Below are 115,343 nucleotides of genomic sequence, written 5' to 3' on the forward strand. Positions count from 1 at the left end.
GCGTTACCTGCTGGATGAGCCGCGCATTGAATTGCTCAACCACGCCAATGTGTTCTGCCGCGAAGGGCTGGACATTGGCACGCGCGCCTTCCTGCCTCACTTGCCAAAAAATCTCGGCCATGCCCGAGTGGCGGATCTGGGCTGCGGTAATGGCGTATTGGCCATCGCGAGCGCCCTGAGCAACCCGGATGCCCACTACACGCTGGTAGATGAGTCGTTTATGGCGGTGCAATCAGCCCGTGAAAACTGGCGCGCGGCGCTGGGCGATCGCGACGTAAGCGTACGTGCTGATGACGGTTTGGCAGGCCAGCCCCAAGACTCGCTGGATGTGGTGCTGTGCAACCCGCCCTTCCACCAACAACAAGTGGTAGGCGACTTTCTGGCCTGGCGCATGTTCCAGCAAGCACGGGATGCGCTCGTAGTCGGTGGCGCGCTGTACATCGTTGGCAATCGTCATTTGGGCTACCACAGCAAACTCGCCAAGCTGTTCCGCGGCGTTGAGCAAGTGGCCGCTACACCCAAGTTTGTGATTCTTAAAGCACGCAAGTAACGCGCCTGGATGTTTACCTCTGTAGGAACCCGCTTGCTTGCGATCATTTCATTGCTCACAAGCAAGCTAGCCACTGAGACGCCACAACCCCAAACGTACCTCCCAAAAAAAACCCTCCGAGGAGGGTTATAAATCCGTGCTGCAAGGCAACGGGATGGGAAGTCAGTTGCAGCGTATTCAATGGCTCTTCATGCCTGCTGCGGTCATGAACAAGCGAATCAGCCAGGCAAACGCCGCCAGCGTGACGACGCTACCAGTCCAGATCACCAGCAACCAGCCAATGCGTTGCCACAGCGGCTTTTTCTCGCACTCTTGCACGTCGTGTAGATAATCCTTGCCAGCCATGTTCAAGCGCTCCTCTTAAGGAAAAGGCTGCGACCTTCAAGGCCGCAGCGGCACATTTGACTAGTGATAGCCGTCTTCGTGGGTCACCTTGCCGCGGAAAACGTAATAGCTCCAGAAGGTGTAGCCCAGAATGAACGGAATGATGAACAGGGTGCCGACCAGCATAAAACCTTGGCTTTGCGGTGGTGCGGCAGCGTCCCAGATCGAAATCGAGGGCGGAATGATGTTCGGCCACAGGCTGATACCCAAGCCGCTGTAGCCCAGAAAAATCAGCACCAACGTCAGCAGAAACGGCGTGTAATGCGCGTTTCGTGCAATGGCCTTAAGCAGCCCGTACATCGTGACCAACACTAGAATCGGCACCGGCAAGAACCAAAACAGGTTCGGCAAGGTGAACCAACGAGCCGCAATCTCTGAGTGCGCCAGCGGCGTCCACAGGCTTACAACCCCCATCAGCACCAACACGCCCAGTGCCAATGGCCGACCCAGTTTGTGCATACGCTCTTGCAAATGGCCTTCGGTTTTCATGATCAACCAAGTACAGCCCAGCAAGGCATACGCCACGATCAGTGCTATGCCGCAGAACACGGTAAACGGCGACAACCAGTCCAGACCGCCTCCCGCGTACTGGCGGTCAACCACTGGAATGCCATCAATAAAGGCCCCCAATGCCACGCCCTGAAAGAAGGTCGCGGCAATCGAACCGCCGATGAACGCCTTGTCCCAAATGTGGCGTTTGTTCGCCCGGGCCTTGAAGCGAAACTCGAAAGCCACACCCCGAAAGATCAAACCGACCAGCATCAATATCAGCGGTAAATACAGGGCGGACAACACCACCGAATACGCCAGCGGGAAAGCACCGAACAACGCAGCGCCGCCCAATACCAACCAGGTTTCGTTGCCGTCCCAGACCGGTGCGACCGTGTTCATCATCACATCACGGTCTTTCTCGCCCTTGATGAAGGGGAACAGGATGCCGATCCCAAGATCGAAACCATCCATGACCACGTACATCATGATCCCGAAGATGATGATGATTGCCCAGATAAGTGGCAGATCAATACCCATGACTCAATTCCCCTTGTTCAGGCTGTCACTGTGGCCGTCGTCGATGCCTTCATCGGCAGCAGACAGTGGACGGGCAGGCGTGCGTTGCTGACCTGGACCACCGGTGGTGTGTGAATCACCCTCGTGAGTAATCGGCCCTTTGCGCACCAGTCGCATCATGTAACCGATACCGACACCAAACAGCGCGAAGTACACCAACACAAACATGACCAGCGTGATGCTCATTTGCGTAACGCTATGGTTCGACGAGGCATCTGCAGTGCGCATCAACCCGTAAACCACCCACGGCTGACGGCCAATTTCAGTGGTGAACCAACCTGCCAGAATGGCGATCAGCCCTGATGGCCCCATCCACAGCACCAGTCGCAGGAACCAACGGTTCTCGTACAACGTGCCGCGTTTACGCAGCCACACGCTCCACAGGCCAATGAAGATCATCAGCATGCCCAGCGCCACCATGATGCGGAAGCTGAAGAACACAATCGTGGAGTTGGGACGATCAGCTGCCGGGTAATCCTTCATCGCCGGAACTTGCTTGTCCAAGCTATGGGTCAGGATCAAGCTGCCCAGATACGGCACTTCAATCTTGTAATCGGTGGTCTCGGTTTTCATGTTCGGGATGCCGAACAGAATCAAAGGCGTTGGCTCACCGGGTTTGTTTTCCCAGTGCCCCTCAATGGCCGCGATTTTTACCGGCTGATACTTAAGGGTGTTCAGACCATGAAGGTCACCGATAAACGCCTGGAGCGGTGCAACCACCAAGGCCATCCACATGGCCATCGAGAGCATCCGGCGAATGGCCGGCGTGTTGCGACCGCGTAATAAATGCCAAGCCGCCGAAGCACCCACAAAGAACGCAGTCGCCACAAACGCGGCCGTTGCCATGTGCGCCAGACGGTAAGGGAACGACGGGTTAAAAATAACCGCCAGCCAATCGACGGGGATCACCCGGCCATCAATGATTTCGAAGCCCTGCGGGGTTTGCATCCAGCTGTTGGAAGCCAAGATCCAGAAGGTCGAAACCAGCGTGCCAAGGGCCACCATCGCCGTGGAGAAGAAGTGCATCCCTCGCCCCACGCGGTTCCAGCCGAACAGCATCACGCCCAAGAAGCCCGCTTCAAGGAAGAACGCGGTGAGGACTTCATAGGTCAACAGCGGCCCAGTCACCGCCCCCGCAAAATCCGAGAAGCGCGACCAGTTGGTGCCAAATTGATACGCCATCACCAGACCGGAAACGACGCCCATCCCAAAGTTGACTGCGAAAATCTTCGACCAAAAGTGATACAGATCGCGATAGGTGTCGTCACGGGTTCTCAGCCACAGCCCTTCGAGCACCATGAGATAACTGGCGAGACCGATGGTAATGGCGGGGAAAATAATGTGAAACGACACGGTAAACGCGAACTGAATTCGGGCGAGATCTAGAGCCTCCAAACCGAACATAAGCCTTCCTCTATCAGGTATCAGGTCGTTCAGGACATGGGCAGGACGCCGGTGTCCAACTGCCCCGCAGGCAATGGCCTCGCGAATCGCTGTTCGCTTTTGTAACCACAACGCAAGGGGTCTGGCCGTCTGGCCATCCAGACAAACCGGCAAAGGTTTTGATCTGGATCAAGCAATGGTCAAAGAGTAGTCGATTCCTGCGACACGGCTAATGTGGTTTGTTGTCGCGTGACAGGTTGTCCCAGGCCTTGAAATAGACCGTTGCACGAACAGCATGGAATCGTAAAAACGCCACCTTTGACCGACCGATGGACCGTTGAGTTGCAGCGCTCTGAGTCATCATTTGTTACAGAAAAATGATAACCTGCCGCCTCCCTCCGCACAGCCATGACCTCTTTGATGCCCACTCAGTCAACGATGCTGCTACGCCATCACCGGCCTTTTATCGCGTTCTGGTTTGCCCGAATTTTTACTGCCAGCGGTTTTCAGATGCTGACGGTGGCCATTGGCTGGAACATTTACCAACTCACTGGCAACGTGATGGACTTGGGCTGGGTGGGGCTGATCGAGTTCGCACCGCGCTTGCTGTTTATGCTCCACACCGGTCATGTGGCCGATCGCTATGACCGGCGCCGAGTCGCGGCCATGTGCCAGACACTGCAAGCGTTAATCGCCCTGACCCTCGCTATCAGCAGCGCAACTGGTCACATCAACCGCGAGATGATCTTCGTGCTGGCGTTCCTGCTGGGCAGCGCTCGTTCATTTGAAGTGCCCACCACGCAAGCGCTGTTGCCTTCCATCGTGCCCGCGGCGTTATTCCCCCGCGCAGTTGCCGCCGCGCAAGCCGCGCAGCAATCGGCCACCATCATCGCCCCCGCCCTCGGCGGCTTGCTGTATGCGTTCGGCAGCGTTTGGGTCTACGGCCCAACCGTGGCGCTGTACCTGATTGCCGCCCTATTGATGAGCACCCTGCCCGCCCGCCAGACTCCGCTCAATAAAGGCAAGGCAACGCTGGACTCACTGTTGGCGGGCATCCGCTTTATTCGCAGCCGCCCGGACATTCTGGGCGCGATCTCTCTAGACCTGTTTGCCGTGTTACTCGGCGGCGCTACAGCGTTGTTGCCGGTATTCGCCAAAGACATCCTGCTCACAGGCCCCTGGGGCTTGGGCATGCTGCGCTCAGCGCCCGCGGTCGGGGCGCTATTGATGTCGCTCTGGCTAGCGAGGTTTGCGGTGGAGCGCAAAGTAGGCCGCATCATGTTTACCGCAGTGGGCGTGTTTGGCGTCGCAACCATCGCCTTTGGCCTGTCGACCTCGTTCTGGTTTTCGATGGCAGTGCTGGTGGTGCTCGGCGCGGCAGACATGATCAGCATGGTGATCCGCGCGTCGTTTGTGCAGCTCGAAACCCCCGATGAAATGCGAGGCCGTGTGAGTGCGGTTAATGGCCTGTTTATCGGCGCATCCAATCAACTGGGCGAATTTGAGTCCGGGGCAACAGCTCACTGGCTGGGCACTGTGCCTGCCGTGGTGTTAGGCGGAGTGGGGACGTTAATCGTCACCGGGGTATGGATAAAACTGTTCCCCAGCTTGGCCAATCGCGATCGGATGGTGGAGCAGGCGCCTTGAACCTGTCGCGGCCCAAGGCTGTGAAGGGACGAGAATGACTCAAGAATACGGAGGCTGTGGCCCCCTTCGCAGCCTGCGCCAGCGACTACTTTATATAGAGCTTCACACCAAGGCGGTTATGGGGCGGTACGAGGGATGAATTGCTGAACTCAAACCAGCCGCCGTCCTTGTTACCCAGATCAAAGGTGTACAGGTAACCCACGGTGGTGCCTGCACCGTTGCAGGTCACCAAGCCTTCACCCTGATTGCAAACGGGCGTACGCACGCCGTCAACTTCTTGGCCGTCCAGGGTCACATTTGGCTGCTTCCCGTAGCCGCGTTCCAGCACAAACACTTTGATATTCGGGCCACGATGCGGCTGTCGGGTCTGTTCACGTCCATCCGACACATCCTCCACAGCCCCCGTGCTAGACACCACTTTGAGGATCTCAATCTGACTCAACGGCATCGCAGGCGCAGCGTTAAGCCCAGCACTGAGACACAGGCCCGTCAGCACAGTGAGGCCTGTTAAAAAACATTTGATCGTGCGCGTCATAAATCCCCCTCAACACTGGCACGCAGTATGCCTGTGGTCAGCGCGTTACAAAACAATGCGTCGTACGGTAACCACAAGCAGCCATCTGTACGAGCTGCTGGTATGATGCGCGGCTTTTTCCGACGGACAGAAAAACCTCAGGCGCTACAAGTCTGTGCTTTGCTGTTGAAAACGATTTAATTACGGCGCTGTGGCGCCACGGGGACTGGCATGCTGGAAAGGCTGTTTCAACTCAAAGCACACAACACAAACGTGCGTACCGAGATTCTTGCGGGCATTACGACTTTTCTGGCGATGGCCTACATCCTGTTTGTGAACCCGAGCATCCTCGGCGAAACCGGCATGGACAAAGGCGCCGTGTTTGTCGCGACCTGTCTGGCGGCCGCCATTGGTTCGGCGATCATGGGCATCATCGCCAACTACCCGATTGCATTGGCACCGGGCATGGGCTTGAACGCCTTCTTCACCTACACCGTGGTGCTGCACATGGGCCACACCTGGCAAGTAGCGCTGGGGGCGGTATTCATTTCGGCGGTGTTGTTTTTCATACTGTCGATCTTTCGCATTCGCGAGTGGATCATCAACAGCATCCCACTGCCGCTGCGCTCGGCCATTGCAGCCGGTATCGGCCTGTTCCTGGCACTGATTGCCTTGGGTAACGCCGGGATCGTAGTCGCTAACAAAGCCACGCTGGTCGGCATGGGCGATTTGGCCCAACCCAAAGTCGTGCTGGCCTCGCTGGGTTTCGCCTTGATCGTCGCCCTTGAAGCACTGAAAGTTCGCGGCGCAGTACTGATCGGCATTCTGGCCGTGACCATTGCCTCCATCGTCATGGGCGTGACCGAGTTCGGTGGCGTAATGTCGATGCCGCCTTCGCTGGCCCCGACGTTCCTGCAACTGGACATCAAAGGTGCACTGGATATCGGCCTGATCAGCGTGATCTTCGCCTTCTTGTTTGTTGACCTGTTCGACAACTCCGGCACCCTGATCGGCGTTGCCAAGCGTGCCGGCCTGATGGGCAAAGACGGCCACATGCCAAAAATGGGCCGCGCCCTGATCGCCGACAGTACTGCCGCTATGGCAGGTTCGCTGCTGGGTACCTCGACCACCACCAGCTACATCGAGTCGGCAGCAGGCGTGAGCGCCGGTGGCCGTACCGGTTTGACCGCTATTGTGGTCGGCATTATGTTCTTGCTGGCGTTGTTCTTCTCGCCATTGGCAGCCAGCGTTCCGGCTTTCGCCACTGCGCCTGCGCTGATGTTCGTGGCCGTGCTGATGATGAGCGGCCTGGCCGAAATCGAATGGGACGACGTGACCGTTGCCGCTCCAGTGGTCATCACCGCGCTAGCGATGCCGTTCACCTACTCCATTGCCAGCGGCATCGCCTTCGGCTTTATTTCTTGGACCGTGATCAAGCTGCTGTCGGGGCGCGCACGCGAGCTGAACGCGCCGCTGATCATTCTGTCGGTTCTGTTTGTGGTCAAACTAGGTTGGTTCCCTGCATGAGTGCATTGCCGTTTGATTCTGCGACTTACGCTATCGAGTTAGAGGCCAAGGCCAATCGCCTGCGCGAGTTGCTGGCGCCGTTCGATGCACCTGAGCCTCAGGTGTTCGACTCGCCCCTGAAAAACTTTCGCCTGCGCGCTGAGTTCCGCCTGTGGCGCGAAGCGGGCGAGCGTCACTACGCAATGTTTTCCCCGGAAGACAAACGCACACCGATCCTGATCGAAGCGTTTCCGATTGCCAGCCTGCGCATCAATCAACTGATGCCGCAGCTCAAGGCCGCCTGGAAAGCCAGTCACGCCCTGAGCCACAAGCTGTTCCAGGTGGAGTTTCAAACCACCTTGTCAGGCGATGCGATGGTCACTTTGTGCTATCACCGCCCACTGGACGAGCACTGGCAAACGGCTGCCGAGCAGTTGGCCAAAGACCTCGACATCAGCGTGATTGGTCGCTCAAAAGGCAAGCGCGTCGTCATTGGTCGCGATCACGTGGTCGAAAAGCTCGAAGTGGCTGGCCGCACCTTCACCTACCAACAACCTGAAGGCGCCTTCACCCAGCCAAATGGCACGGTGAACCAGAAGATGCTCAATTGGGCATACGACGCATTGGGCGAGCGTTCGGATGATTTGCTGGAGCTGTATTGCGGCAACGGCAACTTCACCCTGCCGCTGGCCACTCGCGTGCGTAAAGTGCTGGCCACTGAAATCAGCAAAACCTCGGTTTACGCAGCGCTGAACAACCTGCGCGATAACGCTGTGGATAACGTCACGCTGGTGCGCTTATCTGCCGAAGAGTTGACCGAAGCCTTGAATGAAGTGCGTCCGTTCCGTCGCTTGCAAGGTATTGACCTTAAAAGCTACACGTTCGGCAGTGTCTTTGTTGATCCGCCGCGTGCGGGCATGGACCCAGACACCTGCGAGCTGACCCGTCGCTTCGACAACATCCTCTACATCTCGTGCAACCCTGTGACCTTGGCCGAAAACATCGCCCAACTGCACGACACTCACCGCATTGAGCGTTGCGCGGTGTTTGACCAATTCCCGTGGACGCACCACATGGAATCGGGCGTATTGCTGGTTCGCCGGTAAGCACTGCTCGGTTAGAGCTGGCTGCGATTTTTTGAGGATCAAAAGATCGCAGCCAGCGCCAGCTCCCCGTTTATGACTGGGGTCGAAAATACCCCGCCACCTGCTGCAAGTCGCTTTCATTCAACAAGCCCGCGTAATACTTAAGCTGCACCCGCGCCAGTAAATATGTGTAACGCGCCTCGGCCAAATCGCGCTTGGCGCTGAACAATTGCTGCTGCGCATCTAGCACATCCAGATTCACCCGCTCGCCTCCCCGCACACTTCTTCGCGTCGCCTGCACCAACGCACTCGCAGATTCGACGGCCATTTCATACGCCCGCACCTTGGCGCCAGCGCTGCTGTTGAGGTTGAACTGTTTACGTAAGTCCAACAGCGTGGTTGCCGTTTGCGCGTCCAGCTCAAATTGCGCCTGTGACAACTGCCGTGCGGCCTGACGGGTCGACGCCGACACCGAACCCCCAGCAAATAACGGCACGCTGAGCTGAATGCCCACACTGTTGGTGTCGTACTTCTGGTTATAAGTGCTTTCAGAATCAGAGCTGGTTTGGCGGCTGCTGGCGTACAAACTGAGCTTGGGTAAATGCCCTGCCCGTTTGCGCTCGACTTCATATTCGGCGGATGTCAGCGCGTGATGCCCCGACGCCAGCTCCGGGTTATTGGCCAGCGCCAGCTCACGCCAGCTTTCAAAACGCTGCGGCTCCAATGGCTGAATCGCAAAACGTGTGACGAGCGGGGCCAGTTGTTCAACCTGCAACGGCTCACCCAGCATCGCTTCCAGCTCGTGCAGCGCTGCATCCTGATCGTCTTGGGCTTCTATTTCTTCAGCCACCGCCATACTCAGGCGCGCTTGGGTCTCCAGCACATCAGTACGTGTGCCCTCGCCGCCTTTTAGCAACCGCTGGTTGAGTTGCAAGCGCTCGGCAAAAGCTCGTTTTTGCGCCCGACTCAGCTCAATACGCTCCTGCGCCAGCAAGGCCTGGCTGTAAGCGCTCAGCACCCGCACGGCTAAGTATTGGCTTTGACTGCGAAAGCGCTCATCGGCCAACAACGCTTGGGCCGTACCTTGGCGAAAACGGGCGTATGCCTCGTAGTCCAAAAGTGGTTGTTGCAAGGTCAATGTCGACGCGTAGCTGCGGTAATCACGGTTGGTACGCGTGTCAGCCTGTGTCACCTCAGACTCATTACGCGAGTTGTTGTAGTTCCACGACAACGTCGGCAGCAACGCGGAGCGGCCCAAGGCGCGGTTCTCTTCACCAGCAGCTCTTTGCTCGATAGCGGCCTGAAAGGTCGGATCGTTGCGAACGGCCAAATCGTAGGCGTCAAGCAAACCCAGTGCTTGAGCCGGCCCTGCCGACACGGCACAAGCGATCAATAACGCACAACACAATCGACCCACGCTCATTCCTCCACCAAGGCCATGTGCGTGCGATCCAGCAACGGCTTAAACAAATAGTTGAGCATTGAACGCTCGCCGGTACGCACGAAGGCCTCAACCGGCATGCCGGGGCGAATCTGCAAGCCTTTGAGTGTGGCCATGCCCGCTTCGCTGACTTGGGCGCGCAAGGTGTAATACGGCTCGTCTGTTCGCTCATCGACCTGACGGTCTGCCGACACCAGCGTTACTTCGCCCGCCACGCGGGGCGTGGTGCTCTGGCTAAACGCCGAGAACATCAGCTCGACCGGCAACCCGACGTGTACTTTATCCGCCAGCTCAACCGGCACCCGCGCCTCAACCCATAACGGCTCGCCCTGAGGCACGATTTCCATCAGAGCCTGACCGGGCTTGATGACCCCGCCCTCTGTGAACACGTCCAACCCAACAACAACCCCCGCGACCGGCGCACGCAACTGGCTGTTGGCCAGCTCAAACTCGGCAGACGCCAGCCGATTGCGCAGATCCTCGGTACGGACGCGGGTCTCGGCTAGTTGGGTGTTCACCTCTTTCTGGTATTCCTCAGCCAATTGACGAATTTTCAGACGCATTTCCTGCACCTGACGTTGTAACTGCCCTATGCGGCCATAGTCTTCGCTGATGGACCCCAGCACCTGGGCATACACACGCTCGCTGTCCAACAGTCGATTACGCGGGATGTAGCCATCGCGGGCCAAGTCTCGCAGCCCCTCCAACTGCTCGGTCAAAGCCGTGCGTTGCAAGATCTTGTTGGCTTGAGAGTCCCGCACCCCACGCAATTGCGCCTCAGCGCCGGCAATGCTTTCACCAATGCCCTGCTGATCGAGCAGCAATGCCTGACGCCGACTGCTAAACAACTGACGTTGCAACGCGAAGTTGGACGCGACTTCGGGCTCAGCCTCCCGCGCCATCAGCTCAGGTGAAAAACTCACACGCGCCGCCCCGTCAGCTTCGGCATTGAGCCTCGCCTCACTGGCCAGCGAGCCATAAAACTGGCTGCGCAATGATTGCGCCTGCCCCAACAGCGGCGTTTCTTTGAGACGGATTAACACTTGGCCCGCCTGAACCTTGTCGCCATCACGCACGTCAATGCGCTCAACAATCCCACCACTGGGGTGCTGCACCACTTTGCGATGGCCCGATACCATCACTTTGCCCGACACCGCCACGCCTTTGTCCAGCGGGGCCAGCGCGGCCCACACCAAAAAACCGAGAAAACCGCCGAGCATCAGCCACCAGCCAAGGCGCGAATAGCGGGTGTCATCCAGTTGCAATACGTTGCTTGCCGAGGCATTGGCGTTGCCGGGCGCTTTAATACTCGCGTGAAGGTGGCTCATGCCTTGTTCGCCTCTGCCACGCCCAACCGATAGCTCACATTCATCGCAGGCTTGGGCGCCGCCGGCTTGGCAGGCACTGGGGCGCTGAGGACTTGGGCGGTCGGGCCAAAGGCTTGCAACAGCCCGCCGCGCAAAATAAGCAATTGGTCGGTGAGGGTCAGCACATTGGGTTTGTGGGTGATCAAAATCAGCGTGCGCTTGAGGTTTTTGAGTTGGGTGATGGCCTGCAACAACGCGTGCTCCCCGGCTTCATCAAGGTTGGAATTAGGCTCATCGAGCACAATGACGGCGGGCAGACCATATAACGCACGCGCCAGACCGATGCGCTGCTTCTGCCCGCCAGACAATCCGGCGCCGCCTTCGCCGAGCTGGGTTTCATAGCCTTCAGGCAATTGCAAAATCAGCTCGTGCACACCCGCCAGTTGCGCGGCAGCCAGCACCTTGTGGGCGTCCACCTGCGCAAAGCGTGCGATGTTTTGCGCAATGGTGCCGGCAAACAGCTGAATGTCCTGAGGCAAATAGCCCAGATGCGGGCCTAACTGATGTTTATCCCACTGCGCCAAGTCCGCGCCGTCTAGCCGTACCTTACCGGTCAACGGTTGCCAGACGCCCACCAGCAAACGCGCCAAGGTCGACTTGCCACAACCAGACGGTCCAATAACCCCGAGCACTTGCCCAGCGGGCAGGACAAAACTCAGGTTGGCCAAGGTTGCACGGCGTGTGCCGGGGGCGCTGGCGCCCAATTGCTCGACTGCCAACTCACCCCGTGGCACAGGCAAGGCCATGCGCGGCGCTCGCGCAGGATGAGCGTGCAGCAAAGCCTCCAGGCGCTGATAAGCCAGACGGGCCGACGTCCACTGCTTCCACACGCCAATCAACTGGTCGATAGGGCTCAGCACCCGCCCCATCAAAATGGAACCCGCGATCATCATCCCGGCCGTGATTTGCCCTTGTACCGCCAGCAGCGCGCCCAGCCCCAGTACCAGCGATTGAAGGGCCAGACGTACGCCCTTGGACCACGCGCTAACAGTGGCGGTCTTTTCACTGGCCAGATTTTGCTGCGCCAAAAAAGCGGTGTGCTGCGCCAGCCAGCGCCCGCGCAGGGTGTCGAGCATCCCCATCGCTTCAATGGCTTCGGCGTTGCGCAAATGCGCGCTGGCCTGTTGAGTGGCTTCGACTGACAGCTCACTGGCCGCTTTAAGTGGGCCTTGAGACACCCGTTGATTGACCCATGCCAAGACCATCAACAACACCGCGCCGCCAAGCGCCAACAACCCCAGCCAAGGGCTAAACATAAAGATCACACACAAATACACCGGAAACCACGGCGCATCGAAAAACGCGAACAGCGCATTGCCGGTAGCGAACTGACGCAGGCTGGTCAGGTCGTTCAGTGCCTGCCCGGCGGCCGGGTTGCCGGTACGCAACTGCGCCTCAAAAGCGGCGTCATACACCCGTTGATTCAGGCGCATATCCATTTGCGTGCCGAGGCGGATCACCACCTGGCTGCGCACCCACTCCAACGCGCCCATCAAGCCAAATAGGCCGAGGATCATCAGCGTCAGCATCAACAGGGTCATTTGATTGCCCGATGCCAGCACTCGGTCGTACACCTGCAACATGTACAGCGCCGGGGCCAGCATCAGTAAATTGATCACGGCCGAAAACAGGCCAATGTTAAAAAAAGCACGTTTGTAGGCCGTCAAGGCAGCCAGCATCTCGTTGGCGACGTGGGCTTTGGGCCGGGTCATGGAGGAATTCCGCGCAGTAGAAAAACGAAAACCCGTAGTCGCTTCCGCAGGCTGCGGCAGCGACTACGGGCGTTGGCGTGTGTTACGCCGCCATTGCCCAGTCTTGCGCCACGTCTTGCACGCCGATCAGGCCAATATCAGCCGCCAGCGGTGCATCGGCATGAGCCAGGCCAGCAGCGGCCAGATCGTCGAAGGTCGATTCGGTGCTTAAGCCGAACGCGCTCAGCAAGTTGTTGAGTGCGCCTTCCAGACCCGACACATCGCCTTTCATCAGGCCATAGATCACGTCCTGTACGGCGTTGCCAGCACGGCCTTCGCTGCTTGCAGCAGACAGGTCCAGACCGTTGAAGGAAACGGTGTAATCGTCCAGCGTAAAGGCGTTGCCATTGCCGCCACCCAAGACTTCGCCCAACTTCACGTTGTCCAACTCGCCCCACAGATAATGGTTCATGTTGTCACTGGCGGGCAGTTTCGGGTTGAACACATAGTTCAGGCCTTTGCTCGTATCGCTTTCAGCAATAAAGGCGTAGTCCGAGTTATTGGTGCCATGCGTCGCATATTGCTCACCACTTAACTCACGAACACCGCCATTAAAACCACCGGTATTGCTCAAACCATGACCCGCTGTTTTAAAACCCGTGGACCAATCGCTGAGCACGTCGCTAACAGACATAGAACCCACAGACGAATTGTAATTAATCGAAATAGTCATGCCTTAACCTCTTCCATAGACAGTTTTAGTAAAGTGGCGCGCAGCGCTACACGCCTTTGCCCAAACAGTGAGCAATCGGTTTATATAACGAAGCAGATGCTTGTTATTTAGAACTTATATTCCAGCATGCCGCTTAATGTACGCCCTCGCGCCATGCTCAAGTTATTACCATCGCCCATCGCTACAAAGTACGCCTCATCCGTGGCGTTCTCTAAAGCGAGCGTAATACTCAGCGTATCGGTGGGCCAATAACTGGCATACAGGTCATACACGCTGTATTTAGGCCATGCGGCTTGTTCAACACCGCTGTAATTCCATTCATTGAGGTTCTCGCCATTACCGGGGCTGTAGCGCAAGCGCACCCCTGTGTCCAGACGTCGTTCAAGGAAGCGTGCGCCTACCGTTAAAGAGCCGCGATCAGCAGGCATATACGCCGCATTCCCCATTGTTGGCCCGCATGACACTTTGTTACTGGCAGCCGGGTCATCAAGCCACTCATATTCTCGTTTGGTGATGTAACCAATGGAGCCATTAGGACGGGTATAAGGTTCACGCCAGGTGCGTATTGTTTTACCCCTTATCTTCGCCCCGCCCATGTAATAGTCTTTTGAGCAAAACTCATTACTGCCAATCATGTGGGTGTAATTAAAGTTGGTGTACATCCGCCCCATGTCGTAGTTCAACTGGTATTCGACACCACGAAAGCGAGTGTCCGCTAAGTTATTCACATACGCTGAGCGCCCAAAACTGCCCCCACTGGATGACTCGGGCAACGCAATACCGTAGTGCATAAATGAGAAATTTTTAATGTTGTTATCAAAATAAGCGACTTTCATTCCCAGTCGGTCATTATTGAAAAACAAAGACTCTTTAAATATGTTGAAGCCGAATTCCCACTCTTTAGACTCTTCAGGTTTCAAATATGGGTTGGGAAAAACACGCTCTGGAGCGTTGCCGCCATGGGGCCGCCCTGTCATATACACTTCCGTCACCGCCGGTGGGCGCCAGCCCTTGCCCCAGCGCGCATACAGTTGCAACCAGTCCACTCCAGGCTTAACCCCGATGCCAAAAGTTGGCGAAAACTTACCCTCTTCCCGCTCGGTATCGTAGAGATAGTCAATACGTTGCACCGTGCCGCTCACAACGGTTGGTACGCCGTTCACAACCTGATTGACCGGGAGTTCCCACAGGCTCATGCCTGTCTTGCCATCCAGCCGATAACGGTCATAACGCAAGCCGGCATCCAGGGTCAGCCAGTCGCTGTATTGGTAATGCAGGTTATTGAACAGGCTGGCCATCGTGCGCTTGCCTTCGGGGTCTGCACCCTCAACCCAAGCCAAGTCCTTTTCATTCTCCGAGGGCACCAGGTTGTTCGTTGACTTCAAGCTGTCCTGATAAGCCTCCAAGCCATAGTTCCAGCTCAGCAGACCATAATTGTTGAAGTCAAAACGCGCCGTGTTTTCTGCCTGAAAACCCCAGGTACTGGTGCGAAAACGATCTTCATAAGCATCAAAGGCGTTATCACTGTCTGCCGATGCGTTATGGGGAGCATTACGCCGATCAAGTTGGGTATTGACGTAATAGAGCTTGCTCTTGAAGTCGATCAGCTCGCTGTCCGGGTTGTAGCTGTAATCCAGCGCCAAGTTGCCAGTGTTGATATTGCTTTTGCTGTGACGAATGTAGTCGTAGCCATCGCCTTGGGCATTGAGGTAAGTCCAGGCGTCATTGCTGTCGCTGTCGGTTTGCAGATAAGTGAACTGAGCGCGTTGGTCGTTGGGCAAATTGAGCCCCAACTTGACCATCTGCGAGCGCGTCACGCTCCCTGCATCCCCCACTTCATTGGTCAGCCAGTTTTTCCACGCCTCGGGGTATTTCTCTTTATTGCGGATTTGGGTGCCGAGGTTATCGGCGTTTTGCCGACCGGTGCGGTAGTCGCCAAAATGCCGCTCACTGTAAGCGACCAAGGCATCTCCCACTTCATTGCCAAAAGCAAATACGCCACTGCCATTGAAGTAAGTGCCGTTGGCCAGCTCGCCGATACCACTGCCTGCGCGAATGCGACCGCCGTACTCTTTACCGTCTTTCAGAAAGTCGCTGGCTTCCAAAGTCTTGAATGTCGCGATACCGCCCAACACTGCAGCCCCGCCCATGCCCGATTGAGTGCCTTTGTCGATTTCGATGCCAGACAGCATTTCAGGGTCAACCAGCATCACGCCGTTGCGTTGCTGGTGCCCGTTGACGTTGAAATTCTGGCGCATGCCATCAACGTTCATGTTGACCCGGCCATAGTCCTGGACGCCGCGAATATTGACGGACAGACCAGGGTCGCGCTGATTGACAGCCGTGTACACGCCCGAGGTTTCTTCCAGCATGTCGGCGGCGTGGCGCGGTGGGCGCTTGTTGATCTGTTCGCGGGTAATCACCGCTACAGAAGAAGGCGTTTGGTACACCCAATCGGCGCTGCTGCCTTCGCCGGCCGATACCGACGTTGTGGCCAGTGCCAGCGCCCCTTTGTGTTCGCCGCTGACGCGGGTCAAAGTGACTTGGCGCTCTCCCGAAAAGCGGTACTCCACTGGGTTGTTGCCCAGTAAACGAGCCAAACCTTCCTGTACCCCAAAATCGCCCTGCAATGCCGAGGCGTGCAAACCTTGCAGCATCTGGCCATCAAACAGCACCTGCAAACCAGCCTGCTCAGCAAATTGCAGCACCGCTTTGTCCAGCGGCTGTGCCGGAATGTGAAAGGCGATAAAGGCTTGCTGAACTGCGCCGCTGACTTTTTCAGCGGCATGCAATGGCATTTGCGCCGCCAACAACCCGAAAATTCCGACATGAACTGCAAAGGCTAAACGGCTTGCTGACCGACCTCCTTTGCGCTGACTGACCACCATTATTGTTATCCCCTAGCGACACGACTTGCTTTGCGAATGAATCTCAATAGCAAGACGTATAGCGACAGGAAAGTCAGTAAAGGTTTTTGCGATTATTTTTTGGGAGCGTTTGTTGGCGTTGCCAGAGGCTTTGTTTTCTGGGGCCGACCTTTCGTTCGCCAGATCAAAAGATCGCAGCCTTCGCAGCTCCAACAGGGGGAATGAGGCGAACTGGGGTTAGTAAATCAGGCTTATGCCTGCAAGCTCTGCCTGCTGAATGTGCAGTTCTTGAGTGAGGGTTTGCAGCGCGCTGTCGAGCATTTCAAGGCGAAACACCCCACTGACCTGACGACTCGCCAGTGCCGGGTTGGCCAGTATGATTTGCCCCGTGCGATAACGATTGAGCTGCTCAATCACCTGCGCCAGTGGCTGGCGATCAAACACCAACACGCCTCGGCGCCAACCAGTGGAGGCGTTCAAGTCAAAGTCCGGTAGCGCTTGTACACCGTGCTCCAGGCTGTATCGGGCACTTTGGCCTTGTTCAAGGGTTTGTTGCGCCAAACCTTGAGCAGGCGTGGCTTGCAAGCTGACCGCAACACTGTGTTGCAACACGCCAACCCAAGCCTGATCGCGGCTCTGACGACCGACCACAAACTGTGTGCCCAAAGCCTTGGTTTGCCCGCCCGCACTTTGTACGACAAATGGCCGGGTTTCGGCCTCGCTCATCGGCGCCACATCAAACACGGCCGAGCCTGCCAGCAAGTTGATACGGCGCTCGTTGGTGTCGTAGTCGATACCGATTGCACTCTCGGCGTCCAACTCCACCGAACTGCCATCGGCCAGTTGAACAGTACGAATTTCGCCCGCGCCTGTTCGGTAATCGGCCTGCATCTGCACCCACATCGTCGGCCCGCTGACCCAGCCCACCGCCAGTACCAGCGATAACACAGCGGCGCGGGCAACCCAACGCACGGGGCGTCGACGTCGAACCACTGGCGCGCGAGCAACTTCTGGGCGCAAGCGATGAGGTGCAGGTTTGAGCGCATCCTCTTGCAGGGCCAGCGCCCCTAATGCCGCCCACGTCTGCTCGGCAAAGCGCAAGGCTGGCGCATGGCGTTCATCGTCAGCCAGCCACTGCGTCAATTGCGCCTGTGCGTGCGTATCCAATTGACCCGCGTGCAAGCGCACCGCCCACTCGGCGGCCGCCTCAGTAATGATCTGCTGTTCGGGGCCTTGGCTATTCACGTGTGAATCTCAATTTCTCGTTATGTATAAGCAGTGACGTCTCACTGGCCGATTTTCAGTAAACCACTCGTCGAGTGCTGCGCCGATTATTGCTCAGACGCCTGCAGTCGCTGCATGACATACGCCAGCGCTTTGGACAGGTGCTTCTGAACGGAGCTGTCTGAAATTCCAAGATGGTGAGCCACTTGTGCATGGGTCATGCCCTCAATCCGGTTCAGTCGAAATATCTCTTGAGTGCGTTCGGGCAATTCGGCCAATGCTTGTTTTAGCGCCATACGCTGTTGTTCAGCCATCGCCTGAGCCTCCAGCCCTGCCAGTTCATCCTCGATTTGAGCCAACACCTCGTGTGTAACCGAGTCAGTCTTGCGCCGGGTTTCTTGCCGAATGTGGTCGACCAGCAAGTTGCGGGCGGTGCGATAGAGATAGCCCGGTGAGTTGTCGATCTGTTCTTTATGCCCATGCTCAGCCATGCGCAGGAAACTTTCCTGCACCAGATCGGCTGCCAACTGAGGGTCTTGCACCTTGCGCGCCAAATACCCGCGCAGGGTACTGGCATGCTTGAGGAACAAGCCCTTGAGATCCATATCCGACAAACCGACTCCCTGAGCATGTAGGAAAGGGGGCGCCATCTTACTTTTTGTCGAGAATGATTTTCAATTGATATTAGCTCTCAGCCGTAACGTGTTCGATTAACGCCCACTTCTTAAGTAGGAACACTCGGGAAATCGCACCTGCAATTGACCTTATTAACTGGTTGGTACAATTTAATTAGACGGCTTGAGCCCAGCTCAGGCGCCCACAATAACAATCCAGAGTTGTGCATATGTCTCCTATCGTTCTGGTGCTTAACGGCCCCAATCTGAACCTGCTCGGCAGCCGAGAGCCGAATGTTTACGGCCACGAAACCTTGGCTGATATCGCTGATTTATGTGGCCGAACGGCCAAAGCGTTAGACCTGAATGTCGAATTTCGCCAAACCAACCATGAAGGTGAACTGCTCGATTGGATTCACGGCGCCCGCCAGCGTTGCGCGGCCATCGTGATTAACCCTGCCGCCTGGACGCACACCTCGGTTGCCATTCGCGATGCGTTGGTGGCCAGTGAGCTGCCCGTGATCGAGGTTCATCTGTCCAACGTGCATACCCGCGAACCCTTTCGCCACCACTCTTTTGTGTCGGGCATCGCCCAAGCAGTGCTGTGCGGTTTTGGCAGTAATGGCTATCGCCTGGCACTGCAACACCTCAGCCTGCAATTAAAGGGGTGAGCAGAATGTCGAGTGTTCCTTCAACGGCAGTATTGGTCGGGCTGATTGGCGCAGGCATTCAAGCTTCGCGCACCCCGGCGCTGCATGAGCGCGAAGGTCAGGCGCAAGGGCTTCGTTACCTGTACCGACTGATTGACCTGGACGCGTTGCAACTGGACAACAACGCCCTGCCCGATCTGCTCAACGCAGCAGAACGTATGGGTTTCACGGGTCTGAACATTACCTTCCCGTGCAAGCAAACCATCTTGCCCTTGCTCGATGAGTTGTCACCCGAGGCTCGGGGCATCGGCGCGGTAAACACCGTAGTGTTCAAGGACGGCAAGCGCGTCGGGCACAACACGGATTGTCTGGGGTTTGCCGAAGGTTTTCGACGAGGCTTGAGCGACGTGGCGCTACAACGTGTCGTCCAAATGGGCGCTGGTGGCGCAGGCTCGGCGGTGGCTCACGCTTTGCTCAGTGAAGGCGTACAGCATCTGGAGATTTTTGACGTCGATAGCGAGCGCGCTCAATCCTTGGCCGACAACCTCAATCAGCACTTCTCCGGGTACCGCGCCCACGCTGGCAAAGACTTACCCGCGGCCATGAGCACGGCAAGCGGGCTGGTCAACACCACGCCTATGGGCATGGCCAAACTGCCCGGCATGCCAGTACCCGCATATTTACTGCGCGCCGAGTTGTGGGTGGCTGAGATTGTGTACTTTCCGCTGCAAACCGAACTGCTGCGAGCGGCTCGGGCGCTGGGTTGTCGCACGCTGGATGGCGGCAACATGGCAGTGTTTCAGGCCGTAAAAGCGTTTGAACTCTTCAGCGGCGTTACCCCGGATGCGTCGCGGATGCTGGCGCATTTTCAAGAAATGAACGGCTGAAGCAGCAAAACCGACAGGAGCGCAATGCTATTCACTTAAGTCAACCAAACCAAATGTTGGAGCGAGCTTGCTCGCTCCAACATTTGTCCTTAAGTGAACGCCATAAAATCCAGGGCATCACACTTGTAAATAGCGCAAAACCGAATCACAAATCATCTTGCGCTGACGCTGTTTTATATCTGCGTCCGATAAGTCGACTTCAAATATCTCACCCACTGTGTAGCGATTCGATACCCGGTAAAAACAGAATGAGCTGACCAACAGGTGTACATCCAGCGCGTTGATTCCGGTACGGAACACCTGCTGTTCAACGCCTCGGCGCAAGATGTCTTCCAGCGCATGAACGATGGTGTCGTTCATGGCTTTAATCCCTTGCGAACGCTGGATGTATTCGCCCTTGTGGATATTTTCGATGCTGATAATGCGCACGAAATCCACGTTTTGATCGTGGTGATCGAAGGTGAACTCCACCAATCGCCGAATCGCCTCAACTGGCTCAAGCTCATTGAGGTGCAGCCGGTTTTCAGTGCTGCGAATCTCACCGTAAAGCTTCTCCAGCACCTCAACATACAGCTGCTCTTTACTGGTGAAGTAGTAATAGATCATGCGTTTTGAGGTATGCGTGCGCTCGGCAATTGCATCCACTCGGGCGCCCGACAACCCTTGCTCCACGAATTCTGCAATCGCGGCTTGAAGGATGTTCTCGCGTGTTTTTTCAGGGTTGTTCTTGCGGCTTTTGCGTGGCTCGACAGCCGACGTTACGGCGCCGGTGTCGAGTTCTGGGGTATTGGTCATTAAAGACTCACAGCCATCTTGGAATGCACGCAATTATGAGCCGCCCGGCACCGGGAAGGAAGCCGCCAAACGTGCCTCACAGCTTGGCTTGTCGAATGGCACCACTGCGTGATTTGGCCATTGCCGCCAGCCGCACAGCTACGTTGGCTGCGCCGTATCCGGCATAGCCGTTTTTACGCTGCAAAATTTCGAAGAAAAAACGCCCTTCAAAGGGTTCGGTGTACACGTGAAACAGCTCACCGCCCTGCGCATCACGGTCGTACAACACGTTGAAGTACGCCAGCTCGCTTAAAAACTCATCATCGAAATCAAAACGTGCGGCCAGGTCATCGTAGTAATTGAGCGGGATGTCCAATAACGGCACACCTGCATCTTTAGCCCGGCTGACTTGCGCGAACAAATCTTCACACTCAAAGGCAATGTGATGCACACCAGAGCCGCGATAACTCGACAAGGCGTGTGAGATTGCCGTGTTTCTGTTCTCAGAAATATTCAGCGGCAAACGGATTGAGCTGCATCGGCTGCGCAGCGCTCGGCTTTTTACCAGCCCATAGGGGTCGGGCAGCACCACTTCGTCATCAGCTTCAAAGTCCAGCAAGCTCTTATAGAACAACACCCAACTGTCGAGACTGTCGGCAGGTAACGCCATCGCCATGTGATCGATACGCTTGAGCCCGCCAGACGGCGCCTGAGCAGGACTCAAATTGAAGTCCGACTCGTACAGCGGTTTGCCCGCAGCATCTTCATCCACCAAATAAATCAAACTGCCATCTGGTGCCCGAACTGCGGCCAACTCCAACTCATTGGGACCAACCAAACCTCGGTAGGGCTGGCCTTTGAACGCTACAGCGCGAGCTAGCGCGCTGGTGCTGTCTTGCACCCGAATGGCCGTGGCACACAGTGAAGGCCCGTGCGCCTCAAAAAAATTATGCGCGAAGGAGTAAGGCTCTGAGTTAAGAATCAGGTTGATATCACCCTGACGCAGCAAGCTAACGTTCTTTGAACGATGTTGCCCGGCCTTAGTGAACCCAAGGCGTTCCAACCAATGTGTCAGTTGAGCGCCGAGGTTTTCATCAACGGCAAACTCTAAAAATTCGATGCCGTCGTATTGAGACGCCGCAGGTGGCGCGAACAACGGCTCAAGTGGCGCAGCAGGCGCTGCCTGTTGCAACAGACGTTCGCGGGTTTTTTCTTCGAGGTACAGCAGCGAACGCAAGCCGTCGGCCGCATTGGCCCGCGTCGGGGCGGCACGAAAACCGTCGTTGAAAATTTCCAGTGACAACGGCCCGGTGTAGCCACTTTCAATGATCGGCGCCAAAAAGCCTGGCAAATCAAATTCGCCCTGCCCTGGGAAGCAGCGAAAATGGCGGCTCCACTCCAACACATCCATCGCCAAAATGGGCGCATCGGCCATCTGCACAAAGAAGATTTTATCGCCCGGGATCTGCGCAATTGCGCTCGGGTCACCCTTGAGCGACAGCGTGTGAAAGCTGTCGAGCAACACCCCCAAATTCGGGTGGTCGATCTGGCGAACCAAGTCCCAAACCTGCTGCCAAGTGTTCACATGGCGGCCCCACGCCAGCGCTTCGTAACCAATGCGCAGATCCCTGGCGCCTGCGCGCTCAGCGAGCAGGCTCAGGTCATCGAGCAAAATGCTGCGCTCGCCCACTGCGTCTGGCGACGCATTGCTGCACACCAGCACCAGATCGGTGCCCAACTCTTGCATCAAATCAAACTTGCGCTCGGCTCGATCCAGGTTGCGCGCCAAACGATCACGACGGCAGCCTTCAAAATCACGGAAGGGCTGGAACAAGCTGATGGCTAATCCCAAATCTGCACACATTTGGCGCACTTCACGCGGGCTGCCGTCGTAATAAAGCAGGTCATTTTCAAAGATCTCAACCCCGTCAAAACCCGCCGCCGCAATGGCATCAAGCTTTTCTGGCAGGGTTCCACTCAAGGAAACAGTGGCGATTGAGCGCTTCATTTATAACTCCCAGAATTGGCGTAGCCCGATTGCGACGGCAGTTGTAGATAGCCTGATTATTAAGGCCGCACTACCATTGGGCAATCTTTGTGTACCAACCAGTTAGTTTTCAGGGCGATTATCGAACACTATGGCCTTAGGTGAATTGACGACTTTTTGTACAATCGCCACCATCAAGCCCGAACTACTGGCTTCAAAAGACCCAGAACACCACATAAGAATTCCAAAAAACGGGTAATCGCTCATGCTCGCACTTTCTGATATGACGCCCTGCTTGCCTCCACCGCTCGTGCGGTTCCCGACCTTTCACTGGACGGGGAAATAATCATGGTCCCGACTCAATCTGCACGCATTGCACCTGCTCAAAGCACTCCCAGCGCAGGTGTCGGCGGTAAATTTCGTGGCGCGATGGCGATGGGTAAAACCCGCTGGGGCATGCTCGCTCTGGTATTTTTTGCCACCACACTGAACTACATCGACCGCGCAGCCTTAGGCGTCATGCAACCGATTCTGGCCAAAGAAATGAGCTGGACGGCGATGGACTACGCCAACATCAACTTTTGGTTTCAAGTCGGCTACGCCATTGGCTTCGTGCTGCAAGGCCGCCTGATCGACCGCATTGGCGTAAAACGCGTGTTCTTCTGCGCCGTGCTGTTGTGGAGCCTGGCCACGGGCGCCCACGGTCTAGCGACTTCAGCGGTCGGCTTTATGATGTGCCGCTTTATTCTTGGCCTGACCGAAGCCGCCAACTATCCAGCCTGTGTGAAAACCACGCGCTTGTGGTTTCCGGCCAGCGAACGCGCCGTGGCCAGCGGGATCTTCAACGCTGGCACCAACGTGGGCGCCATGTTTACTCCAATGTTGCTGCCACTGGTGCTGCACGTTTGGGGCTGGCAAGCCGCGTTTTTGTGCATGGCGGCCTTAGGCGGCATTTGGCTGATTTTCTGGGGTTTGAAGTACTACAACCCTGAAGAGCATCCGACTGTAAGCAAAGAAGAATTGGCGTACATCCAGCAAGAACAGGAACCTGAGCAAAAACCCGTTTCGTTCGGCACCATCCTCAAAATGCGCGGTACTTGGGCCTTTGCGTTGTCTTACGCCATGACGGCCCCCGTATTTTGGTTTTACCTGTACTGGCTGCCGCCGTTCCTGAACCAACAATACAACTTGGGCATCAGCGTTACCCAAATGGGCATCCCGCTGATCATCATCTACCTGACCGCAGACTTCGGCAGCGTCGGCGGTGGCATTCTATCGTCGGTACTGATCCGCCGCGGGATGGCCGCAGTCAAAGCTCGTTTGGTGTCGATGTTGTTGTGCGCCATCAGCATTATCGGTGTGGTCTTTGCTGCCGGCTCTAGTCAGCTTTGGGTTGCCGTGGCCGCGATTTCCTTGGCACTCGGTGCGCACCAAGCCTGGACGGCAAACGTGTGGAGCATGGTGATGGACTACACCCCTAAACACATGATGGGCACAGTGTTTGGCTTTGGCGGCATGTGCGCAGCCATTGGCGGGATGTTCATGACCCAATTTGTGGGCTATGTACTGACTGTCACCAATAACAATTACACCGTGCTGTTTACCATCATTCCGGGGATGTACTTCATTGCGCTGACATGGATGTACTTCATGGCACCGCGAAAAATCCCGCAGGTTTAACGCAATAAACAATCAAAAAAGGGCCTGATGTTAGGCCCTTTTTTGTGGGTTCAGCAAGATGGATTAAGTACGCCGACGTTGCTGCCAAGCCGCCGCCAACCCACTGACACAGATAATCGCAATACCAATGCGACTGGCCAGATCGGGGGTGTGGTTGAACAACAGCCAGCCTAAAACTCCTGAAAACACGATCTGGCAATAACTGAACGGGGCCAGCAGGGCCGGAGCTGCGACCCGAAACGACTGCGTCAGTAACAGATGCGCTGTCATGCCTAAAGCACCAAGCGCCAGCATTTGCAGGCCGTGCATCAGGGTCGGCGTTTGCCAGAAGAACGGCACCAAAGCACTCATCACCAGCGCATTAAACAGCCCGGCAAAAAAATTACTGGTGGTCGGGCTGTCAAAGGCACTGAGTTTACGGGTGAGGATTTGATAGCAACTGAAGCACGTCGCGGCAGCCATCGGCAGCAATACCGCCGGGGTGAATAACTCCCCGCCCGGATGGATGATGATCACCACGCCGACAAACCCGCAAACCACTGCTAGCCATTGCCCACGCGAGACTTTTTCGCCCAACAATGGCCCCGACAAAGCGGCCACCAGCAAAGGCGCCAAAAAGTTAACAGCCGTGTTTTCAGCCAGTGGGATAAACAACAACCCATACGTAAAAAACAGCCCGGAGCCCAGCAGGCATATTGCCCTCAAACCTTGGAGCAAAGGCCGCTTGCTACGCAGGACACGAAGCCCGGATTGCGGCAAAAATATCCCGGCCATCAGGATGGTGTGCACCAGATAACGCGCCCACACCACCATCACCACAGGGTAGAAACCGCTCAAGTATTTGGACAGCGCGTCGTGACTGGAGAACAGCGCAGTGGCCGCCACAATCAGCAAAATACCTTTGACCGGGTGATTAACGCCGGAGAGTGGCGTGGGCAATGTCATCGAACACCTCACTGTGCAGCATTGGACTCAAAGCACGTATCTGCCCACGACCCGTGGCGGTTCTTACTCTACAACTGGCGTAAAAGCGCTCGAGTTTTATCAATCGCCCATTGCGCCCGTTGTTCAGCGCTAACGCCCTGGGCCTGCAACTGCACACAGGGGATCTCCAGGCTTAACGGTAAATTCGCCGGCAAACAGCGCAACAACCCGAGCAAATCACTGTCTCCATCCCCCGGAAAACGCCGTTCATTACGCGCCTGACGCAAAATTTCCTGCATGTCATCAGGTCTTGGGCCTGCAACGTCGCACAGCTGCATATAACGCACGCGAGCGGGCGCTACGAGCGCCAAATCATCAAGCTGTGAGCCCGAACGATTAAAGTGAAACGCATCCACCAGCACACACCCATTGTCGCGCCCGGCATTCTCGACGACCCGCAGGGCTTGTTTCAAATCCCGCGCATCGGTCCAGGGCATAAATTCAAGGTGTGGGTAAATGCCGTAGGGACGGCACAGGTCACACAAGGCGGCAAAGTTATCGGCCAGTCGCTGCTCGTCCGGGTCATTGCCCGCCACCAGTAGCTCCGAGGCACCGAACTCTGCGCCGACAGCCAGAATCGTCGCGAAATCAGCCACACACGTCTCAGGTTTGAGACGAAGAATCTCGACATCTAGCACTTTGATACCTGTGTCACGCAAACGGTTCAGGGTTTGCTTACGTAAATTAGCGTCATGCACCAGAGCAAAGTGATGCTCCTCGGGGGTTGCAGGCTCAAGACGTAAACCTACATGGCTGTACCCGGTGCGGGCAGCGATTTCGACCATCTCGACCGGAGACACTTCAAGTACCGTCAAGGCGGCAAGGGACACAATGGGTGAGTTCATGGCGGGCATTTTCATCCTTCAATCTGCGCCGGAGCACAGGCCCGGCCTGTAGCCGCGGCTTCACGTATGGCTTCGATCAAAGCCAGGGTACGGGCAGCATCTGCGGCACTTACCAACGGCTCAACTTCACGTCGAATCACCTGCACAAAATGTTGCAGTTGCAGACGCAAAGCTTCATCCGGGCTAAAGCAGTGGTGCTCAACCTGCAAAGGTTCGTGCCAGCCCGCGCCGTCTTCGGCGTAGTGCCAGCGCGTGAGTTGCGGAATGCTCAGTGCGCCACCAGTACCGGCCAGTAGGTAGCACGGCTGATCGGCCTGACGCGGATACACCGGGTTTTCACCCGAGCTCATCTCCCAACTCCAGGGTGCCGCCACCGCATCGGACCCCATCAACGTGCCTAATGCGCCACTGTCAAATTGCAGCAACACGGCTGCGCAATCTTCGTTGGCATAACCGCGTACCGCATGGCTGGTGATGGCCTGCACCTGTCGCACTTCGCCACACAGGTGACGCAACAGATCGAGGTCATGAATCAGATTGGTCAGCAACATCCCGGCACCGGCTTCACGCCGCCAGGGAATGTCGAAGTAACGCTCAGGTTTTTGCAGTTGCCAAAGGGCAGTCACCGTCGTCAATCGACCCAGCTCACCGCTGTGGATAAGTTGATGGGCGTGAACGATCAGCGGGTTATGCCGCCGATGATGGCCCACCAGCACGGGAATGCCGCTGGCCTTGGACGCCGCCACCAACTCGCGCACTTCATTTAGATCGACACCGACTGGTTTTTCCAGCAACACCGGCACACCCGCCGCCAAACATATGAGCGCGGTGCTCACATGCAGTGTGTTGGGGTTGGCGATAATCACCCCGTCCGGACGCGCCTGCTCAAGCATTTGCTGGGGCTGCGCAAACCACTCAACCCCGCATTCGGCGGCAAAGTCAGCGGCCTGCTCAGCGGGGTCGACAACGGCACATAACACCGCGTTACCTAGCGTTTTAAGGTGTTGGTAATGCTGGCGACCCATCACGCCGGCGCCAATCAGGGCAATTCGCAGTGGAACATTCAACACAGCGCTGATCCTCTTGTAAGTGTTATGGATTCGCAGAATTCAAATAATTTAGAACTCAGCTCCATAATCTTGCAAGAGAAATTAACCATACGGTTCAAACCACGCCCGAACCTTAGGTGTTAAACAGCTCAGATGCTTGGCACGCCACCGACAACTCATCGGCAAAGTGCAGCAGCACGCCACTGAGTTCATGCAGGCGGGTTTGTGGCAACCGTGCGCTGGGCCCCGCAACACTGAGCACGCCCACCACGTGTTTATCCAGCGGGCTACGTACTACGGCGGCAATGGCGGAGGTGCCCACCGCCGAACTTTCTTCAACCCAGGCATACCCCAGCTCACGGGCGAAACGTAGACGCTCCAACAATTGGACATTGGAGGTTGGCGCGTTAGGACCAAGGTCTTCCTGGGTTTCCAGACCTTGCTGCTCCACCAGCGCCAACGCTTGCGCATCACTCATACTGGCCAGCCAAGCATGGCCGGACGCGGTGTAAAACAACGGCGCATCGCGGCCCATCTCTGGGTCATAGCGCAAGCCCGAGCGTGCGCCCTGAGACTTAGCGATCCAGGTCAGACGCTCACCATCAACAACGCCCAGACGCACCAGTTCGCCAGTCTCCTGCGCCAGTCGATCCAAAATTGGCTGCACGATATCAGCGCCGCTGCTGGCCAAGTACTGAAACCCCATCGCAACTAACTTGGTAGACAAGTGATAACGGCTGTTTTCGCTGTTTTGGCGCACATAGCCCAACCGCACTAACTCGCTGAGAAGCCGGTGGGTGGCACTTTTGGGGATGCCCAGTTGGTCCGCCAGAGCTTGCATCGGTACGCCACGAGGCTCGCGGGTGAGGCTTTCAAGCACACTGAAGACTCGTTCGATCTGACTGCCAGCCATACACGGCCCTCACAAAATTTGACTGATTCTAAAAGGTAACTGCCAAAACACAAAAGCTGGAACAGCAAAAGAATCCTGGGGTTGTCGTTTGCAAAGGATACGCATATATTTTGGAACCAAGTTCCAAAATATAATAATCCCAGCACCGGAGCCTCTTGATGACTGTCGCACCCGAACCCTCTTCTATCGATTGTGATGTGCTGATTGTCGGCTCTGGTGCTTCCGGGCTGGCGGCAGCTGTCACGGCGGCCTGGCACGGGCAAAGCGTCATTGTGGTAGAGAAAGACCCCGTATTCGGCGGCGCAACGGCTTGGTCCGGCGGCTGGGCATGGGTGCCTTGCAACCCGCTGGCTAAACGTGCCGGGATCATTGAAGACGTAGCGTTACCGCGCACGTACTTGCAGCACGAACTCGGCGAACGCTATGAACCGGCAATGATTGATGCCTTCCTCAAGGCCGGGCCACACATGGTGAGCTTCTTTGAGCGGCACACGGCCTTACAGTTTGCCGATGGCAATGCCATTGCCGATATACACGGCGATACACCCGGCGCTGGAACGGGCGGACGCTCGGTGATTGCCGCCCCTTATGACGGACGAAACGTCGGAAAGCTTCTTAAGCGCCTGCGCAAAACCATGCGCGAAACGTCTTTTATGGGCATGCCCATCATGGCGGGGCCTGACCTTTCGGCGTTTCTTAATCTCACCCGTTCTGCCCCCGCAGCTTGGCACGTGACCAAGCGTTTCAGCCGCCACCTGCTGGATCTCGCTCTGCGCAGGCGCGCCCTGCAGCTGGTGAATGGCGTCGCGTTGGTGGCACGCCTTGCCAAGTCGGCTGAAGACTTAGGCGTATTGTTGTGGGAATCGGCCCCCGTCACCGAACTGATTCAAAGCGATCAAGGCGTCACGGGGGCCGTGGTCAACACCGCACGCGGCAAGATTCGTATTCACGCGCGCAAAGCCGTGGTATTGGCCGCCGGGGGTTTTGCCAATGACATCGAGCGACGCAAGGCACTCTTCCCGCGTACACCCACCGGTCATGAGCACTTGGCCTTGCCACCCTTGGGCGCCAGCGGCGATGGCTTAAGGTTGGGTGAAAGTGCCGGGGGCTGGGTCAATAGCAATATGCAGTCGCCAGTGGCTTGGGCTCCAGTGTCTCGCGTGCCGCACAGCGATGGCAGCGTGGGGCACTTCCCACACATCATCGAACGAGCAAAGCCGGGCATTATCGGCGTACTGAGCAATGGTCAACGCTTCGTCAACGAAGCCAATGGCTACTACGACTACGTCACCGCTATGGTCGAGAAGACCCCTACTGATGAACCGGTTGCCTCGTGGCTGATTTGTAGCCGTGGCTTTCAACGGCGTTATGGACTGGGCATATCACGGCCCTTCCCTATTCCTGTGTCGCCGTTTATCAAATCGGGCTACCTGAAAAGCGCTGACACGCTTGAAGGGCTGGCACACGCCTGTGGCATCGATACCAAGGGTTTGCGAGCGACAGTAGACACGTACAACCTTCATGCCCATGCAGGCCAGGACCCGGCATTTGGGCGAGGCTCAACCCCCTACAACCGCAAACAAGGCGACCCGTTGCATCAACCCAACCCGTGCGTGGCACCCCTCGAAAAAGGCCCGTTCTATGCCGTCAAAGTCGAGCCGGGGTGCTTCGGTACGTTTGCCGGGCTCAAGGTCAATGAGCATGCGCAAGTGATGAGTGAAGGCGGCGAAGCGATTAACGGCTTGTATGCCGTAGGCACGGACATGGCGAGCATCATGGGCGGGTACTACCCCGCAGGTGGAATCAATCTGGGGCCAGCCCTGACGTTTGGCTACATCGCAGGCAGGCATATCGCGGGTGTTACAGCGTACGAATAATCAAAACCCTACGGGAGCGCCTTTAAGGACAACGGTAGAAGCGAGCGTGCTCGCTCCTACACCGGTACTACCCCCGACAACGTTAGAAATCGAAGAACACCGTTTCGCCTTCACCCTGAATACGAATGTCAAAGCGATAGGCCGTTTTGCCATTCACTTCACAACGCTGGGCGATCAAGGTTTCACGGCGTTGCGGCTGTTCGATCAGGTTGAGCACCGGGCACTTGGCGTTAGCCTCAGGCTCGTCGCTGAAATACAGCCGGGTTTGCAAGTGGATGTTGATACCACGGGCAAACAGCGAAACGTTGATATGCGGTGCCATCGCGACACCCGCAGCGTTGTTCACCACCCCCGGCTTGATGGTGTTGAGCGTCCACTCGCCGGCATCAAAAGTGGTCGCTGTTCGGCCAAAGCTGTTGAAGGCTTTTTCGCTGTTAAAGTCTTCGTCGTAAACCCCTTGGTGATTGGCTTGCCACAACTCCAAAAACGAGTCGCGCACCAAGTGCCCATTGCCGTCGTACACGTTGCCGATCAGCACAATGTGCTCGCCGGGCGCGTCAGGCTTGGCCATCTCGCTCCAGATTTCTTCAGGGCGCGACGGGTTACCGGCCGCCGCCAGCGCCAAGCCGATGTGCACATAAGGGCCAGCCGTTTGCGATGGCGTTTCAGGTAGCAGTTCGATAGGCATGACGAGGCTCCTCAGCAGTTTTCGAAGTGAGTCTTGCGCTGGCCGCGCAGCACGATGTCAAAACGATACGCCAGACAATCCATCGGGTTGGCTGCGCTCATGTCCAATCGGGCGATCAAGCTTTGCACCGCGTCAGGGTTGGCAATCGACTTGACGATGGGGCACATCGGAATCAGCGGGTCGCCTTCAAAATACAGCTGGGTGATCAAACGCGTGGCAATCGACGGGCCACTGATGGACACGTGAATGTGTGCCGGGCGCCAGTCATTGGGGCCATTACGCCAAGGGTAAGGCCCCGGCTTAATGGTGCGAAAACTGTAGTAACCCTGGCTGTCGGTCAATGTGCGGCCGACGCCCCCAAAGTTTGGGTCCAGAGGTGCCAAGTAGCGGTCATTCTTGTGGCGATAGCGGCCACCGGCATTGGCTTGCCACATTTCGACCAATGTATGAGGAATCGGCTTACCGTACTGATCGCAAACGCGACCCGACAGCACAATCCGCTCGCCCACCGGCAGGCCGCCATTGTTGAAGTTCAACAACAGATCGTTATCGAACTTGCCGAATTTCAGGTGGGAAAAGTCAGGGCCGCTGACCTCGCTGACCGACTGTGGAATGCTCACCAGCGCTTGGCGCGGGGAACGGGCAATGGATGTTTTGTAATCAGGCGTCAGGGCTTTAGGGTGCCAATTGCGGTCACGGATGACGAAGCGCCGGCTGTCTGCATCAGACATGTCGATCTCCTGTTGTTTTTATAAAGGCTAAAAAGATTGCACGATCCAACGATCAGGCGAGCAGCCAGTTTCAAACAACAGGTGGGCAAGGTCTATTGAAAAGGCAGCCCACACACATAACCAAATAGTTATGGATAAACACCTTCGCCATAAGCTCTGCCCAGCTCACGCAACACCTCAACACAGCCTTGCGCGGCAACAGACATCGGCACATGGGCGTTGCTGCAAATGCCAATTGAGCCACCGGGCTCGCGCTGCCCCAGATCCAGCTCCTGCAATTCGCCGCTTTGCAGATCCAGACGCACAGCGTCCAGCGGCGCGATCCAGACAGCGTTGTTGCGCAAGACATAACGCCGACTAAGGGTTACAGACAAGGTTTCCAGCCGTTGGCGCGACTGGTTGATCGCACACTGCACAAACAGGCTGTCGGCAAATGTGCGGATCGTGGTATTGGCCAGCGGTAACACCAGCGGGTAGTTCTCTAACTGGGTGCGATCCAGCGGGCCTTGCAGCAATGGATGATCCGGGCGCACCACCAGCGTCATGGATTCGCTGTAAAGATGCTCAAAGTTCATACCCTGAATTTCCGGGCTATCAGTCATGCGCCCTACGACCAAATCAACATCGCCTACACGCAACTGCGACAACAGATACGCACTTGGCCCCGTGACGACGCTCACAACCAATGCGCTATGGCGCGCATGCAGACGCCTCACCAGTTCAGGCACCAGCAAGCTTTCGACGGTGGACAACACCCCTAAACGCACCGTACCGCCTGCATATTCGCCACCGCGCAAGGCGTTCACCCCTTCGCGCAGCGCCTGAACTGAAGGCGTTGCATAGCGCAGAAACGCCACTCCGGCCTCGGTCAGGCTCACCCCGCTTTTGCTGCGCACAAATAAACTCACGGTCAGCAGCGACTCAAGCTCCTTCAGGGTCTTGGACATAGCAGGCTGGCTCACGGCCAATACATCTGCTGCCCGCGCCAAACTGCCCTGACGTGCCATTTCCAGAAAGCACACGAGGTGACGGTATTTGATGCGGGTATCAATGTTCACAGGGTTAACAACTCCGGGGCGTAGGTTATGCGGCAAATAAAAACAGGCCTATTCAACCACTTCAGCCTTGCGGCAGGCACTGTATTACACCGCTAGCTGCCATACTCTTTCGCCACGGAGTAAACGTCTGACAGCCGGGCTGGCGTACTACTTACTCAGCAGCAACACTTATAAACAAGATTTATCAGAGGAATCCTCCATGCTTTGGAAAAAAGGACGACGTAGCGACAACGTTGAAGACGTACGCGATCAAAGCACCGGAGGCGGTGGCGGAATGCGTATCGGCGGTGGCAAAGGCTTAAGCCTGATGGCTGTGGTGGTCATTGTGGGCATCGGCTTGCTGACCGGTCAGGACCCGATGCAGATTCTTGGGCAGTTGAGCGGCCAGCTCACTGACCAGTCCGCTCCTCAGGTCACGCAACAAGCCGGACACGCGCCCCCGGCCAACGATCAGCAAGCTGACTTTGTGCGGGCCGTTTTGGGCGACACCGAAGACACGTGGCGCCAGGTGTTCCAGCAAGCCGGCCGCTCCTATAAAGACCCGACGCTGGTGCTGTTTCGCGGCCAGATTAATTCAGCCTGCGGTTTCGCATCATCGGCCAGCGGGCCGTTTTATTGCCCGGCCGATCAAAAAGTCTATCTGGACATGAGCTTCTTTCAAGAAATGGCTCAGCGCTTCAAAGCTGCCGGTGATTTCGCCCAAGCCTACGTAATTGCCCACGAAGTCGGCCATCACGTGCAAACCCTGTTGGGCGTGTCGTCAAAAATGCAGATGGCCCGCCAGCAAGGCAAGCGCATGGAAGGTGATGGCGGTTTGTTGGTACGTCAGGAGTTACAAGCGGACTGCTTGGCCGGTGTATGGGCCAACTTGGCGCAAAAGCGTTTGAACTGGCTGGAGCCGGGTGACATTGACGACGCGCTGAATGCAGCCAATGCCATTGGCGATGATCGCTTGCAGCAACAAGGTCAAGGCCGCGTGGTGCCCGACTCCTTTACCCACGGCACCTCAGCGCAGCGGGTGAAATGGTTCAAGACCGGCTTTGCCAGCGGCAACATCAACCAGTGCGATACCTTTTCTGCTGCCCAGCTTTAAATGACACACGCTTGAAGCCCTTGTAGTCGCTGCCACAGGCGACGAAAACGCTCAGGTTTGCTGCGCCGCAATGAGGCAGCAAACCCAGGGCAGCCTTTGGCCGCGCCTAAACAATGAGGCGATGCAGCTCAAAACAGTCTTGGGCATGCCAATCAGTCAGCTCTGGCCACGGGTTTTGCGGCACATTGACCAACACCGTTTTGCTACCGGCAGCCCGACCACATTCCAGATCAAAGCGAAAATCGCCCACCATCACCATCTTCGCCGGGTCAACATCCCACGCGTTGGCCAGTTGCAGCAGGCCGTCCGGATCAGGCTTGTGCGCGGCGTTGTCACGCCCCAGCACGTCTTGTGGCGCAAAACACTCAGCCAGACCAATCGCCTTGAGCGTGATGTGCGCCAGCTCTTGCGCATTACGGGTCAGCACGCCCAAGCGATAACCGCGTGCCGCGAGCGCCTTCACCAACTCGACAGCACCCGGTGCAGGGGTTGAAGCCAGCGCCAACTCGCGCTCATGCTCCAGCAACCACGCATGCTTGGCCTGCGATTCGGCAGCAGGCAGCCCGTCGAGGTGGGTCAAAATGTCTTCATCGCCCGGGATATTCAACGCCCGGTGAATGGCCTTGAAGTCATGCACAGCAACAGTCAACGTGCCGTCCATGTCAAAAACCCAGTGCTTTACATCCTTGAGTGTCATGCCCAGTCCTTACGATGGCGGATTAAACCTTCCTGTGTCACCGACGCGACCAATTTGCCCGCGCGATTAAAAACGCTGCCCCGCGAAAAACCACGGGAATTACCGGCCCAAGGGCTGTCCATCGCATAGAGCAACCAGTCGTCAGCGCGCAGGTCTGCATGGAACCACAGCGCGTGATCAAGGCTGGCCACTTGCATGTCTTTTTGCCAAACCCCTTTGCCGTGAGGCAGCAACGAGGTAGTCAGCAAACCGAAGTCCGAGGCGTAAGCCAGCAGGTACTTGTGCAGGGCCGGGGTGTCCGCCAAAGCGCCATCAGCCCGGAACCACACGTACTTGATCGGGTCGCACACCTTGGGATTAAACGGGTCTTCGCCCACCACTGGACGAAACTCGATGGGCTTGGCGCACAGCAATTTTTCGCGCATCTGCTCGGGGATCAAGTGCGCGCGCTGGCGCGTGATCTCAAGCTCAGAAGGCAAGTTCTCAGGCCCCACCACATCGGGCATGGCAATTTGGTGCTCAAAGCCGCCCTCGTCGTATTGAAACGAAGCACTCGCGGTGAAAATCGGCTGGCCTTTCTGGATGGCCGTTACCCGGCGCGTGCTGAAACTGCCACCATCACGCACCCGATCAACCTGGTACACCACTGGCAACCCGGCATCCCCCGGGCGCAAGAAATAACCGTGCATCGAATGCACATGGCGAGCGTCTTCAACGGTTTGGCTCATGGCGGACACCGATTGACCGAGCACCTGACCGCCGAACAACTGGCGAAAGCCCAAGTCCTGACTGCGCCCGCGAAAGAGGTTCTCTTCGATCGGTTCCAGGGTCAGCAAATCGACCAGATCATCCAACACTTGGCTCATTCAGATTTTCCTCACACAGAGCAATGCCGACGCAATCTTCGCTGCGGCGGTTAACAAAAATTCGGCGTTTGCCGCTTAAACCTACAACGTGAACGTTAATTGCCTGCCTATCCGTGCAGCGTTTCCAGCCATTGTGCTCGCGAAATGCGATAGAGCACATGCGACTTTAATGGGTGTCCTTTCGCCAGCTTGGGGTGTTCAAAGTCGCCCTCCAGATCGCGCTGCATGCCAATGGCCTGCATCACCTTTTGCGACGCCAGGTTCGACTCAGCGGTGAACGACACCACTTGGTCCAACGCCAAGCGATCAAAGGCGCAGCGCAACACAGCCCACGCCGCCTCGCTGGCGTAACCCAAGCCCCAATGCTCGGGCGCCAAGCGCCAGCCAATCTCCACGGCAGGGGCAAAGGGCGCATCAAAGCCCACATTCATCAAGCCTGTAAAGCCGATAAAAGCACCCGTGTCCTTGCGTTCCAGCGCCCACAAGCCATAGCCATATTCGGCAAAGTGACCGCGAACGCGGCCAATAAACGCAGCACTTTCAAGGCGACTCAAGGGCGCAGGAAAATAGCGCATGACCTGCGGGTCGGTACACATCAGCGCGAATTCGGCCAAATCCGTGTCTCGCCAAGGGCGCAGGCGCAAACGGGCACTTTCGAGTACGGAAATCTGTTCCATCAGGCCCCTCCGATTTGTTACCGGGCTTTTCATATGTCGAGCAGTGTACAGCGCTGTTAATATCGCGCGCTCACTGCAACGTGAAATCCCTATGCCTGTGCCACTGATTTATCACGATGACTACAGCCCTGAGTTTCCGGCGGAGCATCGCTTCCCGATGGACAAGTTTCGTTTGCTGCGTGATCACTTGGTCGAGGTTGGCCTGACCCGCGATGCCGACTTGTTGCGTGCGCAACTGTGCCCTGTGGATATCCTCGCGCTGGCCCATGACCGCAGCTATATCGAGCGTTACATGGCCGGTGAGTTGGCTCGCGAAGACCAACGCCGTTTGGGCTTGCCGTGGAGCGAAGCCTTGGCGCGCAGAACCATTCGTGCGGTGGGCGGCTCGTTACTGGCCGCCGAGCAGGCGCTGGAACATGGACTGGCCTGTCACCTCGCGGGCGGCACCCATCATGCGCACTACGATCACCCGGCCGGGTTTTGCATCTTCAATGATCTGGCCGTCATCAGCCATTACCTGCTGGAAAGCGGCCGGGTCAACCGGGTGTTGATTTTCGACTGCGACGTGCATCAAGGCGATGGCACCGCGCGGATTCTCGAACATACGCCTGACGCCATTACTGTTTCGTTGCACTGCGAGAAGAACTTTCCAGCGCGTAAAGCCCAAAGCGACTGGGACATCGGATTGCCAATGGGGATGGGCGATACCGAGTATTTGCAAGTGGTCGACGATGCGCTCAATTACCTGTTACCGCTGTATCAGCCCGATCTGGTGCTGTATGACGCCGGGGTTGATGTACACAAGGACGATGCGCTGGGCTATTTGAAGCTGACCGATGCCGGTGTGGCTGAGCGTGACGAGCGCGTGATGCGCCATTGTCTGGGCCGCGACATTCCAGTGGTCGGGGTGATTGGCGGCGGTTACAGCAAAGACCGCCAAGCACTGGCGCGGCGTCACGGGATTCTGCACCACAGCGCGCAGAAGGTGTGGCTGTCATCAGGCTGTTATTAACATGTGATTTTTTACCCACAATGCCTGTGGAACTGCCTGTGGATAACCTGAGTGAAAGCCCTTGCAGGCCACGCTAAGCAAGGCCTGCAGAGTGCTGTATGTTTTTCGTACAGGCCTGACCCCATCGCGGCTGCCACAGGCTGCATCTGACGACCAAGCTATACCAAATTCAGTGCGCGGGGTTATCTGGTTAAAGCGCTGATTCAGCTTTTACGACCGCTACACGATCGGGCACAGCCTTGGGCAGCTGCTACCGGGTTGAGCACTCAGGTAGAATGCGCGGCCTATTTCGCCGATTTGCAGCCCTGCCATGACTGACTTCAACCGCCCTCTTCCCCCTCACGTCGCCATTATTGGCGGTGGCCCGGCCGGTTTGATGGCCGCCGAAGTGCTGAGTCAGGCGGGCGTGAAGGTTGATCTGTATGACGGCATGCCTTCGGTGGGGCGCAAATTCCTGCTGGCCGGGGTCGGCGGCATGAACATTACCCATTCCGAAGCCTACCCGGCATTCTTGTCCCGCTACGCTGAGCGAGCGCCACACATGGCGCCACTGCTGCGCGCTTTTGATGCCGACAGCTTGTGCCAATGGATTCACGAGCTAGGTATCGAAACCTTTGTCGGCAGTTCAGGCCGAGTTTTTCCGACGGACATGAAAGCCGCGCCGTTACTGCGGGCTTGGCTCAAGCGTTTGCGCGAGTCCGGCGTAGTTATCCACACCCGCCATCGCTGGTTGGGCTGGCAAGCCGATGGCCAGTTGCGCATCCACAGCCCCGAGGGCGAGAAGCAGCTCAACCCCGATGCCGTTTTGCTTGCGCTGGGAGGCGGCAGTTGGGCACGGCTGGGTTCAGATGGCGCATGGATGCGGCTGCTGGCAGAGCGCGGTGTTGAGTTGGCACCGTTGCAGCCGAGCAACTGCGGGTTTGATGTAGCGGGCTGGAGTGAATTGCTGCGCAACAAGTTCGCAGGCGCACCACTGAAAAACATCGCCATCGCGCTGGAACACAGCACGCCACGCTTGGGTGAATGTGTCATCACGGCCAGTGGCATTGAAGGCAGTTTGATTTACGCGTGGTCGGCGCCAATTCGGGAGGCGATCAATCAACAGGGCGCAGCCACTCTCTTGATCGACCTGTTGCCGGGCAAGGCTGTGGATAACATTGAAAGCGCGCTGGCCAAACCTCGCGGCTCACGCTCGATGAGCAAACATTTACACAGCCAATTGGGTTTGGACGGCGTAAAAGCTGCATTGCTGCGCGAGCTGGCCCCGGCCGAGTGCTTTGCCGATCCGGCGCAATTGGCCAAAGCGATCAAAGCGCTGCCACTCAAGCTGATCAAGGCCCGCCCCTTAGACGAAGCCATCAGCAGTGCTGGTGGGGTGCGGTTTGAAGCGCTGGATGAACATCTGATGCTCAAGCAACTGCCGGGCGTGTTCTGCGCGGGCGAAATGCTCGATTGGGAAGCCCCCACCGGCGGCTACTTGCTTACAGGCTGTTTTGCCAGTGGTCGAGCCGCAGGGCTGGGGGTTTTGAGCTGGCTTAACGCAAAATCTTGAACGGCCTGTTTTTGTTGGAGCTGCTGCAAGCTGCGATCTTTCGCTTTAAATATCAAAAACTCGCAGCCTGCAGCAGCTCCCACTAACTTACGGCTTGCGCTTGCGTGGGCCGGTGTTGAATACAGGCACTTTACGCACCGGTTTGACCGATGGCTCGGCCGGGGCCGCGTCACCGCTGTCCACCCACTTGCCCAAATTGCGCTTGCCGCCACCGCCAGAGGTTTTTGGCTTTTTCGGCTTCTTCGGCTTTTTGACCACCTGACCCGAAGCATCGGTCTCGGGCACGCGGTGCTCAGGCTCGAAGTCTTGCTCCTCATGACGCGGCAAGGTCTGGCGCGTGAGCATTTCAATCGCCGACAGCATGTTCACTTCATCCGCACACACCAGCGAAATCGCTTCGCCTTTCTGGCCGGCACGACCAGTACGACCAATGCGGTGAATGTAGTCTTCCGCCACAATCGGCAGGTCAAAATTGACCACCAATGGCAGGTCTTCGATGTCCAGACCACGAGCCGCCACATCAGTGGCTACCAAAATCTGTACTTCGCTGGCCTTGAAGCGATCCAAAGCACGTTGACGCGTGGCTTGAGGTTTGTCGCCATGAATGCCGTCAGCGTTGATGCCCAAGCCTTGCAGCTTGCCCACCAGTTCATCCACACCGTTACGGGTTTTGGCGAACACCAGCACCTGCTTCCAGTGCTGGGTGCGCAGCAAGTGCAGAAACAGTTCTGGCTTACGTTTTTTGTCGACCGGGATAACCCATTGCTTAACGCTGCTGGCAGCCACGTTACGCGGGCTGACTTCGATGCTCAGCGGGTTATCGAGCATTTGCTCAGCCAACAACCGAATCGCGTCAGAGAAAGTGGCCGAGAACAGTAAGGTTTGGCGCTTTTTAGGCAGGGCGCGATAGATATCACGCAGCTCTTCGCTAAAGCCCAGATCAAGCATGCGATCGGCTTCGTCAAGAATCAGGGTTTGCAGCTGGTTGAACTTGATCGCCTTTTGACGATAAAGATCGAGCAAACGCCCCGGCGTTGCGACCAGCACATCAACGCCTTTGCGCATTTTCATCATTTGCGGGTTGATGCTGACGCCGCCGTACACCGCGTAAGTGCTCAACGGCAAGTGCTCAGCGTACTGGCGAATGCTCTCGTGAACCTGTTCGGCCAGTTCGCGGGTCGGCACCAGCACCAGTGCGCGCACCGAGTTGCTGGCAACTTTCGGGCCTTCCATAGTCAGCGATTGCAGCAACGGCAGAGCGAAACCGCCAGTTTTGCCGGTGCCGGTCTGAGCGGCGGCCATCAGGTCGCGGCCAGCCAGCACTGCGGGAATCGCTTGGGCCTGAACCGGGGTTGGGGTCTTGTAGCCGAGCGTCTCAAGGGCGCGCAGCAAGGGCTCGATCAGGCCAAGGGTGGCGAATGTCATGGGGATACCGTCGAAAAAGGTCAGCGCAGGGGTGCATAAGTTGCAATGGCGCGCAGTTTACCCTAATTCAGACCGGTTTCTGCTTGCGCCACTGCGGCAACCCGATCAACACCACGGCGCTGATGATCACCGCCATCGCCAAGCACTCTTCAACGCCGATGCTCTCGCCCGCAAACGCGATGCCCAGCATCACCGCCACAGCCGGGTTGACGTAGGCATAACTGGTGGCCGCTGCCGGGCGAACGTTTTTGAGCAGGTACATATAGGCACTAAAAGCGATGATCGAGCCGAAGAACACCAGATACAGCAGCGCCCCCCAGCCTGCGGCTGTTGGCATTTGCGTCAAGCGTTCGCCACTGAGCAGGCTGCCCAACAGCAACACAGCACCCGCTACGAGCATTTCAGCAGCACTGGCCATTGGCCCGGCTGGCAACGGCAGGTGGCGACTCCATACTGAACCAAACGCCCAGGCCGCCGCCGCGAACAACAGCAGCGCTGCGCCCAATGGGCTTGATTGCAGGTTTGAGCCAAGGTTGAGCATGGCGATACCGATCAGCCCGAGAATAATCCCGGCCCATTCAAGCCGTGTGTTTCGTGCGCCCCACACGTAACCAAACAACAGGGTAAACAGTGGCACGGTGGCCACCGCCAGCGCAGCGACACCAGAGGACACGCCCGAGTGTTCTGCCAGGGTCACGCCGCCGTTGCCGCAGGCCAACAACAAAAAGCCAATCATGGCTGCTGAACGCCACTGCACCAAAGTGGGCGTCGGCGCCCCGCGCCAGCGCATAAAGGCGTACATCAAACTGCCCGCCACCAAAAATCGCACCCCGGCCATCATCAACGGCGGCCAAGACTCGATACCAATGCGGATCACCAGATAGGTCGAGCCCCAAATCACGTACAACGCAAAAAAAGCACCAATCAGTTGTAGCGGAAAACGACGTGCGGCAGGCATGGGGCGGCTCAAAGGCAGAGGCAAGAAGACCCCGGATTCTAGACAAAGCCCCCCGAAAAATTAAGTAACAGAACGCACCAAAAGCGACCGTACACTTTCCTGAAGGCCGTTATCGCTGCCGACGGCGGCGATCTTTTCAGATCAACAGATCGCCGCCTGTGCCAGCTCCCACACGGTTAGTCATCCGTGATCAAAAGCCGCGATAGCGCTTCAGATGCTCGTTGATTTTGGCCGCTGGAACCTTTTGCAAGCTGCACAGCAGGTCGTGGTTCAGCTCACGCAGGCCGTGCTTTTGCCGCAGTTGCTGGGCCAAATGCGCAGTCAGGTTGGCCGCCATTTCAGCATCGGCCATCGCTCGGTGAGCCTGACCTGTGTGAGGCAGGTCGGCGAACGTGGTCAACGTGCCCAGCTTGTGGTTTGGTGCGGCGGGCATCAAACGCCGCGCCAGCAGCAACGAGCACGCAAAGTTCTGCAAGCGGGTGCGCTTGATGCGACCCATCTCAAAATCCCAAAACTTTTGGTCAAAGGCGGCGTTGTGCGCCAGCAGTGGTGTGATGCCAACGAACTCATTGACCTCGTTCATCACCTGTTCTGCGGACGGTGCCGTGCGCAACATGGCGTTGCTGATGCCAGTCAATTGCTCAATAAAGCCCGGCACTCGAACCCCGGCGTTCATCAGGCTTTGGTAACGCTCGACAATGCGCCCCTGCTCAAGAATCACCACGGCGATTTCCGTGGCCCGGCAACTGCTGCTCGGGGAGATTCCGGTGGTTTCAAAGTCAATCACTGCGATGCGTTCCAAACCTGATCAATCCTGTAAAAAGTGAGGGGTTACTTAAGCAGCAAAGCGCCTTCAATCGGCACGTAGCGCGTGGCCGCGCGAATCAATGAATTGGCCGTCAAACCCGGCACGCCGTACGCCACGGTTTCAACCCCGTGCTTGCTGGCGATACGCTCAAGCAGCAAATCAAAATCGCCATCGCCCGAGGCCAGCACCACTTCGTCTGCATTAGCGGCGGCGTCCATGATGTCGATGGTGATACCCACATCCCAATCGCCTTTGGCTGAGCCGTCGCTGCGCTGAATGTAGGGTTTGAGTTTTACGATAAAACCGAGATTGCGCAGGATCTGCTGAAACTGCTGTTGTTTGCTGTCGCCGCGATCAATCGCATAGGCATACGCCTCAACGATTTCGCCACGCTGGCTGATGTCTGCCCAGAGCGCTGCGTAATTGAAATGGCAGCCATAGGCCTGACGAACCGTGTAATAGAGGTTCTGCACATCCGCGAAGACCGCAATTTTTTTCACCGGCAAACCTCATGGTGCCCAAGCAAGTGGGCGCGCGACTAAAAACAAGCCAGCAGTATGCCAGCCTGCCACCGATTTGCGCGGATAAACCGCCCAGCGTCTTCAGCGTGCGTTTACATGTGCTCTGTTTAGTGTTTGATCGGTTAAAGTGGCACACCGCTTTTTACTGCTGATACTGATCAATGAATCCGCTTACCGTTATTCGCGACTCCCTGTACTTCGTTCAGCGCAACCTTGGGCAGATCGTGGCACTGTGCCTGCCGCTGGTCATTCTTGAGGCCATCATTCAACAATTTGTTGAAAACGCAGCAGGCCCCGATGCTTCGCCAGGGTATGGCTTGATCGTCGGTCTGTTGGTGTACCCGCTGTACACCGGCGCGCTGATTTTGTTTCTCGATGCCCGCAGCCGGGGCGAAAGCCCAGGTAATCGCGAGCTACTGACCCGCGCCCTCAGTCTGTGGCCAAAGTTCGCCTTGTTGTCGGCAGTCAGCACCCTGCTGATTGTGCTCGGCCTGTCGATGTTCTTTGTTCCGGGGATTTACCTGACAGTGGTATTGGCGTTTGCCGAGTACCAGTTGGTATTGCGCGGCGAGCCGCCACTGGCAGCCATGAAGTCGAGCCTGCTGCTGACTCGCGGTCACTTCTGGCGGATTTTCGTCTGCATCCTGGTGGTGCTGGGCCCTTTGATGCTGCTCAAAGAGTTCAGCTATTCGCTGTCCCCAAAAGCCGATAACCCCGTGCTCTCGTTAGCCCTTGAGAGCGCCAACAGCTTTCTGCAGCTGTTTCTCTCTGTCGTTCTATTCCGCTTATTCATGCTAATTAGCGAACCGTCCGACAAATAAAAGCCACGCCACCCACAAGTAGAACCTTGGGATGCCCACTGCCGTCGAGTATGCTCGGGCATTCCTCGCAACCTCATAAGTCGAGCCTATGCCACGTTTTTTGCGCCACTGCGTTTTAGGTTTGCTGCTGATTTCAGCGCTATTGGCGAGCCTGATTTACAGCATGACGTGGCGACCTGAACCCAAAGAGGTGCAGGCCATCATGTGCCCCGTGAGCGCCCCTACACTAGTGGCCGGGCAAGCCATCAAGGTCATGACCTGGAACGTGCAATATCTGGCCGGCAAGCGCTATGTGTTTTGGTATAACCTGGCCGATGGCAGCGGCCCGGATGAGCGCCCGACGCGTGAAGACATGGCCTTCAGCCTTGACGAAGTCGCACGGGTCATCCGTGATGAGCAACCTGACGTGGTGTTGCTCCAGGATCTAGACGAAGAAGCCAAGGCCACGGGCTACCAAGACCAACTCGCGCTATTGCAAGAACGCTTGGTTGATCTATATCCCTGCAGCACCCAAGCGTTCACCTGGAAGGCCGACTTCGTTCCTGATCTGCATATTTTTGGCAGCGTGGGCCGCAAAATGGTCACCCTTAGCCGGTTTCAGATTGAGCATGCCGAGCGCCTGCAATTGCCAGTGGCTGAAGCCAACCTGATCAACCGCCAGTTCCAACCAAAACCCGCGCTTTTAGTCAGCTACTTACCGCTTAACGATGGCGGCCAACTGGTCGCGATCAACACCCAACTCGACGCTCCAAGCCTGAACAACAGCAACCTGCGCCAACAAATGCAGGTCACAGCGGCATTGGCCGACAAGTTCGAAAGCCAAGGCACGCCGTGGTTGATCGGCGGCAATTTCAACCTGCTGCCCATCGGTCAATATTTGCGCCTGCCCGCAGAACTGCGTCTGGGCTACTCGCCAGACAGCGAGCTGCACATACTGTGGGAAAAATACCCGATGATCCCCAGCAACCCGCAAGCTACGGGCATTGACCGCGAACTGTGGCTGACCCACTTTCCGAACAACCCCAACGTCGAAGGCCCTGATCGCACGCTGGACTACGTGTTCTACAGCCCAAAACTCAAACGCATCGAAGGCTACGTGCGTCAGGAAGACACGCTAACCATTTCTGATCACTTGCCCGTGCTGGGGCGCTTTTTGCTGCCAGCGGATTGAGGAAATAGGACGCAGGGGATGACAGGGAAATGTTTAATTACTTACATATATACCCGCCAACTTAGAATATAAAACTAATATGAGTTATATTCATCACACACAGCAAAACATGAACGAAGGAAATTTCAGAGGGACTTGTAAGTTACAAACCCCGGCAACCCCGACCATTAATCACAATTCACACAACCAATAAACCTCATACACTACTCAAACTTTCCCCACTACCAAACTTTAACTTTTCAAGTACACACAAAGTTAAACTAATCAACTTGACCCAAAAAACCAATAATCCTATTCTTTGTTCGCGGACTAACCCGCACTACAAAAAAAAGGAAATTACTATGCAATTCATCGAACTTAAAGACATCATCATCACCTCCACTCGTGCTACTTGCGGCGAATACAACACCACATTTAACTAAGCACTTCACACTCTGCGTTATGCGCCAACGGCTGGCGCATAACGCTCTGCCACTTACTGCCTTTTCAGCGCCACACTAAACTTAGCCCTAAAGGAAACATAGCCATGAACTTCGGAGCCGGCTTCAATCATGCCTTAATAAAAAAAAACCCTTTAGATCTACCCGTCAATGTCACATTTATAGAGATGGGGATATCTGACGTTATTGCTTTTTCACAATCGGGCCTTTACCCAACGGTACGGTGGTCGCTGCATTTGGCTAATACGGCCATGACCGAAAATAAAACCAATCAAACACTGTATATAAACTACATCAGCTGCCTTATTAATAAATTACCCAAATATGTACAGGACAACTTGATTTCCATTGGCTTACATTTGACAGGGTCTCGCTTTGAAGGAAATGGATTACTGGGCGGCACAGAAGCGTATTTCCCCACGGCCCATAATTTGAAGCTAGCACAGCATTTTATACATCAGCTTCACAACGAAACGGGGCTGCCTATATGGATCGAAAATGCGGGTTTATACAGCGAGGGTATTTCGGACATCAGGCACAGTTGGGAACACGCACACGAATTGTCCAAGCATAACTATTGCTCCCTTATTTACGATGTGGCGCATGCCGTAGTAGAAGCCAATAATAATCAACTCTCTGAAGACTGTGTTCTCGGCCTCGTACCATGGGAAAAAGTCATCGAGATACACTTATCCGGTATTAATCACTCCCCAGACGGCAGCATGCACGATGGGCACAACCAGCCTATTCCTGATTCTGTTTGGAAGCAATTCATATGCCTGACCCGAATTCTGAGCAGTCTCAACCGCGAGCACGATGTATTCTATACCGTAGAACATACCTCACCTACGTGGAATGAACACCAAGACAACTATTACGCCGACTTTGAAAAAGCAAAACAGTTGGTGTATCAAGCCACACCTTTAGAAAACTACCACACGCAGAAAAAACGCTACATGGAGAGCTATCTAAAAAAAATAATTCGGGGCGAAGTCCCCCTACTGGAAACGGCATGCACTCAACGCGGCTTTGACTTTAACACCCTGTTTTCGCAATGGTTAGAACATAACAAACTCGCAAATAAACGCATTACCTTTAATTACGCCGACATCCCCCCTCATGAAATACAACACCATTGCGAACTGGTCTCAGACTTCCTAAGTTTCGCAAAAAAAGAGTTAACCGCACAGAAGCACCAGGTGCCCTGCCATGCGTAGTATTGGTATGAATATTTCGGACCCCAGCCAAATAAGTTCGGTTTTAAACGTGCTTAATGAACAAGGCGCGGGGCATGTTGAGTTACTCATCGACAACTTTCTCCACTGCGACCCTGCCTCGATTCTGGCGGGCCTGGGTAATAGGCCTGTTGCATTTCACATTATGAACTCTCGCTTTCTTGAGCGTGACCCCACTGAGTTGGCCCGCGTCGCAAAAATAATCAATAACTTCGCCTATGAACTCAAGCCACTTTACATCTCAGACCACCTCCTCAATTTCACTCTGTTCGGGCTTCCCACTCCGATTACTCATGAATTGGATTATCACAAGTCATCGAGTCATATCATCGAAAGAATTGACGCTTGGCAAACACTACTCAACACCACAGTACACTTTGAAAATGTTGCATCCAGCACAGCGCTTGGCCTTTATCAACCGGAGTTTTATCACTTACTGACCACCCGCACGGCGTGCGGCATCCTCTTCGACATCTCCAATGCCCTCGTGGCCAAAAAAAATATTGGCGTCGATATTGCAGCGTGGTACGGCATTATAAAAAACACCCACCACTTCCATGTGGGCGGGTATTCTCAATCTCAAGACTCCGATACCTATTGGATTGACAGTCATGACTGTATGTTGGACAGCGAGACATTTGCCTTATTAAACACCCTAAAAACACTCAACCTATTACAACAAGGCAACACGTTAACACTCGAATATGACCATGCCATCGACTATTCACTTTGGAGAAAAACGCTTATTAAAACACGTGAGATTCTGCAATGAGCGATGACCTGCGGTATTTACTTCTGCCTCAAAAAAAACTCCCACCGCAAAAAAAAGCGTTGGCGCTATTCGCCATTCGAACCATGTGGCATGGCATTTATGATTTCACTCCCCTCTTAGATGCCCGTTTAGGCTCGCTTAAAAGCCGTGCGTTGGATGAGTACCTTGAGTACAGCTTTAGTCACCACATCAAGTTTGATTGGCAACGTCATGTTCATTTTTTAATGTGGCTAAAAAAAGAAAGCGGTTACTCTACTTTGTTTGACGAATCCATTGAGCAAGAAACGCTAGCCGTCACTGCATTACTTTGGAGCAATGACAACTACGCCCATACGGGTTCATACCGCGCCGTCATCATGAATAAAAAAACCGGCTGTGCGATGGGCGCCATACGCGGGCGCAATTTCACTGAGCTCAACAAGGTCGTTATGCTGGGAACATCTGCTCAATCGCCTGAAGAAGGTGAAGACACTATTCAATTTGGTCTCTGCGACACTTCACACACTTGGTCAATCCGTGATTGGGTCATCATTTAATGCCTGCCTCTGAACCGGTCAATTTAAAGGTATTCGCCAGCGCTTACGGCGTCATGCTATTTTCTTTTATCGCCAGCAGACTCTTACTTCAAACTGACTTGTTCATGCTCTCTGCGCTGGGGCCTGACGCAACCGCAGCGTTTGCTATTCCTGTGCGCGTGATGTTTATTGACATTATTTTTGCAATGGCGCTTGGCCCAATTGTGCTGGTGGCTATCGGCAAAGAAAAAACCCTGGCTGACAAGTTCCAGGTGATGAGCAAAGCCATGTCCTTTGCATTAATTATGTCCTCACTTTTGGTAGTCATGGGGCTGATTACCTATCCAAGATTGATTGAGTATTTAGTACACGCACCTTCGATTTTTCAGATGTCAACTGACGCTACGCGCTGGCTCACCTACGCCATCCCTCTGCGTCTATTGTGCTTTGTTGCCTCCATGTGTTTGTTTGCATGTGGTCAAGGACGCTGGGTAAGCTTGATGTATGTTGCCACTCTCATACTGAATGCAGGTTTTAATTGGTTATTTATGTATGGGTTTGGTTGGGGGTTTGTTGGGGCGTATGCCGCCACATTTGTTGTATTACTGTTTGAGCTGATCTGGCTGCTGGGGTTCGCTTACAGAATTTTCGGCAACTTACCGTTTGCAAAATTCAACATTGAATGGCTCCGAAAAATCTTAAGTAAAATAAAGTCTGAATGGCTCAGGCTGTGCTCATGGCAACTTGAAGGCCTCGTAATCATCTTCATATTGGCCTCTCAAACTCAATGGGCTGGTGTTTTAAGCCTGTACGGCGTTACCTCGGAAGTGTCTGCATTCCTTGTTATGCCACTCATTGCATTAATGCGTACATTCACCGTCCAAGCCGCGCCTTATTACGCGTCATACACTTGCAAACAGATAGGTCGGCTTTTTATGCCGGTGTACCTCTACGCGTTGTCTTTTTCCGTCGTGGCGGCGGCAGCATTTTTCATCTCGCTGAATACATTGGGTAAACATGTTTACCACCTGAGCGATGAACGCCTGCAGAGTTGGTGGATATATGGCGCCGCGATCGCAGTTTTGTTGCCCCTTTACACACTAGGCTACTTGATGCGTGGCTTATATCACCTCAAGGAGGACTATCAGACCGTTACTCGCACCGAGATTACCATTGTCTGGCTAATCATTATTCCAAGCTGTTATGTAGCCTTGACTCAGCAACGCCATGATTGGTTTTTCGTAATTATTCTGACGAAGGAAGTCTTGATCTATGGCGTTTTGAGCGTGCTACTAAGACGCCAGACTCACGCCGAATCGAAAAATCAGAGACTGAACCAAGCCAAGGATCTGGATCAGTCATCTACCTGACTGATCACCCTTCTCATCCCAACAAATACTCATAAGCCCCTCGCAAACGATCAGATCGTTTGCACGCGCATTCCTTCACGTTTTGCGCGGCTTGATTCGCGCGGTCGCTTCCGCCACCAAAGGATCGTCAGGCCAGTAATGTTTTGGGTAGCGTCCTTTCAGGTCCTTCTTCACCTCGGCATAGGTGCTGCGCCAAAAGTTGGCCAAATCCTGAGTGACCTGCACCGGGCGCCGGGCGGGCGATAACAGGTGCAACTTGACCACTTGCCGCCCTGCGGCAATGCGCGGGGTGTCAGCCAATCCGAACAGCTCTTGCAAACGCACCGCCAAAACCGGCGGTTGTTCGCTGTAGTCCAGCCGCACCGATGAACCTGACGGGACTTTGATGTGATGCGGCGCCAGTTCGTCCAGACGCTGAGGCAGCGGCCATTTGAGTACGTTATGCACAATGCTCGACAGGTCGAGGCTGGCAAAATGACTCAGCCGCGAAACTCGGCCCAAGTACGGCCCCAGCCAGTCTTCAAGCCCCAGCACCAAGGCGCTATCGCTAACGTCAGGCCATTCGCTTTGGCCTTGGGCGTCCTGATCAAGCTGGCGCAACAACATCACTCGAGCCTGCCATTGACGCAGCTCCGGGGTCCAGGGCAGTAATTCAAGGCCTTTGCGACGCACCAAATTGACCAACGCTTGCGTGCGCGCCGTTTCGTCCAGCCCGGTTAAAGGTTCGCGGCTCAGTATCAGTTCACCGACCTTGCGCTGACGTTCAGCCCGCAACACCCCTTCGCGCTCATCCCAATCAAGCTGATCAACGCAGCGCACTTGCTCACTTAACACGGTGTCCAGCAATGCCGGATCAAACTCCGCCGCCAGATAGATGCGCTCTTCACGCTGGCCCTGACGGCTGCCCAGATCTGCAACCACCAGCCAAGGCTGCTTCATCAAGCCATCGACCTCGCTAAACAATGCCGCACGGCCATTAGCCAAGCGATATTCAGCGCCGCCGGGCTTGCGTTGCTGAGCCACTCGATCGGGGTACGCCAGCGCCAGCAAAGCGCCCAACCAACGCGGGTGATCGGGGTCGGCCACTGGTGTGGCAGCCTTGCCGCGCAAATACCCCCGGTATTGCCGAGCCAGTTGTTTGGCGCGCTGCACACCGCCTTGTCCGCCGCGCGCGGCACGGCTTTCGCCTGATAACAACGCCAGCCGGCTGTGCAGGTCTGCACCCACGCCGCGCAAAATATCGCGTTCACCCAATAGGGCAGCAACATCACAAGCCATCTCGGCTAAACCCAACGCTTGACCGCGCAACAACAAGTGGGCAATCCGGGGATGGGCCGGTAACTGAGCCATTGCTTCACCGTGGGCGGTGAGTTGCCAGTCGTGGCCTTGCTGATTACGCAAAGCACCCAAGCGCTCAAGCAATTGCTGCGCCTGTGCATAACTTGCCGCGGGAGGCACGTCGAGCCAAATCAGTTGCTCCGGGGTCACGCCCCAGCGAGCCAGTTGCAGCGCCAGCCCGGCCAAATCGGCCTGCAAAATCTCTGCACTGCCATACGCTGCTAACTGCGCATGCTGGTCTTCTGACCACAAGCGATAACACACGCCGGGCTCCAGCCGCCCGGCCCGGCCCGCACGCTGGGTGGCACTGGCCCGTGAAATACGCTGGGTATCAAGACGGGTCATGCCGCTGCCGGGATCAAAACGCGGCACCCGCGCCAACCCGGCATCAATCACCACGCGCACGCCATCAATGGTCAGACTGGTTTCTGCGAGGTTGGTGGCCAATACCACTTTACGGGTGCCGCTGGGGGCAGGTTCGATGGCGGCACGCTGGGCGTTTAAATCCAGCTCGCCATGCAGGGGGCACAGCAAGATGTCACTGCGCAGCCCTAGCGCGTCTGCCAATTGCTGGTTAACCCGGCGAATTTCGGCCTGACCGGGTAAAAACACCAGCAAGCTGCCACTTTCATCGTGGATTGCATCAAGGACGGTTTGCACCACGCGGGGCTCAATAAACTCGCCCGGCACAAACGGCCGCCCCCAACGCATCGCCACAGGGAACATCCGCCCTTCGCTGCGCAACACCGGAGCATCATTGAGCAAGCCGGCCAAGCGCTCGCCTTCAAGGGTGGCGGACATCAGCAAAATTTTTAGCGGTTGTTCATCACGAAATAGTTCGCGGCCATTGAGGCTCAAGGCCAGCGCCAAGTCTGCATCCAAACTACGCTCATGGAACTCATCGAAAATCAGAAGCCCTACGCCCTCAAGCGCCGGGTCGTCTTGCAAGCGGCGAGTCAGGATGCCTTCGGTTACCACTTCGATGCGGGTGTTGGGGCCAACTTTGCTGTCGAGTCGAATCCGATAGCCGACGGTTTCACCGACCTTTTCACCCAGTTCACTGGCCAAACGCTCAGCCGCCGCACGGGCGGCCAAGCGTCGAGGTTCGAGCATGACAATGCGCTGGCCGGCAAGCCACGGCTCGTTTAATAAGGCCAGCGGCACTCGGGTGGTTTTACCCGCACCGGGCGGCGCTTCAAGCACTGCTTCGTGGCGTTCACGCAAGGCTTGGCGCAGCGCGGGTAAAACTTCATCAATCGGCAAAGAAATCATGGTGGCTCCAAAACAGTGCGGCGAGTATAACGGCGAACAGTTCGGCATTAAGCGTGGTCTTAATGTTTGGTTTGACCCTTCAAGCGTCTTCGAGGTTTTTGGTATGCGTATTTCATCTCGCGTGATTGGCGGTGTCGTGGTGGCAGCCCTGCTCACTCAACTCAGCGCCTGTGGCAGTATTTTCTTCCCCGATCGTCGTGGTCAGATCGACGGCAAGATCGATCCCATGATTGCGGTGCTGGATGCGGTAGGCCTGCTGTTTTATGTGATTCCGGGACTGATCGCCTTTGGGGTCGATTTTGCCACCGGCGCGATTTATTTCCCGCCGGGCAAAACAGCGCAAATCGCACCAGAAAAACTGCGTGAAGCCATTGGCACTGACGGCAAAGTGGACAACAGCAAACTGCAGGCGATTCTTGAGAGTGAGCTGGGGGGCAGCTTTCCACTAAATGACCCTCGCCTGATCCAACACAAAGGCAGTGTTCAGCAATTGGCGATGTACGGGCTCAAGCCCGCCGCCTGAAACAAGGAAGGTTTATGACCAGCAGCCCGGAACATGCTCGCCTGTTACGTTTGGCCACGCGTGCCTCAGTGGCAGTTGCGAGTCTTTTAATCGTGACCAAAGCTGTCGCTTGGTGGCTCAGTGGCTCCATCAGCATGCTGGCCGGGCTGACTGATTCTTTACTCGACGGCGTGACCTCGTTTCTTAATCTGCTGGCCGTGCATTACGCCTTGCGCCCCGCCGATGATGATCACCGTTACGGGCATGGCAAAGCCGAGTCGCTGGCGGGGATGGCACAGGCATTGTTTATCGGGGTCAGTGCCGTGCTGATTGCCTTTCAGGCATTCGAACGACTGAAAAACCCCGAACCCGTGGGCGCGCCTTGGATCGGGATTGCAGTGATCATTTTTTCGCTGCTGATGACTGTGGCGCTGCTGGTGCTGCAACATCGCGTGATCAAAGCCACTGGCTCAAACGCAGTGCGTGCTGACTCACTGCACTACCGCTCTGACTTGCTGCTCAATGGCAGCATTTTGTTGGCGCTGGTATTGGCCAGTGTGGGCTTTCCACAATTGGACGCATGGTTTGGTCTGGGTATCGCGTGTTACATCCTCTGGAGCGCCATCAAGATCGCTCGTGAGAGTTTTGCGGTCTTGATGGATCAAGAGTTACCAAGCGATGTCAGCGAAAACATGCTGACACTGGCGTGTGCAGTGCCCGGCGTACTCGGCGCCCATGACTTACGGACACGTATTTCGGGCAACGTCTGGTTTGTGCAGTTGCACCTGGAGCTGCCGGGTGAGCTCAGCCTGTCGCAAGCCCACACCATCAGCGATCTTGCCGCGGCAGCGATTAAAGAGGCCTATCCGCGGGCCGAGGTGCTGGTGCACGCCGACCCGCATGAAGTGGTCAAACCGCGCGCGACGCCTCAGTAATTAACCTGATAACCGCGACTGCTCAGGCAGTTGCCTTGCGCTTGGCGGTAAGTTTGAACCACCGCAGGTGATGGTGCGTAGGTCACTGTGGCAGGGTCAAAACCACTTTGATCGACCGCCCAGCGGTAGCAGTCGTAGCGGTCTTGATCAATTTGTGACGCGCTTTGGCCATTGGCGGGGTAAGCCACCACGTCATAGCCGTTGCTCACAGGCTGGGGCATCGGTTGCGGGATGGAGGGCGGCGGCTGAACCACGATGTAGTCCTGTGTGGCGGGCTGATATGCGTAATACGCTCCCGCAGCCAGAAACAACAATGAGCTGCCGATCCAAACCTGCCGCGCATAATCAGGCAAATACCCTACACGAATCCCGTAAGGCGGCTGTACGACGATGTAACGCGGGCCTTGCGAGCGATACCAGTAGCCGCCAGAAAAGTAGTAACTCTGCCCGCGATAAGGCACTTGCCAATGTTTGCCCGGGAATCGATCAACGACATAACCCGGCCGATACTGCGGCCCAGGGCCCCAACCATTGCCATGCCCATCAGGACGCCCCGGCCAAGGCCTGTCATTGGGTCGCCCGTTATTAAAACCGGGGTTAGGGCCGCTGCCATAACCCGGCCTCGATCCATTACCTTGCCAATGCGCGTTATCGCCGGGGCGGCGAGGAATGTCCTGATAATGACCAGGGCGCGGCGGCTGAGTTTGCTGCACCGCGTCAGGACGGGGCCGAATCGGTAAATTATTGCTCGGCTGAGAAGGCCGGCCCTGACCATTAGGCTCTTGCTGTGGCCGGTTTTGCCACTGCCCACCTTGAGGCTGCCCATGCCCATCATTGGGCCTGCCGTTATCGGGACGTGGCTGATTGCCTTGCGGGCGGCTCTGATTATGCTCAGGGCGAGGCTGGTTGTTACCGCCCTGCCCATGCTGCCCGCCATTAGGTCGGGCTTGCTGAGGGTTGCCTTCACCTCGCTCATCGGCCAACAACTGACCGCTGACACTCACGCAGAGCAAGCTAACGGCGGTCAAACGCCAAAGGCGCGATTTCATGGTGTTCCTCACTACAGGTCGGGGCGTACACATCAGACTGAGAAACCGGGTGCCGGTTCTGCGCAAGGTTATCAGTTGCGCAACTTATTTTCGGCCAATAAAAAAGGGCGACCCGTCGGTCGCCCTTTGAATTTTTTCGTCCTGGCTCAACACTTGTGATGTTGGCTCACCTCGCCCCGTCTTCTGGACAGTGCGTAGCCCGGGGGCCGGAGCAACCCTGTGGGGTTGGCGGCCGCGGCTGGCCTGATTTGGCGGGCCGCAGTGGACTCTATGTCCGGGCAGTGATTCTGGTGATAAGAATAGGCCTGCGAGCGCGGCAGATGATTGCGAAGATTGCTCAATAAAACATCACTTGCGCAATTTTTGACTTAAGGTAGATACTTTCACGCAATAGTTATGACAAAGGGTGTCTTCGTGAGCAAACTCGACCGGTATGACCTGAGCATTTTGGCGGAATTACAGCGTGACGCACGCATCTCCAATCAAGAGTTGGCCGAGCGCATCGGTCTATCACCTTCGCCTTGTTCACGCCGGGTAAAACAGCTGGAGGATGACGGCTATATTTCCCGCCAAGTCGCACTGCTGGATCGAAAGCGACTGGGCTTAAGCCTCACCGCTTACGTATTGATCGGCATGGACCGACATACACCAGAGCGTTTTGAGAACTTCGAGGCGGCGATTCGCAGCCTGCCGCAAGTTTTGGAATGCAGCTTGGTGACAGGGGTGGATGCCGATTACCAACTCAAAGTGGTGGTGCCAGACATGGATCACTACCAAAAGCTGCTGCTGGGCCATTTGACCCGTATCGATGGCGTCACCAGCGTGCGTTCAAGCTTTGTACTTAACCAAGTACTCAACAGCACTGAATTGCCACTGACGCATCTGCGTACCTAATACCAAGGGCAACTGCCGAAGGCTTCGAGCTGTCGACTGCTGGGTCTTAAAAAACGGCAGCTCCTACGGGGCTGGATCAATTTTCGCCCCGCATGCCTTGGCGTATACTCCCCCAGCTTCCCCCCCCCCCCGATGACGCTGGAGAACACTGATGGATCCTGCCGTACTTGAAGAGTGGATGATGACTGGCCTGGTCAGCATCTTGATCATTTTCATGGGCTTTATCGTCTGGGATCTGGCCAAGAAGTCCAAAGCCGGGCGTTTCGGCTCGTTTATTCTATTTTTCGTACTCGGACTGGGTGTTGCCGCGTTCATCATCAAAAGTGTGGTGATTGGCTTGATCGAGTCAGGCGCGCTATAGCCGCGCAGGCACTTCCTTGTATTGCCCCTGCTCAAGCCCTTCAATCGTCCAGTCACCAATGCGCACTCGCACCAGACGCAAGGTTGGCAAACCAACCGCTGCCGTCATGCGCCGCACTTGCCGATTGCGCCCCTCGCGAATCACCAGTTCCAGCCACGAGGTTGGCACGCTTTTACGAAAGCGCACGGGCGGGTTGCGCGGCCATAGCTGGGGTTCCTCCAGCGCTCTGGCTTCGGCGGGCAGGGTCTTGCCATCATTGAGTTCCACACCGTCGCGCAATTGTTGCAGTTGCTCAGGCGTAGGCTCGCCCTCCACTTGCACCCAATAGGTTTTAGGCAGCTTGTGTTTGGGGTCGGCAATGCGCGCCTGTAACTGGCCGTCATTGGTTAACAACAGTAAGCCTTCGCTGTCGCGGTCCAGCCGCCCTGCCGGATAAATCCCCGGGATGGGGATAAAGTCTTTAAGCGTCGCTCGCCCCCCTTCATCACTGAACTGAGTCAGCACATCAAAAGGCTTATTGAAGAGAAACAGCTTGGGCTCAGACGGCGGCGCTTTGGCCACACGGCGATTTGCCCCTTGAGGGGCGCTGCTTTTGGGCGCGGGACGGCGTGGGGCGGGACGTGCAGGACGAGACATGGCAAAGAGAACATCTAACGATCAGGGCTGGCAATGCTAGGGGCTGTTGGCGTTTGAGTGCAACAGCCCCTTCGGCCTGATCGCTAAATGGCCCTCGTCTATCAACGGAATGGCGGCTCGTCGAAGCTGCGCAGCTTGCGTGAGTGCAACGAATTGAGCTGGTTACGCATCAAATCCACGGCAGCAATACCGATTTTCAAGTGCTGACTTACGGCGCGCTCATAGAACGCATTGGCCGAACCCGGCAGTTTGATTTCGCTGTGCAGAGGTTTGTCCGAAACGCACAGCAACGTGCCGTAAGGCACCCGCAAACGATAGCCCTGCGCCGCAACGGTGCCGCTTTCCATGTCCACGGCCACGGCACGAGACAGGTTGATCAGCGGGCGTTCCTGCGCCCAACGCAACTCCCAGTTGCGATCGTCGTAGGTCAAAACAGTGCCTGTACGCAGACGCTTTTTCAGTTCGTCGCCATGCTCGCCTGTGACTTGAGCTGCGGCCTCCTGCAATGCCAGTTGGACTTCAGCCAGCGCCGGAATCGGAATATTGGGCGGCACAACACGATCGAGAATCCCATCGCGACGCATGTAAGCGTGTGCTAGCACATAGTCGCCAATGGTCTGGGATTGGCGTAGCCCGCCGCAGTGACCAATCATCAGCCAGCAATGTGGGCGCAACACAGCCAAGTGGTCGGTGATGTTTTTGGCGTTGGACGGGCCAACGCCGATGTTGACCAAAGTAATGCCGTGGCCATCATTGGCTTGCAGGTGATACGCAGGCATTTGATAACGGTGCCACACCACGCCAGCGGCAATGGCCTGAGCCTCGCCATAGTCCATCGACTTTTCGATGATCACGTTGCCCGGCATGACCATGCGCACAAAACGCGGGTTGTCGCGCAGTTGCTCAAGGCCATGAAGGATGAACTGGTCGACATAACGGTGGTAGTTCGTCAGCAAAATCCACGGCTGCACATGACGCCAATCGCTGCCGGTGTAATGCACCAGACGGCGCAGCGAGAAGTCGACCCGGGCAGCATCAAACAGAGCCAATGGCAGAGGGTCGGTGTTCTCCCAGTCGTACAGACCATCCGCAATGCCATCGGTGGCAGCGGACAGGTCAGTGCTTGGAAACACGCGGGCCAAGGCGGCGGCTGTCACGCCGGAGCCTGCAAGCTCATCGCCCTGCTCAACCACGTACGGGTAAGGGATGTTCTGCTGACTGACGCCGACTTCAATTTCAACGGCGAAATCGCGCATCAATGGCACCAACTGCTCCAGCAGATACTTACGAAAGGCAGCGGGATGGGTCACTGTGACGCTGTAAGTACCAGGCAACTGCACCTTGGCATAAGCCCGAGTCGTGGACGGGACTTCGCCATTCATGCGGTAGGTCAGGCGCAGTTCCGGGTAGCGAAACAACGCGCGCTCTTCAGCGCTGGGCTCGACTCGATCCTTCAAGTAACGCTTGAGGGCCTGACTCAAGGCCGTGGTTGCGCGCTCGTGCAAAGCAGCAAGCCGGTCGACGGCCTCTTCAGCGGTGGAAACGACAATAAAAGCTTCGGTCACGATAAGCATCCTGTCTTCTGAACGGGCAGACGGCTATCTTGCCTGCATCGCAGGCTCAGAGGGAACACTGAATTGGGGTGAAGCCTTTGCTGGCGTAGCAAAACCAACTACGCCCGTAGGAAAATACCCTCATAACACAATGAAAAGTCACTCTTATATTTAGGATGAATACTTACTTAATCAAGGAACAGTCTTTTTTAAATAAAAACATTTGACGACTCGCCAACACAAATACTAACGCCACATATAAAAACATAGGATTCTTAAAAAAAGCACATTATAAAAACCAAGTCCGGCTAGAACCTCTGCACAAAATAGCCCCATTAAATACAATCAACTGATCGCCCTCGAATACATTCACCCCTTACCAAATCACCAGCAATACACTTAAAACAAAAGGAGTTCAAATATTCAAACCTCCTAACTTATTAATTACTTTGAGTGTACCTTTGCATGCAGGTATTAAACCCTGATTCTCAGGGCCCGCGTCAGAACTCGACGCGGCTCAGGCACCTGATAAAAACAACATAGACATATAACTTTAGTGACTGAAACCCACGCACAACCACCCAAATCCACACTTCAAAAGTGAGTGCGAGCAAGATCCCAACCCGATCAAGCCGCATTATTAATTCTGCGGGCTGGAACGAGCCACGATTGCCTTCACGTCCACAGCGCGGGGCATTGAGCCGTACACCCGCCCCGAAGCGCCGCCTAACCGGCTGACTGTAAATCCATCGCTGACGGCACTGTTTCCGGCCTCTAACAACAACTTGGCCTGTAACGCGACGGCAATGTCTTCGGTCAGTTGTCGGGCGCGATATTGAATGTTATCCGTGTCTTTGAACCCATTTTTTAATTGGTCAATGTGCTTGGCCAAACGCGTATCGCCATGCCCGTCCCCCAGTTCAGCGAATAACGCATCCAGCACACCCGGCTCTTTGGACAAGGCGCGCAGCACATCCAGGCACTGCACATTGCCAGAGCCCTCCCAGGTTGAGTTAACCGGAGCTTCGCGATACAAGCGCGGCAGGATGCTGTCTTCGACATACCCTGCGCCGCCCATACATTCGGCCGCTTCATTGATCATGGCCGGGGCACGTTTGCAGATCCAATACTTGCCCACCGCCGTGACCAAGCGTGAAAACTTGGCCTCTTGCGCATCATCCAAATGATCCAGCGCCCGCCCCATGCGCAAGCTCAACGCCAGCGCGGCTTCGCTTTCCAGTGCCAGATCGGCCAATACGTTTTGCATTAATGGTTGCTCGGCCAACATCCGGCCACCTACCAACCGATGAGCACAATGGTGGCTGGCCTGAGTCAGCGCCTGTCGCATTAAAGCGCTGGAGCCCACCATGCAATCAAAGCGCGTCATGGCAACCATCTCAATGATGGTCGGGACTCCGCGCCCTTCTTCGCCGATCATCCATGCCAAAGCCCCACGAAATTCAACTTCGCTGGACGCATTTGAGCAATTGCCCAGTTTGTTTTTCAGACGCTGGATATAAAACTCGTTGCGGCTACCGTCCGGGCGATGGCGTGGCAGTAAAAAGCAGCTCAAGCCTTTGTCGGTTTGCGCCAGGGTCAAAAAGCCATCGCACATGGGCGCAGAACAAAACCACTTATGCCCAAGCAACTCGTAGGCTTGGCCCGGCCCACTTGCGCCCACTGCAAAGGCGCGAGTGGTATTGGCTCGCACATCAGTGCCGCCCTGCTTTTCAGTCATCGCCATGCCGAGGGTGACGCCGTTTTTTTGGCTGATGTCGACATTGCGCGGGTCGTATTCAGTGGCAAGCACTTTGGGCAGCCAAATGCCGGCAATTTCCGGTTGCAGCCGCAAGGCCGGTACGCTGGCAAACGTCATGGTCAGCGGGCAACCACTCCCAGCCTCCGCTTGGGTATGCAAATACGTCATGGACGCACGGGCAACATGAGCACCCGGCTGAGGCGCTGTCCAGGGCAAGGACGGCAAGCCATGCTCAATCGCAGTGCGCATCAGTTCGTGATAAGCCGGATGGAACTGCACAAGATCAATCCGATGACCAAAACGGTCATGACTGACGAACACAGGTTTGTTTTCATTGGCCAAAAAACCCGCCGCCATCAGCGGGCCTCCCGCCAGCGCACCGTACTGGTCAATTCGCGACTGAGCCCAACCCGCGCCAAAGTGCTGGCTCCAGTACTGGAGCGGCAAGTCGATGCGATACAGGTTAGCGCCGTCCAAAGACGGCGGCTGATTGGTCACTTGGTGGGTTTCAGCGTACTGATGCAGGTTCATTGCGCGGGCTCCTGAGGATCATGCCAATGGAGCCAGTGAAGCATGCTTTGCCGCCATCACAAGCGGCATAAACGCCTAACCTTCGGCGCTTTTGCCCTCAAAACCGCCCATCAGATGCGCAGACAAGGCCTGCTGTAAGGCCTCAAAGCGCAACGGCTTGATCAAGTAGCCCGTAACGCCCTCAACCTTGTCACACGCCTGCTCGGCCTGAGCTTGGGATTCGAACAGCGCCAACACCGGCAACCGTGCGCAGGCAGCCAGTGTCAGCAATTGATTGCTCATGGACGAGCCCGTGACATGGGCCAACGGGCAGGCAAGCAACACGACATCCACTCGTTCACGACGCAAGGTTTCAATGGCTGCCTGCCCACTGTCAACGCTGATCACGCGATAGCCGAGCTTGAGCAACATACCGCGCAGCGCCACTGGGTGAGTGCTGCTGTCATCAACCACCAACACCACCCGCCCTTGCGGGTTCTGGTCGGGAGCCTGCGGCGTGTTTAGCGCGCTCTCTTGAGGGTGCTCAGTCAGCGCAGCAGGCTCAAGCTGCAAGGACAATTGAAACTGCGACCCTTGGCCAGGTTGCGAGTGATGGGTGAGACTTGCACCCTGCAACTCGACCAAGCGACGGCAAATGGCAAGTCCGATGCCCAGACCACCAAACTTGCGGGTCATGGAACCATCAACCTGGAAGAAGTGCTGGTACAACTCACCCTCTTCCTGATGCACAAAGCCAATGCCGCTATCAATCACATTGAACGCCAGCGACCAACGCCCCGACTCGCCAGTCTTGCCGGTGACGCGCAGAATCACACCGCCTTGCGTGGTGAATTTGACGGCGTTATCCAATAAGCACGCCAAACATTGGCGAATTTTCTCCACATCGCCCACCCACTGATCTGGCAGGCCGCGGGCGGTTTCACACACAAAACTCAGGCCTTTGCTCTGCGCGCTCGGCTCAAATTGCTCACGCAGGCCTTGCATCAGCTCACTCAAACTGAAGGGCTGACGGCGAACGCTGAGGCGTCGGGCTTGCAGTTCGGTGAGAGTCAAAATGCCATTGACCATGCCCATCATTTCCCGAGCCGAGCCTTCGGCGGTCTGGGTGTACTGCTCCAGCTCCGGGCTCATGTCTAAGGTTTTGATCAACTCCAGCGAACCAATCACCCCGTTCATGGGCGTGCGTAGTTCATGGGTCACGGTGGCTAAAAATTCGTCTTTTAGCTGGTTAGTGCGAGCCAGTTGCTGGTTCATGGCCGCCAGCTTTTGGCCTGACTCTTGAAGCGTTCTGGCCTGCAAGTCGCGCATGGCGTTGATGCGGTCTGCCAGCGCCAACGACAACAGCCCAACCTCGATTGCCGACCCTATTTGGCTGGCGTACATGGTCAGGAACACATTGGGCAGGTAGCCCAACACCATCAGCGTATTGACCAGCCCGCCGAGCAAAAAGGCCGACCAGGCAATCACGAAATAGCGCGCCACCCGCAGCCCACGCCACCAAGCTACAACCCCTGCAACAAAGATGGTCACGATAAACGCTAACGCCAACCCCGTAGCCAGTCGCAAGGAAGTGGCGTAACTGGTGGTCAACGCCAACAGCATCACCAACGCCCCCACGGCCATCAACACCATCAAGGCGCGGTCTAGCCAGCGGCTATGGCTCGCGGTGTGCAAAAAAGTACGGGCGAACTGACAACCAAAAAAGGCGGCCGAGCCAATCAAGAACGGCGTAGCGGCGTTGGCCCACCAAGGGCTGTTGGGCCAAAAGTACTGCACAGCGGCGCCATTAACGGACAGCTGATACAGCCCAAACGAGGCGATATAGAGGATGTAATAGAGGTAACTGGTGTCACGCACGCTGATATAGATGAACAGGTTGTAAACCAGCATCCCGAGCAGAACGCCGTAAATCAGGCCGAGGATGTAAATACGAACGGGTTGAGCTTCAAGGTATGCCTGCGATGACCACAGGGTAAGCGGTGCTTGAATCGAACCCTGACTGGCCAAGCGCAAATAGACAGTCTGGTGTTGCCCCGGACTGAAGTTCAACTCAAACAGATAGTTGTTGTCTTTGATGGGCCGACTGTCAAAGGGCAACGCATCACCAGTGCGCTCGGCCAAGCGGAACGTACCAGTGCTGTCCGCCAAATAAAGGTCGATGTGATCAAGGGGCGGGTATGCCAGTTCCAACAGCCACGTGCGAAACGCCTTCGCATCTTGTGGCTGATAGCTCAAATCCACTTTCAGCCAGAAAGCCGAGTGTGAATAACCTGCATTGAGCGTGGCCTTATTGTGTGGCTTAAACAGATCATCGCGCGAAGTGACATCCGCTAAAGTCGCCTGACCACCCACGTCCTCAAATACCTGCATCACCTTGCCCAAGGGCAGGCTTTGAGTGGCTTCGTCGAAAGCAACTGCGCTGGCCAGCATCGGTAGCCAGCCCAAAAAAACGATCAGCAAATAGCGCATACAGCCCCAGCGTGGCGCGCCCGGCAGCTTCCGCAAGCCCCTTTTCCCTTTGAGACAACGTAGACCGGATGACCTGTTATTAAATTTAAAGTGCCACTAGCATAGCCGCTGATGGCAATTACACACCACCTAAAATCCAACAAAAAGGCTCTAGATCAAGCATTTGAGACCCAGGCGCGGTGCCTTTCATGGCTTAGTTTCGGGTGATTAAACATCCATCCAGGACGCAAAATTGAACACAGCCCAAGCCGCCCCCAAAAACCGTTTGATGGTAAGCTCGCGCACCATGAATATCTACAGTTCTCGCCCCGTTGTCCTCTGTCTCTCCGGCCATGACCCCAGTGGTGGCGCCGGCTTGCAGGCAGATATCGAAGCCCTGCTGGCTCAAGGCTGTCACGCCGCCCCGGTGGTGACTGCCTTGACTGTGCAGAACACGGTGAATGTTCGCGACTTTCGCGTGCTTGACCGCGAGTGGGTGCTGGCGCAAGCCGATGCCGTACTCAGCGACTCAACGGTCGCGGCGGTCAAACTAGGCATGCTCGGTTCGCTGGAGATGGTCGACACCGTCGTCGATTTGCTCATGGCTAACCCGCATCTGCCGATGGTCTGCGACCCGGTGTTGCGCGCTGGCGGCGGCGGACGCTTGGGCAAGGACGAAGTTGGCTACGCCATGCGCGAGCGCCTATTGCCTCTGGCTACCATTGCCACGCCAAACCTGCCTGAAGCCCGAATTTTGGCCGAACTGCCCGAGGGCAGCGCCGATGAATGCGCCGAAAAACTCCTGCCTTTTTGTAAACACTTGCTCATCACCGGCGGGCACGGCGACGAACACGAAGTCCATAACCGCTTGTACAGCCGCGATGGCAGCCGTCACACCTTTACCTGTTATCGGCTGCCCGGCAGCTATCACGGCTCGGGTTGCACCTTGGCCAGTACGTTGGCCGGGCGTTTGGCTATCGGCGAAAACCTGGTCAGTGCGGTACAAACAGCCCTCAATTACACATGGCGCACGTTGCGCGATGCGGAGCAACTGGGACAAGGCCAATTTGTACCCCGCCGCTTGCCGCTGGATTTCTGCTCGTAACCCATGAGACTCGATTTATGACGCTGCGCGGTCTGTACGCAATCACTGACAGCCACTTGCTTGCTGGCAAACTGTTGCCCTATGTCGAGGCGGCCCTCGATGGTGGCCTAACGCTGCTGCAATATCGCGACAAAAGCGAAGACGCTGCTCGCCGCCTACGTGAAGCCCAAGCCCTGCGCGATTTGTGCGAACGCTACAAGGCGCACCTGATCATCAACGATGATGCCGAACTGGCAGCACGCTTGGGAGTGGGAGTTCACCTTGGGCAAACTGATGGCCCGCTGACACCCGCCCGTGCTGTGTTGGGGCGCAAGGCCATCATTGGGTCCACCTGCCACAGCCAGATTGAGTTGGCCGAACAAGCCGCCCAAGAAGGCGCCAGTTATGTCGCCTTTGGCCGCTTTTTTAACTCCAGCACCAAGCCTGGCGCACCCACTGCGACCCTGGACGTACTCGATCAAGCGCGTGCTCGGCTCAGCTTGCCGATCTGCGTGATCGGCGGTATCACCCTTGATAACGCTGCCCCGCTGGTGGCCCACGGTGCTGATTTGCTGGCGGTGGTACACGGCCTGTTTGGTGCTGATAGCACTCAGGACGTCACTCGCCGCGCACGCGCCTTCAACGCCTTGCTGTCTATTTAAATACCGAATCCTGATTCAGAGAGAGCCCACCATGTCTCGTTCCGAAACCCTGTTTGCCAACGCCCAAAAACATATCCCCGGCGGCGTAAACTCGCCCGTTCGTGCATTCAAGAGCGTGGGCGGCACGCCACTGTTCTTCAAACACGCTGAAGGCGCCTACGTCACCGACGAAGACGACAAGCGTTACGTGGACTACGTTGGCTCTTGGGGGCCAATGATTTTGGGCCACAGCCACCCAGAGGTTTTGGACGCAGTACGTGCTCAGCTAGAACATGGCTTGTCCTATGGCGCCCCGACTGCCATGGAAACCGAGATGGCCGATCTGGTGTGCTCCATCGTGCCCTCAATGGAAATGGTACGCATGGTCAGCTCCGGCACCGAAGCCACCATGAGTGCCATTCGTCTGGCTCGTGGCTTCACGGGTCGCGACAACATTCTCAAGTTTGAAGGCTGCTACCACGGGCACTCAGACAGCTTACTGGTCAAAGCCGGTTCCGGCGCACTGACCCAAGGCGTGCCCAGCTCAGGCGGCGTTCCGGCTGATTTCGCCAAACACACCCTGACCACCACCTTTAACGACACTGACGCTGTTGAAAAACTGCTGAGTGACGTCGGGGATACCGTGGCCTGCATCATCGTGGAACCTGTAGCAGGCAACATGAACTGCGTACCGCCAGCACCGGGGTTCCTGCAAGGCTTGCGCAGCCTGTGTGACAAACACGGCATCGTGTTGATTTTTGACGAAGTGATGACGGGGTTCCGTGTGGCACTCGGCGGTGCTCAGGCCCACTACGGCGTGACGCCAGACCTAAGCACTTTCGGCAAGATCATCGGCGGCGGCATGCCGGTTGGCTGCTTTGGTGGCAAACGCAGCATCATGGAGTGCATCGCGCCACTAGGCCCGGTGTATCAGGCGGGCACCCTGTCGGGCAACCCACTGGCAATGGCTGCTGGCCTGACAACCTTGCGCCTGATCAGCCGCCCTGGCTTTCACGCCGAACTAACCGATTACACCACTCGCCTGCTCGATGGCTTGCAGAAACGTGCCGACGCGGCTGGCATCCCATTTGTCACCACTCAAGCAGGCGGCATGTTCGGCCTGTACTTCAGCGGTGCGGATGACATCGTGACCTTTGACGACGTCATGGCCAGCGATGCCGACCTGTTCAAGCGCTTCTTCCACTTGATGCTCGAAGGCGGTGTGTACCTGGCGCCGAGTGCCTTTGAAGCAGGCTTTACCTCCATCGCTCACGGGGACGCCGAACTGAAACAAACACTGGACGCTGCAGAACGCGCATTTGCCGCCTTGAAGTGATCCACAAAAACGGCAAGGGCTCAGGCCCTTGCCGTTTTTTATGCTTGTAAATGCCCCATCTTTTGCGCCACCCGTCCAAAATCGTCTTAAATCAATCGATATCGCGCTTAGGCAGCAGAAAAACGAGTAAAGACTTTGTAAGGTTGCCTCTGCTTATTTCATAATGCGCGCCTACGCATCCCTTGGTTGGGCTCCCCCGTTTTTTAGAGGTACGTCGATTCCCATGAACCGCACCGGCCGCGCCCTTGCTCTGGGCTGCCTGTTGCTCCTTCAGCCGCTGCTTGTCCAGGCAGGCGGTAACTCGTTGTTGATCCCAGCGATGGGTCGCTGCACCCTGAATACTCAGCCAGAAGATCTGGCCGAAGCACTGGCCGCGTGCGAAGCCGCCGCCAAAGCAGGGGATGCAGAAGCCGAATACGAGTTAGGCGAATTCTACTACGACGGTAAAAACACCCCGCGCGACCTCAATAAAGCCCTGAGCTACTTTGAGCAAGCATCGCTCAAAGGCCACGCTATGGCCCAATTCCAGCTCGGCACCATGTTCTTCAAAGGCGAAGGTGTACCGGCCAATAACATTCAAGCGTACATCGTGCTCAAAATGGCGGCTGTGAATGGCGCCGAAGACGCACTAGACACCGCAGACCTTGTGGCAGAACAAATGCCCCGCGACCAACTCGAGACAGCCACCCAAGTGCTGGGGCAAATCTTCCGCAAATACTTGCTGGAACTGCAATCCGCAGACGGACGCTCACCGTTTTCGCCATTGCCTTGAGCTTGGGAGTTGGGATTGCGTGTCTCGACAGTAAGTAGCCTGTTCGATTTTATTTTTAGCTCAAATCACCAAGCGCAACCTTGGACTGGGTATGTGTTCGGGGGGTTATAAACGACCACCCTCCATCAAACACAATGCCCAAACCACCTTAAAGGGCCCAACTCAGGTGAAAAACAAAGCAGCCTATAAAATAAGGTTCATCACGGAATCCCGGGAAACACAGAAAAAAAACGCCGATTTGATTGATGATGTTCGTGCAAGCAAACACATCTAAAAAACCGGCGTTCTTATGCGTGTTATTAATACTTTCCTTCCTTTTTGGAAGGGCTTTTCTGTCTTCACGATCAAGCCTGATGGCGATGTTCTCCAGATCGATTTGATTCTCCGCGCCACCCGATTCCCTTCCAGTTCAACCAAAGCTGCGAGGCCGTCGATAGACTTTCGGAAGTCGACGGGTTTGGGGTAGATATAAACTTTTTCGACTTTGGCGTCGGGACGCATCATGAGCGGCGGGCTCCGGAAAGGAATCGGGAGCACAGTATCGGGGATCAGATGTCGGCTTTGAATGTGGGGTTTATGGTGCGCTTACACAACAAAAAAAGTTCGCTTGCCAGCATAAAAAAACCACAACACACAGGCTATAAAAACCCAACAAATACAAACATTCGCAAATAGCAGAGAGATCCAAAGATTACTGAACAAATGCAAACAGTCAAAGAAAGCAATACGACTATCATCATCAGCGGCGATAAAATTTAAATATTGAAGACAGGTGAAATCAGACACTCACCAACATAAGGTAGCTACATCATTAAATTTAAACGCCCTAACACCAACCAAAATACTGAATAGCAAAACCACACATTATGAACTAGTGCGCCATCTTGCCACCCCGACACAGCCATATACATCTGACTCTTTATAGGGGAACTCATAATTTGTAAATAATTTTATTCTTAGACTGCACCTTAGCAACACCTAAAAATATAACACCGTACCAAAACACCACCTATCACATCACCTACGAATAACACACCAACGCTTATGTGATTCATGAGCAAAATATCAGCACTATTGCGTAAATAACATCACTAAAAAATCGCGATCAGTGGCTCTAAGCTATTAGCCACTCCATAAAACAGACATAAAATAAATACGCCAATCATTGACACGTTGAGCTTAGATAAGCTCATCATAAAATGCCCTTAAAAACAGCAACTGCAAAAAACTATAATAACTAAGGAAAAATTACTCACTGCAAGGCATCACGCCTGACTGGTTTTTTTTGCCCCCCCAACTTATAGATTTCAGCTAAATCTAGATCTATCAAAAGGCAATACTTCACTACCAAAAGGCATGCCTGTTGCAGCATTTGCAAGAATCTTTCCTAACCCCGTAGCAAATTTGAAGCCATGTCCCGAACAAGCTGCCACATAAAAAACGCCAGGGAGTGCAAAAGACTCTCCGACAATAAATGATTCATCTGGCGTCATAGTGTAAAGACACTTCTTCACCCGATAAGGGTATGGATTTAAATCGGGAAATATGGACTCAATACATTCAGACATCTGCGTTATATATTTATCATCTACCGGACATCTTTGAGAACTACGATCATAATCGACCTGCTGGGCATTATGAAATCCAATTTTCATACCTGGCTCAACACTATTGACTTCTGGAGTACCATACAAAATCCTTCCATCCTCAAGCTCATACAAAAAAGCAGGGAACGAATCTGAAAAAATCGATTCACGACCTAACTTTGGACGGAACCAATAAACCGGCACGCACTGGGGTCTCAACAAACCATGCAACTCACTTACTAGCAATCTAGAGGATTCATAACCAGCAGTTACAATAACTCGACCAGCCCTTATAGATTCACCAGATGTCATTTTAACCAGCAGCCCTTTCATCGTTCGCGAAATTCCAAAAACAGCTGTACCAAAGCTGATTTCTACGCCTTGTTCAACAGCCCTATTGAGCATATGAAGCCTTGAATGATCCGCCGCTATAACATAGGCACCCTTTTCATAGAGAGCTTCCATACTTTCAGGCACATTAAAAGCTGGAAACATATCCATTATTTGCGAAGGTGAGTAGATCGCATGATCAATATTTCCCATACACGCAGTTAGCTTACTCTTAGGAACAACACCTAAAACTTTAGGCCCAACAAACAAAGCACCTGTATTAAACACCAATGGAATCTCAGAGCTTGCATCCAAGGCTCGCCACAAGGTGTTCGATATCGATAACAACGGAAGGTACTTATCCCCTTCCCAATAAGCCTGACGAAATATTCTTGAAGCGCCATAGGACGAACCTAAATAATTAATAATCGGCCCAGACTCAACACACAGCACAGAGGCATTAGAGTTAGACAGGCTCCATGCTGTAGCACTCCCCATAATACCTAACCCGACCACAACCACATCATAGACATGTTTCATCTGCCATCCTCGTTAATCAGATCGTGCAAGTTGAATATTAATACTTACAACTAAAACAGCAGCACTTATAACCACCAATACCATCACCAACAACACAGAGAATGACTGTTTATAAAACCCCACGGACATAGCAAACAATGTGAGTGGCAGTAAATATTGAAAGACCCCCATCGTCATTACATCAAGCCTTTTAGCTGAAAAGGAAAGTAATGCCAATGGCAATAAAGAAACGAAGCCGCAAGACAGCAACAATAATCTATGCGTCAGATCGAAATCCCGGGGTATTTCCATGGCCCCACTTACCTGGCACAGCCATATAATACATAACACCGACAACACTGCTGACTCTACCAACAACCCATCAAGCGCATCCAATGTAGATATATTTTTGAGATACATATAACTCCCCCAGGACAAGCCTATACTCAAATAAACAACAGCGCTCAACGTCTCTGTAAACATCACAAGCGCTAAGATGCTTGCAGAAACAACACCTAGCGCCAATACAACAACAAACGAGATACTCTCCTTGCTAAAAACAACACCAAAACACACACTAACTAATGGCGCTACCAAATAGCCAATACCACTTTCCAATACTTGACCATTCACAGAAGCCCCTATAAAAACCAACCAATTGATCGCAATCAAAATAGCAGCAACACAATGAATAATGACAACACGAACAGATAAAAAACCAACCAAAATTTTAAGTCGGCGCCTTAACAAAACCACTATTAACACTATTAAACATGATAAAAAAACCCTATAACCAACTAAAGCAATAATATTTATAGAGCCTATACTCCTCCAAAAAACAGACGACACTCCCAAGAAAACATTAGCTATTAGCGCACTCATCGCGCCAACAACAATTGAACCTTTGCTATTCAAAGCTGACGTCCATCACCCTTTTCCCAAAGGGTAAACTCAACAATTTCATAAAGCCAAATTATTTGACCATCGTCCAATATTCGACAATTACTGTAACCCTTGTGAACCCAATCAATAATTTCATTTTGAATGGCGTCTTTTACTTCGAGCCATGCCTCTGTATACAGCATCAAAGGAAATTCATGCGACTCAAGAAACTTATGTGTAATTACATAATTACGCTGATGCGCCGCATAAAAATCATCTATGACTTGTTTGACACCAACTAAAGAATTGAAACCCACAATAGCACGACCACCACATAACAAATATCGGGGAAGATCCAAGAAGAATTCTTTGAGAGTAGTATCACCATAAAACATTGACTCTACAGGGAGCTTCTTACCTTTACCGACTCGCTTCAACTCGCTTAATAACACATCAGAGGGACTCCTCCATCCGGGCGGATTAAATATAACAACATCATATTTATTCGACAAGCCTACTTTCAAACCAAAGAGCGAGCCTGCTATGAATTCAATAGCAGAGAAGCCAAAATTATCTATTTCATTGGATACCGCTGTAGCTATGGATACTCTAGAAATATCGGTTGCCACAATATATTTAGCACCCAAACTTCTTAGTAGCATGGCATGGATACCACTCCCGGTACCTACATCCAGATATCTAACCTCTGATGCGCAATCTGAAAACAGACGCAGCAATAGCGCACCGAACACAACACCTGCTCGACTCACTCTAAATACTTCTGGATTATCTCGAACCCTAATTAAATGCCCCAGACCAAAGTAAACCTCGTAATAGGATTTTAACGATCGCAAACCTCTATCAGTCTCTTTACTCCCAAGTTCTACCGAACGCGCAGCTGCAGCAGTTAATGATTTTGTGATCAAATCATTTAAGGCATACTTTTCAAATACACTAATCGCACACTCCGTGGTTCCACCTTTAGTTTGAACCTCACTGCATATTTTCAGCGTTTCTTTACAGGTTCTGTTTACAAGAATAGCAGTACCATATAAGAGCTGACGTACCAAAGCCCCCGCAAACTCTACTTCAAATCCTTCACGGAGTGCATAAAGCTTGAGACCATTACAAAAATAGTCAATCAATGCAGGTCCGCCCCCGACCAGCGCAGTCCCCGAATCCAGCTGAACCTCGGCATCAACTCTAAATCTTAAGCCGAGCATTTCAAAAATACTATCTGCTATATTTAGCTGGACAGGATCAATGTCATTCCCCGCGTAGTAAAGTGTAACTCCCTGCCCCACTTCAGATGCTAAGTTCGGGATAGAGCGTACAATACTCGCACTGCAAAAATACCTATGCAAGGTCGTACAGGTAACCCCTGCCATTACCGATATAATTAGCCCAACATGCGACACAAGTGCTTTATGATCAATTAGCACACTCTCTAATTGCTGTGGCGGTACTGCCAAAATAATTAAGTCATCTTGACAAAGATCACCTATAGTACTTAAAGCTACAAAACCTTCCCCCTTAACAACCTCAATCTTTTTGTCATCGACCTCTACTGCTTTGACAAAAAAATCGCAAGTTCGCCCCCTCAGGCCTTGCATTATGGCCAACCCCATACGTCCAGCCCCAACAACATAAATAGTTTTCATGACTTCTCCTACAACTAAGAAAATCAGAAACATCTATGACAGCCTCAATATCTCAACCCAGCAAGACCACTAAGCTCTTTTGTACTGACAAATGCAATTCGGAAACAGATGAAATAGTTATCAGAAATCACTTACATGACGCAGCACCCGTAAGAGCCATCCGACAAACCTGGAAATTCTAAATTTTTCTCAGGTATTTTTTACACAGCCGCAGATTCCGACTACTTATGTCTAATATTAATTTTATAGATCCTATATCAGAGTTCTGCGACAGCAGGTTCTCGCCCAAAAAATCATCACCTGCACTTTCTTATATTCATCAGACGATTAGCAAAAAGCAGCCCCAGCAAAATGGATGCACCACCATACAAAGTTGAAATACCAGGGATTTCGTTGAGCACTAACAATGCCAAGACTGCGGCAAAAATAGGTTCACTTAGCTCAATGACTTGAACTTGAGAAGGTTTCAGTATTTGTATGGCCTTGGTAGTGCAGTAAAAACCGAGAATCGTAGGAAGTACGGCTAAGGCCAACAGCAGGGTAGCGGTCAGCGGCGTGATGTTGACACTCAGCTCATGAGAAAGTGAAGCTGGAATAAACAGATAGAAAGCCCCCCAAACCAATAACATGCGCGTAAATATCAATCCGCCAAGAATATTCATTTTCTTCATACAGACTGAGAAAGAGCCATAACCGAACCCTGCGACGACAGCATAAAGCCCACCTTGCCAGTTCACCCCCTCCCCCATGGAATCCTTAAAAATCAAATACACACCAAAAATAGCCAGCAAAGCCCCTAAGGTGATGTTCAGATCAATCGGATCTCTCAATACAATACGGGCCAAGATAATTGAACTCACAGAGGCTGACGCCATTAATAGAACAACTACTGTGGCGGCGTTTTCATAATGATAAGCCTGAGTCTCGAAGAAAAATAACGTGAATATCCCGAGCATGGCACACACTGCCGCTTGCCACCATCTTGCTCCGCTTGCTTTTAGCGCCTGTCGCTTTCTCACTGCAAGTAACACTACGCTCAACAAAACAACCGCCAACAGCGTTTTATAAAATGCTATAGCTGCCGGACTGAAGCCCTGTCCAATCAATATCTTGCTTAGTATGCCAATGCTTGCATTCAACGCTGCCGCGGACAACGCCAAAAACACGCCAAACCATTGAACTGGCATATTATTTGTCCCTCCAACAGTAGACAGCTTGAAAAAACAGCACCAAACAAGCAAACGTGATAAGCACGCACTTCAGGAAGTGTTATGAATCAAGTAAGAATTTGGAACAAACGTAAAGAAACCAACCAACCACTTAAGCGCACCAAGATAAATAACACTAAGCGCCTCTACTCCGACAAATACAATAAGGAAACAAGCGAAATAATGGTAAGAAATTACCTATAACATAGTTGTGCGCCATACGTTTTTTTACAGATGACAACCTGCATTTAACTTCGAGCACTTAAGATATAAAAGATTGAACCTGCGCCGACGTAAGAACAACCGGCCTTTTAAGCGTCATTATTAAAATCGAGGGCATACAACGCCGCTTGCCTAAACAGACAATAAAACAGCGCTAGCAGTGAGACGACAGAGACCTGGAGTTACTTCTCAGGCATTGGAAACGGAAACGGCATCACGTTGCTGACGCCGCGGGCTTCGCTGATCTTAGGGGTGCCCAAACGCTCTACCTCGTCGATGCGCACAATCGAGTGCATGGGCACAAAGCTGCGAACCACGCCTTCAAACTGAGCCTTGAGCTTTTCTTCGCTCGGGTCGACGACCATTTGCGTGCGCTCGCCAAAGACGAATTCCTCGACTTCCAGAAACCCCCACAGATCACTTTGATAGATCTGCTTGGCGTACATTTCGAACACCTGGCCCTGGTTGAGGAAAATCACCTTGTAGATTGGAGCTTCACGTTTGGTCATGGTGGGCGGGTAAACATCTGAGGATATAAAAGAGGGCGCGAACTATAGCATAGCTGCCAGACGCACAGCGCTAGGAAGCAACGGCTATGCCCCCTATAATGCGCGGTTCTTTGAACCACTTGATGAACACCCATGGCCAAGAAGCTTTACATCGAAACCCACGGTTGCCAGATGAATGAGTACGACAGCTCGCGCATGGTCGATCTGCTGGGTGAACATCAGGCCCTGGAAGTCACAGCTCGCGCTGAAGACGCTGATGTCATCCTGCTAAATACCTGCTCGATCCGCGAACGCGCGCAAGACCGCGTGTATTCGCAGTTGGGTCGCTGGCGTGAATTGAAATTGGCCAACCCCGATATGGTGATTGCTGTGGGCGGCTGTGTCGCCAGCCAGGAAGGCGCAGCAATTCGTGATCGCGCGCCCTATGTGGACGTCGTGTTTGGCCCGCAAACCCTGCACCGCCTGCCTGAAATGATTGATGCAGCCCGCATTACCAAGCTGCCGCAGGTGGATGTTTCTTTCCCTGAAATTGAAAAGTTCGACCACTTGCCAGAGCCTCGTATTGATGGCCCAAGTGCGTATGTGTCGGTGATGGAAGGGTGCAGCAAGTACTGCACGTTCTGCGTAGTGCCTTACACCCGTGGTGAAGAAGTCAGTCGCCCGTTCGATGACGTGCTGGCCGAGGTTATTCACCTCGCTGAAAACGGCGTACGAGAAGTCACTTTGCTCGGTCAGAACGTTAACGGCTATCGCGGTTTGACCGAAGGTGGTCGTTTGGCTGACCTCGCGGAATTGATTCGAGTTGTTGCGGCAATCGACGGTATTGAACGTATCCGCTACACCACGTCTCACCCGCTGGAGTTTTCTGACAGCCTGATACAGGCCCATGCTGAAGTCCCGGAGCTGGTTAAACACCTGCATTTGCCTGTGCAATCGGGTTCAGACCGCATTTTGTCTGCGATGAAACGCAACCACACGGCGTTGGAGTACAAATCCAAACTGCGTAAGTTGCGCGCTGCCGTGCCGGGTATTTGCATCAGCTCAGACTTCATTGTGGGCTTCCCCGGCGAGACCGAAAAAGACTTCGAACAGACCATGAAGCTGATCGAAGACGTCGGTTTCGATTTTTCGTATTCCTTTGTGTACAGCCAGCGCCCCGGCACACCAGCGGCCGATTTGGCTGACGACACTCCGGAAGAACGCAAAAAAGAGCGTCTTAATGCGCTGCAACATCGCCTGAATCAGCAAGGCTTTGAGATCAGCCGACAAATGGTGGGTTCGACCCAACGAATTTTGGTCACTGATTACTCGAAAAAAGACCCTGGCGAATTGCAAGGACGTACCGAGAACAACCGCATCGTTAACTTCCGCTGCGATAACCCTCAGTTGATCGGTCAGTTTGCCGACGTCCACATCGACGCTGCCCAGCCGCACTCGTTGCGGGGTTCGCTGCTCAGCTAAATGCACCCCTCTGTAGTCGCCGCCGAAGGCTGTGATGAGATCCGCAAGATCTTCAGCCAGACTGCGCTTGTGCCCACTTCGTGCATGATCGCAGCCTGTGGCAGCGACTACAGGTTTAATGCAGCTTAAGTAAGCCCTTTCACCGATGACCTGCTAGCGTTATCCTTCAGCTCATCTCAATTGCCTTAGGGCGGCTAAAAACGACCTTGAACGCACCCATCGAACCACATCGTTTTCTCCTCGAGCCTTTTGAGGCTCGCCGCTTCGCCAATCTGTGCGGGCAATTCGACGAGCATTTGCGCTTGATCGAACAACGCCTGACGATCGAAATCCGCAATCGCGGCAATCAATTCGAGCTGATCGGCGACCCAAAACTGACCTCTTCCGCAGAAAACCTGCTGCGCCGCCTGTACCGCGAAACCAAAGCCACTGAGCTTTCGCCGGACATGGTGCACTTGTTCTTGCAGGAGTCTGCTGTGCAAGACCTTGCCAGCAACCCGGTGGCCGAAGCCAGCGTCTCTTTGCGCACCAAAAAGGGCATGATTCGCCCTCGCGGGATCAATCAGCAGCGCTACGTCAAAGAGATTCTGGGCAACGATATCAACTTCGGGATTGGCCCAGCCGGCACGGGTAAAACCTATCTGGCCGTGGCCTGCGCGGTGGATGCATTAGAGCGCGAGCAAATCCGTCGCATTCTGTTGGTGCGCCCTGCGGTCGAAGCCGGCGAGAAACTGGGTTTTCTGCCGGGCGATCTGTCGCAAAAAATCGATCCGTACCTGCGACCGCTCTACGATGCGCTGTACGAGATGCTGGGCTTTGAATACGTGGCCAAGCTGATCGAACGCCAAATCATTGAAGTGGCACCGCTGGCTTACATGCGCGGACGCACGCTGAACAACAGCTTCATCATTCTCGACGAAAGCCAGAACACCACCGTTGAGCAAATGAAGATGTTCCTGACCCGTATCGGCTTCGGCTCTACAGCCGTGATCACCGGTGACATTACCCAGATCGACCTGCCAAAAGGCACCAAGTCGGGGCTCAACCATGTTATTGAAGTGCTCAAGGACGTACCGGGCATCAGCTTTACGCATTTCCAGTCCAAAGACGTCGTGCGCCACCCATTGGTGCAGCGCATTGTTGAAGCCTACGGACGCTATGAGCAGGAAGCCGCCGACAAGCTTGCCGCGCTGCCTGCTGCCAAGGATTACCGCCACGATGCTTGAGCTTGACCTGCAACTGGCTACCGACGCAGCCGCCCCCAGCGAAGCCCAGTTCCGCCAATGGTGCGAGCTGGCCTTGCGCCAGCGCAGCGCTGATTCGGAAATGACCATCCGTCTGGTGGATGAAACCGAAGGTCGTGAGCTTAATCACACCTGGCGCCACAAAGATTACGCAACCAACGTGCTGTCCTTCCCGGCCGACGTGCCCGATGAGTTCCTGGACATCCCGCTGCTTGGGGATCTGGTGATTTGTGTGCCCGTGGTTGGGCGTGAGGCAGCCGAGCAAGGCAAAGCGCTTGAGGCCCACTGGGCTCACTTAGTGATTCATGGCTGCTTGCATCTTCTGGGTTACGACCATATTGAAGATGAAGAAGCCGAAGAAATGGAAGCTCTGGAACGAACGTTGCTTGCAGAACTGGGTCATCCAGACCCGTATGCAGACGACGAAAACTGATTAACACCCACTGAAACTACCAAGGGATACGAGTAAATCGCTATGAGCGAAGACCGATCGAGCAACGGGCAAAAGTCATGGTTAGGTAAGCTGACCCAGGCCTTTGCCCATGAGCCGAAAAACCGCCAGGAGCTGCTTGAGCTGCTGCGCGAAGCACACCAGAACAAACTCTTGGACAGCGAAGCGCTGGCCATCGTCGAAGGCGCCATTCAAGTGGCTGACCTGCAAGTACGGGACATCATGGTTCCACGCTCGCAGATGATCAGCATCAAGGCGACCCAGACACCCCGCGAATTTCTCCCGGCGATCATCGACGCGGCGCACTCGCGCTACCCGGTGATCGGCGAAAGTCATGACGACGTGTTAGGCGTCCTCTTGGCCAAAGATCTGCTGCCGCTGATCCTTCAAGAGAACGGCGACAAGTGCAATATCAAGGATTTGCTGCGTCCGGCGACATTTGTCCCTGAGTCCAAGCGCCTTAATGTATTGCTGCGTGAGTTCCGCGCCAATCACAACCACATGGCCATCGTCATCGACGAATACGGCGGCGTGGCGGGTTTGGTGACGATTGAAGACGTTCTGGAGCAGATCGTCGGCGATATCGAAGACGAGCACGATGTCGAGGAAGACAGCTACATCAAGCCGCTGCCCAGCGGTGACTTCTTGATCAAAGCCCTGACCCCGATCGAGAACTTCAACGAGTTCTTTGACAGCGACTTCTCCAACGATGAGTTCGACACTGTCGGTGGCTTGGTCATGAGCGCGTTCGGGCACTTGCCAAAACGCAATGAAATCACTGAAATTGGCCCTTATCGCTTCCGCATCCTGAATGCCGACAGCCGCCGAATTCACTTGATTCGCTTGACGCCTATTGCCCGCTAAACCTCAACGCTAAGGACTGAAATGCGCTGGATTACCTCCCCCGGCTGGCCCGGTAACTTGCTGGCCGTGGTAGCCGGCGCACTCACAACCTTGGCGTTGGCACCTTTCGATATCTGGCCATTGGCGCTGGTTGCCTTGGCCATTTTCTATCTCGGCTTACGTGACCTGTCGCCCAAACAAGCATTGGGCCGTGGCTGGTGTTACGGCTTCGGCCTGTTTGGCGCGGGCACCAGCTGGATCTACTACAGCATTCACAATTTTGGCGGCGCCTCTGTGCTACTGGCCGGGTTGCTGATGCTCGCCTTTACAGCCGCCATCGCTTGGTTTTTTGCCCTGCCGGCCTGGCTGTGGGCGCGCTGGCTCAGACGCAATGAAGCTCCGCTGGCCGACGCCCTGGCGTTTGCCGCGCTGTGGGTGGCTCAAGAAGCCTTCCGTGGTTGGTTCCTGACGGGGTTCCCGTGGCTGTATTCCGGTTACAGCCAGCTAGACGGCCCGCTGGCCGGGCTCGCTCCATTAGGTGGCATGTGGCTGATCTCTTTTGCGCTGGCCCTGACTGCCGCCCTGCTGTGCAATCTGCCACGTTTGATCAAAGCCAAACGCAAAGCCTTTGTTTTTGCGGGTGTGGTGCTGCTGTTGGGCCCTTGGTGCATCGGCATTGCACTTAAGCACCACGCATGGACCAGCCCTTCGGGTGAGCCGTTAAGCGTGGCGGCGATTCAAGGCAACATTGAACAAAGCATGAAGTGGGACCCTGCGCAGCTTAATGCGCAACTGGCGCTGTACCGCGACATGACCTTCAACTCAAAACGGGTCGATTTGATCGTCTGGCCCGAAACCGCGATCCCGGTGCTCAAAGAGAACGCCGAGGGGTATTTGACGATGATGGGGCGCTTTGCCGCTGAACGAAATTCAGCGCTGATTACCGGTGTCCCGATTCGTCAAGAAGTGCGTCATGAAGCCCGGTATTTCAACGGCATCACGGCGGTGGGCGAAGCAGACGGAACGTACCTGAAGCAAAAATTGGTGCCCTTTGGCGAGTACGTTCCGTTACAGGATGTATTGCGCGGTTTGATCGCCTTTTTTGATTTGCCGATGTCTGACTTTGCCCGCGGGCCTGCCGACCAACCGCTCTTGCAAGCCAAGGGCTATCAGATCGCGCCCTTCATTTGCTATGAAGTGGTGTACCCCGATTTCGCGGCAAACCTGGCGGCGCAGAGCGACATTTTGCTGACCATCAGCAACGACACCTGGTTTGGCACCTCAATCGGCCCTTTGCAGCACCTGCAAATGGCGCAAATGCGCGCCCTTGAAGCCGGCCGCTGGATGATTCGCGCCACCAACAATGGCGTTACGGGGCTGATCAACCCCTTCGGGCAAATCACCGCACAAATCCCGCAGTTTGAGCGCGGCATTTTGTACGGCGAAGTCGTGCCCATGCACAACCTGACGCCTTATCTGCAATGGCGTTCTTGGCCGCTGATTATTCTGTGTGGCCTGCTATTTGGCTGGGCATTGATCACCAGCCGGATTGCCAAAACAGTTTAAGTTGCCTGTTGGAGCTGGCGCAGCCTGCGATCTTTTAAGCGCAAAAGATCGCAGGCTGCGCCAGCTCTAACAGATGAGATTCCAAAGTTTCAATCAACGATAGAACAGCGGGTAGGCAATCTGCCCAACAGCCTCGTTGAGCAATTGTCCCGACTGCCAGATTGATTTGAACTCAGGCATCCAGCCCCCCAGCGGACGGGCATTGTCCACACCCAAAAAGCCAACGGGTGCAGGCACCACTTCAAATCCGGCCTTTTCAAAGCTCCATACCGAGCGCGGCATATGCCAAGCCTGAGTCACGACCACAACACGCTTGATGCCTTGGGGCAACAAAATATCGGCGCTCATGGTGGCGTTTTCCCAAGTGGTCCGGCTGCGCTCTTCTTTCCAACGCACTGACACGCCGAAGTCCTCGCGCATCGAGTCTGCCATCAGTTGCGCCTCGCTGGGCGGCGTGCCGTAGTGCAAGCCTCCAGTGGTCAGCACGGGCAACCCTGAAGCTTTAGCCAGCCGGGCAGCATAGCGCTGACGTTCCAACCCCACGCCGGTTGGCTGATCACTGCCCCACGCCGGATCACCTCGCTCACGCCCAGACCCCAGTACCACAATCGCGTCGGCACGCTCGGCTAATGTGGACCATTCGTTTTGAGCCAAAGCAGGCTCCCGCTCAAGTGCCCGAGCGCTCCACTCCACCACCACCGGCAAGCTCATGAGCCAAAAGCCGCCCACCCCCAAGGCAAACAACACGCCCGCCAGACGCGGACGGGAGCGCCGCAGCCACCAGGCAAGCACCAAGAGCAGTAGAAGAATGCCGGGAGGCAAAAGAAGTTGTTTAACGACGTATCGAATAGGCATCGAGCATCTCCAAAGATGCTCGAAGCCTAAGTGGGTTGAACCACTGCAACAACAGGCCCGGTAAAAAATCTGAACATAGGCGCCTGCTTTGCCAACCCTGGGTGAATCTACCTAGATATTGTTTTACTGTCGGGGCCGGCCTTAATCGCCGCGCTACCCCTTCACTCCTTGAGCCCTGTCTTTAAGCCAGATGACCTTGGCTGTACGGGGCGCATCCGTTGGTTTGGTGCTGCCCTGCGAGCGGCTATTCGCCTTGCGCTCATTCCGGTTCAGATACGCTTTGATCAACTCGAACTCGTCACGACTCAAACCACGCAACTCCACCACAACAGGGCACTCATCACGCAATTTCACTGCCGTTTTGGCTGTATCAAGAGCCACACTCAAACGATCAATCAAACGCTCATACACCTCCGCTTTTGCTACGTTTCTTTGCAACTCTGCCATCCGTTCACCTCATTCAAAGGAAATAGATCTCCCCTGAAACAGCTTAGCTCTGCTCACAAAACCGGCGCGCTGCTGCGACCAACGGAAGGTTGAGGCAATCAGGGTTTCCCTCGATAGAGTGGGGTCATGTATGCTACGGAACTTCCTGTAACCCCTACTCCAACTTGACCGGGCAACACAATAGCCGGCGTATGTTGAAGAGGATTAGGCCACCCTTTATTAGTACAAGTAGCCATGCACGAACAATATCAGCCCCGTGAAATAGAAGCCGCCGCCCAATCATTCTGGGACAACCAAAAGTCCTTCGAAGTCAGCGAAGATCTAGGCAAAGAAACCTACTACTGCCTATCGATGTTCCCGTACCCAAGCGGCAAGCTACACATGGGGCACGTGCGTAACTACACCATCGGTGACGTGATCTCCCGTTACCAGCGCATGCTCGGTAAAAACGTTCTTCAGCCAATGGGCTGGGACGCGTTCGGCATGCCAGCCGAAAACGCCGCGATGAAAAACAACGTCGCGCCGGCCAAGTGGACCTACGAAAACATTGCATACATGAAAACCCAGCTGCGCAGCCTGGGTTTGGCCGTTGACTGGTCTCGCGAAATCACCACCTGCAAGCCTGACTACTACCGCTGGGAACAATGGCTGTTCACTCGCCTGTTCGAAAAAGGGGTGATCTACCGTAAAAACGGCACCGTAAACTGGGACCCGGTAGACCAGACCGTTCTGGCTAACGAGCAAGTGATCGACGGCCGCGGCTGGCGTTCGGGCGCGGTGATCGAAAAGCGCGAAATCCCGATGTACTACTTCAAGATCACAGCTTACGCAGACGAGCTGCTTGAAAGCCTCGACGAACTGACTGGCTGGCCTGAACAGGTCAAAACCATGCAGCGCAACTGGATTGGCAAATCCCGCGGTATGGAAGTGCAGTTCCCGTACAACGTCGACTCCATTGGCGAAGCCGGCGCACTCAAAGTATTCACTACCCGTCCAGACACCCTGATGGGCGCCACTTACGTGGCAGTGGCAGCCGAGCACCCGCTCGCCACACAAGCCGCGCAGAACAACCCTGAGCTGCAAGCGTTCATCGCTCAATGCAAAGGCGGCAGCGTTGCCGAAGCCGACATGGCGACCCAAGAGAAAAAGGGCCTGCCCACTTCGCTGTTCGTTGAGCATCCGCTGACCGGCGAAAAGCTCCCGGTCTGGGTCGCTAACTACGTGTTGATGCACTACGGCGACGGCGCCGTAATGGCCGTACCGGCACACGACGAACGTGATTTTGAATTTGCGACCAAGTACAACCTGCCGATCAAGTCAGTGGTGCGCACCAGCGCTGGCGACGAGTCTCCAGCGCCTTGGCAAGACGCCTATAACGAACACGGCCCACTGATTAACTCCGGCGAATTTGACGGGTTGGACTTCCAGGCTGCGTTTGATGCCATCGAAGCAGCCTTGACCGCCAAAGGTCTTGGTCAATCGCGCACTCAGTTCCGCTTGCGTGACTGGGGCATCAGCCGCCAGCGCTACTGGGGTTGCCCGATCCCGATCATTCACTGCCAAACTTGCGGTGACGTTCCGGTTCCTGAAGCCCAATTGCCTGTTGTGTTGCCAGAAGACGTCGTGCCCGATGGCGCGGGTTCGCCATTGGCGCGCATGCCAGAGTTCTACGAGTGCAGCTGCCCTAAATGTGGCGCACCGGCCAAACGCGAAACCGACACGATGGACACATTCGTCGAATCGTCGTGGTACTACGCTCGCTACGCATCGCCGCACTTCGAAGGGGGCCTGGTTGATCGCAAGGCAGCTGACCACTGGCTGCCGGTTGACCAATACATCGGCGGTATCGAACACGCGATCTTGCACCTGCTGTACGCGCGTTTCTTCCACAAGCTGATGCGTGACGAAGGGTTGGTCAGCTCTAACGAGCCGTTCAAGAACCTGCTGACCCAGGGCATGGTCATCGCCGACACTTACTACCGTCGCGAGGCCAACGGCTCGCTGACCTGGTTCAACCCGGCAGATGTCGAGCTGGTACGCGACAGCAAAGCCAAAGTTGTCAGCGCCATCCTGATCAGCGACGGCCTGCCGGTTGAAATCGGCGGCATTGAAAAAATGGCCAAGTCCAAAAACAACGGCGTTGACCCGCAGTACATGATCGAACAATACGGCGCCGATACATGCCGCCTGTTCATGATGTTTGCCTCGCCGCCTGATGCAAGCCTGGAATGGTCGGATTCGGGTGTTGAAGGCTCGCACCGCTTCCTCAAGCGCGTATGGCGCCTGGCCCATGCCCACGTAGGCCAAGGCCTGCCTGGCCCACTGGATATCGGCACCCTGAATGACGAACAAAAAGTCATTCGCCGCGCCATTCATCAGGCCATCAAGCAAGCCAGCCAAGACGTTGGCCAGCACCACAAGTTCAACACCGCCATTGCTCAAGTGATGACCGTGATGAACGTGCTCGAAAAAGCACCGCAAGCCACCGAGCAGGATCGCGCTTTGCTTCAAGAAGGCCTGGAAACAGTTGCACTGGTGCTGGCTCCAATCACTCCACATATCAGCCATGAGCTGTGGAATCAGTTGGGTCATGTGGGCGCAATCATTGATGCTCCGTGGCCAGTACTGGACGAGAGCGCACTGGTTCAGGACACCCTGCAACTGGTGATCCAGGTCAACGGCAAGCTGCGCGGCCAGATCGACATGCCTGCCAGCGCTAGCCGAGAAGAGGTTGAAGCTGCTGCCCGGGTTAACGAAAACGTGCTGCGCTTCACCGAAGGCCTGACGATTCGCAAGGTCATCGTGGTACCCGGCAAGCTGGTCAACATCGTCGCAAGCTAATTGGAACAGGCGCCCGCCTCAAGCGCGGGCGCCCAATAAGACCTTCCGGGCCGCACAGTCGGCCTATCTGGTTTCAACGGGAGCAACACATGATTAAACGCAACTTGCTGGTGATGGGCCTCGCTATTCTGCTGAGCGCCTGCGGCTTTCAGCTGCGCGGCACGGGTACCAACCAACTGACCCTCACTGAACTCAATGTTAGCGCCCGTAACGCTTATGGCGAAACGGTTCGCGAACTGCGTCAGGTACTGGAAAACAGCGGCGTAAAACTCACCACCTCTGCTCCTTACAAGTTGGTGCTGACCAACGAGCAAGAGACCCAGCGGGCGGCCACTTATTCTGGCCTCGGCGGTTCAGTTGAATACGAACTGACCAACGTGCTGAGCTATGACATCAAAGGTCAAAACAACCTTCAATTGCTAGACGGCAAAATTGAAGTGCACAAAATCTACCTGCAGGACACCAGCAACATCACGGGTTCCGATCAGGAAGCGTCAATGGTGCGCCGTGAAATGCGCCGCGACCTCGTACAGCAAATGGTGCTGCGCCTCGAACAGCTGACACCTGAGCGTCTGGCTGAGCTGCAACACGTTGCCGAACAAAAGGCCCAAGCTGAAGCCGAAGCCATCGAAGCCGCACGCAAGGCTGAAGAGGAAACCCCTCAGCAGTCGCCACTCGAACTGAACCAGTAAGGCATACGGGGCGCACAAGCGCCCCGTTATCTCTGCAGCCCCTATGAAACTCGCCCCCGCTCAACTCACAAAGCACCTGCAAGGTAACCTGTCGCCGATCTACATCATCAGCGGCGATGACCCGTTGCTCTGCCAGGAAGCCGCTGACGCCATCCGCAGTACCGCTCGCCAGCAAGGCTTCGATGAACGCCAAGTGTTCAGTGCCGATGCCACTTTTGATTGGGGGTCGTTATTGCAAGCCGGTGCCAGCATGTCGCTGTTTGCCGAAAAACGCCTGCTGGAGCTGCGCCTACCCTCAGGCAAGCCCGGTGACAAAGGCGCTGCGGCGCTCATCGAGTACAGCTCACGCCCCGCCGAAGACACGTTATTGCTCATCAGCTTGCCCAAATTAGATGCCAGCGCACAGAAAACCAAGTGGGGCAAAGCGCTAATTGAAGGGCCGCACACCCAGTTCGTTCAGATCTGGCCTGTGGACGCCAACCAATTGCCGCAGTGGATTCGTCAGCGCTTGTCGCAAGCTGGTTTGACGGCCAATCAGGATGCGGTCGAACTGATCGCAGCGCGGGTCGAAGGCAACTTGCTGGCAGCCGCTCAAGAAATCGAAAAACTCAAGCTGATGGCCGAAGACGGGCAAATCACCGTCCAAACCGTACAAGCGGCCGTTGCCGACAGCGCACGTTTTGATGTGTTTGGGTTGGTTGATGCCGTGCTCAACGGCGAGGCCGCCCACGCGTTGCGCATGCTTGAAGGCTTGCGGGGCGAAGGTATCGAACCGCCGGTCATCCTGTGGGCGCTTGCTCGCGAGTTGCGGGTGCTGGCCAATATTGCGCTGCAATACAGCCAGGGCACCCCGTTGGACAAGGCGTTCAGCCAAGCCCGTCCGCCGGTTTGGGACAAACGCAAACCATTGATGAGCAAAGCCCTGCAACGCTATTCAGCCCAGCGCTGGGCTCAATTGCTGATGGACGCGCAACGGATCGACGCTCAAATCAAGGGTCAGGCGCCGGGCTCTGCCTGGAGCAGCCTGAGCCGTTTGGCGCTGCTGATGTGTGGGCAACGGCTGAATCTGCCAGCGGAATAACTTCATTTATTGACGCAGCAAGCGACTAAAGATGAGGTGACAGGCGACGCTGAGCAGCCACTGGACAGATCAAAAAAACTGGCCGATGATTTGCGCGTGTTTAAACCACTGAGAGCCCATGCCATGAGCAAGCGCCCCAACAAGGCCAAATCCATCGTCGCTCAACCCCTGTTCCGTAGCCGCCAGGAACGACCCGCTAAAGGAAAAGGCAGCTACCGCCGCGAAGCCTTCCAGTCGAGAGACCGGGAGGCTTTTTACTTTCTGGCTGCCTGACGGCGAGGATGATAAGGTCTGCACCTGATTTGCATTACCTGGACCTGCGCATGCTCTTAAGTCATAAACGTCGTTGGCCGATGCGCCAACTGATCGCTGCTTCCAGCGTCATCCTTTTAGTCGCCTGCGCAGAGAAACCCACCGCAGCCGATGCTCAACCTCTGCCTGTGACGCCTGCGGCCCCTGTCGCCCCTGCGGCGATTACCAGTGCGTCCAGCACAGACAACCTCGACATTCAGCCCGCACAAAGCTTCAGCGAGTGGCAGGCTAACTTCCGTACCCAAGCCTTGAAAGCCGGGATCAACCCGCTGGTGTTTGATAACGCCTTCAAAGACATCACCCCGGACATGGGCGTGATCAAGGCCGACCGCAGCCAACCCGAATTCAGCCGCCCTGTGTGGGAATACCTCGACGGCGCTCTGTCGCCTTTGCGGGTTCGCAATGGTCAGCGTTTGCTGGAGCAAAATGCCGAGCTGTTGAGCCGCATCGAACAACGCTATGGCGTTGACCGCAAAACCCTAGTGTCGGTGTGGGGCATGGAAAGCAACTTCGGCACCTTCCAGGGCAACAAGTCAGTGATTCGCTCGCTGGCCACTCTTGCCTACGAAGGCCGTCGCCCGGCGTTTGCCCAAAGCCAATTGATCGCCGCGCTGAAGATCATTCAAGAGGGTGATATCACCCCAGAGAAGATGCTCGGCTCATGGGCAGGCGCGATGGGGCAAACCCAATTTATCCCCACCACTTATGAAACCCACGCCGTCGACTTCGATGGTGATGGCCGCCGCGATATTTGGAACAGCTCAGCTGACGCCTTGGCCTCGACCGCACACTACTTGCAAAGCTCTGGCTGGAAGCAAGGCCAACCGTGGGGCTTTGAAGTTAAATTGGCCGATGGCTTTGACTACGCGCTGGCCGATGGCACGGTGCGCAAAAACGTCAGCGAATGGCAAAAACTGGGGGTCACACTGCCCAACGGTGCAAGCGTACCGGCCAACACTGAACAGTTGAGCGCAACCCTGTTGCTGCCCGCAGGCTATCGCGGCCCAGCCTTTTTGGTACTGGATAACTTCCGGGCGATTCTTCGTTACAACAACTCGTCTTCCTACGCGCTGGCCGTAGGCTTACTGTCAGAGCGCTTCAATGGTGACGGCAAGATTATTGGCGACTGGCCAAAAGACGATCGCCCGCTGAGCCGTTCGGAACGCATAGAGCTGCAAACCCTGCTCAGCGCCCGCAACTACGACGCAGGCAATGCGGACGGCATTATTGGCGCCAATACTCGCAAAGCGATCCGCAGTGCCCAACAAGCCTTGGGCTGGCCTGCTGATGGCTACCCCTCACACAAGCTGCTTGAAAGCTTGCGTAATCAGCAATAACTGCCCCGTAGGAGCGAGCTTGCTCGCGAAGGTCGTTAACGATAACGCGTGTTTGCTGGCTGAACCGCAAGCACGCTTGCTCCTGCACGTTAAATCGTCACCTGCACCACGGCCTGCTCAAGCACCAATTGCTGCGCGTCGGCATCAAGCCGTACCAACGCGCCCATCGGCAACGTGAGGTTTGGGTCGCAATGCCCGCTTCGCCAACCGGCTAACACCGGAATACCCAACGGCTCTAGCGTCTGTTTGAGCAACCCAAACAGCGCCTGAGTAGCAACCCCGTCAAAATCCCCGACCAACACCCCGCGCAAGCTGTTGAGTTTGCCTGCCAGACGCAAATGCGTGAGCAGGCGGTCAACCCGATACAGAGGCTCGTTGACGTCTTCGATAAACAAAATGATGCCCTGCGCATCAATCTCGAAGGCCGTGCCAAGGGTCGCGCAGATCATCGACAAGTTACCGCCCAATAAACGGCCGCGAGCCGTGCCGGGTACGAGTGTGGTCAATGCAAACGCAGTTGGGTGTTCAAGCAAAGGCGTTTGTTGCCCACTGAGCATGCGCAATAAGGAGGATTCTGTCGGCGGCTGTTTATTGCCCAGCAAATCGGCGTTAAGCAGCGGCCCATGAAAGGTCACAAAGCCTGCGTAACGGTTGATCGCCAAATGCAGCGCCGTAATGTCGCTATAGCCTACAAACGGCTTGGGATTGCGCCGTACAAGCTCAAAGTCGATGCCATCAAGTAAACGTGGGCAGCCATAACCGCCGCGCAGGCAAAAAATGGCATCAACGCTTTTGTCTGCAAAAGCATTGTGCAAGTCAGCCAAGCGAACAGCGTCAGAGCCTGCAAGATAGCCATCTTTTTCCCACACACCGGGAAACACCTGCAGCTCATAGCCGCGTGCTTGCATCCATTGAGTTGCGCGTGTCAGATCAAATTCGGCGGGGCCTGCCGGGGCGATCAGACCGATCACCCCACCAGAGGGTAACGCGGGCACCGCGCTGTGAGTCTTGGACACGTGCGCGGTGAGCCGGCTGTTCATGCGATCACGCACCTACCAGCATGGTTTTGACCAGTTTGGCTTGCTCATCAGCGTGATACGAAGAACGCACCAGCGGGCCAGACGCTACGTTTTTGAAGCCCATTTTGTAGCCTTCTTCGGCGAACCAGGCAAACACGTCCGGGTGCACAAAACGCTGTACAGGCAAGTGACTACGCGACGGTTGCAGGTATTGACCCAAGGTCAGCATGTCGATGTCGTGCTCGCGCATGCGCTTCATCACTTCAATGACTTCCTCATCGGTTTCGCCCAAGCCCAGCATCAAACCGGATTTGGTCGGGATGTGCGGCATCATTTGCTTGAAGCGCTGCAGCAAGGTCAACGACCACTGGTAATCGGAACCCGGACGCGCAGCCTTGTACAGACGCGGAACAGTTTCGAGGTTGTGGTTGAACACGTCTGGTGGCTCGGCGGCGGTGATTTCCAACGCAACGTCCATGCGGCCCCGGTAATCGGGCACCAGTGTTTCGAGCAGCACATTCGGCGAGAGTTTACGGATCTCACGGATGCAGTCGGCAAAGTGCTGGGCACCGCCGTCGCGCAGATCATCGCGGTCTACCGAAGTAATCACGACGTACTTCAAGCGCAGGTCCGCAATGGCGATGGCCAGGCTTTCAGGTTCGTTGACGTCCAATGGCTTCGGACGGCCGTGGCCCACGTCGCAGAACGGGCAGCGACGGGTGCAAATGTCACCCATGATCATGAAAGTCGCAGTGCCACCCGAGAAGCATTCGCCCAAGTTAGGGCAGGATGCTTCTTCGCACACGCTGTGCAGCTTGTGCTTGCGCAGCAGTTGCTTGATACGGTCGACTTCCGGTGACACCGGAATGCGCACGCGAATCCAGTCAGGTTTTTTCGGCAGCTCAGTGGTCGGAATGATCTTGACCGGGATACGCGCAACCTTTTCGGCGCCGCGCAACTTAACGCCGGTCTCAACCTTGGAACGGGCCTCGCTGGCGCGGGCTGCACGTTCTGAGATGTCCAGCGTAGGGATCAGGGTTTGAACAGCGTCTTGCGCAGTAGTCATATCAGTCGATTCCGCCCGTCAGGGTCGTCTGCTCAGCATAGTCGAGGTGTTTGACGAGCTGCGCACGCAGCTGGACACCCACATCGGCAAATTCAATCGGCCCTGCATGATCACGTAACTGGGTCATCGCCAGCCCCGCATAGCCACAGGGGTTAATCCGTCGAAACGGTTCCAGGTCCATGTCCACATTCAGGGCCAGACCGTGGAAGGAGCAGCCATTACGGATGCGCAGGCCCAGTGAGGCGATTTTCGCGCCATCAACGTAGACGCCCGGCGCGTCGGGCTTGGCCGCCGCTGTCACGCCATAACTGGCCAGCAGGTCGATCAGGCAGCGCTCCATCCGGCTCACCAGCTCGCGCACACCAAAACCCAAGCGGCGCACGTCAAGCAACAGGTAAGCGACCAACTGGCCAGGCCCGTGATAGGTCACTTGCCCGCCGCGATCAGACTTGACCACCGGGATATCCCCCGGCAACAACAGATGCTCAGCCTTGCCTGCCTGACCTTGGGTAAACACCGGCGGGTGCTGCACCAGCCAGACTTCATCTTGCGTGTCTGGCCGATCTTTGCGCGTGTCGGTAAAGCGCTGCATTGCGAGCCATGTGGTCTCATAGTCAGCCACGCCCAGCTCGCGAATACCCAAGACCCGAGACATCACAACACCATGTGCACGAAGCCAGTGGCTCGCAATTCACTGTTGATGTTGTAAAGCTGGTCTTGATCGGTCGCAACGATGTGCAACTGGATGGTCGTGTACTTGCCATTGGTACTCTGGCGCTCATCGACACGCTCATCGTTCACCGTCGCGTGTTTCTTGACGATGTCGATGATCCGGTCCTTGTTGCCCACGCCTGTGTCGCTGATCACCTTAACGGGGTAATCAACGTTAGGAAATTCGATCTTTGGCGCCTTTACTTCGGTATCGGTCATGGCGTATTGGCCTCGTAAGCCCAGAACAACAAACATGACCCCGCGCAGGGTAGCGCGAGGCCATACAGGTGAGTGCTATCAGTTGAACATGCCGTAGAAGAATAGACGGATGCTGTCCCACACGCGTCGGAAAATACCACCTTCCTCAACCGGCTCAAGAGCGATTAAGTCGGCGCTGTGTACAACCTTGTCGTCGAGTTTGACTTCAACCTTGCCGATCACATCGCCTTTGGCGATTGGCGCGATCAGTTGCGGGTTCATGGTCATGCTTGCTGCCAGCTTTTTCAATTGGCCTTTAGGCAAGGTCATGGTCAGGTCATCGGCCAAACCGGCTTTAACTTGGCTGGTAGTGCCTTTCCAGACGGGCGCTTGAGCCAGCTCAGTGCCCTTCTGATAGAAGGTCTGGGTTTCGAAGAAGCGGAAACCGTAAGTCAGCAGTTTTTGCGTTTCGGCAGCACGGGCGACTTCACTGTTTGTGCCGAACACCACGGCGATCAAACGCATGCCATCGCGTACAGCCGAAGACACCATGCAGTAGCCTGCTTCGTCGGTGTGACCGGTTTTCAGACCATCAACGGTCTTGTCACGCCACAGCAACAGGTTGCGGTTGGGCTGCTTGATGCCGTTCCAGAAGAACTCTTTTTGCGAGTAGATCGCGTAGTGAGTCGGGTCTTCGTGAATGATGGCGCGAGCCAGCACTGCCATGTCGTGGGCCGACGAGTAGTGCTCCGGGTTCGGCAAGCCAGTCGGGTTCATGAAGTGACTGTTGGTCATGCCCAGCTCAGCAGCGGTTTTGTTCATCATGTCGGCGAACGCGTCTTCGCTGCCGGCAATGTGCTCAGCCAAGGCTACGCTGGCGTCGTTACCCGACTGAATGATGATCCCGTGCAGCAGGTCGCTGACCGACACTTGCGTGCCAACCTTGATGAACATCCGCGAACCGCCGGTGCGCCAGGCGTTCTCGCTGACGGTAACCGGATCGTTTTCACCGATCTGGCCGCGACGGATTTCCAGGGTCGCAATGTACGCGGTCATCAGCTTGGTCAGGCTGGCCGGGGGCAGACGTTGGTCGCCGTTGTTCTCAACCAGCACGTTACCGCTGCTGGCCTCCATCAAAACATAGGCTTTGGCAGCCAGCTGCGGCGGTGACGGCATCATCTCTGCTGCCCAGGCAGCAGGCGTGATGATTAGCGGGACAAGCAGACACAGGCGTTTGGCAAAGGTGGTGATGTTCATCCGTCTCTCGAAATTGTTAATGGAAACTTACCCTCACGGGCAAAAACGGGTGTGGCAGCCATTTGACTGGCTGTCGCGTATTCAGTTGCAAACCTGCCTCTCTAAGGGCTTTTGTTCTTGAACCTTGCAACTGCGTTTGGGCCTTAACGTGGTAAAGCCCAACGCTTTAATCAGTGTTACTGATCTGTGACGACGCTCGGCTGGCCAAGATTGGCCAAACGCACGCTGTTTTGCATTTGTTGCACTTCGCCGCTTGAGGCAATCGGCCCCAGTCGAACGCGGTGCAACGTTTGCTGATTGCGCACAATCGAGCTAATAAAGACCGGGGCGCTGACCATGCCACTGAGTTTGGAGCGAAGCAACTCGGCCGCGTCAGGGTTGGCGAACGCACCTACCTGTAAATAGGTCCCTTGGCCTTTGGCCAGCGTGGTCACCGGAACCACGTCAGACGCATGCTGCTGCGCGGGCGGTGTCCATTGTTCAACCTTGCCCGTTGAAACTGTAGGGCCGGGCGCATTTTGAGCCATTTTTGGCTCGTTGAGCATCAAGGGTGCCGGGCGACCCCGTTGGGCCCACCAGGCTTGTGGGTCGATACCTTCAACTTTGACCCGCGCAGTGCCGGTTTCGGCATAGCCGAGCTTTTTGGCTGCCGCGTAAGACAGGTCAATAATGCGGTCTGAATAGAACGGGCCACGGTCGTTAACCCGCAAAATCACGGCTTTGCCATTGTCCAGGTTGGTCACTTTGACGTAGCTGGGCAGCGGCAATGTTTTGTGAGCGGCACTCATTCCGTATAGGTCATACACCTCGCCATTGGCGGTGTTTTGACCATGAAACTTGGTGCCGTACCAGGACGCCGTGCCCGAAGCCACGTAGGTCTTGGACTCTTGCATCGGGAAGTAGGTTTTGCCCAAGACTGTATACGGGTTGGCTTTGTAGGGGCCCGAGTGCAGGGTGGGTGTGGCGTCAGGAATCCGCGATACATCCACATCCCACCACGGCGCACCATCTTTGTGCGCACGGTTGATGTCCAGACCCGGCGTCGAACGCACGGCGGCCGTCTTTTGCGGGGCGGTCGGCGGTGTGCTGGAACAGCTCGCCACCAACAGCGCGAGAGTCGCGCAGGCAGCTGCCTTCAAAGGTGTGCGGATCGCTAAAAACGGCATTACTTGTTGCCCCGTGCTTGAACCAGCAGGTCAGACAGCTGATGCACTGCCATGGCGTACATCACGCTGCGGTTGTAGCGTGTGATTGCGTAAAAATTCTTCAGGCCCATCCAATATTCAGGGCCGTTTTCGCCTTCGAGACGAAACGCCGTAACCGGCATGTCGTCGCGCAGCGCATCATGACTCGACCAGCCCAGCGCTCGCAACTCCCCAACGGTTTTGACCGGCTCAATGCCTTGAGTCAAACCTTCGTCAGCACGATCACCTTGCACGTCGGCGCGGCTCACCACGGGCTCACCGCCAACCCAACCATGACGTTTGAAATAACTCGCGACACTGCCAATGGCGTCGTCGGGGTTGCTCCAGATATTGATGTGGCCGTCACCGTCAAAGTCCACGGCATAGGCACGGAAGCTGCTTGGCATAAACTGCGGCAAGCCCATCGCCCCGGCATATGAGCCTTTGAGGGTCAGCGGGTCTACTTGTTCTTCGCGGGCCAGCAACAGGAACTCGCGCAGCTCCTTACGGAAAAAATCAGCGCGCGGCGGGTAATCAAAGCCCAGGGTCGACAGGGCATCAATCACGCGATAGTTGCCGGTGTTGCGCCCGTAAAAGGTTTCGACACCGATGATTGACACAATCACCTGAGCCGGAACCCCGTATTCCTGCTCCGCACGGGCCAGCACGGCTTCGTGCTCGCGCCAAAAATCGACGCCGCGTGCAACACGGGCGTCAGAGATGAAGATGGGGCGGTATTCCTTCCACTGTTTAACGCGCTCAGCCGGGCGCGAAATGGCGTCAAGGATGCTTTGCTTGCGCTGAGCCTCGCGGAACACGTCCATCAGTTGCTCGCCAGCAAACCCGTAGTCACGCGTCATTTCGCCCACAAACTCAGCCACTTTAGGTGAGCCTTCGTAGTCACCGGCCACCGCGCCTTGCGCTGCCCCAAACAGACCCAACAGGCCCATCAACGGCGCGTATCGTGCAGCCCAGCCACGCATTGCTTGCATTGAATTGTTCACCTTAATCAAACTTGCGCGATCCACTTGCGATGTGTGTGGATCGACATCAAAACCCCAAACGCTGACAGCAGCGTCACGAGCGAAGTTCCGCCGTAACTAATGAACGGCAATGGCACGCCTACTACCGGCAACAGGCCACTGACCATACCGATGTTGACGAAAACATAAACAAAAAACGTCATGGTCAGACTGCCTGCCAGCAATTTGCCGAACAGTGTCTGCGCCTGGGCAGTAATCACTAGGCCGCGACCAATCAACAACAGGTAAATCAGCAACAGCGCGCAAATACCCACCAGACCGAACTCTTCCCCCATCACCGCGATGATGAAGTCAGTGTGGCTTTCAGGCAGAAAGTCCAAATGCGACTGAGTGCCCAGCAACCAACCTTTACCAAACACACCACCCGAACCAATGGCAGCCTTGGACTGAATGATGTTCCAGCCAGTGCCCAGCGGGTCACTTTCCGGGTCAAGAAAGGTCAGCACGCGTTGCTTTTGGTAGTCGTGCATCACAAAAAACCACATGGCCACCGCCACTGGCACCGTGGCCGCCAGCACGCTGAGAATCCAGCGCCAGCGCAAGCCCCCCATAAACAGCACAAACGCGCCACCGGCCAATACCAGCAAGGCCGTGCCCAAATCAGGCTGACGCACAATCAAGGCAAAAGGCACGCCAATCAGCATCAAACTGATCGCCACATGCTTGAGCTGCGGGGGCAAGGTGCGTTTGGACAAGTACCAGGCAATGGTGGCGGGCATCAGAATTTTCATGAACTCCGAGGGCTGAAAGCGAATCACCCCCGGAATGTTGATCCAGCGCGTTGCCCCCATCGCGTTGTGGCCCATCACATCCACAACCACCAGCAACATGACCCCGACCAGATAGCCAATGGGCACCCAGCGCGCCATGAAGCGGGGCTCGAACTGGGCGATGATGAACATCGACACCAAACCGATACCAAACGAGGTGGCTTGCTTGCTCAGCAGGTCCCAGCTTTTGCCGCTGGCCGAATACAACACGAACAGGCTGCCAGCCGCGAGGGTCAGCAGCAAGATCAACAAGGGGCCATCAATGTGCAACCGCTGAAGCAGCGTGGCACGCCGACGCATCACATCCTCACTGGAGAGGATGCGATCAAAATTACTCATCACCGGCCTTAACCTCCGCCTTTGAAGGGGTGGCGTACTCAGGTTTGAGTTTGCCGTTTTCATCCAGCAGCCAGGCATCCATAACCTTGCGCACCACTGGCGAGGCTACACGGCTGCCCGCCTCACCGTTTTCAATCATGACCGAGACCGCAATTTGCGGGTTGTCCGCCGGGGCAAAACCAACGAACAAGGCGTGATCGCGGTGACGCTCTTGAACCTTGGAACGGTCATATTTTTCACCCTGTTTGATCGCAACCACCTGTGCCGTACCACTCTTGCCGGCAATCAAGTATTGCGCGCCGACACCTGCAACCCGGGCCGTGCCACGGGCGCCATGCACCACTTGTTGCATGCCGTGGCTGACCTTGGCCCAGTTGGAAGGGTCGCGCAGAACGATGTCGGGCATCGGGTTAGGGTCTACCGGCGGCACACCCTCGATGGTTTTGGCCAAGTGCGGGCGAATCCACTTGCCTTTGCTGGCAATCAGCGCAGTCGCCTGGGCCAGTTGCAAGGGGGTGGATTGCATATAGCCCTGCCCAATCCCCAGAATCAGGGTTTCACCCGGGAACCATGCCTGACGTCGAGTGGCACGCTTCCACTCACGGGACGGCATCAAGCCAGCAGACTCTTCAAACATGTCGAGCGAGACTTTTTGGCCGATGCCGAACTGGTTCATGTAGGAGGACAAACGATCAATGCCCAGCTTGTGGGCCAAGTCGTAGAAATAGGTGTCGTTGGAACGCATGATTGCGGTGTCCAAATCGACATAGCCATCACCGGTGCGGTTCCAGTTACGGTATTTGTGATCGTAATTGGGAAGCTGGTAATAGCCGGGGTCATACACTCGCGATGAGCCGGTAATCACGCCGCTGTCGAGCCCGGCAATCGCCACCGCTGGTTTGATGGTAGAACCCGGCGGGTACAGGCCACGCAAAATACGGTTAAACAAGGGCCGATCAATCGAGTCGCGAAGCTCGGCATACGCCTTGAAGCTGATGCCGGTGACAAACAGGTTAGGGTCAAAGCTTGGCTGGCTAACCATCGCCAGCACTTCGCCAGTCATGGGGTTCAGCGCAACCACTGCCCCACGGCGACCTGCCAATGCTTCTTCGGCCGCTTCTTGCAGCTTGATATCCAGGCTAAGAACGATGTCTTTGCCGGGGATCGGATCTGTGCGCTTGAGCACCCGCAACACGCGGCCGCGGGCATTGGTTTCGACTTCTTCGTAACCAACCTGACCATGCAGCTCGGCTTCATAGAAGCGCTCAATACCCGTTTTACCGATGTAGTGTGTGCCGCTGTAATTGACTGGATCGAGGGCTTTAAGCTCTTTTTCGTTTATGCGCCCCATGTACCCCACAGAGTGCGCAAAGTGCGCGCCCTGCGGGTAGTGACGTACCAATTGCGCAACCACTTCAACCCCGGGCAGGCGGAACTGGTTCACGGCAATACGGGCGATTTGTTCTTCATTGAGTTCAAACAAAATGGGAACCGGCTCAAAAGGCCGCCGCCCTTGCTTCATGCGCTTTTCGAACAAGGCCCGGTCTTCGGGGGTTAGCTGCAACACCTCAACAATTGCATCGAGTACTTGCTGCCAGTCACCCGAACGCTCACGGGTCATGCTCAGGCTGAAGCTGGGGCGGTTATCCGCAATGACCACGCCGTTGCGGTCAAAGATCAAACCCCGGGTCGGAGGGATCGGTTGCACATGCACCCGGTTGTTTTCCGACAACGTAGAGTGATAGTCGTACTGCACCACTTGCAGGTAATAAAGACGTGCGATGAGCACACAAATCAGGGCCACTACCACGACTGCGCCGACCACGACTCGACTGCGCACAAGGCGTGCGTCTTTTTCGTGATCTTTGAGGCGAATCGGCTGGCTCATTCTGGGGCGCTGATCTATTTGTGATAAGGGTGCCCGGACAAAACCGTCCAGGCGCGATACAACTGCTCACCGATCAGAATTCTTACCAACGGGTGCGGCAACGTCAACGGCGACAGCGACCAGCGCTGATCAGCCCGGGCACAGACTTCTGGCGCCAGCCCTTCCGGGCCACCGACCATAAAATTCACTGTGCGCGAGTCCAAGCGCCAGCGGTCGAGCTCAACCGCCAGCTGTTCGGTACTCCAAGGCTTGCCGTGCACTTCAAGGGTGACGATCCGCTCGCCCGGGCCGACCTTGGCCAACATGGCCTCGCCTTCTTGACGGATAAAGCGAGCCACATCGGCATTCTTGCCACGGGTATTGAGCGGTATTTCTACCAGTTCAAGTGCCAACTCGGATGGCAGACGCTTGGCATATTCATGCCAACCTTCTTCCACCCACTTGGGCATACGCGAACCGACAGCGATCAGACGCAGGCGCACAGCGAACCCTTATTCCTGGTCTTTGTTGAGCTTGAGGAAATGCTCGTGGGTGTTTTCCGGGCTGTGGTGAGCAGCGCTTTGCGCACGGCTCTGTTCAGCGCCCTGCCACAGACGCTCCAGGTCGTAGAACTGGCGAGCACTGGCCGTCATCATGTGAACGATTACGTCGTCCATATCCAGCAACACCCAGTCGCTGTCGCCCTTGCCTTCTTCGCCCAGCGGCTTGACGCCCAGTGCTTTAACGGCTTCGCGAACCTTGTCCAGCATCGCGCCGATCTGGCGGTTGGATGTACCGGTGGCAATGATCATGAAGTCAGTGATGCTGTGCTTGTCACGAACGTCGATGACCAGAATGTCCTGGGCCTTAACGTCTTCCAGTGCAGCAACAGCAACCTTAACCAGCTCTTCACCGACCAATGCCGGGCCTGTTGCAGCAGTTACAGGCAGCGGAGCACTCTTGAATGTGCCTTTGCGCTTTACTTTGTTTACATCTTTGTCAGTCATATAAAACTCGTTTTGCTCGTATGTTCGGGTGTCTCAATGCACGCCAAATGCTGCGTTGAAACACGCCTTTTCAGTTCGACGCACGGTAAAGCCCGTGCGCATCGATGTAGGCCAGGACCGCGTCGGGCACCAGGAAACGTACCGACTTACCGCTGGCCAGCAGTTGACGGATCTGGGTGGCGGATACCGCGAGCGGCGTCTGCCAGACGAATGCAATCTGTCCGCTCGCACCTTTAAGGGCCAGCGGGTCGCTTACCGAGCGCGCTGCCAGCAGATTGCGCAAGGCATCCGGCGGTTCGCTGTCGGCATCCGGGCGCTGTAGCACCAGGATATGGCAATGCTGGAGCAACTCTTCCCAGCGGTGCCATGTGGGCAGGCCGCAAAAAGCGTCCCAGCCCAGCAGTAAAAACAACTGGTCATCAGCGGCTAACTCAGCCCGCATCAGTTCCAGGGTATCAATGGTGTAGGACGGCTTGTCCCGTTGCAGCTCACGTGCATCCACCTTCAGCGTAGCCACTCCGGCCACAGCGCACTCAACCATTGCCAAACGGTTGAGGGCCGAGACCTGCGGCGCACTGCGATGCGGCGGTCTGGCATTGGGCATCAGACGCAGCTCATCGAGCTGCATCAGTTCCGCCACCTCAAGCGCACCGCGCAGATGCCCGATATGCACGGGATCGAAGGTCCCGCCCAACACACCAATGCGTCGGGGCAACACGTCGATCACCGGTGCCACCGCTAACGGGCTAAGGTCGACCAAGTCAGACTGGCTCCTGGCCGCGCAACTGGCCGTCACCGACCACGATGTACTTCTCGCAGGTCAGACCTTCGAGGCCGACCGGGCCGCGGGCGTGCAGCTTATCAGTAGAAATGCCAATCTCCGCACCCAATCCGTATTCAAATCCATCGGCGAAGCATGTCGGTGTGTTGAGCATCACGGAACTGGAATCCACTTCGGCCATAAAACGCCGAGCATCACCCTGATGTTCAGTGACAATCGAGTCGGTGTGATGGGAGCCATAGTGATTGATGTGCTCAATCGCCTGATCCAACCCATCGACGACACGAATCGACAAAATCGCGTCCAGATACTCGGTATTCCAGTCGTCTTCAGTGGCCGCGATCACGTCAATGATGGCCTGAGTGCGCTCACAGCCGCGCAACTCGACGCCTTTTTCGCGAAACTGCTCAGCCATCGCCGGCAAAAACTGCGCTGCCACGGTTTGATCCACCAGCAAGGTTTCCATCGCACCACAAATGCCATAACGATAAGTTTTGGCATTGAAGGCAATACGCTGGGCTTTGGCCAAATCGGCTTGAGCACTGACGTACACATGGCAAATGCCATCAAGGTGCTTGATAACTGGCACCTTGGCATCTCGGCTCACACGCTCGATCAAGCCCTTGCCACCACGAGGCACAATCACGTCCACGTATTCAGGCATGGTAATCAGTGCGCCAACCGCTGCCCTGTCAGTCACTTCAACCACTTGCACCACCGCCGGCGGCAGCCCGGCCTCAGCCAGACCTCGCTGGATACAGGTGGCAATCGCACGGTTAGAGTGAATGGCCTCGGAGCCGCCTCGCAAAATGGTCGCATTGCCGGACTTCAAACACAGGCTGGCGGCGTCGATAGTCACGTTCGGGCGTGACTCATAGATGATTCCCACCACGCCAAGCGGTACCCGCATCTTGCCGACCTGAATGCCCGAAGGGCGATAGCTCATGTCGCGAATAGCCCCGACCGGGTCAGGCAAGCTGGCCACTTGGCGCAAACCGACGATCATGCTGTCGATACGTGCGGGGGTCAGCGCCAAGCGCTCCAGCATCGCGGGCTCAAGGCCATTGGCTCGGCCAGCGGCCAAGTCCAGTTCATTGGCGGCCGTTAACTCCACGCGCGCGGCATCCAGTGCGGCAGCAGCCCCTTGTAAGGCACGGTTTTTCTGCGCGGTACTGGCACGGCCGATCACTCGGGAGGCTTCGCGAGCAGCGCGACCCAAGCGGGTCATGTAGTCAAGAACGGACTCAGTCATGGTCTCAATGGTCTTGGCAGGGAGGAAAGCGGCCGATTATAGCGGTCAAGCCGCCTCACGCACAGCGGTGGCAGGCGGATGGTCGAAATGGGCTGCAAATAAGCCCTGTTCAGCCCGGATTAAGCACGACTTGCTATGATCACGCCCTTTTCAGCCATCCAATGGGCGCTCTAAACATGCCAAAAGCGCTGACCGACCTTTTTTTTGACCGTGACGCCCAATGCCTTGCCCGTGAACTGCTGGGCAAAGTGATTCGTCATCGCGCTAACGGCCTGTGGCTGAGCGCCCGCATCATCGAAACCGAGGCCTATTACTGCGCTGACAAGGGCAGCCACGCCTCGCTGGGCTACACCGAAAAACGCAAAGCGCTGTTTCTCGATGGCGGGCACATTTATATGTACTACGCACGCGGCGGCGATTCGCTGAACTTCAGCGCCCACGGCCCCGGAAACGCTGTTCTCATAAAATCCGCTTACCCGTGGCTCGATAACATGTCCGGCCCTGCCAGCTTGGCGCAGATGCAACTCAACAACCCAGACACCCAAGGTAGACCGCGCCCTGAGCAAAAGCTCTGTGCGGGCCAAACGCTGCTGTGCAAGGCACTGGGCCTGAAAGTACCTGAGTGGGACGCTAAACGCTTCGACCCTGAACGTTTGTGGGTTGATGACGTCGGATCACAACCGTCGCGCATCATTCAGACCACGCGACTGGGCATCCCCCACGGGCGAGATGAGCATCTGATGTACCGTTTTGTGGATGCCGACTACGCTGCCTTTTGCACGCGCAACCCGTTGCGCCGAGGGCAAGTTGAGGGCACCGATTACGTGATTCTGGACGTTGCACACGGCTGACCTGAACTGCGTAGCCGTTGTAGAAGGCGACGTCCAGGGCACCGAATTTCTGACTTAACCCGCGCTGAGCGGTGATTTAACAAACAAGAAAAGGAAGTTGAAACATGGGCCCATGGCTCGATAGCGTCACTGGCTGGTTAACGGCCAACCCGCAATGGCTCGGCCTGGCGGTGTTTATTGTGGCCTGTGTGGAATGCCTGGCGATTGCCGGCATCATCGTTCCGGGCACCGTATTGCTGTTTGCGATTGCCGTAATGGCAGGCAGCGGCGCGTTGTCATTGGGTGAAACTCTGCTGCTGGGCTTTCTTGGCGGCTTACTGGGCGACGTGGTGTCTTACACCCTTGGCAGACGCTTCCACCAAAACATTCGGCGCTTGCCCTTGCTGCGCACTCACCCGCAATGGATGAACGGCGCCGAAAGCTACTTCCACCGCTACGGCATTGTCAGCCTGTTGGTTGGACGCTTTATCGGGCCGTTGCGCCCCATGCTACCGATGGTTGCGGGCATGTGTGATATGCCAATCCCGCGCTTCATGGCCGTCAGTGTGCTGGCCGGTGCAGGTTGGGCGGTGGCGTACCTGCTGCCCGGCTGGGCGACCGGAGCCGCGATTCGACTGCCACTGCCCGAAGGCTTCTGGCCGCAAGCCGCTATCGTCGCGGTCGGCCTGACTGCGCTGCTGGGGCTGAGCATCAATGCCAGTATTCGACGCCAATCCAAAGCCACGGTGTTGATTGGCGCGCTGAGCCTCGCCTTGCTGCTGGCCGTATTTGTCGGCTACCCGCACATGAGCGCGTTCGATCAGGGCATCAACGCATTGGTGCAAGAACACCGCAGCAGCGCTATGGACATGGGCGCTGTGCTGGTGACGCAAATTGGCAACTTCCGCACACAATTTTTAGCCGCCGCATTGGTGTGCGTGCTGCTGTTTGTGACTCGCCAATGGCGCGGGATGATTTTCTTTGGCGGCGTCACGCTGTTTACAGCGCTGACCAATACAGCGACTAAACACTTTTTTGCACGCGTACGGCCTGACGTGCTGGCCGACCCACTCACCACCTACAGCATGCCCAGCGGCCACAGCTCTGGCGCATTTGCGTTCTTTTTGGCACTGGCGATTTTGGCAGGGCGCAATCAGCCGCAACGAATGCGAATAACGTGGGTGTTGTTGGGGTGTTTGTTGGCGATCACGGTGGCCATGTCGCGGGTGTATCTGGGAGCACATTGGCCGACTGACATCATGGCAGGCGCCCTGCTCGCCATTACCGTCAATGCCTTTGCTTTGGCGCTGACCCAGCGCTACATGCCACTGACGGTCATACCGCAAAAAGTCTGGTGGCTGATCTTGCCGTCGTGTGTGGCGCTGTACGGCTTTTTTATGCTGCACCAAATGTCCAAAGAGCTGCTGCGCTACGCCTATTGAACGATGACAGGCTGCGATGTGTTGATCTGTACGCTTAAAGTGTCTGCGCAATTGTTACCGCAGGCGCAGGGCTTCAAACACATCGCACATCTTCGGTTTGGTGGCCTAAAAAGCGAACGTTTACATGAGCGTTTCGCCCAACGCCTCGCTCTGCAACTCATCCAGCAACACTTGAATCCCGTCCAGGCGCTGCTGCGGGTCATCGACTTGCAGCAGATCGAGCTTGTCTTCTTCGGCAAACGGCAACAAATACGCCAGTTGATTGGCCAGCGACTGCTGCCCTTGAACCTCTGTACTCATGTTTAATGCGGCCACCATCGGATGCTCAGCCAATGCTTTGAGCAACGCCAGCAGATCTAAGTCTTCATCTTGAAGAGGTTGCTCAGGAATCTCGTCCAGCCACTCGACCTGGGCTGACAACAACTGGTCGCGCTGCAGTTCGGTGCTCAGCACATTAAAGCGACGCCCGCCTTCAACCCGAATGCCCAGCAAGCCATTGTCTTGCGTCTGGAAGTCGCGAATAAGCGCTTCACAACCCACCGTGGCCACATTTTGCGGGGCATCGCCGACCTCGCTGCCTTCAAGAATGCACACCACACCAAAGCCCGTACCTTGCTTCATGCAACGGGCAATCATGTCCAGATAGCGCGCCTCAAAAATCTGTAAATCCAGCACGCAGCCCGGGAACAGCACAGTATTGAGAGGAAACAACGGCAATGTCATCACGGGTCCTTACACTACGAGGGTGACGGCCAGCGGCAGAAAAACCGCAGTGCCCACGCCCATTAAACTCATCGCCAGCGCCGCAAAAGCGCCGCATTCTTCGCCTTCCTGCAAAGCCACCGAAGTGCCGACCGCATGGGCCGTCATGCCCAGCGCCATGCCTCGGGCCTCCGGGCTGTGAACCCCCAGCAGTCGCAACAAACCTGGCCCAACGATCGCCCCGATCACACCGGTGATCAGCACAAACACTGCGGCCAACGCGGCCACACCGCCAAGTTGTTCGGCCACCAGCATCGCAATCGGCGAGGTGACGGATTTGGGCGCCAATGTCATCAGCACCTTGTGCTCGGCACCAAACCACCACCCCAGCAGCACCACCAGCCCAGTCGCAAATACGCCACCTACTACCAGCGTAGTAAAAATGGGCCAGAACAACTGACGAATTCGACGCAGGTTCAAATACAACGGCACCGCCAGCGCCACCGTCGCCGGGCCCAGCAAAATGCTGAGAATGTGGGTGCTCTCTCGGTATTCGGTGTAACTCAGGCCACAACCGAGCAGCACGCCAATCACCAACAGCATGGAAGCCAGTACCGGTTGCAGGAATATCCAGCGGGTTTTCTCAAACGCGGCGAGCACCAGTTGATAAGCGCCCAACGTGATGCCGATACCAAATAGCGGATGGTGGATAACCGCTTGCCAGGCGCCGTGCCATTCAAGGTTCATGGCCGCTCCTCTGGGTGCAGGTGACGTTTGAGCAAACGCTGCATCAGCACACCAACAAAGGCCATCGAAATCAGCAACGACAACACCAGCGCCCCGACAATGGCCCAAAAGTCAGCGGCGATATCGGCGGCGTACACCATCACACCCACCGCAGGCGGCACCAACAGCAAAGGCAGGTAACGCAGCAAACCGCTGGCCGCTTGGCTCAGGGGCTCGCCAACCTCGCCGCGCACCATCAAAAACACCAACAGCAGTAACAGGCCGATGATCGGGCCCGGCAACACAGGAACGAATAAATGGTTAAGCGCAGTGCCGCACAATTGAAACAGCACCAGCCACGTCAAGCCGCGTAACAGCATCTCACCTCTCCAGCGATCTTTTTTGCGACGCATTATAAGCACGTCCCCTGCGCAACCGGCATGGCCTAATACGTTATGGAGTCTGCTGAGGGCCTGGCACAGCACAATATGTGCAGATGTTTCATCCAGACCTATAGACAGCTTGCCGCGCTGCGGCATACTCGGTCGCCTAATTATCCGGATCCTGTTATGCGCCCACTTGCTCCCCTTGCTTTGACGCTGCTGCTGACGGCCTGCGGCGATGGCGAATCGCTATTGCCGCCTGATGCACGCCTGCCCGATGGCGGTCGCTATCGAGGTGAAGTGGTCAATGGGTTATTGCAAGGCCAAGGCCGTATCGACTACCCAAACGGCAGTTGGTACGCGGGCGAATTCAAAAATGGTCAGTGGCACGGCCAAGGCGAATGGCACGGCAGCAATGGCGAGGTGTACCTCGGCCAATTTGAGCGAGGCCTGTTCAATGGGCAAGGCAGCCTGACGACCCATAACAGCACCTACGTGGGCAGCTTCAAGAACGGCAGACGTGAAGGCGAAGGCACGCTCAAAGAAGGCGGCATGAGCTATCGCGGCGAATTCAAAAACGATGAGTTCTCGGGGCTCGGCCACCTGGAGCTGGAAGACGGCAGCCAATACCAAGGCCTGTTTGCCAAGGGCAAACCCAATGGCGAAGGCCGGCGCAGCGATGCCAGCGGCAACGAATTCAGCGGCCATTTCATTGATGGGCAACTCGAAGGCAACGGCGTGTTTAACAGCGCTGAGGGCGATCAATACACAGGAGCCTTCAAAAACAACCAGCTCAATGGCAAAGGCCGCTATGAAAACGCTGACGGCGACGTGTGGATTGGCGAGTTCAAAGACGGAACGCTGAGTGGTCAGGGCGAACTGATTGGCGCCGACGGCAGCTATTATCGCGGCCAGTTCAACGAGTGGCGCTTCAACGGCCCCGGCCATTTGAGCATGGCCGACGGCAGCACTTATGTCGGCGAGTTTGCCGCTGACACGTACCAAGGCGACGGCACTTTGACCTTAAGCGACGGCACTGTCCAAAGCGGGTACTGGCTCAACGGCCAACGGGTGCGCGATGAAAAGGGCAACGTACTACCCGACCCACTGGAACTGGGCTTGCTCAACCAGGGCCAATTACTGGAAGACGCGCTAAAGGCTGTGCCGCCCTCAACTCCCGCCATCGAGCTGTATAGCTTGGTGCTGGCAGGCGACGGCAAGCAAAGCGTATTTTTGCGTGAAGCGGAGTACGTGAACGACATGCTCGCCAGCCGCTTTGGTAGCCACGGGCAGATTACGCTGGTCAACCATCGCGACCATCTGCAAGATCGGCCAATGGCCACCCGCGAAAACCTGCACCGCGCCGCCAAAACATTAGCCGAGCGCACGGGCCCCGAAGACTTGGTGTTCATTTACCTGACCAGCCACGGCACCCGCGAGCACGAACTGGTGCTCGATCAACCCCGACTGCAACTGGCCGACATGCCCGCCGACGACCTCGCAGCAGCTCTCGCCCCGTTAAAAAACAGAAACAAAATAATTGTGATCTCAGCCTGTTACTCCGGCGGCTTTATTCCGGCACTCAAGGATGAAAAAACTTTAATCATGACCGCCTCGCAAGCTGACAAAGTGTCCTTTGGCTGTTCAGAAGAGGCCGACTTCACGTACTTTGGCAACGCGTTGTTCGCTCAAGCGCTTAACCAGACCGATGATCTGCAACAAGCCTTCACACTGGCAAAAGAGTACGTTGCAGAGCGTGAACAAACGGATGGTTTTGAGGCATCAGAGCCGCAAATATGGGCGCCTAAAGGCGTATTGAATCATTGGCAGCGTTTACGTCAGCAACAAGCCAAACAGGCCCTGCAATAACCCGGTTGAACTGCAAGGACGCAAACTGTGACTAAGCTGACTGTATCAAGGGAGAACTAGCATGTACTTGACGCCTCAGCACATCCTGCTCGCCGGTGCGACGGGTCTTACCGGAGAGCTGCTGCTCGACAGACTGCTCAATGAGCCAACCATCACGCGGGTGCTTGCGCCGTCGCGCCGCGCCTTGGCGGCGCACCCTCGGCTGGAAAACCCGGTGGGTGACCCTGCTGTATTTTTGCCGCAGCTCAGCGGGCCGGTTGATCTGGCGTTTTGCTGCCTGGGCACCACGATCAAGCAGGCGGGCTCGCAAGAAGCCTTCCGTGCGGTCGACCACGACATGGTGGTCGCCTTCGCCAAGCGCGCTCGCGAAATGGGAGCGCGGCACTTGGTGGTCATCAGTGCAATCGGCGCTGATCCAAAATCATCGGTATTTTATAACCGGGTCAAAGGTGAGATGGAGCAATCGCTGCGTGCCCAAGAGTGGCCGCAACTGACGATCGCCCGCCCGTCGTTACTGATTGGCGAACGCCTTGAAGAACGTCTGGCCGAAAAAATCGCGGGGCCACTGTCCAAACTGATCCCCGGAAAATACCACGGCATCGAAGCCTGCCAACTGGCCAGAGCCCTATGGCGACTGGGCCTTGAAGAACAGAGCGGCATACGAGTCATTGAGTCCGATGAGCTGAGAAAGCTGGGCAAATAACCCAGCGCTCACCCAAGCAGGGTGCCCACCTAGATTTAAACGGGCACCCTCAAGATAAGGATGAGCAGACGCCTCCTAAATCCAGACGTCATTAACCGCCGTTCTTTCGCCTATTTCGTCGCCAGTATTCAATACGCCGCAAGGTTCGATCAGTAACAGCCTCACCTCTCGCTCTGCATAGGGCTTGTGCTCAGTCCCTTTGGGCACCACAAACATCTCGCCCTGCTCGATCACCACCGCGCCATCTCTGAAATCAATTCGAAGCCGGCCTTCCAAAACGATAAACGTTTCATCTGTGTCGGCATGGCAATGCCAAACAAAATCCCCTTCGATTTTCACAACCTTGAACTGGTAGTCGTTCATTTGGGCTACGACCTTGGGCGCCCATTGTTCATTAAAGAGGGCGTACTTTTCAGCGAAGTTGATTGCGCAGTACTGGGGCACAGCAGATTTATCAGGCATCTGAATCTCTCAAGTGTTCAAGAAGTCGAAGCCTGACTTTAAGCAGCGCCTGAGACCGCGTATTGCATGATTGTGCAGGTTAGGCTCACCCCTGTTTGAGACGCTTCAGCCAGCGCCCGGGCGACACGCCATAAGTCTGAATAAACTGGCGCGTCATATGACTTTGGTCAAAGAAGCCAGCAGACAAGGCCGATTCTGCCAACGAACAGCCAGACGTGAGCATGACGCGGGCCAGATCAAGTCGTCGCTGAGTGATGTAGCGGTAGGGGCTCGTGCCATACAACGCACGAAAGTCCCGGCTAAGGCTCCATCGGTCTCGACCGCTGGCCTGGGCCAGTTCATCCAGTGTTACCACGCGATCCAGTGCCGAATGAATAAACGCCCGTGCCCGCTCGGCTGCCACAAAATCGAGTGTTTTGCGGGGTGCTCTGCGCCCTGATACCTGATCAAGGGCTTGCGCCAAGTCATAAATTACATCGTCCTCTTCGAGAGGCTCCATCGCGCAGTCCACATTGCACAACAGCGCCCGGGTGGCGCGATGCAAGCGAGGGTCATTCGATAAACCCCCTTCGATAAAGGGCAGTGGTTTTCCACCTAACACCTGCTGAATCAAAGCTGGCTCGATGTACACCATGCGGTAGCGAAAACCTGCCTCAGTACCTGCCTGACCGTCATGCACCTCATCCGGGTGAAGCACCAGAATGTTGCCCGGCACACTGTGACGCTGGCTGTGACGGTACTGAAAGCTTTGAACGCCGGAAAGCGTGGTGCCGATGGCATAGGTGTCATGACGATGGGGAGTGAAGCCATGCCCGCCAAAAAAGGCTTCAATGCGCTCCATTTTTTGAAGTGCGGGGGAGTGCTTGACCCAATCGCTAGCAGACGTGTGATCCGACATCGTGCGGCACCCAGGCGATAAACCGTGTTTGGACTTACAACCCGCCACTGGCCTGAAAACCCACGCCCAATACCGTGAGCACCGACAACGGCAGCAACACGGTATCCAGCAGCGCGCTGGCAGGCAGATCAAGGCCGGGGTAGCTCGGCGCATTTGCGCCAAAACGCTCCTGCGCACAACACCCGCCCTGCAACGCATACCAATCCAGCCGTGTGCCGGCATACACCACCGGTGCGCCCGGCTTGGCAGCATCAAGCGTTCGCACGCTGGCGCAACCCATCACCTGTGCAACCATCAACAATGCCAGCAGTGCTTTAATCATCACCGCCCACATGGTGCTCCCCCCAACGCGGGAGCATGTCTTGCGGGATGTTCAGCAAATTGAGTATTCGCGCCACCACAAAGTCCACCAAGTCATCGATGGTTTGCGGCTGATGATAGAAACCGGGAGACGCAGGCAGTATTACGGCCCCCATGTTCGACAGCTTGAGCATGTTTTCCAGGTGAATGCTGGAATACGGCGCTTCACGCGGCACCAAGATCAATTGGCGGCGCTCTTTAAGCGTCACGTCAGCGGCCCGCTCAACCAAGTTGTTGCAAGCCCCCGTCGCAATCGCCGACAGCGTGCCTGTCGAGCACGGCACCACAACCATCGCCGCGGGTGCACCAGAGCCTGAGGCCACAGGCGACATCCAGTCCTCTTTGCCATACACCCGAATTTGCCCTTCAGCAGCGCCAGTGTATTCAGTCAGAAAGGTCTGCATTGCCTGTGGCTTAGGCGGCAGGTTGACGTCAGTTTCTGTCGCCATGACCAGTTGCGCGGCTTTGGAGATCAAGAAGTGCACTTCGCGATCTTCACGCACCAGACAATCAAGCAAACGCAGCGCGTACTGCATGCCCGAAGCACCGGTCACGGCCAGGGTGATGCGTTCCGGGCCGCTCATTGCAACGCATCCGCCAATTTGCCGTGCAAACCACCGAAGCCGCCGTTACTCATGATCACAACATGCGCGCCCGGCTTGGCATGGCGCTTGACCTCATCAATGATGGCCTCCAGCGAATCACACACCTGCGTCGATACCGGGCTGCAGGCAACAGTCGCAGCCAGATCCCAACCCAGATTGGCCGGGGCGTACCACACCACGTGATCGGCTTGCACCACACTCAGCGGCAGGCCATCGCGATGGGCGCCGAGCTTCATGGAGTTGGAGCGCGGCTCAATCACCGCAATCAACGGCGCATCGCCTATGCGCTTGCGCAGCCCATCAAGGGTGGTGGCGATGGCCGTTGGGTGGTGGGCGAAGTCGTCATAAATAGTAATACCGTGGACTTCAGCGACTTTTTCCATGCGCCGTTTAACGCTTTTGAAGGCATTGAGCCCTTCAATCGCCATGCTCGGCACCACACCAACATGGCGTGCTGCCGCCAACGTGGCCAAGGCATTGGCGACGTTGTGCTGGCCCGTCATGTCCCATTCAACAGTGCCTTGAAGCTGGCCTTCAAACAGCACGTCAAAACGTGAGCCGTCTTCACTCAGCAACTTGACCTGCCACTGGCCGCCCTCTCCCGTGGTTTGCACTGGGGTCCAGCAGCCCATCTCAATCACGCGCTGCAAAGCAGGCTCAGTGGTGGGATGAATCACCAGGCCTTCACTTGGGATAGTGCGCACCAAGTGGTGGAACTGGCGCTCAATCGCAGGTAAGTCCGGGAAGATGTCTGCGTGATCGAACTCAAGGTTGTTGAGGATCGCCGTGCGCGGACGGTAATGAACAAATTTGGAGCGTTTGTCGAAGAAGGCGCTGTCGTATTCGTCGGCTTCAACCACAAAAAACGGCGTATCGCCCAAACGGGCCGACACGGCAAAGTTTTGCGGTACACCGCCGATCAAAAAGCCCGGCGCCATGCCCGCATGTTCCAACACCCACGCCAGCATGCTGCTGGTGGTGGTCTTGCCATGCGTGCCAGCCACGGCCAACACCCAACGGCCTTGCAGCACGTGATCGGCCAGCCACTGCGGGCCCGACACGTAAGGCAGGCCCTTGTTCAGCACATACTCAACGGCCGGGTTGCCACGGGACAACGCGTTGCCGATCACCACCACATCGGGTGCGGGATCAAGCTGGGACGGGTCGTAACCCTGCGTCAACTCAATGCCTTGAGCTTGCAGCTGGGTGCTCATTGGCGGATAGACGTTAGCGTCGGAGCCAGTAACGTGATGGCCCAGTTCTTTGGCCAATACCGCCAGCGAACCCATGAAAGTGCCGCAAATACCCAGAATATGAATGTGCATAGTTGACCTCGTAAATCATCGGCGAAGGGTAGCTTAGAGGGCTATTTTTCGCACCTGATGATTAAGGCCGCGCCGTTTCAACGCTCAATCCCGTGCTTGCGCAACTTGCGATACAAGGTGTTGCGGCTCACGCCCAGTTGCAACGCAGTGTGGGTCATGTGCCAACGATGCTGTTCAAGGGCCATTAACAAGGCTGATTTTTCGGCGCTTTCCAGCGCCAGCTCACACGGCTGCGCAACTACTGGCTCGGGCATTTTTGCAGGGGCTTGGCGAATGATCGCGGGCAAGTCATCGAACTCAATCATCCCGCCCTCACAGAGCGCCGCCAATGTGCGCAATACGTTGCGCAGTTGGCGCACGTTGCCGGGCCAATTGAAGTCCAGCAGCGCCTGACGCGCAGGACGGCTCAGGATGACTCGCTCGTCACCGACTTCTTCTGCCAGCAAAAAATCCAGCAACTGTGATTTGTCAGCACGATCACGCAAGGCAGGCAAACCGATCTCCAACCCGTTGAGGCGGTAATAGAGGTCTTCGCGAAAGCTACCCTCCCCTACACGCTCCAGCAGATTGCGGTGAGTGGCACTGACAATCCGCACGTTAACCGCCTGCGGCTCGCCGCCAATTGGCACCACCAATCGGTCCTCCAGCACCCTCAAAAGACGGGTTTGCAGCGCCAGCGGCATGTCACCAATTTCATCCAAAAACAACGTACCGCCATCGGCTTGCTGCAACTTGCCCTGCATGCCCTCTTTGCGAGCCCCGGTAAAACTGCCGCCGCGATAACCGAACAATTCACTTTCAATCAAGCTTTCAGGGATGGATGCACAGTTGAGCGCCACAAAGGGTTTATCTGTTCGCAAGCTGGCCTGATGCACCGCCTTGGCGAAAGCCTCTTTGCCTGACCCGGTTTCACCATTGATCAACAACGGCACGTCGCGCTCAAAAACCCGCAGCGCCCGACGAAAATCAGTGTGCAGCGCCTCATCTCCCAAGCAGATGCCACTTAAACGTGGTCGCTCAGGCGCGGGCGGCGCCATAACGGGCGCGGGCAAGGGTCTTGGCTGGCCGCGCAATGCTGCAAACAAACGACGACCATCACGGGTGCGCAACGGCCAACTGGTGCTGGCCTGCACACTGGCGCGGGCAAAAAACTCGTCACGGGCACAGTCAAATACGCTATCAATCGGTTGCCCAAGCAAATCGCCGCGCACTTGGCCCAGCAGATTCAAAGCACTTTGGTTAACCGCGCAGATCGTGCCGTCCCCCTCAAAGGCCAGCATGCCTTCACTGAACAACCCCACCGACTCGGCTTGTAAATGAAAGCGCAGCAACCATTGGTGTTCAAAGTGATGCAAAAAATAACTGCTTTCGATGATTTTGGCCGACAGATTAACCAGCGCCATCGTGTGGAACTGGCTCTGTCGCGACGCCCCGTGACGCGCCGATGACACGTCCAGCACCGCCAACAGCTCGCCTTGCGGATCAAAGACTGGGCTCGCAGAACAGGTCAGCCCAGCGTGCCGCCCGCGAAAGTGTTCATCCTGATAAATCGTCAGCGCCTGACGCTCGACCAAACAGGTGCCAATTCCATTGGTGCCTTCGCGCGCCTCACTCCAGTCAGCCCCCAACCACAGCCCGGCGTTCTCGAACACTTTGCGTTCAGTCGGCGCGGTGATGCAGTTCAGAATCACCCCACGCGCATCGGTCAACAGCACCGCATGCCCGGCGCCCGATAACTGCTGGTGAAGGCTATTCATTTCGTGGCCGGCAATTTTCAGCACCTGCTGTAAACGCTCGCGGCCTTCCAAAATGCGCCCGTGTTCAAGCACCGTCGGTGCGACGGTCTGGGCGGGATCAAGGTGGTAATCCTCCAGGCAGCGCTGCCAGGAGCGAACAATCGAGGGGTCACACCCCGGCGCTTGGCCCTGAGGGCGGCCTTGGGTGACGTTGATAATTTGCCGGGCGTGCCGACTTAAATCGGTGTTGTGCATTTTTATTATTCTCCGCTCTGTCTCGGCGGCCTCAGGTTCGGCAGAAGTAAAACCACCCTCTAACCAACAGACAACCCGTCCAAACCGAGCGTCCAGCATCCTCTTGCGCCGAGCGCATTGCAATCGTCATCTGACTCACCGGTCACCTGCTGTATCGGTTTTGGTACAGAGTGTCACCCACGCTGTACCGTTTGTGTCACAGCTTCAACACGCGGCGCACCTGCAATACCCGGCAAAGCCTTATTTTAAAGGGGGTACCCCAATTTGGCCCGGCCCTTGCTCCTGCTTCTGGCAGCGCTACAGCGCGTACTCCCAATAAGCACAATAAAGCCAGGAGACATTCACCATGCGTTACGCACAACCCGGTACTGAAGGCTCGATCGTCTCGTTCAAGAGCCGTTACGGTAACTACATCGGCGGCGAATTCGTGGCGCCCGTCAAAGGCCAGTACTTCACCAATACCTCGCCCGTGAATGGCAAGCCGATCGCTGAGTTCCCGCGGTCCACGGCCGAAGACATCGAAAAAGCACTGGACGCCGCCCATGCTGCCGCAGATGCCTGGGGCGCCACCTCAGTGCAAGCGCGCTCACTGGTGTTGCTGAAAATTGCTGATCGCATCGAACAAAACCTCGAACTGCTTGCTGTCACCGAAACTTGGGACAACGGCAAAGCCGTGCGCGAAACCCTGAACGCTGACGTGCCACTGGCCGCCGACCACTTCCGCTACTACGCTGGCTGCATTCGCGCCCAAGAAGGCAGCGCCGCCGAGATTGATGGCAACACCGTGGCGTATCACATTCACGAGCCGCTGGGCGTGGTCGGGCAAATCATTCCGTGGAACTTCCCTCTGCTGATGGCCGCCTGGAAACTCGCACCCGCGCTGGCCGCCGGTAACTGCATCGTGCTTAAGCCAGCCGAACAAACCCCGCTGAGCATTACCGTGTTCATGGAACTGATTGGCGACCTGCTGCCACCCGGCGTGCTGAACGTGGTGCAAGGTTTCGGCAAGGAAGCGGGCGAAGCACTGGCCACTAGCAAACGCATTGCCAAAATCGCTTTCACCGGCTCCACGCCTGTGGGCTCGCACATCATGAAATGTGCGGCTGAAAACATCATTCCATCGACCGTTGAGCTGGGCGGAAAATCGCCCAACATCTTCTTTGCCGACATCATGCAGGCCGAACCCGCCTTCATTGAAAAGGCCGCAGAAGGCTTGGTGCTGGCGTTCTTCAACCAAGGCGAAGTGTGTACTTGCCCGTCCCGCGCGCTGGTGCAAGAGTCGATCTACGACGACTTCATGAAAGTGGTGATGAAAAAGGTCGAGCAAATCAAACGCGGCGACCCGCTGGACACCGACACTATGGTCGGTGCTCAAGCGTCCGAGCAGCAGTTTGACAAGATCCTGTCCTACCTTGAAATCGCTAAAAACGAAGGTGCTGAGCTGCTGACCGGCGGCGCTGTGGCCAAACTTGAAGGCGACCTGGCAACCGGCTATTACATCCAGCCGACGCTACTCAAGGGCACCAACAAAATGCGCGTCTTCCAGGAAGAAATTTTTGGCCCGGTGGTCAGCATTACCACGTTCAAAGATGAAGCCGAAGCGCTGGCCATTGCCAACGACACCGAGTTCGGCTTGGGCGCGGGCTTGTGGACGCGCGACATCAACCGCGCCTACCGCATGGGCCGGGCGATCAAGGCCGGTCGTGTGTGGACCAACTGCTATCACCTGTACCCGGCTCACGCTGCGTTCGGTGGCTACAAGAAGTCTGGCGTTGGCCGTGAAACTCACAAAATGATGCTCGATCACTATCAGCAGACCAAAAACCTGCTGGTGAGCTACGACATCAACCCACTGGGCTTCTTCTAACCCTAAAACCTGTAGGAGCTGCCGCAGGCTGCGATCTTTTGATCTTGGAAGCTCGCAGCCTGCGGCAGCTCCTACGGTTGTTGTAACGGGCTTTGGCCCAGCTCTTGCTTTAGTCCCTGTCAAATTTCTCCAAACTATAAAAGAACAGGTGAACACACATGCCAAGCGAACCGAATGCCGCTGTGGCGGCACCGTCCTCTGTCGATTTTGAAAAAGTCGGCTCCGAATACTTTCAACAACGTGAACTGAAAAAAGGCGCTGCGGGCTGGGTCCTGCTGGTGGGTCTGGGCGTGGCGTATGTGATATCGGGCGATTACGCAGGCTGGAACTTCGGCCTGGCCCAAGGCGGCTGGGGCGGGATGTTCATCGCCACATTACTGATGGCCACCATGTACTTGTGCATGTGCTTTTCGCTGGCCGAGTTGTCTTCGATGATCCCCACTGCGGGCGGCGGTTATGGCTTTGCCCGCAGCGCTTTCGGGCCGTGGGGTGGCTTCATGACCGGCACCGCAATTCTGATTGAGTACGCCATCGCACCCGCGGCCATCGCGGTCTTTATTGGTGCGTATTGCGAGTCGCTGTTCGGAATTGGCGGCTGGATGATCTATCTGGCGTTCTACATCATTTTTATCGGCATCCATATTTTCGGGGTGGGCGAAGCGCTCAAACTGATGTTCATCATCACCGCCGTGGCTGCCATTGCACTGGGCGTGTTTTTGGTCGCAATGGTGCCGCACTTCAATGTGGCCAATTTGCTGGATATTCCGGTCACGCAAGCCAAGGGCGCCAGTGCATTCTTGCCATTTGGCTATGTCGGTGTATGGGCCGCAATCCCGTATGCGATCTGGTTTTTCCTTGCCGTCGAAGGTGTGCCGCTGGCCGCTGAAGAAACTAAAAACCCCAAGCGTGACCTGCCGCGTGGCTTGATCGGCGCCATGTTGGTGCTTGTCACTTTTGCCCTGTTGATTCTGGTGATTGGCCCCGGTGGCGCAGGGGCGCACCACTTGATGGCTTCAGGCAACCCGCTGGTTGAGGCGCTGAGCAAGTCTTACGGCGGCTCAACCTGGATGGGCAGCTTCGTTAATCTGGTGGGGTTGGCCGGCTTGATTGCCAGCTTCTTCTCGATCATTTACGCCTACTCGCGTCAGATCTTCGCCTTGTCTCGCGCAGGCTATTTACCTCGCAAGTTGTCCGAAACCAACAAGAGCAAAGCGCCGGTGCTGGCTTTGATCATTCCCGGCATCATCGGCTTTGGGTTGTCACTGACAGGCCAAGGCGATTTGTTGATTTTGGTGGCGGTGTTCGGCGCGACTATCTCCTATGTGCTGATGATGGCGGCTCACATCACCCTGCGTATCCGTCGCCCTAAAATGGAGCGTCCGTATCGCACACCGGGCGGCATCTTCACCTCAGGCATCGCATTGGTGCTGGCTTGCGTGGCGGTGATCGCGGGTTTTCTGGTTGATCCGCGCGTCGTGATTGGCGCTGCCGTGATATACGGCGTATTAATTGCCTACTTTGCGTTCTACAGTCGGCACCACTTGGTGGCAGGCACGCCTGAAGAGGAATTTGCGGCGATTCAAAAAGCCGAACAAACCCTGCACTAATCGCCGAGAACTGCGCCAGGCGCGTCGCGTCTGGCGTTAAGGAGCATTTGGTATGGCAACTTTCTCTCACGCGGTTGGCGCTCAAACCTACCGCTTCGACAACCTGAAACAGCTAATGGCCAAAGCCAGCCCGGCGCGCTCCGGGGACTTTCTGGCAGGCGTGGCCGCGCTTAATGATGGCGAGCGGGTGGCCGCCCAAATGGCCTTGGCCGATATCCCCCTCACCCACTTTCTGCAAGAAGTGTTGATCCCTTACGAGTCAGATGAAGTGACTCGTTTGATTATCGACACCCACGATCTGCATGCTTTCACCACGGTGAGCCACCTGACGGTGGGTGGTTTTCGTGACTGGCTGCTCAGCGACGCTGCCGATGAGCACAGCCTGCGTGCACTTGCACCGGGCCTGACGCCAGAGATGGTCGCCGCGGTGTCGAAGATCATGCGCGTGCAGGATCTTATTCTGGTGGCGCAAAAGATCCGCGTCGTCACCCACTTTCGCGGCACGATGGGCCTGCGCGGTCGCCTGTCCACTCGCCTGCAACCCAATCACCCCACCGACGACCCGGCCGGGATCGCCGCCAGCATTCTCGATGGCCTGTTGTACGGCAATGGTGATGCGATGATCGGCATCAACCCGGCCACCGACAGCATTGCGTCAATTTGTGACCTGCTGAAGATGCTGGACGCCATCATTCAGCGCTATGAAATCCCCACCCAGTCTTGCGTGCTGACCCACGTCACCACTTCAATCGAAGCGATCAATCGCGGCGTGCCATTGGACTTGGTGTTCCAGTCCATTGCGGGCACCGAAGCGGCCAACGCCAGCTTTGGGATCAATCTGAATGTGCTGCAAGAAGGGTACGACGCCGGGCTGAGCTTAAATCGCGGCACACTGGGCAACCATTTGATGTACTTCGAAACCGGGCAAGGCAGCGCGTTGTCTGCGAACGCGCATTTCGGGGTGGATCAACAAACGTGTGAAACCCGGGCCTACGCCGTGGCGCGACATTTCAAACCCTTTTTGGTGAATACCGTGGTCGGCTTTATCGGCCCGGAGTATCTGTACAACGGTAAACAAATCATCCGCGCCGGGCTTGAAGACCACTTCTGCGGCAAGTTGCTGGGCGTGCCTATGGGCTGTGACATCTGTTACACCAACCATGCAGAAGCCGATCAAGACGACATGGATACCCTGCTGACCTTGCTGGGCGTGGCCGGAATCAACTTCATCATGGGGATTCCGGGGTCGGACGACATCATGCTCAACTATCAAACCACCTCGTTTCACGATGCGCTCTATGCCCGCAAAACCTTGGGCCTAAAACCTGCGCCCGAGTTTGAACAGTGGCTGGCAAAAGTCGGCATTTTCACTCAAACCGATGGGCGCATTGAATTCGGCCACCAACTGCCTCCGGCATTCCGACAGGCGCTGGCTCATTTGGGAGGACGCTGAGCATGGCCAACACACCTACAGACAGCCTTAACCCGTGGCTGGACTTGCGACGCCTGACGCCTGCGCGCATTGCGCTGGGTCGCACCGGGACCAGTTTGCCCACCCACGCCCAACTGGACTTTCAATTCGCCCACGCCCAAGCACGGGACGCCGTGCACCTGCCATTTGACCACGCGGGCTTGAGTCAGCAGATTGCAGCGCGTGGCCGCGAAAGCCTGTTACTGCACAGCGCTGCCCATGACCGCCACAGTTACCTGCAACGCCCGGATTTGGGCCGTAAGCTGCATGACGACTCGGCATTACGCTTGCGTGAATACGCTCAAGCCAACCCCGGCGGC

Annotated in this window: 105 protein-coding genes (2 of these 105 only partly in view); 43 read left to right on the plus strand and 62 right to left on the minus strand. The window is 55.8% G+C overall.

What is annotated here, in order from left to right:
* On the plus strand, window positions 1-550 hold the end of the coding sequence (locus ACZRJQ_RS04375; RefSeq protein WP_463977186.1) for a methyltransferase. The gene continues 575 nt to the left of window position 1, outside the view; only the last 550 of its 1,125 coding nucleotides appear in the window; the start codon falls outside the window, past its left edge; it ends in the stop codon at window positions 548-550.
* Between the two features lie 177 nt (window positions 551-727).
* On the opposite strand, the gene ACZRJQ_RS04380 is transcribed toward ACZRJQ_RS04375, so the two are convergent.
* Genes ACZRJQ_RS04380 through ACZRJQ_RS04390 form a run of 3 tightly spaced genes read right to left on the minus strand, consistent with a single transcriptional unit; the run spans window position 728 to window position 3,406 of the window.
* Window positions 728-895 (minus strand): DUF2474 domain-containing protein, encoded by a 168-nt coding sequence (locus ACZRJQ_RS04380; protein WP_463977187.1) that lies wholly within the window; start codon window positions 893-895, stop codon window positions 728-730.
* Window positions 896-955: 60 nt separating this feature from the next.
* Window positions 956-1,963, minus strand: coding sequence for a cytochrome d ubiquinol oxidase subunit II (gene cydB / locus ACZRJQ_RS04385; protein WP_463977188.1), 1,008 nt, complete (start codon window positions 1,961-1,963; stop codon window positions 956-958).
* Between the two features lie 3 nt (window positions 1,964-1,966).
* Window positions 1,967-3,406, minus strand: coding sequence for a cytochrome ubiquinol oxidase subunit I (locus tag ACZRJQ_RS04390; RefSeq protein WP_463977189.1), 1,440 nt, complete (start codon window positions 3,404-3,406; stop codon window positions 1,967-1,969).
* A gap of 399 nt (window positions 3,407-3,805) precedes the next feature.
* Between ACZRJQ_RS04390 and ACZRJQ_RS04395 the strand changes: the two genes are divergently transcribed.
* Complete coding sequence (locus tag ACZRJQ_RS04395; RefSeq protein ID WP_463977190.1) at window positions 3,806-5,032, plus strand: MFS transporter; 1,227 nt, start codon at window positions 3,806-3,808, stop codon at window positions 5,030-5,032.
* A gap of 85 nt (window positions 5,033-5,117) precedes the next feature.
* On the opposite strand, the gene ACZRJQ_RS04400 is transcribed toward ACZRJQ_RS04395, so the two are convergent.
* Window positions 5,118-5,567 carry a DUF4879 domain-containing protein gene (locus ACZRJQ_RS04400; RefSeq protein WP_463977191.1) on the minus strand — a complete coding sequence of 150 codons (450 nt, stop codon included), beginning with the start codon at window positions 5,565-5,567 and terminating at the stop codon, window positions 5,118-5,120.
* 210 nt (window positions 5,568-5,777) lie between these two features.
* Here ACZRJQ_RS04400 and ACZRJQ_RS04405 point away from each other — a divergent pair, with 210 nt between their 5' ends.
* Both ACZRJQ_RS04405 and trmA read left to right on the plus strand, forming a co-directional pair.
* Window positions 5,778-7,073 carry an NCS2 family permease gene (locus ACZRJQ_RS04405; RefSeq protein WP_463977192.1) on the plus strand — a complete coding sequence of 432 codons (1,296 nt, stop codon included), beginning with the start codon at window positions 5,778-5,780 and terminating at the stop codon, window positions 7,071-7,073.
* Window positions 7,070-8,158 carry a tRNA (uridine(54)-C5)-methyltransferase TrmA gene (gene trmA, locus ACZRJQ_RS04410; RefSeq protein ID WP_463977193.1) on the plus strand — a complete coding sequence of 363 codons (1,089 nt, stop codon included), beginning with the start codon at window positions 7,070-7,072 and terminating at the stop codon, window positions 8,156-8,158. The genes ACZRJQ_RS04405 and trmA overlap by 4 nt, the downstream gene beginning before the upstream one ends.
* A 70-nt stretch (window positions 8,159-8,228) precedes the next feature.
* On the opposite strand, the gene ACZRJQ_RS04415 is transcribed toward trmA, so the two are convergent.
* From ACZRJQ_RS04415 to ACZRJQ_RS04445, 7 genes are all read right to left on the minus strand, one after another.
* The gene (locus ACZRJQ_RS04415; protein ID WP_463977194.1) at window positions 8,229-9,560 is read right to left on the minus strand and encodes a TolC family outer membrane protein; all 1,332 of its coding nucleotides are present in this window, start codon (window positions 9,558-9,560) and stop codon (window positions 8,229-8,231) included.
* Window positions 9,557-10,906 carry an HlyD family type I secretion periplasmic adaptor subunit gene (locus ACZRJQ_RS04420; RefSeq protein WP_463977195.1) on the minus strand — a complete coding sequence of 450 codons (1,350 nt, stop codon included), beginning with the start codon at window positions 10,904-10,906 and terminating at the stop codon, window positions 9,557-9,559. Before ACZRJQ_RS04420 ends, ACZRJQ_RS04415 begins: the two co-directional genes overlap by 4 nt.
* Window positions 10,903-12,657 carry a type I secretion system permease/ATPase gene (locus tag ACZRJQ_RS04425; protein ID WP_463977196.1) on the minus strand — a complete coding sequence of 585 codons (1,755 nt, stop codon included), beginning with the start codon at window positions 12,655-12,657 and terminating at the stop codon, window positions 10,903-10,905. Before ACZRJQ_RS04425 ends, ACZRJQ_RS04420 begins: the two co-directional genes overlap by 4 nt.
* 82 nt (window positions 12,658-12,739) lie before the next feature.
* Entirely contained in the window at window positions 12,740-13,369 is a 630-nt protein-coding gene (locus ACZRJQ_RS04430) for a heme acquisition protein HasA (protein ID WP_463977197.1), read from the minus strand.
* 107 nt (window positions 13,370-13,476) lie between these two features.
* A complete protein-coding gene (locus ACZRJQ_RS04435; protein ID WP_463977198.1) occupies window positions 13,477-16,257 on the minus strand; it encodes a TonB-dependent receptor in 2,781 nt (926 codons plus the stop codon).
* A gap of 216 nt (window positions 16,258-16,473) precedes the next feature.
* Entirely contained in the window at window positions 16,474-17,481 is a 1,008-nt protein-coding gene (locus ACZRJQ_RS04440; RefSeq protein ID WP_463977199.1) for a FecR family protein, read from the minus strand.
* 86 nt (window positions 17,482-17,567) lie between these two features.
* A complete protein-coding gene (locus tag ACZRJQ_RS04445; RefSeq protein WP_463977200.1) occupies window positions 17,568-18,074 on the minus strand; it encodes an RNA polymerase sigma factor in 507 nt (168 codons plus the stop codon).
* Between the two features lie 230 nt (window positions 18,075-18,304).
* On the opposite strand from ACZRJQ_RS04445, the gene aroQ reads away from it, so the two are divergent.
* Together aroQ and ACZRJQ_RS04455 are read left to right on the plus strand one after the other, a co-directional pair.
* The gene (gene aroQ, locus ACZRJQ_RS04450) at window positions 18,305-18,745 is read left to right on the plus strand and encodes a type II 3-dehydroquinate dehydratase (RefSeq protein WP_463977201.1); all 441 of its coding nucleotides are present in this window, start codon (window positions 18,305-18,307) and stop codon (window positions 18,743-18,745) included.
* A gap of 5 nt (window positions 18,746-18,750) precedes the next feature.
* Complete coding sequence (locus tag ACZRJQ_RS04455; RefSeq protein ID WP_463977202.1) at window positions 18,751-19,611, plus strand: shikimate dehydrogenase; 861 nt, start codon at window positions 18,751-18,753, stop codon at window positions 19,609-19,611.
* 117 nt (window positions 19,612-19,728) lie between these two features.
* Here the strand turns inward: ACZRJQ_RS04455 and ACZRJQ_RS04460 are convergent, their stop codons facing one another.
* Window positions 19,729-20,406, minus strand: coding sequence for a TetR/AcrR family transcriptional regulator (locus tag ACZRJQ_RS04460; RefSeq protein ID WP_463977203.1), 678 nt, complete (start codon window positions 20,404-20,406; stop codon window positions 19,729-19,731).
* A gap of 76 nt (window positions 20,407-20,482) precedes the next feature.
* Window positions 20,483-22,393 carry a 3-dehydroshikimate dehydratase QuiC gene (quiC, locus tag ACZRJQ_RS04465; RefSeq protein ID WP_463977204.1) on the minus strand — a complete coding sequence of 637 codons (1,911 nt, stop codon included), beginning with the start codon at window positions 22,391-22,393 and terminating at the stop codon, window positions 20,483-20,485.
* A gap of 327 nt (window positions 22,394-22,720) precedes the next feature.
* Here quiC and ACZRJQ_RS04470 point away from each other — a divergent pair, with 327 nt between their 5' ends.
* Window positions 22,721-24,052: an MFS transporter gene (locus ACZRJQ_RS04470; RefSeq protein WP_463977205.1), complete on the plus strand. Its 1,332-nt coding sequence runs from the start codon at window positions 22,721-22,723 to the stop codon at window positions 24,050-24,052.
* 63 nt (window positions 24,053-24,115) lie between these two features.
* On the opposite strand, the gene ACZRJQ_RS04475 is transcribed toward ACZRJQ_RS04470, so the two are convergent.
* From ACZRJQ_RS04475 to ACZRJQ_RS04490, 4 genes are all read right to left on the minus strand, one after another.
* Window positions 24,116-24,997, minus strand: coding sequence for a DMT family transporter (locus ACZRJQ_RS04475; protein WP_463977206.1), 882 nt, complete (start codon window positions 24,995-24,997; stop codon window positions 24,116-24,118).
* A 68-nt stretch (window positions 24,998-25,065) separates the two neighbouring features.
* Complete coding sequence (locus ACZRJQ_RS04480) at window positions 25,066-25,881, minus strand: sugar phosphate isomerase/epimerase family protein (protein WP_463977207.1); 816 nt, start codon at window positions 25,879-25,881, stop codon at window positions 25,066-25,068.
* Window positions 25,882-25,892: 11 nt separating this feature from the next.
* Entirely contained in the window at window positions 25,893-26,948 is a 1,056-nt protein-coding gene (locus ACZRJQ_RS04485; RefSeq protein ID WP_463977351.1) for a Gfo/Idh/MocA family protein, read from the minus strand.
* A 115-nt stretch (window positions 26,949-27,063) separates the two neighbouring features.
* A complete protein-coding gene (locus ACZRJQ_RS04490) occupies window positions 27,064-27,843 on the minus strand; it encodes an IclR family transcriptional regulator (protein ID WP_463977208.1) in 780 nt (259 codons plus the stop codon).
* Between the two features lie 158 nt (window positions 27,844-28,001).
* On the opposite strand from ACZRJQ_RS04490, the gene ACZRJQ_RS04495 reads away from it, so the two are divergent.
* On the plus strand, window positions 28,002-29,720 hold the full coding sequence (locus ACZRJQ_RS04495) for an FAD-dependent oxidoreductase (protein WP_463977209.1): 1,719 nt from the start codon (window positions 28,002-28,004) through the stop codon (window positions 29,718-29,720).
* 82 nt (window positions 29,721-29,802) lie between these two features.
* Here the strand turns inward: ACZRJQ_RS04495 and pcaG are convergent, their stop codons facing one another.
* The 3 genes from pcaG to pcaQ form a co-directional block, all read right to left on the minus strand.
* Entirely contained in the window at window positions 29,803-30,408 is a 606-nt protein-coding gene (gene pcaG, locus ACZRJQ_RS04500) for a protocatechuate 3,4-dioxygenase subunit alpha (protein ID WP_463977210.1), read from the minus strand.
* Window positions 30,409-30,419: 11 nt separating this feature from the next.
* A complete protein-coding gene (pcaH, locus tag ACZRJQ_RS04505) occupies window positions 30,420-31,139 on the minus strand; it encodes a protocatechuate 3,4-dioxygenase subunit beta (RefSeq protein ID WP_463977211.1) in 720 nt (239 codons plus the stop codon).
* 128 nt (window positions 31,140-31,267) lie between these two features.
* Window positions 31,268-32,197, minus strand: coding sequence for a pca operon transcription factor PcaQ (gene pcaQ, locus ACZRJQ_RS04510; protein WP_463977212.1), 930 nt, complete (start codon window positions 32,195-32,197; stop codon window positions 31,268-31,270).
* A gap of 199 nt (window positions 32,198-32,396) precedes the next feature.
* Here pcaQ and ypfJ point away from each other — a divergent pair, with 199 nt between their 5' ends.
* Window positions 32,397-33,290 carry a KPN_02809 family neutral zinc metallopeptidase gene (gene ypfJ, locus ACZRJQ_RS04515; RefSeq protein WP_463977213.1) on the plus strand — a complete coding sequence of 298 codons (894 nt, stop codon included), beginning with the start codon at window positions 32,397-32,399 and terminating at the stop codon, window positions 33,288-33,290.
* 106 nt (window positions 33,291-33,396) lie between these two features.
* On the opposite strand, the gene ACZRJQ_RS04520 is transcribed toward ypfJ, so the two are convergent.
* The 3 genes from ACZRJQ_RS04520 to ACZRJQ_RS04530 all read right to left on the minus strand — a co-directional run bounded on the left by ACZRJQ_RS04520 (window position 33,397) and on the right by ACZRJQ_RS04530 (window position 35,530).
* Entirely contained in the window at window positions 33,397-33,987 is a 591-nt protein-coding gene (locus tag ACZRJQ_RS04520; protein WP_463977214.1) for an HAD family hydrolase, read from the minus strand.
* Window positions 33,984-34,853: an acyl-CoA thioesterase domain-containing protein gene (locus tag ACZRJQ_RS04525; RefSeq protein ID WP_463977215.1), complete on the minus strand. Its 870-nt coding sequence runs from the start codon at window positions 34,851-34,853 to the stop codon at window positions 33,984-33,986. The genes ACZRJQ_RS04520 and ACZRJQ_RS04525 overlap by 4 nt, the downstream gene beginning before the upstream one ends.
* A gap of 107 nt (window positions 34,854-34,960) precedes the next feature.
* Window positions 34,961-35,530 carry a GNAT family N-acetyltransferase gene (locus ACZRJQ_RS04530; RefSeq protein WP_463977216.1) on the minus strand — a complete coding sequence of 190 codons (570 nt, stop codon included), beginning with the start codon at window positions 35,528-35,530 and terminating at the stop codon, window positions 34,961-34,963.
* A 91-nt stretch (window positions 35,531-35,621) separates the two neighbouring features.
* Between ACZRJQ_RS04530 and ACZRJQ_RS04535 the strand changes: the two genes are divergently transcribed.
* Together ACZRJQ_RS04535 and ACZRJQ_RS04540 are read left to right on the plus strand one after the other, a co-directional pair.
* On the plus strand, window positions 35,622-36,542 hold the full coding sequence (locus tag ACZRJQ_RS04535; RefSeq protein ID WP_463977217.1) for a histone deacetylase family protein: 921 nt from the start codon (window positions 35,622-35,624) through the stop codon (window positions 36,540-36,542).
* A 310-nt stretch (window positions 36,543-36,852) separates the two neighbouring features.
* Window positions 36,853-38,094: a TIGR03862 family flavoprotein gene (locus ACZRJQ_RS04540; protein ID WP_463977218.1), complete on the plus strand. Its 1,242-nt coding sequence runs from the start codon at window positions 36,853-36,855 to the stop codon at window positions 38,092-38,094.
* An 87-nt stretch (window positions 38,095-38,181) separates the two neighbouring features.
* Here ACZRJQ_RS04540 and ACZRJQ_RS04545 read toward each other — a convergent pair whose 3' ends face one another.
* The 4 genes from ACZRJQ_RS04545 to ACZRJQ_RS04560 all read right to left on the minus strand — a co-directional run bounded on the left by ACZRJQ_RS04545 (window position 38,182) and on the right by ACZRJQ_RS04560 (window position 41,785).
* Window positions 38,182-39,519 carry a DEAD/DEAH box helicase gene (locus tag ACZRJQ_RS04545; protein ID WP_463977219.1) on the minus strand — a complete coding sequence of 446 codons (1,338 nt, stop codon included), beginning with the start codon at window positions 39,517-39,519 and terminating at the stop codon, window positions 38,182-38,184.
* Window positions 39,520-39,586: 67 nt separating this feature from the next.
* Entirely contained in the window at window positions 39,587-40,477 is an 891-nt protein-coding gene (yedA, locus tag ACZRJQ_RS04550; RefSeq protein ID WP_463977220.1) for a drug/metabolite exporter YedA, read from the minus strand.
* A gap of 190 nt (window positions 40,478-40,667) precedes the next feature.
* Window positions 40,668-41,279, minus strand: coding sequence for a 3'-5' exonuclease (locus ACZRJQ_RS04555; protein WP_463977221.1), 612 nt, complete (start codon window positions 41,277-41,279; stop codon window positions 40,668-40,670).
* Window positions 41,280-41,308: 29 nt separating this feature from the next.
* Window positions 41,309-41,785 carry an NYN domain-containing protein gene (locus ACZRJQ_RS04560; protein ID WP_463977222.1) on the minus strand — a complete coding sequence of 159 codons (477 nt, stop codon included), beginning with the start codon at window positions 41,783-41,785 and terminating at the stop codon, window positions 41,309-41,311.
* A gap of 182 nt (window positions 41,786-41,967) precedes the next feature.
* Between ACZRJQ_RS04560 and ACZRJQ_RS04565 the strand changes: the two genes are divergently transcribed.
* The 6 genes from ACZRJQ_RS04565 to ACZRJQ_RS04590 all read left to right on the plus strand — a co-directional run bounded on the left by ACZRJQ_RS04565 (window position 41,968) and on the right by ACZRJQ_RS04590 (window position 48,130).
* Complete coding sequence (locus tag ACZRJQ_RS04565) at window positions 41,968-42,627, plus strand: YciC family protein (RefSeq protein WP_463977223.1); 660 nt, start codon at window positions 41,968-41,970, stop codon at window positions 42,625-42,627.
* A gap of 88 nt (window positions 42,628-42,715) precedes the next feature.
* The gene (locus ACZRJQ_RS04570) at window positions 42,716-43,798 is read left to right on the plus strand and encodes an endonuclease/exonuclease/phosphatase family protein (RefSeq protein WP_463977224.1); all 1,083 of its coding nucleotides are present in this window, start codon (window positions 42,716-42,718) and stop codon (window positions 43,796-43,798) included.
* Between the two features lie 526 nt (window positions 43,799-44,324).
* Entirely contained in the window at window positions 44,325-45,455 is a 1,131-nt protein-coding gene (locus ACZRJQ_RS04575; protein ID WP_463977225.1) for a multinuclear nonheme iron-dependent oxidase, read from the plus strand.
* The gene (locus ACZRJQ_RS04580) at window positions 45,448-46,245 is read left to right on the plus strand and encodes a multinuclear nonheme iron-dependent oxidase (RefSeq protein ID WP_463977226.1); all 798 of its coding nucleotides are present in this window, start codon (window positions 45,448-45,450) and stop codon (window positions 46,243-46,245) included. Before ACZRJQ_RS04575 ends, ACZRJQ_RS04580 begins: the two co-directional genes overlap by 8 nt.
* A complete protein-coding gene (locus ACZRJQ_RS04585; protein WP_463977227.1) occupies window positions 46,242-46,781 on the plus strand; it encodes a hypothetical protein in 540 nt (179 codons plus the stop codon). The genes ACZRJQ_RS04580 and ACZRJQ_RS04585 overlap by 4 nt, the downstream gene beginning before the upstream one ends.
* A complete protein-coding gene (locus ACZRJQ_RS04590; protein ID WP_463977228.1) occupies window positions 46,781-48,130 on the plus strand; it encodes an MATE family efflux transporter in 1,350 nt (449 codons plus the stop codon). Before ACZRJQ_RS04585 ends, ACZRJQ_RS04590 begins: the two co-directional genes overlap by 1 nt.
* A 75-nt stretch (window positions 48,131-48,205) precedes the next feature.
* Here the strand turns inward: ACZRJQ_RS04590 and hrpB are convergent, their stop codons facing one another.
* Complete coding sequence (gene hrpB, locus ACZRJQ_RS04595) at window positions 48,206-50,740, minus strand: ATP-dependent helicase HrpB (protein ID WP_463977229.1); 2,535 nt, start codon at window positions 50,738-50,740, stop codon at window positions 48,206-48,208.
* 103 nt (window positions 50,741-50,843) lie between these two features.
* On the opposite strand from hrpB, the gene ACZRJQ_RS04600 reads away from it, so the two are divergent.
* Both ACZRJQ_RS04600 and ACZRJQ_RS04605 read left to right on the plus strand, forming a co-directional pair.
* Window positions 50,844-51,263: a polyribonucleotide nucleotidyltransferase gene (locus ACZRJQ_RS04600; protein WP_463977230.1), complete on the plus strand. Its 420-nt coding sequence runs from the start codon at window positions 50,844-50,846 to the stop codon at window positions 51,261-51,263.
* Between the two features lie 14 nt (window positions 51,264-51,277).
* Complete coding sequence (locus ACZRJQ_RS04605; protein WP_463977231.1) at window positions 51,278-52,177, plus strand: cation diffusion facilitator family transporter; 900 nt, start codon at window positions 51,278-51,280, stop codon at window positions 52,175-52,177.
* Here the strand turns inward: ACZRJQ_RS04605 and ACZRJQ_RS04610 are convergent.
* Window positions 52,171-53,226: a DUF6515 family protein gene (locus tag ACZRJQ_RS04610; protein ID WP_463977232.1), complete on the minus strand. Its 1,056-nt coding sequence runs from the start codon at window positions 53,224-53,226 to the stop codon at window positions 52,171-52,173. The two genes, ACZRJQ_RS04605 and ACZRJQ_RS04610, sit on opposite strands and share 7 nt — an antisense overlap.
* Window positions 53,227-53,640: 414 nt before the next feature.
* Between ACZRJQ_RS04610 and ACZRJQ_RS04615 the strand changes: the two genes are divergently transcribed.
* On the plus strand, window positions 53,641-54,120 hold the full coding sequence (locus ACZRJQ_RS04615; protein WP_463977233.1) for an Lrp/AsnC family transcriptional regulator: 480 nt from the start codon (window positions 53,641-53,643) through the stop codon (window positions 54,118-54,120).
* A gap of 151 nt (window positions 54,121-54,271) precedes the next feature.
* Complete coding sequence (locus ACZRJQ_RS04620; protein ID WP_129395647.1) at window positions 54,272-54,481, plus strand: DUF2788 domain-containing protein; 210 nt, start codon at window positions 54,272-54,274, stop codon at window positions 54,479-54,481.
* Here the strand turns inward: ACZRJQ_RS04620 and ACZRJQ_RS04625 are convergent.
* From ACZRJQ_RS04625 to ACZRJQ_RS04640, 4 genes are all read right to left on the minus strand, one after another.
* Complete coding sequence (locus ACZRJQ_RS04625) at window positions 54,476-55,042, minus strand: pseudouridine synthase (RefSeq protein WP_463977352.1); 567 nt, start codon at window positions 55,040-55,042, stop codon at window positions 54,476-54,478. The genes ACZRJQ_RS04620 and ACZRJQ_RS04625 overlap by 6 nt on opposite strands.
* A 176-nt stretch (window positions 55,043-55,218) precedes the next feature.
* Entirely contained in the window at window positions 55,219-56,691 is a 1,473-nt protein-coding gene (amn, locus tag ACZRJQ_RS04630; RefSeq protein ID WP_463977234.1) for an AMP nucleosidase, read from the minus strand.
* A 619-nt stretch (window positions 56,692-57,310) separates the two neighbouring features.
* Entirely contained in the window at window positions 57,311-58,960 is a 1,650-nt protein-coding gene (locus tag ACZRJQ_RS04635; protein WP_463977235.1) for an acyl-CoA dehydrogenase family protein, read from the minus strand.
* Between the two features lie 75 nt (window positions 58,961-59,035).
* Entirely contained in the window at window positions 59,036-61,429 is a 2,394-nt protein-coding gene (locus ACZRJQ_RS04640; RefSeq protein WP_463977236.1) for a hybrid sensor histidine kinase/response regulator, read from the minus strand.
* A gap of 286 nt (window positions 61,430-61,715) precedes the next feature.
* Here ACZRJQ_RS04640 and ACZRJQ_RS04645 point away from each other — a divergent pair, with 286 nt between their 5' ends.
* The 4 genes from ACZRJQ_RS04645 (at window position 61,716) to ACZRJQ_RS04660 (ending at window position 65,241) form a co-directional block, all read left to right on the plus strand.
* Window positions 61,716-62,513, plus strand: a complete 798-nt coding sequence (locus ACZRJQ_RS04645) for a hydroxymethylpyrimidine/phosphomethylpyrimidine kinase (RefSeq protein ID WP_463977353.1) — start codon at window positions 61,716-61,718, stop codon at window positions 62,511-62,513.
* A 17-nt stretch (window positions 62,514-62,530) separates the two neighbouring features.
* The gene (thiE, locus tag ACZRJQ_RS04650; RefSeq protein ID WP_463977237.1) at window positions 62,531-63,154 is read left to right on the plus strand and encodes a thiamine phosphate synthase; all 624 of its coding nucleotides are present in this window, start codon (window positions 62,531-62,533) and stop codon (window positions 63,152-63,154) included.
* Between the two features lie 31 nt (window positions 63,155-63,185).
* Entirely contained in the window at window positions 63,186-64,469 is a 1,284-nt protein-coding gene (gene hemL, locus ACZRJQ_RS04655; protein WP_463977238.1) for a glutamate-1-semialdehyde 2,1-aminomutase, read from the plus strand.
* A 223-nt stretch (window positions 64,470-64,692) separates the two neighbouring features.
* Entirely contained in the window at window positions 64,693-65,241 is a 549-nt protein-coding gene (locus ACZRJQ_RS04660) for a tetratricopeptide repeat protein (protein ID WP_463977239.1), read from the plus strand.
* Window positions 65,242-66,548: 1,307 nt separating this feature from the next.
* Here the strand turns inward: ACZRJQ_RS04660 and solA are convergent.
* The 5 genes from solA to ACZRJQ_RS04685 all read right to left on the minus strand — a co-directional run bounded on the left by solA (window position 66,549) and on the right by ACZRJQ_RS04685 (window position 72,158).
* Window positions 66,549-67,697: an N-methyl-L-tryptophan oxidase gene (gene solA / locus ACZRJQ_RS04665; RefSeq protein ID WP_463977240.1), complete on the minus strand. Its 1,149-nt coding sequence runs from the start codon at window positions 67,695-67,697 to the stop codon at window positions 66,549-66,551.
* A 12-nt stretch (window positions 67,698-67,709) separates the two neighbouring features.
* On the minus strand, window positions 67,710-68,591 hold the full coding sequence (locus ACZRJQ_RS04670) for an EamA family transporter (RefSeq protein WP_463977241.1): 882 nt from the start codon (window positions 68,589-68,591) through the stop codon (window positions 67,710-67,712).
* Complete coding sequence (locus tag ACZRJQ_RS04675; protein ID WP_463977242.1) at window positions 68,588-70,219, minus strand: pyrroline-5-carboxylate reductase dimerization domain-containing protein; 1,632 nt, start codon at window positions 70,217-70,219, stop codon at window positions 68,588-68,590. Before ACZRJQ_RS04675 ends, ACZRJQ_RS04670 begins: the two co-directional genes overlap by 4 nt.
* Before the next feature lie 296 nt (window positions 70,220-70,515).
* Window positions 70,516-71,406 (minus strand): DMT family transporter, encoded by an 891-nt coding sequence (locus ACZRJQ_RS04680; RefSeq protein WP_463977243.1) that lies wholly within the window; start codon window positions 71,404-71,406, stop codon window positions 70,516-70,518.
* A gap of 425 nt (window positions 71,407-71,831) precedes the next feature.
* A complete protein-coding gene (locus ACZRJQ_RS04685) occupies window positions 71,832-72,158 on the minus strand; it encodes a DUF1820 family protein (protein WP_019411970.1) in 327 nt (108 codons plus the stop codon).
* Between the two features lie 132 nt (window positions 72,159-72,290).
* Between ACZRJQ_RS04685 and miaB the strand changes: the two genes are divergently transcribed.
* The 5 genes from miaB (at window position 72,291) to lnt (ending at window position 77,723) form a co-directional block, all read left to right on the plus strand.
* Window positions 72,291-73,619 (plus strand): tRNA (N6-isopentenyl adenosine(37)-C2)-methylthiotransferase MiaB, encoded by a 1,329-nt coding sequence (gene miaB / locus ACZRJQ_RS04690; RefSeq protein WP_463977244.1) that lies wholly within the window; start codon window positions 72,291-72,293, stop codon window positions 73,617-73,619.
* A 206-nt stretch (window positions 73,620-73,825) separates the two neighbouring features.
* On the plus strand, window positions 73,826-74,845 hold the full coding sequence (locus ACZRJQ_RS04695; protein ID WP_463977245.1) for a PhoH family protein: 1,020 nt from the start codon (window positions 73,826-73,828) through the stop codon (window positions 74,843-74,845).
* Complete coding sequence (ybeY, locus tag ACZRJQ_RS04700; protein ID WP_463977246.1) at window positions 74,838-75,296, plus strand: rRNA maturation RNase YbeY; 459 nt, start codon at window positions 74,838-74,840, stop codon at window positions 75,294-75,296. The genes ACZRJQ_RS04695 and ybeY overlap by 8 nt, the downstream gene beginning before the upstream one ends.
* Before the next feature lie 42 nt (window positions 75,297-75,338).
* Window positions 75,339-76,178, plus strand: coding sequence for an HlyC/CorC family transporter (locus ACZRJQ_RS04705; RefSeq protein WP_463977247.1), 840 nt, complete (start codon window positions 75,339-75,341; stop codon window positions 76,176-76,178).
* A 21-nt stretch (window positions 76,179-76,199) separates the two neighbouring features.
* Entirely contained in the window at window positions 76,200-77,723 is a 1,524-nt protein-coding gene (lnt, locus tag ACZRJQ_RS04710) for an apolipoprotein N-acyltransferase (protein WP_463977248.1), read from the plus strand.
* 93 nt (window positions 77,724-77,816) lie between these two features.
* On the opposite strand, the gene ACZRJQ_RS04715 is transcribed toward lnt, so the two are convergent.
* Complete coding sequence (locus ACZRJQ_RS04715; RefSeq protein WP_463977249.1) at window positions 77,817-78,578, minus strand: YdcF family protein; 762 nt, start codon at window positions 78,576-78,578, stop codon at window positions 77,817-77,819.
* 153 nt (window positions 78,579-78,731) lie between these two features.
* The gene (locus ACZRJQ_RS04720) at window positions 78,732-79,025 is read right to left on the minus strand and encodes a hypothetical protein (RefSeq protein ID WP_463977250.1); all 294 of its coding nucleotides are present in this window, start codon (window positions 79,023-79,025) and stop codon (window positions 78,732-78,734) included.
* Window positions 79,026-79,259: 234 nt separating this feature from the next.
* On the opposite strand from ACZRJQ_RS04720, the gene leuS reads away from it, so the two are divergent.
* The 5 genes from leuS (at window position 79,260) to ACZRJQ_RS04745 (ending at window position 85,288) form a co-directional block, all read left to right on the plus strand.
* Window positions 79,260-81,866 carry a leucine--tRNA ligase gene (leuS, locus tag ACZRJQ_RS04725; protein WP_463977251.1) on the plus strand — a complete coding sequence of 869 codons (2,607 nt, stop codon included), beginning with the start codon at window positions 79,260-79,262 and terminating at the stop codon, window positions 81,864-81,866.
* An 89-nt stretch (window positions 81,867-81,955) separates the two neighbouring features.
* Entirely contained in the window at window positions 81,956-82,558 is a 603-nt protein-coding gene (locus ACZRJQ_RS04730; RefSeq protein WP_463977252.1) for an LPS-assembly lipoprotein LptE, read from the plus strand.
* Window positions 82,559-82,601: 43 nt separating this feature from the next.
* Window positions 82,602-83,639, plus strand: a complete 1,038-nt coding sequence (gene holA, locus ACZRJQ_RS04735) for a DNA polymerase III subunit delta (protein ID WP_463977253.1) — start codon at window positions 82,602-82,604, stop codon at window positions 83,637-83,639.
* A gap of 123 nt (window positions 83,640-83,762) precedes the next feature.
* Window positions 83,763-83,912, plus strand: a complete 150-nt coding sequence (gene arfA, locus ACZRJQ_RS04740) for an alternative ribosome rescue factor ArfA (protein WP_003444166.1) — start codon at window positions 83,763-83,765, stop codon at window positions 83,910-83,912.
* 50 nt (window positions 83,913-83,962) lie between these two features.
* Entirely contained in the window at window positions 83,963-85,288 is a 1,326-nt protein-coding gene (locus ACZRJQ_RS04745; protein WP_463977254.1) for a lytic murein transglycosylase, read from the plus strand.
* An 89-nt stretch (window positions 85,289-85,377) separates the two neighbouring features.
* Here ACZRJQ_RS04745 and ACZRJQ_RS04750 read toward each other — a convergent pair whose 3' ends face one another.
* From ACZRJQ_RS04750 to ACZRJQ_RS04810, 13 genes are all read right to left on the minus strand, one after another.
* Window positions 85,378-86,328, minus strand: a complete 951-nt coding sequence (locus ACZRJQ_RS04750) for a S66 peptidase family protein (RefSeq protein ID WP_463977255.1) — start codon at window positions 86,326-86,328, stop codon at window positions 85,378-85,380.
* A gap of 4 nt (window positions 86,329-86,332) precedes the next feature.
* Entirely contained in the window at window positions 86,333-87,373 is a 1,041-nt protein-coding gene (gene lipA, locus ACZRJQ_RS04755) for a lipoyl synthase (protein WP_463977256.1), read from the minus strand.
* Between the two features lies 1 nt (window position 87,374).
* Entirely contained in the window at window positions 87,375-88,028 is a 654-nt protein-coding gene (gene lipB, locus ACZRJQ_RS04760; RefSeq protein ID WP_463977257.1) for a lipoyl(octanoyl) transferase LipB, read from the minus strand.
* Window positions 88,028-88,303: a DUF493 domain-containing protein gene (locus tag ACZRJQ_RS04765; RefSeq protein ID WP_463977354.1), complete on the minus strand. Its 276-nt coding sequence runs from the start codon at window positions 88,301-88,303 to the stop codon at window positions 88,028-88,030. The genes lipB and ACZRJQ_RS04765 overlap by 1 nt, the downstream gene beginning before the upstream one ends.
* 78 nt (window positions 88,304-88,381) lie before the next feature.
* A complete protein-coding gene (locus ACZRJQ_RS04770) occupies window positions 88,382-89,539 on the minus strand; it encodes a D-alanyl-D-alanine carboxypeptidase family protein (RefSeq protein WP_463977258.1) in 1,158 nt (385 codons plus the stop codon).
* 176 nt (window positions 89,540-89,715) lie between these two features.
* Entirely contained in the window at window positions 89,716-90,705 is a 990-nt protein-coding gene (locus ACZRJQ_RS04775; RefSeq protein ID WP_463977259.1) for a septal ring lytic transglycosylase RlpA family protein, read from the minus strand.
* Complete coding sequence (gene mltB, locus ACZRJQ_RS04780; protein WP_463977260.1) at window positions 90,705-91,715, minus strand: lytic murein transglycosylase B; 1,011 nt, start codon at window positions 91,713-91,715, stop codon at window positions 90,705-90,707. Before mltB ends, ACZRJQ_RS04775 begins: the two co-directional genes overlap by 1 nt.
* A gap of 17 nt (window positions 91,716-91,732) precedes the next feature.
* Window positions 91,733-92,836 carry a rod shape-determining protein RodA gene (gene rodA / locus ACZRJQ_RS04785; RefSeq protein ID WP_463977355.1) on the minus strand — a complete coding sequence of 368 codons (1,104 nt, stop codon included), beginning with the start codon at window positions 92,834-92,836 and terminating at the stop codon, window positions 91,733-91,735.
* 31 nt (window positions 92,837-92,867) lie between these two features.
* Window positions 92,868-94,763: a penicillin-binding protein 2 gene (gene mrdA / locus ACZRJQ_RS04790; RefSeq protein ID WP_463977261.1), complete on the minus strand. Its 1,896-nt coding sequence runs from the start codon at window positions 94,761-94,763 to the stop codon at window positions 92,868-92,870.
* 14 nt (window positions 94,764-94,777) lie between these two features.
* On the minus strand, window positions 94,778-95,245 hold the full coding sequence (gene rlmH / locus ACZRJQ_RS04795) for a 23S rRNA (pseudouridine(1915)-N(3))-methyltransferase RlmH (protein ID WP_003444191.1): 468 nt from the start codon (window positions 95,243-95,245) through the stop codon (window positions 94,778-94,780).
* 9 nt (window positions 95,246-95,254) lie between these two features.
* The gene (rsfS, locus tag ACZRJQ_RS04800) at window positions 95,255-95,749 is read right to left on the minus strand and encodes a ribosome silencing factor (RefSeq protein WP_463977262.1); all 495 of its coding nucleotides are present in this window, start codon (window positions 95,747-95,749) and stop codon (window positions 95,255-95,257) included.
* A 70-nt stretch (window positions 95,750-95,819) separates the two neighbouring features.
* Window positions 95,820-96,464 (minus strand): nicotinate-nucleotide adenylyltransferase, encoded by a 645-nt coding sequence (nadD, locus tag ACZRJQ_RS04805; protein WP_463977356.1) that lies wholly within the window; start codon window positions 96,462-96,464, stop codon window positions 95,820-95,822.
* Window positions 96,465-96,510: 46 nt separating this feature from the next.
* On the minus strand, window positions 96,511-97,782 hold the full coding sequence (locus tag ACZRJQ_RS04810) for a glutamate-5-semialdehyde dehydrogenase (RefSeq protein ID WP_463977263.1): 1,272 nt from the start codon (window positions 97,780-97,782) through the stop codon (window positions 96,511-96,513).
* Window positions 97,783-97,943: 161 nt separating this feature from the next.
* On the opposite strand from ACZRJQ_RS04810, the gene ACZRJQ_RS04815 reads away from it, so the two are divergent.
* Together ACZRJQ_RS04815 and ACZRJQ_RS04820 are read left to right on the plus strand one after the other, a co-directional pair.
* A complete protein-coding gene (locus tag ACZRJQ_RS04815; RefSeq protein WP_463977264.1) occupies window positions 97,944-98,633 on the plus strand; it encodes a DNA-3-methyladenine glycosylase in 690 nt (229 codons plus the stop codon).
* 104 nt (window positions 98,634-98,737) lie between these two features.
* Window positions 98,738-100,054, plus strand: a complete 1,317-nt coding sequence (locus ACZRJQ_RS04820; protein WP_463977265.1) for a bifunctional DedA family/phosphatase PAP2 family protein — start codon at window positions 98,738-98,740, stop codon at window positions 100,052-100,054.
* Window positions 100,055-100,174: 120 nt separating this feature from the next.
* Here the strand turns inward: ACZRJQ_RS04820 and ACZRJQ_RS04825 are convergent, their stop codons facing one another.
* The 3 genes from ACZRJQ_RS04825 to ACZRJQ_RS04835 are packed head-to-tail and all read right to left on the minus strand — an operon-like array spanning window position 100,175 to window position 101,862.
* Window positions 100,175-100,777 (minus strand): LON peptidase substrate-binding domain-containing protein, encoded by a 603-nt coding sequence (locus ACZRJQ_RS04825; protein WP_463977266.1) that lies wholly within the window; start codon window positions 100,775-100,777, stop codon window positions 100,175-100,177.
* Window positions 100,778-100,786: 9 nt separating this feature from the next.
* Complete coding sequence (locus ACZRJQ_RS04830) at window positions 100,787-101,503, minus strand: LrgB family protein (protein ID WP_463977267.1); 717 nt, start codon at window positions 101,501-101,503, stop codon at window positions 100,787-100,789.
* Window positions 101,500-101,862 (minus strand): CidA/LrgA family protein, encoded by a 363-nt coding sequence (locus ACZRJQ_RS04835; RefSeq protein WP_463977357.1) that lies wholly within the window; start codon window positions 101,860-101,862, stop codon window positions 101,500-101,502. Before ACZRJQ_RS04835 ends, ACZRJQ_RS04830 begins: the two co-directional genes overlap by 4 nt.
* Before the next feature lie 189 nt (window positions 101,863-102,051).
* Between ACZRJQ_RS04835 and ACZRJQ_RS04840 the strand changes: the two genes are divergently transcribed.
* Both ACZRJQ_RS04840 and ACZRJQ_RS04845 read left to right on the plus strand, forming a co-directional pair.
* Window positions 102,052-103,734: a C13 family peptidase gene (locus ACZRJQ_RS04840; RefSeq protein WP_463977268.1), complete on the plus strand. Its 1,683-nt coding sequence runs from the start codon at window positions 102,052-102,054 to the stop codon at window positions 103,732-103,734.
* 61 nt (window positions 103,735-103,795) lie between these two features.
* Entirely contained in the window at window positions 103,796-104,437 is a 642-nt protein-coding gene (locus ACZRJQ_RS04845; RefSeq protein WP_463977269.1) for an oxidoreductase, read from the plus strand.
* A gap of 75 nt (window positions 104,438-104,512) precedes the next feature.
* On the opposite strand, the gene ACZRJQ_RS04850 is transcribed toward ACZRJQ_RS04845, so the two are convergent.
* From ACZRJQ_RS04850 to ACZRJQ_RS04875, 6 genes are all read right to left on the minus strand, one after another.
* Window positions 104,513-104,899, minus strand: coding sequence for a cupin domain-containing protein (locus ACZRJQ_RS04850; RefSeq protein WP_463977270.1), 387 nt, complete (start codon window positions 104,897-104,899; stop codon window positions 104,513-104,515).
* 85 nt (window positions 104,900-104,984) lie between these two features.
* Entirely contained in the window at window positions 104,985-105,797 is an 813-nt protein-coding gene (locus ACZRJQ_RS04855; RefSeq protein ID WP_463977271.1) for an AraC family transcriptional regulator, read from the minus strand.
* Window positions 105,798-105,831: 34 nt separating this feature from the next.
* A complete protein-coding gene (locus ACZRJQ_RS04860; protein WP_463977272.1) occupies window positions 105,832-106,119 on the minus strand; it encodes a YceK/YidQ family lipoprotein in 288 nt (95 codons plus the stop codon).
* On the minus strand, window positions 106,112-106,741 hold the full coding sequence (gene ubiX / locus ACZRJQ_RS04865) for a flavin prenyltransferase UbiX (RefSeq protein WP_463977273.1): 630 nt from the start codon (window positions 106,739-106,741) through the stop codon (window positions 106,112-106,114). The genes ACZRJQ_RS04860 and ubiX overlap by 8 nt, the downstream gene beginning before the upstream one ends.
* The gene (gene mpl, locus ACZRJQ_RS04870) at window positions 106,738-108,087 is read right to left on the minus strand and encodes a UDP-N-acetylmuramate:L-alanyl-gamma-D-glutamyl-meso-diaminopimelate ligase (RefSeq protein WP_463977274.1); all 1,350 of its coding nucleotides are present in this window, start codon (window positions 108,085-108,087) and stop codon (window positions 106,738-106,740) included. The genes ubiX and mpl overlap by 4 nt, the downstream gene beginning before the upstream one ends.
* Window positions 108,088-108,164: 77 nt before the next feature.
* On the minus strand, window positions 108,165-110,078 hold the full coding sequence (locus tag ACZRJQ_RS04875) for a sigma-54-dependent Fis family transcriptional regulator (protein WP_463977275.1): 1,914 nt from the start codon (window positions 110,076-110,078) through the stop codon (window positions 108,165-108,167).
* Between the two features lie 346 nt (window positions 110,079-110,424).
* Here ACZRJQ_RS04875 and exaC point away from each other — a divergent pair, with 346 nt between their 5' ends.
* From exaC to eutC, 4 genes are all read left to right on the plus strand, one after another.
* On the plus strand, window positions 110,425-111,945 hold the full coding sequence (gene exaC, locus ACZRJQ_RS04880; RefSeq protein WP_463977276.1) for an acetaldehyde dehydrogenase ExaC: 1,521 nt from the start codon (window positions 110,425-110,427) through the stop codon (window positions 111,943-111,945).
* Between the two features lie 158 nt (window positions 111,946-112,103).
* Window positions 112,104-113,552 (plus strand): ethanolamine permease, encoded by a 1,449-nt coding sequence (eat, locus tag ACZRJQ_RS04885; RefSeq protein ID WP_463977277.1) that lies wholly within the window; start codon window positions 112,104-112,106, stop codon window positions 113,550-113,552.
* 52 nt (window positions 113,553-113,604) lie between these two features.
* On the plus strand, window positions 113,605-115,005 hold the full coding sequence (locus ACZRJQ_RS04890; protein WP_463977278.1) for an ethanolamine ammonia-lyase subunit EutB: 1,401 nt from the start codon (window positions 113,605-113,607) through the stop codon (window positions 115,003-115,005).
* Between the two features lie 2 nt (window positions 115,006-115,007).
* On the plus strand, window positions 115,008-115,343 hold the 5' portion of the coding sequence (eutC, locus tag ACZRJQ_RS04895; RefSeq protein WP_463977279.1) for an ethanolamine ammonia-lyase subunit EutC. 465 nt of this gene lie beyond the right edge of the window; 336 of the gene's 801 nt are visible here — the first part of the coding sequence; its start codon is at window positions 115,008-115,010; the stop codon falls past the right edge of the window.

The sequence above is a fragment of the Pseudomonas sp. E315 genome (genome assembly GCF_055406205.1).

Bases quoted from the DNA above. Each gene is read 5' to 3' on its own strand.
- ACZRJQ_RS04380 (WP_463977187.1), bottom strand. From the start codon at position 895: ATGGCTGGCAAGGATTATCTACACGACGTGCAAGAGTGCGAGAAAAAG.
- cydB (WP_463977188.1), bottom strand. From the start codon at position 1,963: ATGGGTATTGATCTGCCACTTATCTGGGCAATCATCATCATCTTCGGG.
- ACZRJQ_RS04390 (WP_463977189.1), bottom strand. From the start codon at position 3,406: ATGTTCGGTTTGGAGGCTCTAGATCTCGCCCGAATTCAGTTCGCGTTT.
- ACZRJQ_RS04395 (WP_463977190.1), top strand. From the start codon at position 3,806: ATGCCCACTCAGTCAACGATGCTGCTACGCCATCACCGGCCTTTTATC.
- ACZRJQ_RS04400 (WP_463977191.1), bottom strand. From the start codon at position 5,567: ATGACGCGCACGATCAAATGTTTTTTAACAGGCCTCACTGTGCTGACG.
- ACZRJQ_RS04405 (WP_463977192.1), top strand. From the start codon at position 5,778: ATGCTGGAAAGGCTGTTTCAACTCAAAGCACACAACACAAACGTGCGT.
- trmA (WP_463977193.1), top strand. From the start codon at position 7,070: ATGAGTGCATTGCCGTTTGATTCTGCGACTTACGCTATCGAGTTAGAG.
- ACZRJQ_RS04415 (WP_463977194.1), bottom strand. From the start codon at position 9,560: ATGAGCGTGGGTCGATTGTGTTGTGCGTTATTGATCGCTTGTGCCGTG.
- ACZRJQ_RS04420 (WP_463977195.1), bottom strand. From the start codon at position 10,906: ATGAGCCACCTTCACGCGAGTATTAAAGCGCCCGGCAACGCCAATGCC.
- ACZRJQ_RS04425 (WP_463977196.1), bottom strand. From the start codon at position 12,657: ATGACCCGGCCCAAAGCCCACGTCGCCAACGAGATGCTGGCTGCCTTG.
- ACZRJQ_RS04430 (WP_463977197.1), bottom strand. From the start codon at position 13,369: ATGACTATTTCGATTAATTACAATTCGTCTGTGGGTTCTATGTCTGTT.
- ACZRJQ_RS04435 (WP_463977198.1), bottom strand. From the start codon at position 16,257: ATGGTGGTCAGTCAGCGCAAAGGAGGTCGGTCAGCAAGCCGTTTAGCC.
- aroQ (WP_463977201.1), top strand. From the start codon at position 18,305: ATGTCTCCTATCGTTCTGGTGCTTAACGGCCCCAATCTGAACCTGCTC.
- ACZRJQ_RS04455 (WP_463977202.1), top strand. From the start codon at position 18,751: ATGTCGAGTGTTCCTTCAACGGCAGTATTGGTCGGGCTGATTGGCGCA.
- ACZRJQ_RS04460 (WP_463977203.1), bottom strand. From the start codon at position 20,406: ATGACCAATACCCCAGAACTCGACACCGGCGCCGTAACGTCGGCTGTC.
- quiC (WP_463977204.1), bottom strand. From the start codon at position 22,393: ATGAAGCGCTCAATCGCCACTGTTTCCTTGAGTGGAACCCTGCCAGAA.
- ACZRJQ_RS04470 (WP_463977205.1), top strand. From the start codon at position 22,721: ATGGTCCCGACTCAATCTGCACGCATTGCACCTGCTCAAAGCACTCCC.
- ACZRJQ_RS04475 (WP_463977206.1), bottom strand. From the start codon at position 24,997: ATGACATTGCCCACGCCACTCTCCGGCGTTAATCACCCGGTCAAAGGT.
- ACZRJQ_RS04480 (WP_463977207.1), bottom strand. From the start codon at position 25,881: ATGAACTCACCCATTGTGTCCCTTGCCGCCTTGACGGTACTTGAAGTG.
- ACZRJQ_RS04490 (WP_463977208.1), bottom strand. From the start codon at position 27,843: ATGGCTGGCAGTCAGATCGAACGAGTCTTCAGTGTGCTTGAAAGCCTC.
- ACZRJQ_RS04495 (WP_463977209.1), top strand. From the start codon at position 28,002: ATGACTGTCGCACCCGAACCCTCTTCTATCGATTGTGATGTGCTGATT.
- pcaG (WP_463977210.1), bottom strand. From the start codon at position 30,408: ATGCCTATCGAACTGCTACCTGAAACGCCATCGCAAACGGCTGGCCCT.
- pcaH (WP_463977211.1), bottom strand. From the start codon at position 31,139: ATGTCTGATGCAGACAGCCGGCGCTTCGTCATCCGTGACCGCAATTGG.
- ypfJ (WP_463977213.1), top strand. From the start codon at position 32,397: ATGCTTTGGAAAAAAGGACGACGTAGCGACAACGTTGAAGACGTACGC.
- ACZRJQ_RS04520 (WP_463977214.1), bottom strand. From the start codon at position 33,987: ATGACACTCAAGGATGTAAAGCACTGGGTTTTTGACATGGACGGCACG.
- ACZRJQ_RS04525 (WP_463977215.1), bottom strand. From the start codon at position 34,853: ATGAGCCAAGTGTTGGATGATCTGGTCGATTTGCTGACCCTGGAACCG.
- ACZRJQ_RS04530 (WP_463977216.1), bottom strand. From the start codon at position 35,530: ATGGAACAGATTTCCGTACTCGAAAGTGCCCGTTTGCGCCTGCGCCCT.
- ACZRJQ_RS04535 (WP_463977217.1), top strand. From the start codon at position 35,622: ATGCCTGTGCCACTGATTTATCACGATGACTACAGCCCTGAGTTTCCG.
- ACZRJQ_RS04540 (WP_463977218.1), top strand. From the start codon at position 36,853: ATGACTGACTTCAACCGCCCTCTTCCCCCTCACGTCGCCATTATTGGC.
- ACZRJQ_RS04545 (WP_463977219.1), bottom strand. From the start codon at position 39,519: ATGACATTCGCCACCCTTGGCCTGATCGAGCCCTTGCTGCGCGCCCTT.
- yedA (WP_463977220.1), bottom strand. From the start codon at position 40,477: ATGCCTGCCGCACGTCGTTTTCCGCTACAACTGATTGGTGCTTTTTTT.
- ACZRJQ_RS04565 (WP_463977223.1), top strand. From the start codon at position 41,968: ATGAATCCGCTTACCGTTATTCGCGACTCCCTGTACTTCGTTCAGCGC.
- ACZRJQ_RS04570 (WP_463977224.1), top strand. From the start codon at position 42,716: ATGCCACGTTTTTTGCGCCACTGCGTTTTAGGTTTGCTGCTGATTTCA.
- ACZRJQ_RS04575 (WP_463977225.1), top strand. From the start codon at position 44,325: ATGAACTTCGGAGCCGGCTTCAATCATGCCTTAATAAAAAAAAACCCT.
- ACZRJQ_RS04580 (WP_463977226.1), top strand. From the start codon at position 45,448: ATGCGTAGTATTGGTATGAATATTTCGGACCCCAGCCAAATAAGTTCG.
- ACZRJQ_RS04585 (WP_463977227.1), top strand. From the start codon at position 46,242: ATGAGCGATGACCTGCGGTATTTACTTCTGCCTCAAAAAAAACTCCCA.
- ACZRJQ_RS04590 (WP_463977228.1), top strand. From the start codon at position 46,781: ATGCCTGCCTCTGAACCGGTCAATTTAAAGGTATTCGCCAGCGCTTAC.
- hrpB (WP_463977229.1), bottom strand. From the start codon at position 50,740: ATGATTTCTTTGCCGATTGATGAAGTTTTACCCGCGCTGCGCCAAGCC.
- ACZRJQ_RS04600 (WP_463977230.1), top strand. From the start codon at position 50,844: ATGCGTATTTCATCTCGCGTGATTGGCGGTGTCGTGGTGGCAGCCCTG.
- ACZRJQ_RS04605 (WP_463977231.1), top strand. From the start codon at position 51,278: ATGACCAGCAGCCCGGAACATGCTCGCCTGTTACGTTTGGCCACGCGT.
- ACZRJQ_RS04610 (WP_463977232.1), bottom strand. From the start codon at position 53,226: ATGAAATCGCGCCTTTGGCGTTTGACCGCCGTTAGCTTGCTCTGCGTG.
- ACZRJQ_RS04620 (WP_129395647.1), top strand. From the start codon at position 54,272: ATGGATCCTGCCGTACTTGAAGAGTGGATGATGACTGGCCTGGTCAGC.
- amn (WP_463977234.1), bottom strand. From the start codon at position 56,691: ATGCTTATCGTGACCGAAGCTTTTATTGTCGTTTCCACCGCTGAAGAG.
- ACZRJQ_RS04635 (WP_463977235.1), bottom strand. From the start codon at position 58,960: ATGAACCTGCATCAGTACGCTGAAACCCACCAAGTGACCAATCAGCCG.
- ACZRJQ_RS04640 (WP_463977236.1), bottom strand. From the start codon at position 61,429: ATGCGCTATTTGCTGATCGTTTTTTTGGGCTGGCTACCGATGCTGGCC.
- ACZRJQ_RS04645 (WP_463977353.1), top strand. From the start codon at position 61,716: ATGAATATCTACAGTTCTCGCCCCGTTGTCCTCTGTCTCTCCGGCCAT.
- thiE (WP_463977237.1), top strand. From the start codon at position 62,531: ATGACGCTGCGCGGTCTGTACGCAATCACTGACAGCCACTTGCTTGCT.
- hemL (WP_463977238.1), top strand. From the start codon at position 63,186: ATGTCTCGTTCCGAAACCCTGTTTGCCAACGCCCAAAAACATATCCCC.
- ACZRJQ_RS04660 (WP_463977239.1), top strand. From the start codon at position 64,693: ATGAACCGCACCGGCCGCGCCCTTGCTCTGGGCTGCCTGTTGCTCCTT.
- solA (WP_463977240.1), bottom strand. From the start codon at position 67,697: ATGAAACATGTCTATGATGTGGTTGTGGTCGGGTTAGGTATTATGGGG.
- ACZRJQ_RS04675 (WP_463977242.1), bottom strand. From the start codon at position 70,219: ATGAAAACTATTTATGTTGTTGGGGCTGGACGTATGGGGTTGGCCATA.
- ACZRJQ_RS04680 (WP_463977243.1), bottom strand. From the start codon at position 71,406: ATGCCAGTTCAATGGTTTGGCGTGTTTTTGGCGTTGTCCGCGGCAGCG.
- ACZRJQ_RS04685 (WP_019411970.1), bottom strand. From the start codon at position 72,158: ATGACCAAACGTGAAGCTCCAATCTACAAGGTGATTTTCCTCAACCAG.
- miaB (WP_463977244.1), top strand. From the start codon at position 72,291: ATGGCCAAGAAGCTTTACATCGAAACCCACGGTTGCCAGATGAATGAG.
- ybeY (WP_463977246.1), top strand. From the start codon at position 74,838: ATGCTTGAGCTTGACCTGCAACTGGCTACCGACGCAGCCGCCCCCAGC.
- ACZRJQ_RS04705 (WP_463977247.1), top strand. From the start codon at position 75,339: ATGAGCGAAGACCGATCGAGCAACGGGCAAAAGTCATGGTTAGGTAAG.
- lnt (WP_463977248.1), top strand. From the start codon at position 76,200: ATGCGCTGGATTACCTCCCCCGGCTGGCCCGGTAACTTGCTGGCCGTG.
- ACZRJQ_RS04715 (WP_463977249.1), bottom strand. From the start codon at position 78,578: ATGCCTATTCGATACGTCGTTAAACAACTTCTTTTGCCTCCCGGCATT.
- ACZRJQ_RS04720 (WP_463977250.1), bottom strand. From the start codon at position 79,025: ATGGCAGAGTTGCAAAGAAACGTAGCAAAAGCGGAGGTGTATGAGCGT.
- leuS (WP_463977251.1), top strand. From the start codon at position 79,260: ATGCACGAACAATATCAGCCCCGTGAAATAGAAGCCGCCGCCCAATCA.
- ACZRJQ_RS04730 (WP_463977252.1), top strand. From the start codon at position 81,956: ATGATTAAACGCAACTTGCTGGTGATGGGCCTCGCTATTCTGCTGAGC.
- holA (WP_463977253.1), top strand. From the start codon at position 82,602: ATGAAACTCGCCCCCGCTCAACTCACAAAGCACCTGCAAGGTAACCTG.
- arfA (WP_003444166.1), top strand. From the start codon at position 83,763: ATGAGCAAGCGCCCCAACAAGGCCAAATCCATCGTCGCTCAACCCCTG.
- ACZRJQ_RS04745 (WP_463977254.1), top strand. From the start codon at position 83,963: ATGCTCTTAAGTCATAAACGTCGTTGGCCGATGCGCCAACTGATCGCT.
- ACZRJQ_RS04750 (WP_463977255.1), bottom strand. From the start codon at position 86,328: ATGAACAGCCGGCTCACCGCGCACGTGTCCAAGACTCACAGCGCGGTG.
- lipA (WP_463977256.1), bottom strand. From the start codon at position 87,373: ATGACTACTGCGCAAGACGCTGTTCAAACCCTGATCCCTACGCTGGAC.
- lipB (WP_463977257.1), bottom strand. From the start codon at position 88,028: ATGTCTCGGGTCTTGGGTATTCGCGAGCTGGGCGTGGCTGACTATGAG.
- ACZRJQ_RS04765 (WP_463977354.1), bottom strand. From the start codon at position 88,303: ATGACCGATACCGAAGTAAAGGCGCCAAAGATCGAATTTCCTAACGTT.
- ACZRJQ_RS04770 (WP_463977258.1), bottom strand. From the start codon at position 89,539: ATGAACATCACCACCTTTGCCAAACGCCTGTGTCTGCTTGTCCCGCTA.
- ACZRJQ_RS04775 (WP_463977259.1), bottom strand. From the start codon at position 90,705: ATGCCGTTTTTAGCGATCCGCACACCTTTGAAGGCAGCTGCCTGCGCG.
- mltB (WP_463977260.1), bottom strand. From the start codon at position 91,715: ATGCAAGCAATGCGTGGCTGGGCTGCACGATACGCGCCGTTGATGGGC.
- rodA (WP_463977355.1), bottom strand. From the start codon at position 92,836: ATGCGTCGGCGTGCCACGCTGCTTCAGCGGTTGCACATTGATGGCCCC.
- mrdA (WP_463977261.1), bottom strand. From the start codon at position 94,763: ATGAGCCAGCCGATTCGCCTCAAAGATCACGAAAAAGACGCACGCCTT.
- rsfS (WP_463977262.1), bottom strand. From the start codon at position 95,749: ATGACTGACAAAGATGTAAACAAAGTAAAGCGCAAAGGCACATTCAAG.
- ACZRJQ_RS04810 (WP_463977263.1), bottom strand. From the start codon at position 97,782: ATGACTGAGTCCGTTCTTGACTACATGACCCGCTTGGGTCGCGCTGCT.
- ACZRJQ_RS04815 (WP_463977264.1), top strand. From the start codon at position 97,944: ATGGGCGCTCTAAACATGCCAAAAGCGCTGACCGACCTTTTTTTTGAC.
- ACZRJQ_RS04820 (WP_463977265.1), top strand. From the start codon at position 98,738: ATGGGCCCATGGCTCGATAGCGTCACTGGCTGGTTAACGGCCAACCCG.
- ACZRJQ_RS04825 (WP_463977266.1), bottom strand. From the start codon at position 100,777: ATGACATTGCCGTTGTTTCCTCTCAATACTGTGCTGTTCCCGGGCTGC.
- ACZRJQ_RS04830 (WP_463977267.1), bottom strand. From the start codon at position 101,503: ATGAACCTTGAATGGCACGGCGCCTGGCAAGCGGTTATCCACCATCCG.
- ACZRJQ_RS04835 (WP_463977357.1), bottom strand. From the start codon at position 101,862: ATGCTGTTACGCGGCTTGACGTGGCTGGTGCTGTTTCAATTGTGCGGC.
- ACZRJQ_RS04840 (WP_463977268.1), top strand. From the start codon at position 102,052: ATGCGCCCACTTGCTCCCCTTGCTTTGACGCTGCTGCTGACGGCCTGC.
- ACZRJQ_RS04845 (WP_463977269.1), top strand. From the start codon at position 103,796: ATGTACTTGACGCCTCAGCACATCCTGCTCGCCGGTGCGACGGGTCTT.
- ACZRJQ_RS04850 (WP_463977270.1), bottom strand. From the start codon at position 104,899: ATGCCTGATAAATCTGCTGTGCCCCAGTACTGCGCAATCAACTTCGCT.
- ACZRJQ_RS04855 (WP_463977271.1), bottom strand. From the start codon at position 105,797: ATGTCGGATCACACGTCTGCTAGCGATTGGGTCAAGCACTCCCCCGCA.
- ACZRJQ_RS04860 (WP_463977272.1), bottom strand. From the start codon at position 106,119: ATGATTAAAGCACTGCTGGCATTGTTGATGGTTGCACAGGTGATGGGT.
- ubiX (WP_463977273.1), bottom strand. From the start codon at position 106,741: ATGAGCGGCCCGGAACGCATCACCCTGGCCGTGACCGGTGCTTCGGGC.
- mpl (WP_463977274.1), bottom strand. From the start codon at position 108,087: ATGCACATTCATATTCTGGGTATTTGCGGCACTTTCATGGGTTCGCTG.
- ACZRJQ_RS04875 (WP_463977275.1), bottom strand. From the start codon at position 110,078: ATGCACAACACCGATTTAAGTCGGCACGCCCGGCAAATTATCAACGTC.
- exaC (WP_463977276.1), top strand. From the start codon at position 110,425: ATGCGTTACGCACAACCCGGTACTGAAGGCTCGATCGTCTCGTTCAAG.
- eat (WP_463977277.1), top strand. From the start codon at position 112,104: ATGCCAAGCGAACCGAATGCCGCTGTGGCGGCACCGTCCTCTGTCGAT.
- ACZRJQ_RS04890 (WP_463977278.1), top strand. From the start codon at position 113,605: ATGGCAACTTTCTCTCACGCGGTTGGCGCTCAAACCTACCGCTTCGAC.